Here is a 115343-nt window from a genome sequence, read left to right as displayed (position 1 = left end):
ACACCAATATCGAAAAAGGAATTATTAATTTTTCCAACAGAATAGATGCAGATGTAATTGGAATGTGCACGCACGGAAGAACTGGTTTTGCACATTTTTTCAACGGCAGCATAAGCGAGGGATTAGTGAATCATGCCGTTAAGCCCGTTATAACATTAAAAATTTAAAAAAGAAACCAAAACACTATGCATGAAAAAACTCCTCAATTGAGGAGTTTTTTTTTTAAAATTAAAAACAAAGCTGAAAACACTACTCAACTCATCATTACAACCCTAGTAAATTACGCAACTCCTGCACAGTCATACCAACAAATGCTGCAGCAGCATCAATACCAATAGAATTAACAAGTTTTTCAAGCTCATCAATCCAATTTCCTCCTTTTACCTGTTTCATCTCAGAAGGACTCAATTCTGTAAAATCCAAACTCTTTAAATCATCCATAATCTTAATCATTAAATTATTACTTCAGTTAAAACAAAAAAAATGTAGTATTTAAACTACGGTAAATATATGGAAAATACTGATACAAAAACTGTTAACTATTTTTTATTTAAAAATATCATAGGCAAACATTACACATACTAAACCTTTTAAAATTCTTTAAAACATATAAAACCAAACAATAAATCTTTAAATCCTCCTCTCACAAAATCCTAAAAAACTTTTTATATAATGCAAACTATCCTTCTTTCGAAAAGCTTCTTACGCATGAGCTTTTCAACAAAGTTCAATTGAGCCTTACAACAAAACCGCAAGCACATTTAATGCAGAAATTTGTCAAATAAAAATTCATTAAAAAACAACAAAATGAAAACAATAGACAAAATTCATATCAATGGAGAATTTGTTACTCCACAAGGAACAGAATACTTTGACCTTATTAGCCCAACAACAAACGAGAAACTAGGAAAAGTTCTTTTAGGAAATACCGAAGACACCAAAAAAGCAATCGAAGCTGCGAAAAATGCATTCAAAACTTTTTCAAAAACAACAATCTCAGAAAGAATTCAGTACCTCACAAACATTAAATCTTCTGTTGAAAAAAGAAAAGACGATTTTATCAATGTAATGACGGAAGAATACGGCGGAACATTTCAATTTGCAAGCGTAAGTTTTGATTATATGCTAAAGAGTTTTGATTCAGCCATTAACCTTCTCAATAATTACAATTTTATCAAAACAATGGGCGAATCTGAAGTTCAAATGGCACCACTTGGCGTTGTCGGAATAATTATTCCCTGGAATTCTAGCAACGGATTTATTTGCGGCAAACTTTCGACTGCAATTACAGCAGGCTGCACAACCGTAATTAAACCAAGCGAAATGAGCGCTCAACAAACACAATTAATTACCGAATGTCTTCACGAAGCAAATCTTCCAAAAGGCGTATTTAATATTGTAAATGGTTTGGGAGAAATTGTTGGAGCAGAAATAAGTAGAAATCCAGATATCGCCAAAATATCTTTTACAGGATCAACCAACGTTGGAAAAATAATCGCAAAGGAGGCTGTTAATACTATGAAAAGAGTCACTCTCGAACTTGGCGGAAAATCTCCCAACATCATTCTAGACGATGCCGATTTCTCAAAAGCCATTCCGCTTGCCATTGGCGCAGCATTTATGAATAATGGACAGGCATGTATTGCCGGAACTAGATTACTAATTCCAGAAAACAAACTAGAAGAAACAAAACTTTTAATCAAAGAAACCATTTCAAAACTTATTGTTGGTGACCCTAAAAACCCAAATACAGCAGTCGGGCCAATGGTTAGCGAAAAACAATTTAATCGCGTTCAAGATTATATTCAAACCGGAATTAACGAAGGCGCAGAAATACTGATAGGTGGATTAGGAAAACCAGAAGGATTGGAAAACGGAAACTTCGTTAAGCCAACCGTTTTTATTCATGCAAACAACCAGATGCGTATTGCGAGAGAAGAAATATTGGACCTGTTTTATCTGTCATTACCTATAAAACAGAAGAGGAAGCTATTGAAATCGCCAACGACACTACTTACGGATTACAAGCTTATGTAAGCTCTTCAAATACAGAAAGAGCTCATCGAGTTGCATCTCAAATTAATGCAGGACGTATTCAGATAAACGGAATTGGCCACGATCCAATGGCTCCTTTTGGAGGATTTAAACAATCTGGAATTGGACGTGAATTTGGAACACTTGGCCTAGAAGCTTACTTAGAACCAAGAGCACTAATTCAGCCTAAATAATCTTCATCAATCTGGAAGTCTTTACATCTAAAGATTTCCAGATTTTAGTATTTTTACAATCATGAGCATTAAACCAAACACAAAGCCCAAAATCCTTTACTCGTGCTATTATTCACGCAGTCGTGAGGGCGAGCATTTTATCCCGGAGCACGTTTTCAGCTATCAGATTTCTGGCGAAATGATAGCTTCAGACAGCACAAACACCTTTCACTCCAAACCGGGAGAATTTCGCTTTAGTAGAAGAAATCATTTAGCAAAATTTACTAAAATTCCGCCAGAAGGAGGAGAATTCAAAACTATTTCCCTATTTCTTGATCAGGAAATTTTAAGAGAAGTCAGCAAAGAATACAATTTAAAATCTGACAAAAAAGCCGATACAGAAGCTATGTTCTCATTAGCTCCTAACCCACTCTATAAATCGTTCATGGAATCACTGTTGTCTTATCTTGAAGTCGAAGAAGAGAACAACGAAACTTTATTCAACTTAAAAATAAAAGAAGCTATTCATCTTTTATTAAAAGTAAATCCAGAATTAAAAGATATTTTATTCGATTTTAATGAGCCCGGAAAAATTGACCTAGAAGCTTTTATGAATAAAAACTTCCACTTTAATGTTCAAATGCAACGATTTGCTTATCTAACCGGAAGAAGCTTAGCTACATTTAAAAGAGATTTTCAGAAAGTATTTGAGCAAACACCAGGAAAATGGCTATTGAACAGAAGACTTCAAGAAGCTTATTATTTAATCAGCCAAGGAAATCCGCCATCTGAAGTATACATTGGTGTTGGCTTTGAAGATCTTTCGCATTTTTCATTTTCGTTTAAAAAGAAATTCGGAGTTGTTCCCTCTTCCTTAAATCATAAATAAAAACATCGAAGTAATTAAAAATCAATATTCAAGCAAAGCAAACACAGATCTAAAATTTACGACATAAAAAAAGCCTCTCATTTCTGAGAGGCTTTTCTGTTGGTCTACTAGGACTCGAACCTAGAAAGACGGCACCAAAAACCGTAGTGTTACCATTACACCATAGACCAGCAGTGCGGTTAAGCGGGTGCAAAATTAAAACTTTATTTAATTTATGCAAATTTTAAACGAAACTTTTTTAAATAAAAAAAAGTCTCTCATTTCTGAGAGACTTTTCTGTTGGTCTACTAGGACTCGAACCTAGAAAGACGGCACCAAAAACCGTAGTGTTACCATTACACCATAGACCAGCAGTGCTATTAGCGAGTGCAAATTTAAGTCTTTATTTAGTTTGTGCAAACTTTTTGGGCAAAAAAAATCATTTTTTTTGGTTTTTCTCCGTTTCAAATCTCCATCGCCAATAGAAGTTCCTCATAAACAACATATTGCTCTTTCCCGATAGTTTTATAGAATTTTTTGTTAATGCTCGTTTCTTTACATAAAAAAACATTTTCTTTGTAGGATAGAAAAACACTCAAATTTTTAACACCTAAATATGGCACAATTCAATTTCAATAAATGGAATACAATTATTGGTTGGTTTGCATTTGCAATCGCTTTAATAACTTATACATTAACAGTAGAACCTACAATGAGCTTTTGGGATTGCGGAGAATATATTGCTACCGCAGCTAAACTTGAAGTAGGTCACCCACCGGGAGCTCCACTTTTCCAGATGATGGGTGCATTTTTTGCAATGTTTGCAATAGATGCTCAACATGTGGCTCTAATGGTTAACATGATGTCTGTTTTCTCTAGCGCATTTACCATATTATTTATGTTCTGGTCATCGTCTATGATTTTGAAAAAGATTGTGGCTCGTTTTGCAGAAATTGACCAAAATAATTCGATTGTTATTTTAGGAAGCTCTTTTGTTGGGGCTTTGGCTTATACGTTTTCTGATAGTTTTTGGTTTAACGCAGTAGAAGCCGAAGTTTATGCAATGGCATCTTTATTAATCGCATTGCTTTTCTGGCTTGGTTTACGTTGGGAGCAAGACATGGACAAACCAAAAGGAAACAAATGGCTTTTAATTATTTCTTTGGTTATTGGTCTTTCATTTGGAGTTCACTTCATGGCTCTTTTGACTATTCCTTCTATTGGATTCTTATATTATTTCAAACATTACGAAAAGGTTACCATAAAAAACTTCCTTATTGCCAATGTAGTTGTTATCGGAATCTTGTTATTTATTTTTAAATTACTTCTTCCATTGACTATGGCATTTTTCGGAAAAACCGAAATCTTCATGGTGAATAGCATGGGACTTCCATTCAATTCAGGGACTATCTTTGTTGCATTAGTATTTATTGCGTTTTTCTATTTTGGATTAAAATACACGAGACAAAAAGGTTTGATATTCTACAACACTATTATATTATGTGTTTTATTTATCTTGATTGGTTTCTCAACTTGGTTAATGCTTCCTGTTCGTGCAAATGCGAATACCGTTATTAACGAAAACAAACCATCAGATGCTACTGAGGTTTTAGCTTATTACAATCGTGAGCAATATGGTGTAAATCCTTTGTTTTACGAACCTCAATACACTGAACTTTTTGCTGGCCTTGATGCTAAAACACCTTATTTAGACAAAAAACCAAACTACGAAAGAGATTATAAAACAGGTAAATACATTATTACCAACAATTATAAAAATGCAGAACAAAATTCTGACGATAACCAGAAAGCAGTTCTGCCAAGAATGTGGAGTACAGAAACGGGTCACATTCAAAACTATATCAACTTTACAAATCCGCCTAAATTTAGAATAGATCCAAATCATAATTATGATGAAGATTTGGCAAAATACGGAATCGATGCTAGCCAATTAAGCGAAGATGAATACAATAAAGCTACGGCTCAATTGCGTAATGAGGTTGAAAAAACAGTTTCTGAATTCAGAAAAGCTTACGCTCAAAAACAAATTGACAACGAAGGTTACGTAAAATTCTTAAGAAGCTACGGCGAGTATTTACTTATCGAAAAACCAACGACAGCAGACAACTTCAGTTTTATGTTTGAATACCAATTTGGATATATGTACTGGAGATATTTAATGTGGAATTTTGTTGGACGCCAAAACGATGTTCAAGGTAAATACGATAATCTTGACGGAAACTGGATTAGCGGGATCAAAGCTTTAGATTCTGTTCATTTAGGTTCTCAAGACAATTTGCCTTCTGATGTATTAAATAACAAAGGGCGTAATGTTTATTATTTCCTTCCGTTTATTTTAGGATTAATTGGTATTATGTACCATGCCAATAAAGATTTGAAGAGTTTCTATGTTCTTCTGGCTTTGTTTTTATTTACAGGAATTGCACTAAAAATATATTTAAATGAAAGACCTTTTGAACCTCGTGAAAGAGATTATGCTCTTGTAGGTTCCTTCTATGTCTTTGCCATCTGGATCGGATTTGGTGTTTATTCGCTTTATGAAAGTCTGCAGAAATACTTGGCTCCAAAAATTGCTGAACCAGTAATTATTGCTGGAAGTTTATTGGCTGCTCCTGTTTTAATGGCTTCTCAAAACTGGGATGATCACGATAGATCTGGAAGATATACAGCAGTTGCTATGGCAAAAGCTTATTTAAGTTCTTGCGATAAAGATGCTATTTTATTTACCATTGGAGATAACGACACCTTCCCTCTTTGGTATGCGCAGGAAATTGAGCATTTTAGAACCGATGTGAAGATCGTAAATACAAGTTTATTTATGACAGATTGGTACATTGATCAAATGAAAGCGAAGTCTTACGAGTCAAATCCGTTGCCAATTTCTTTTGTACATAGCCAATATGTGGGAGATAATTTGGATTATACAGCTTACATCCAGAAAATTGATACACGCTGGAACATTAAAGATTTTATCGATTTCATCAAAAACCCTAAATCGACTGTTGGTTTACAAAACGGACAAACTATTCATTTCTACCCAACAAACAAGATTAGAGTGAATGTTGACAAAAACACTATTATTCAAAATAAAGTAGTTAATCCTAAATATTACGATTCTATTGTCCCTTATTTAGACATTGATATCAAAGGAAGCGCATTATACAAAAACCGTTTAATGATGCTTGATATCTTAGCAAATAACAACTGGAAAAGACCAATCTATTTTAGTGGTGGTGCTTTTGATGATGAAGATTATTTATGGTTAAAAGATTATCTGCAATTAGACGGAATGGTTTACAAATTGGTTCCAGTAAAAAACACTCCTTCTAAAGATGGATGACCATTAGATATGGGACAAATCGATGCAGATAAAATGTACGATATTGTAATGAAATGGGATTGGGGCAATAGCGAAAGTGAAAAAATCTATCACGATCCTGAAACTAGAAGAAATAGTATTACATACCGTACGAATCTTTCGAGATTAATGAATCAGCTTATTGCTGAAGGTAAAATTGACAAAGCTAAAAATATAATCAATTTAGCGATGACCAAAATGCCTTTAGACAAATATGGTTATTATTCATTGGTCGAAGCTTTTGGAGATGGTTATTATAAGGTTGGCGAAAAAGCTAAGGCGCAAGATCTTTTAAATAAATTAGTTCAGAAATATAAAGAGAATCTAAACTATTACAGCACATTGCCTCCTTCTGACCAAACTTCTTTAGCAGTAGACATTATTACTGACATTGAACGTTACAGAAGCTTGCTACACGTAATGGACGATAATAAAGACACTGCTTTTTACAACCAGCACAAAACTACGTTTAACACTTATGTAAATGTTTTTGAGCGTTTTGGACGTGAAAAAGAGTAATTAATATACGTAAATCTTACTTATTAAAAAAATGCAGCGCTGTTTGATAAATAGCGCTGCATTTTTTAATTTTATACTATTGTAATTTTAATTCAAAATGGGCTTCTATTGGGTAAAAACTAACGCATTTATCAAAAAGGTGTTTTCTAAATACTGCTGGGATATTCCTAACAACGAAAAGAAAATATACCTCACTTTTGATGATGGCCATACTCCAGAAATTACAGACTGGGTTTTATCTGAATTAAAAAAATTTGATGCTAAAGCTACTTTCTTTTGCATCGGAAAAAACATTAAAGCCAATCTGGCTTTGTTTGACAAGTTAATCAACGACGGACATTCAATTGGAAACCATACCATGAATCATGTTAATGGATGGAAAAGCCACACGAATGAATATATTGAGAATGTACAAAACTGCGCCGCTATTTTAGACGAACAAGAGAAAACCCCTCACCGTTTATTATTTCGTCCTCCTTATGGAAAAATTAAAAAAGCACAGTCTAAAATTCTTAGAAGCTTAGGCTATAAGATTGTAATGTGGGATGTTTTAAGTGCTGATTTTGATCAAAGTATTACGCCTGAAAAATGTCTTGAAAACGTAACGAAAAATGTAAAATCAGGTAGCGTAATTGTTTTTCATGACAGTATTAAGGCTTCTCCAAATTTAAGATTTGCCCTGCCTAGAACACTGCATTTTTTAAAAGAAAATGGATATAAGTTTGATATTATTCACTAAATAACATCAATTAAAAGAAGTTATTTAGACATTAAATTGTTCCTGAACAATTCCGATAATAGTATTAGCATCAAGCTCTCCAGATTGTCTCCAGATCATTTGTCCTTCTTTGTAAATCATTAAAGTGGGAAGTCCTTTAATACGAAGTGCTTCTGCGAGTTCCTGATTTTTATCTACATCAATTTTGATTACTTTGGCTTTATCGCCAAGCGCAGCCGCTACGTCCTTAATAACAGGATGCATAGAAACCGAAGATTCATTCCAATCTGTGTAAAAATCAATTAACACTGGAACTTGGGCATTTATTAGTTCTCCAAATTTTGACATAAAACCAAAAATTTAAGTTTTTTAAATCTCTTAAAAGAAATAAATATTATACAAATGTAGCATTTTTAACGAATTAAGCGACATTACGGCCTTTTTTTAGTTCAATTACTGTTATTTCGGGCATAATTCCAACTCGTCCTGGATAAGCGTGAAAACCAAATCCGCGGTTAACATAAACGTATTTTCCGACGTTTTCGTACAAACCTGCCCATTGTTTATAAATGTATTGTGCTAAACTCCATTTAAAATAACCTGGAATTTCAATTCCAAACTGCATACCATGCGTATGGCCAGCAAAAGTCAGATGAAAATTCTTTGGATGGTCTTTAATTTCAGCATCCCAATGGCTTGGATCATGGCTCATTAAAATCTTAAAATCGTCTTGATGCACATTTTCTGAGGCTTTGTTTAAATCGCCTGCTTTTTTAAAATTCACTCCCCAATTCTCTACTCCAATCAAAGCGATTTTATCATCCCCTTTTTGAATATAAGTATGCTCATTCAACATTAATTTAAAACCAATCTGACCATAAAGGTTTTTAATTGCCTTAAAATTTTCGTCTTTTTCTTTTTCAGAAGGCCATGTTACGTATTCGCCATAATCATGATTTCCTAAAACAGCAAACTTCCCGTATTTATACTCTTTAATGCGATTAAAAGTTTCCAGCCAAGGATGCATTTCTTTAGCGTGCGTATTTACAATATCTCCTGTAAACAAAATCAAATCTGCTTCTTGTGCATTGATCAAATCAATAGCATAATTAATTTTCTCTGGATTATCAAAACTTCCACTGTGAACATCAGAAATCTGCGTGATTTTAAACCCGTCAAAAGCATCTGGAAGATCTGGAAAAAATATGGTCTGTTTGATTACTTTGAAATTATATTTCCCTTCAAAAATTCCGTAAATAATAGAAAGAAATGGAATTGCAGCCAAACCTAAAGCGATCTGACTTACAAATTTTCTTCTGTCGGGCATCATTTCCTTTCGTGGAGTATTGTAAACAAAATAATTCAGTATACTGGCGCCTACTCTAATAATATCCTCGCCAAACATTATTAATGTCAGTACAATTTTTGGCACATATACAACAAGCATCAAACCTGTAGTAAACATAAATTGCCTAGTCTGACCAACTGATCGGTCTACCTGCGAAAAAGAATAGATAATAAAAATTAAAACCAGCAAGCTTATAACTTGATAGCCGACCAAAACCCAACGTGCTTTGATTAAAGTTCGAAAAGCCTGATAAGAATAGAACTCAATAAATAATAAAAGAGCGCAAAGAATTATAAAACGAAAGATCATTTAATTTATAGTTTTAAACAAAGTAACAAAGAATGAAAATTCTATTTCTTTTTATTATAAAAAATTTAACGCTGTTAAAATAAAAAAGCTGAAAGATGGCTCTTTCAGCTTTAACCTACCAACCTTTAAAACTATTTACTCTAAGACTTAAAGTCTTGTTTTATTTTGCTTTTGGAGTTTCTGTTTTTGCCGCTTCTGCTTTTTTCTCTCCTTTAGCTTTTTTGTCTGCTTTCTTTTCTGCTTTTTTATCGTGTTTAGCAGCTTTCACTTCTTTCGTTTGCGCTGGCGCTGGAGTTGTTTGTGCGTTTACCATTGAGAATGTTCCTAAAACTGCTACTGCTAAAATTACTAATTTTTTCATGACTTTTAAATTTTTTATGATTGTTTATTTTCATTTTTACAAGTCAAAGATATAATCGCAAAATGAAGACAAAATGAAGAAAAAGTCTTACAGAAAATTTTAACTTTTAATTGGCTTTTTCAAACAGCAACGTAAAAATTGTCCCTTGATTTAAAGCCGATTTAACTTTGATTTGAATATGATGAAAAGAAGCAATACTTTGTGCAATTGCAAGTCCTAGCCCCTGCCCTTCTTGATCTGAATTAATTCTCGCAAAACGACTAAATATTTTCTCAAGTTGCGATTCGTCCATCCCTATTCCTGAATCTTTTACCGAAATAAAATAATGCTCCTCTACAAAACCGTCTTCTATAATTATTTTTCCTTTGGGCTTATTGTATTTTATAGCATTGGTTACGAGATTATAGATAAGAATATGGACTAAGGTTTTATTTCCTATAAAAACAAAATCATTTCCCATTTCGTTCATAAACTGAATATCTTTATCCTCAATTCGATTCCTGAAGATCTTCCTGCAAATCAGAAACGATTTCTCTAAGATTGATTTCTTCATTTGCTTCATATTGATTATTATCTATTCTAGAAATCAACAGTAAATTATTAATGATTTTTTTCAGCATATCTAATGTCTTCAAAGAACCTGCAATCTTATCAATCGCATGATCATCCAAAGATTCATTCTGCAACAAGTTTTCAAGTTTGTTTTTAAGAAGTGCAATTGGAGTAAGAAGTTCATGTGAAACATTCGAAATAAACTGTTTTTCCTTTTTAAAAACCTCCGTGATTCTATCCATCATTTGATTTAAAACAAAATCCAATTCTCTAAAATCTCTTGAAGTTGCTTTTATTGGAGTATGATCAAATGTTTCTGGCTCGTTTACACGCCTGATTTTGGTATCGATAATTTTGTAAAATGGTTTTAAAAGATATTCGATATAAAAAGTATCGGCCAAAAAAGTAATCAGAAGAATTACCACAAAAACAATGATAATGAAAAGTTTAATCGCAAAAGTCAGATCATTAACCTCGCCCAAACTACTTCCTATTTCAAGCTGATAATCTTCCCCTTCATACGTAAAATGATGCTGCAGGATTCGATACTCGCTTTCTTCGCCTTCTATTTTTCGGTACTCATTACTGAAAGTTGTTTTTTTCTGATGTGGTTTTATAGAAACTCTGGATAAAACCAAAAATTCGCTGTGAAGTGTCGAAAACTCAGAAAAAGCATCGGTTGAATCGTCTGGATTTTCTATAAAATCATTTATTTCTTCCTTATTCAGATGTTCAATAAATTTTTTCTTTTTCTCTAGCAGTGTATTATTAATGTGATGGTACACCACATTTTCTACCAAAATTGGAAGCATTAGCCATAAAACCAAAATGACCAGCAATCTGGTCAAGGCGTTAAAAATAGCTAATTGATGTTTTATTTTCACAAGAATCGATTTATTCGTTTATACGATAACCAACATTTCGAACCGTTTCAAACCAATCTATAGCAGTATGCTTATCCAGTTTTTTTCGAAGGTTACGAACATGCACATCTATAAAATTAGAGTCAGAATTAACTTCTAGAATATCGCCCCAAATATGTTCTGTTAATTGCAATCTGGTAATAACACGATTTTTATTGAGAACCAAATACTGAAAAATATCAAATTCTTTTTTGGTAAGACTAATTGGCTGATCGCTAAAGCTCACCTTATAATCCTGAAGCTGCAATAGAAAACCATGAATGCTTAAATTGTTTAAAGTAAAACCATGAATTCTGCGAACTACGGCAAACATTCTTGCTGCCAATTCTGTCAAAGCAAAAGGTTTGGTTAAATAATCATCAGCGCCCAAATGCAGTCCATTTATTCTATCATCCAACTCTCCACGGGCAGTAAGAACAATTACCGCAATTTTCGATTTTGTTTTTCTAATTGCCTGCAAAACCTCAAAACCATCGCCATCGGGCAAACCAAGATCTAAAAGCATAACATCGTAATCATTGCTTCCAAATTCTTCAAGAGCTTCGGCACAATTATTTGCAATTTTACAAATATATCCTGCGTTGCATAAAAAATCGTAGACCTCTACGGCAAGTTCCTTATTATCTTCAACAATTAAAACATTCATAAGCACAACATTTAAGCGCAATTAAAATTAATCAATTATAAAAAATTGAGTAGCGTATTATTAAAAAATTAACGAATGAAAAAAGCTGATAAATTTCTTCATCAGCTTCTTCAATCGCATTCTCATAATCATTATTCCTGTTTTGCCTTCGTTACAAAGCTTCGAAAACAAAACGAGAGCAATTTTTATTTTTTAGCCTTTGCTGTTTCCGGTTTTACAGCTTCTGGTTTCGCAGTTTCTGTTTTTGTCGCTTCAGTTTTTGCTGATTTTGCTTTTTTATCAGATTTGTGTTTAGGATGTTTGGTTGCTTTTACTTCTTTAGCTGGAGCTTCTTTTCCATCTTTTGCAGGAAATGCGTGAACCATTGCACTTGTTCCTAAAACTGCTACTAGTAACATTAATAAATTTCTCATGATTTCTAAGATTTAAGAATTAATAACCTTTTATTTTATACCTCAAAATTACCTTCGCAACATGAAGAGAAAATGAAGAAATCCCTGAATAAAAAATTTTAACTTGATATTAACGCTTTGCGGTTTTTTCTACCACATAAGTCATATAAATTCATTTAAATATTTAACCGTTTTTCCACCTTATTTAACCGACCGAGGAGACGCACTGCGGTGCGTCTCTACTAAAATGGTCTTATATGACTTATATGGTCAAACAAAATTAATTTTCGAGAAGCAAATCGTTTTTTAAAACCCAATTGTTTATTTTTACAGACTAATATTTTTAATATGTCAACTCAAAAACGCCTTTTTCTTCTAGATGCTTATGCACTAATTTTTCGTGGTTATTATGCTTTTATAAAAAACCCGAGAATCAACTCAAAAGGAATGGATACATCTGCAATTATGGGTTTTATGAACTCACTTTTGGATGTTATTAAAAGAGAAAAACCAGATCATTTAGCCGTTGCTTTTGATAAAGGCGGTAGCCACGTAAGAAGCGAAATGTTCGTAGAATATAAAGCCAATCGTGATGCAACACCAGAGGCTATTAAAATTGCCATTCCGTATATTCAGGAATTATTGCGAGCAATGCATATTCCTATTATTGAAATCGAGGGCTGCGAAGCCGATGACTTAATTGGAACAATCGCTAAACAAGCAGAAAAACAAAACTACAAAGTCTACATGGTAACTCCAGATAAGGATTTTGCACAATTGGTTTCTGAAAATATATTTATGTACAAACCTGCCCGAATGGGTAACGGAATCGAAATCTGGGGTGTTCCTGAGGTTTTGGCAAAATTTGAAATTGAAAGGCCAGAACAAGTAATTGATTTTCTTGGAATGATGGGCGACGCCGTGGATAATATCCCTGGATTGCCTGGAGTTGGCGAAGTTACAGCCAAAAAGTTCCTGAAAGAATTTGGAACAATGGAAAACCTTTTAGAAAACACACATTTACTAAAAGGAAAAATGAAAGAGAACATCGAAGCCAACAAAGAAAAAGGGATTCTTTCTAAAAAACTAGCCGCAATTATTACCGATTGTAATGTTACTTTTAATGAAGAAGATTACGAACTTTCTCGTCCTGATATCGAAAAAACAGATGCTATTTTTCAAGAACTAGAGTTTAGAAGAATGGCAGAACAGTTTGACAATTTATTTAAAACGGATGGCACTCAAACTGCTGCTCCAGCTCCTGATGCCAAATTGTATAAAAAAGCACAGCCTAAAAACGAAGACCAATTTGATCTTTTTGGAGGCGGAAATACGAATGGAGAAAACGCTGAAATCGAAAGAACTTCGTTTTATAATACTTTAGAAAACACCGAGCATTTTTACCAAACCATTCAAGGTGATTTAGGTATTAAAATGCTTTTACAAAATTTACAAAAACAGACTTCAGTTTGTTTTGATACTGAAACCACAGGAATCGATGCTTTGCACGCAGAACTTGTTGGAATGTCTTTCTCTTACGAAAAAGGAAAAGCATTTTATGTTCCGTTTCCAGAAAGTCAGGAAGAAGCAAAAGCTTTAGTAGATAAATTTGTTCCGTTTTTTGAAAATGAAAATATTGAGAAAATCGGACAGAATTTAAAATACGATCTAAAAATCCTTTCTAATTATGGTGTAACTGTAAAAGGAAAACTTTTTGATACGATGATTGCGCATTATCTGATTAATCCGGATATGCGTCATAATATGGATATTTTGGCAGAAACATACTTGAAATATTCCCCAAAATCTATTGAGACTTTAATTGGTAAAAAAGGAAAAAATCAGCTTAATATGCGCGATGTTCCTTTAGAAGACATTAAAGAATATGCTGCTGAAGATGCCGATGTTACTTTACAATTAAAAGAAATCTTCACAACCGAATTAGATAAAACCGAAACTAAAAAATTATTTGACGAAATCGAAATTCCATTAGTAAGCGTATTGGCCGACATGGAAACGGAAGGAATTCGTTTGGATGTAGATTTCTTAAAAGCAATGTCTTCTGAAATGGAAGTCGAAATAAAATCGTTAGAAGAAAAAATATATGAAACTGCTGGCGAGAAATTCAACCTGGCTTCTCCGAAACAATTAGGAGATATTTTATTTGACAAACTAAAAATTGGCGGCGCAAAGCAAAAGAAAACCAAAACGGGTCAGTACGCAACTGGCGAAGAAGTTTTGACTTATTTGGCCAATGACAACCCAATTGTAAAACAGATTTTAGATTGGCGTCAGATGGTAAAACTGCAAAGCACTTATATATTGGCTTTACCAGAACAAGTTGATAAAAAAACATTACGCGTTCATACCGATTATATGCAAACTGTTGCCGCAACGGGACGTTTGAGCTCTAATAATCCGAACTTGCAAAATATTCCGATTCGTACTGAAAGAGGCCGTCAGATTCGTAAAGCTTTCGTGGCACGTGATGAAAACTATACTTTAATCTCTGCCGATTACTCGCAAATCGAATTAAGAATTATCGCTGCTTTGAGTGGTGAAGAAAATATGATTGCAGCTTTCCAAAACGGAGAAGACATTCACAGAGCAACTGCAGCAAAAGTTTTTGACGTGGCTCTGGAAGAAGTTTCCCGCGAACAAAGAAGCAATGCCAAAACGGTAAACTTTGGAATCATATACGGTGTTTCTGCTTTTGGTTTGAGTAATCAGACTTCGTTATCAAGAAGCGAAAGCGCTGCATTGATTGATGCTTATTATAAAACATATCCTCGCCTTAAATCTTATATTTCAGAACAAATCGAATTTGCACGAGAAAAAGGATACGTACAAACCATTTTAGGACGTCGCAGATACTTAAAAGATATCAATTCTGCTAATGCTGTTGTAAGAAGCGCTGCTGAACGAAATGCCGTAAATGCTCCAATTCAAGGAAGCGCTGCTGATGTGATTAAAATTGCGATGATCAACATTCATAAAAAACTTCGTGACGAAAACTGGAAATCTAAAATGTTACTTCAGGTGCATGATGAGCTTGTGTTCGATGTTCACAACGATGAACTCGAAAAAATCCAGCCGATGATTAAACATGAAATGGAAAATGCGTTTAAAATGTCGGTTCCTTTAGAAGTTGAATTAGGAATGGGTAAAGATTGGCTAGAAGCGCATTAATAATTTTAGATTTTAGATTATTGATTTCAATATCTAAATAAAAAATCAACCCAATCTTGTCATTTCTGACATACATATGTATAAAAAAAATCCATTCTTTCGAATGGATTTTTTTGTTTTTATTATTTTTTTCGAGTTGACTCTCTTTCTTTCAATTTTGTTTTGATGACGATTGTTTCGTATTCAGAAATTGTTCCTTCTGGCTCTTCCAATCTTTCAATTAATCTTTTTGCTGCGACTTCTCCAATTTCAACTCCATGCTGACTTACAGTAGTCAGACTTGGCGATAAACGTCTTGAAGCCAAAATTCCGTCAGCAAAACCAATGATTGAAATATCTTCTGGAACTCTGTAACCTTTTTTCAAACTTACTCTTAAAGCCGCAACAGAATCATTTTCGTCTAAGGCAAAAATTCCGTCAATTTTATGATCAAAAAGCCCTTCGATTTTAGCTTTCATATCTTCTTCAGAATCGGTACGAAGAATGATTTTTTCATTAACTGGAATATTATTGTCTTTCAAGGCTTTTAAATATCCTTCAGTTCTAAGCTTTCCAACACTAATATTATCTACAGAAGATATCAGAGCAATATTTTTACAACCTAAATTAATTAAATGCTGTGTCGAATTGATAGCCGAATCATAATCATCTACTACTACTTTATCACAATCAACTTCATCAGCAATACGATCAAACATAACGATTGGTGTCCCATCATTAATTATTTCCGAAAAGTGATTGTAATCTTGAAGTTTCTGAGCTTCTTGTGAAACCGACAAAATAAATCCATCTATAGTTCCATTGCTCAGCATTTCCAGCGTATGAACTTCTTTTTCTAGAGATTCATTAGAAATACAGGTAATTACATTATATCCTTTTTTATCGGCAACTTTCTCAATACCGCTAAAAACCTTCGCAAAGAAAGAATTTAAAATATTAGGAATAATTACGCCAATCGTTTTTGTCTTACGATTCTTAAGATTCAAACCAATAACATTCGGCTTATAATTTTTGAGTTTGGCATACTCTTTAATCTTCACCTTGGTTTGTTCACTAATTTCTGGACTGTCATTCAATGCTTTAGACACAGTCGAAACAGAAACTCCCAGTTCCTTCGCAATTTGTTTTAGAGTTGCTTTAGCTTTCATCCAATTGAATTTTATGTAATTAATACAAATATAGTAGAATTACCTAAAATAAAACAAAAACAAGCCATTAGTATTTAAAAATATAAGTCATTTCGAAATAATAATTAATTAAACAGAGATTTTAAAACCGCTCTTACTAAAATTTCGTTAATAACTAAATACCCGTTAACTAAAAACCAATGTTATTAACCTAATAAAAAACTTGATTATGAAAAACGAAGTTAAAATTCATGAAGTTGACCCTTCACTGAATAGCAGAAGGAGCTTTCTTAAGCTCAGCGGATTAACATTAGTCACCACAGGTTTAGTTCTAGCTGGCTGCAGCGACAATGACAATGATAATGATATGCCAGACACCTCATTGCCTGGAATAAGAAATGGTGTTTTTGATTTAGGCTCTGGAGATTTTGGAGTTTTGACTTACGCGTACGCTCTCGAACAACTAGAAGCCGACTTCTATACTAAAGTTGTTAATGCAAGTAGTTTTAATACTGTATTTAGCAGTCTTGAACGTGAAGTTCTAACTGATTTATACCATCATGAAGTGGTTCACAGAGATTTCTTCAAAGCAGCTTTGAATGGAGCACTTCCCAATCCAAGTTCGCAATTGCTGCCTTCTTTAGCCTTTAATTATGGTTCCTTAAATTTTAACAGTCGCACCGAAGTTCTCGCAACTGCAAAAGCATTAGAAGATACTGGCGTTGCTGCCTATAACGGAGCAGGGAAATTAATTAAAACAGCTGACTACTTATTATTGGCAGGAAAAATTGTTTCTGTCGAAGCCAGACACGCTTCAGCAATTAGAAGTTTAATTAATCCGAATTCGAAAGATTTTGCCGGAGATGATATTGTAAACATGTCAACAGGCTTAGATGATGCAAAAGATCCATCTAAAATACTGCCAATTGCCGCTGGTTTTATTACCACAAAATTTACAGCTAAATACTTACCTTAATCTTAACCGTCAAAAACTTAGAAATTATGAACATTTTAAAATTTATAGAATCCTTTACTGACGATAATTTGATGAACAGTACTGGTTCTCGCAGAGACAGTTTTACACAGTTTGGAAATATTGGAAAAAATTTAGCTTTGGCATCAATCCCATTCGGATTGTCGGCTCTTACCAATAAAGCTTTCGCAAAAGACATTACAGCAACTCCGGCAACACCTATTGGAGCTTTGCAATTCGCGCTAACCTTAGAATATCTTGAAAACGAATTTTATGCAATGGCTTTAGATTCTGGAGTAATTCCAGCTTCAGAAAACGGAGGAAGAGACTTAAAAGTATTCCAACAAATTGCAGCACACGAATCTGATCATGTTAAATTTTTAATTGCAGGCTTAGGCGGCACCGCAAGTGCCAACTTCGTTCCTAAACCTACTTTTGACTTTACGGTCGGAGGAGCATTTAATCCGTTTGGAGATTACCCAACTTTTTTAGCTTTAGCACAAGCATTTGAAGATACAGGTGTCAGAGCATATAAAGGACAAGCTGCAAACTTGATAACAACACCCGATTTATTGACCGCAGCATTGCAAATACATTCTGTTGAAGCACGCCATGCTTCTGAAGTGAGAAGATTAAGGGGCTTAAAAGGATGGATCTCTAATGCCGAAAGAGGCGCTGGCATGCCGGCAGCAACTCAAGCCGTCTACGATGGCGAAGGTGTAACCGTTCAAGCTGGATTTAATACCGCAGCCGCTTTTGGTGCTGCGGCAGGCTCAGAAGCTTACGATGAGCCACTTACGACACAGCAAGTGGTTGATATTGCCAATATATTTATTGTATAATCACTTTTTTTCATAAATATTTAACCGTCTTTACTTTATTGTAGAGACGGTTTTTTTGTTCGCTAATTATTTAAAAAACTGAAGCCCTGATTTTCAGCAGATAAAATATTCTTTCAGGTATTTGGTTTTAAAATAATTAATTGTACTTTTGCATCCCCTTTATTGGGGATGGAATGTTTAATTAAAATAATATTATGGACGCATTAAGCTACAAAACAGTTTCAGCAAGCAAAGCCACTGTAACTAAAGAGTGGATTGTTGTTGACGCTGAGGGTCATAACTTAGGACGTCTTGCTTCTAAAGTTGCAATGATTTTAAGAGGTAAGTACAAGCCAAGTTACACACCGCACGTTGACTGTGGAGATAACGTAATTGTTATCAACTCAGAAAAAATTAACCTTACAGGTACAAAATTGAATGACAAAATTTACATGCGTCATACAGGTTACCCAGGAGGACAAAGAACTTTAACTGCTAAAGTATTGCAAGCTAAAAACCCTGCATTATTAGTAGAAAAAGCTGTAAAAGGTATGTTACCTAAAAACAAATTAGGAGCTGAACTTTTTAGAAATCTAAATGTTGTTGTAGGATCTGAGCACACTCACGGAGCTCAAAAACCTAGAACTGTTAACCTAAATGATCTTAAGTAATGGGAGTTATTCACAAAATCGGTAGAAGAAAAACCGCTGTTGCACGTGTATACGTTTCTGAAGGAACTGGAAACATCACTGTAAACAAAAAAGAATTCGCAACTTACTTTCCAACTGCAACTTTACAATACAAAGTTTTACAACCGCTTTCTATGACAGAAAACGCTGGTAACTTTGATGTAAAAGTAAACGTTTACGGAGGTGGTACAACTGGTCAGGCAGAAGCTGTAAGAATGGCATTAGCACGTGTAATGTGTGAAGTTAATGCTGAAAACAGAGGAATCCTTAAACCAGAAGGTTTATTAACAAGAGACCCAAGAATGGTTGAACGTAAGAAATTCGGTCAGAAGAAAGCTCGTAAGAGATTCCAGTTCTCTAAACGTTAATATTACCTGTCTTGTTCAAATGGGACAAGACATTATCAATTATTTATTGAAATTAAAAAACACAGTTATTGTTGCTCTCCTACCGAGGTAGGATATAGTTTAGCATCTAAATGTATAAAGCCAGAGAAATCGCCATTTATACATTGCTAATCAACAGAACGTAAACTAGTACAAAAATGGCAAACAAAATAGAAGTAAAAGAATTACTAGAAGCAGGTGTTCACTTCGGACACATGACTAGAAAATGGGATCCAAACATGGCTCCTTACATTTATATGGAGCGTAATGGTATTCACATTATCAATCTATATAAAACTGCAGCTAAAATTGAAGAGGCTAACGAAGCTTTGAAAAAAATCGCTGCATCAGGTAGAAAAATCTTATTCGTAGCTACCAAAAAACAAGCAAAAGACATCGTTGCTGATAAAGCAAAAGCTGCAAACATGCCTTACATCACTGAAAGATGGCCAGGTGGAATGTTGACTAACTTCGTAACTATCAGAAAGGCAGTTAAAAAAATGTCTTCTATCGATAAAATGAAGAAAGATGGTACTTTCAACACTTTATCTAAAAAAGAGCGTTTACAAGTTGATCGTCTACGTGCTAAATTAGAGAAAAACTTAGGTTCAATTGCTGATATGTCTAGACTACCTGCAGCATTGTTCGTAGTAGATATCAAAGCTGAACACATCGCAATAAAAGAAGCTCAAAAATTAAACATTCCAGTTTTCGCAATGGTTGATACGAATTCTGACCCAAGAGAGGTTGATTACGTGATTCCTGCAAATGATGACGCTTCTAAATCAATTGACAAAATTTTATCTTTAGTAACTACTGCAGTAATCGAAGGTCTTTCTGACAGAGGTGCTGAAAAAGAAGTTGAAGCTGCTGAAGAAGCTCCTGCTGTTGAGGCTGAAGCTGCTCCTGCAACTGAAGAATAAATCAAATTTTAAATTCCAAATTTTAAATTCCAAAGTCCAAATACAAAATTAAAAACGTTATGTTGATAATTTATTAAAATTGGAGTTTGGGATTTAAAAGCTGGAATTTTTTACTTTTAACATTAAAAATTCAAAATATTATGTCAACAATTACTGCTGCAGACGTAAATAAATTAAGACAATCTACAGGTGCCGGAATGATGGACTGTAAAAAAGCTTTAGTTGAAGCTGAAGGAGATTTCGATAAAGCGATCCAAATCCTTAGAGAAAAAGGACAAAAAGTTGCTGCTAACCGTTCTGACCGTGAGTCTTCTGAAGGAGCTGCTGTTTCTTTTATCAATGCTGACAACACTAAAGGAGCTATTCTTACTTTAAACTGTGAAACTGACTTCGTAGGTAAAAATGAAGCTTTCGTAACTTTAGCTAAAGATTTAGTTGAAAAAGCAATCAACTTCTCTACTAAAGAAGAATTATTAGCTTCTGATTTCAACGGAATCACTGTTGCTGAGAAATTAATCGAGCAAACTGGCGTTATCGGGGAAAAAATCGAAATCGGTGGTTTCGAAATTTTAGAAGGTGCTTACGTTGGATCTTATGTTCACGTTAACAAAATTGCTGCTTTAACTGCAATTTCTGCTCCAGTTGCAAACGCTGAAGCTTTAACAAAAGACATCTCTATGCAAGTTGCTTCTATGGGAGCTGACACATTATCTTACAAAGATTTTGATCCTGCTTTCGTTGAATCTGAACTTGCTGCTCGTATTGCTGTAATCGAAAAAGACAATGAAGAAGCAAAACGTTTAGGAAAAACATTAAAAAATGTTCCTAAATACATCTCTTTCTCTCAATTAACTCCTGAAGTTATCAAACAAGCTGAAGAAGATGCTAAAGCTGAATTAAAAGCTGAAGGAAAACCAGAGCAAATCTGGGATAAAATTCTTCCAGGTAAAGTTCAACGTTTTATCTCTGACAACACTACTTTAGATCAAGAGAAAGCTCTTTTAGATCAAAACTTCATCAAAGATGACAGTAAAAAAGTTAGTGATTACGTAAAAGGATTCAATGTTGAAATCACAGGTTTCAAAAGAGTTACTTTAGGTTAATATATTATTTTTTCAATATTAAAAAGCCCGAATATTTATTTATTCGAGCTTTTTTTATTTCAATACAAGACTAACTTTCAATTGGAAAATTTCTTGCTCTCATCAATGCGTTAGATTGTGGCGAATGTCCTCTGAAATTTTCATACATCTCTTCATTATCAATCGTATTTCCAACGCTTAAAACCGTTTTATAAAGGCGTTCAGAAACATTCTTATCAAAAGGTGCCTCTCCTTCCAAAAATGCTTCGTAAGCATCTGCATTAATCACATCTGCCCATAAATAACTATAATACCCAGCCGCATATCCGTCACTTGAAAAAATATGAGCAAATTGCGGAATCCTATGTCGCATCACAATTTCAGCAGGCATATTAATTTCACTTAGGACTTTCTCTTCAAATGCATTCGGATCGACCGTTTCAGTTGTTAAATGCAGTTTCATATCAACAAAAGAACTTGAAATCGTTTCTACTGTTGCAAAACCTTCGTTAAAATTGGCCGCTTTTCCTATTCTTTCTACCAATGATTGTGATAAAGGTTCATTCGTTTTATAATGAAGTGCAAATTTATTCAACACTTCTGGAGTCCCTAACCAATGTTCTAGCAATTGCGAAGGAAACTCTACATAATCTCTCGCAACAGAAGTCCCAGAAAGACTCGGATAAGTTACATTCGAGCATAATCCGTGTAAAGCATGTCCAAATTCATGAAATAAAGTTGTAGCATCGTCCCATGAGATTAAAACGGGTTCATCACTGTTTCCTTTAATAAAATTGCAATTGTTCGACACAATAGGAAGCACGTTACCTTTTATTTTTTGTTGGTCTCTATGTGAATTCATCCATGCACCTGAACGTTTACCAACGCGCGCATATGGATCAAAATACCACAAACCGATTGGTTCTCCTGTATTTTTATTATTCACTTCCCAAACACGAACATCGGCATGATATACCGGAACATCAAATAACTGTTTAAATCCTAAATCAAACAATTCTCCAGCTACCCAGAACATTCCTTCTCGCAAATTCTCTAATTGCAGATATTGCTTTATTTCATTTTGATCCAAATCATATTGCGCTTTTCTAACTTTTTCCGCATAAAAACGATAATCCCAAGGCTGTATTTTAAAATCTCCACCTTCATTATTTACCATTTCCTGCATAGCAAAAACATCATTTTTCACCTTTTCTACGGCAGGTTTCCATACCGAGTTCATTAAATCCAGCGTTTTCTGTGGGTCTTTGGCCATTTTATTAGACAAACTCCATTCAGCAAAGTTTTTAAAACCTAAAATTTTCGCTTTTTCAGTTCTCAATTTTAAAATAGACACCAATATTTCATTTGTATCATTTTCATTCTTATTATCACCTCTTTTTACGAAAATATCAAAAGCTTTTTCTCTTAAATTCCTTCTGTTTGAGAAAGTCAAAAAGGGCTCGATCGAAGATCTTGTATTTCCAATACATCCTAAAACATTTAGATTTCTTTCTTTCGCTTCGGCAATTGCCGCATTCTTAAATTCTTCAGGCAAACCGTCAAAATCAGCTTTGGTATTTAGCTCGATATATTGATTATTCTCTTCTGCTAGCAACTTTTGACTGAAAGCTGTAAAAAGCCCCGCTAATTCCTGATTGATCTTAGCCACTTTATCTTTATTCGCTTCGTTTAGCTCTGCTCCTTCCCTAACAAAATCGGTATAATACAGCCAAAGCAAGCGTTGCTGTTCTTTAGTTAAATTCTCCTTTTCATCTGATTTGTATAAGGTCTCAATTCTAGAAAACAGCTTTCCATTTTGATACAATTTATCATTAATCTCCGCCAACTTTGGCGACATTTCGGTATCAACCACATTAAATTCTGGAGTACTCAGATTGGCAACTGTAAATACCGTAGACCGCATGAATTTGATCTAATTTTCCGCCCGAAAGTTCTAAAGCTTCAATAGTATTTTTAAATGTAGGTTTTTCTGGATTATTGACGATTGCATCAATTTCTTGTAGTTTTTCCTGAATTGCAAATTCTATTGCAGGCTGAAAATCAGAAACTTTATAAGCTTTAAAATCTGGAACGCCTCCATAAGTGACCAGACCAACTTTTTAACAATGGATTATTTAATTCTATTGGTGTTTTCATAACAAATACATTAATTAATTCTGTGCAAAATTTCAATTAAAAAAAAGCAACAGAATCTCAAAATTAACCAATCAAAAGCAAACTTCATATCGAAAAGGATTATAAAAATTAATCCGTTTCAAAGATTTAAAAGAAATAGTTTATTTTTGAAATATCAATTTAAAAATGACATGTTTAAAACCAGAAAAGAAATTGTTTTTGTAATTTTAGCAGGAATATTTATAACCAATGCCGTTGTAGCTGAGTTAATTGGAGGAAAGCTAATTCAAATTGGTCCTTTTGTGATGAGTATAGGAATTTTGCCTTGGCCAATTGTATTTCTTACAACCGATTTGATTAATGAATATTTTGGCGAAAAAGGAGTAAAAAAACTTTCTTTCATTACAGCATGTCTGATTGCTTATGCTTTTCTGATACTTTTTATGGCAATTGTTATTCCCGCCGCAAAAGGAATCAGCCCTGTTAACGATCAGCAGTTTGAAGCGGTTTTTGGACAAAGTATGTGGATTATTGTAGGAAGTTTAATTGCCTTTATGGCCTCTCAGCTGATTGACGTTTGGATATTCTGGTTTTTTAAAAACAGAACTGGCGAAAAGAAAATATGGCTAAGGGCGACTGGCTCTACTGTTATTTCGCAATTGTTTGATTCGTTTATTGTTCTAGGAATTGCTTTTTGGCTTCCAGGAAAAATTGATTTTGACACTTTTATATCTTCAGGGTTAATAGGATATACTTTTAAATTAGCAATTGCTATTTTATTAACTCCAGCAATTTATTTAGGACATCATCTGATTAAAAAATATTTAGACCAAGATCCAGCACACAAAGTATAAAAAACATAGTTAGGTCATGAAAAATAATTACTTACTTATTTTATTCTCTGTTACCTATTTCTTTTTCAGCTGTGGCAATGACGAAAAAAAACAGCCTAAAAAAGTCATTCAATCTGTCAACAAGTTGACACCAGCAGCTATGAAGATACCTCGTAAAGTTTCTTCAAAAAATATCACCGCTCCAAAAGAGTTTGGTTCAAAGAAAACTACTGCTCAAAAAAATCCTTTTTCACTTAAAAACCCGATAGAAGTAAACACTTTAAACTCTCAAGCGGAAAATACCGCTGCAAGTGCTCCAATCTCTGTAAAAAAAGAAGTTAACGAGGAATTATTGAATTTTGTTAATGTTCGTAAAATATTAGCAAAATGCAAAATAGGTGAGACTATGACTCAAAAGCAACTAACAGAACAATTTGAAATTCCAGAAGAAGCTGTTAAACTAATAAAAAGCGTAACCAAAACAGCAGAAAATGAATTGGCCTTAAAGTGGCAATCTACTTGGCTTGTTGAAAAAGTATCGGACGCTGAACTTGAAGACGGCAAAATGAAAGTAGTCTTTAAGGCCAATAAAATGTATACTTCTGGAAATGCAATTGGCATTAAATACAACCGAAAAATCTACACCAATTTAGTCATTGTTGGACGTTCTGCTTATATCCCGAGTGTAAAAGGATATAGTTGGCAAATAGGTCGATAGAAAAAGAAAAAAATCTATCATGAGCTAAAACTCGTCAGATTTACCTGAAAACCAACAAATTATAAAAAAACGTTAAATAAATACGAAAAAACTGATTTTAAAACCTAGTTTTTCTTAAAAAAGATTTTACTTTTGTTAAAAAATTTAACAAACAAATCTACCAAAATGAAAAAACTAAGTATTTTTTTTGTGTCAGTATTGGCACTAGGATTATCAGTATCTTGTAGCAGTAATGACAGTGATAATGCATCTCTTGAAGGTAAATGGGAATTATACCAAGACGGAACCATTGTTGACGGAAAAGAAAAATTAACTCCAGTAGTTTACGAAGGAGGCTGCAACAAAGATGTTTTTGAAATTCAAGCAGGAGGAAAATTCATCGATCATTATTCTCAATACAGCAATTCAAAATGTAATGATTATACTGAAAATGGAACTTGGACTAGAAAAGACAATAAGATAACTGTTGTATATGACGGAGATACTTCTGGAGATAATGGAGAAATCTTAGTATTAAATAAAACGACTTTAAAAATTAAATATACATACGGTGTATCTGAAACATATGTAGTTGAATTTAAACGTATATAATTTTTTTCTAAAACTTTTTTAAAACCTCAAGCCTTTAAGTTTGAGGTTTTTTTATACATTTAAAATAAAAAGATGGAACCAATAAGATGCAGCTGGTGCTCTGCTAGCGATTTGTATAAAAAATATCATGATGAAGAATGGGGTGTTCCTGTTTATGATGATCCTACTTTATTTGAATTTTTAATTTTAGAAACTTTTCAGGCTGGTTTAAGTTGGATTACAATTTTAAACAAAAGAGAAAACTTCAGAGCTGCTTTTGATTATTTCGATTATAAAAAAATAGCCCTTTACTCTGAAGATAAAATTGAAGAGTTAATGCAAAATACAGGAATTATTAGGAACAAACTAAAAATTAAGGCAGCGGTTTCTAATGCTCTGGCTTTTATGAAAGTCCAAGAGGAATTTGGTTCTTTCTCTGATTATATTTGGAAATACACTGATGGAAAACCGATTGTAAACCATCTAAAAAATTCAAAAGATGCCCCAGCTACTACTCCACTTTCAGATGAAATAAGCAAAGATTTAAAAAAACGCGGTTTTAAATTTGTCGGTTCGACGGTTATTTATGCACACATGCAGGCAACTGGAATGGTCAATGATCACGTGGAAGATTGCTTTACCCGAAAAGGAAAATAGTCTCGGTTTTCAGTCACAGTTTTCAGTTTTTTTGAACCTGAAACCTGAAACCTGAAACTTTTAAACAAAAATTACATATATTTGCTTCACACTTTAGGGGTGTCTACAAAATTGTAGGCTGAGATTTTACCCTCTGAACCTGATCTAGTTCATACTAGCGTAGGGAAAAGTAAGATGACTTCTGCACGCATTTCTATGCGTTCTTGTAGCCATTCCTAAGGTGTATCTATACACTAAACTCAAATAAGGAATGGAACTTAAAATCAATCAACAAACCAAACAATTCAATGCTGAAACGCTAAGCGTTCAATCATTGCTCGATCTCGAAATTCCGCAAAAACAAAACGGAATCGCTATTGCCGTCAACAATACTGTTGTTCCAAAAAACAAATGGAGCGAATTCTTCGTACAAGAAACTGACGAAATTCTGATTATTTCTGCCACACAAGGCGGTTAATTTTTAAAATTCCAAAACAGAAAATTCTAAATTCCAAATTTTCATCCTTTGCGAAGACACACCGCAGTGCGTCTCTACGGAAAAACGTTGTGATTAAACATAATCAGCATCAACTTGAAACTTTAAACTTCAAACCTGAAACAAAAATATTATGACAAACGAAGAACAAATATCAAGAACCCCGTTTCCAAATTCTAAGAAAGTATATATCGATGGAGAAATTCATCCCATAAAAGTAGCAATGCGCGAAATTACTTTGAGCGATACCAAACTTTCAAATGGCGGAATTGAGAAAAATCCACCCGTAACAGTTTATGACACTTCGGGCGCTTACACAGATCCGAATATTGAAATTGATATTAGAAAAGGATTGCCGCGATTAAGAGAACAATGGATTTTAGATCGAAATGATGTTGAAATTCTAGACGAAATTACCTCAGATTATGGCTTAAGCCGATTAAAAGATGAAAACCTAAATCATCTTCGTTTTGAGTATTTACATCAGCCAAAACGCGCTAAGAAAGGCGCGAATGTAACACAATTGTATTACGCAAAACAAGGAATCATTACTCCAGAAATGGAATATATTGCGATTCGTGAAAACCAGCGTATTGAACTTTTAAATAAACAAACAAAAGCCATGCAATGCCAGCACGGCGGAAATAGTTTTGGTGCGAATACTCCAAAAAATAAAATTACTCCAGAATTTGTACGCTCTGAAGTTGCTTGCGGAAGGGCGATTATTCCAAACAACATCAACCATCCAGAAAGCGAACCTATGATTGTGGGACGTAATTTCCTGGTGAAAATAAATGCCAATATCGGAAATAGCGCCGTGACTTCAAGCATTGAAGAAGAGGTTGAAAAAGCCGTTTGGGCTTGCCGTTGGGGAGCTGATACGATTATGGATTTATCTACGGGAAAAAATATTCATGAAACCAGAGAATGGATTATTCGTAATTCACCTGTTCCAATCGGAACTGTTCCAATTTATCAGGCATTAGAAAAAGTAAAAGGAATTGCTGAAGATTTGAATTGGGAGATTTTCCGTGATACTTTAATTGAACAAGCAGAACAAGGTGTTTCATATTTCACAATTCATGCAGGAGTTTTGCTTCGTTATATCCATTTAACAGCCAATCGTGTTACCGGAATCGTTTCCCGAGGCGGGTCTATTATGGCAAAGTGGTGTTTATTTCATCATAAAGAAAACTTCCTTTACACGCATTTTGAAGAAATCTGCGAAATCATGAAACAATATGACGTTGCCTTTTCTTTGGGAGATGGTTTACGTCCAGGTTCGATTGCGGATGCGAATGACGCTGCACAATTTGCCGAATTAGAAACTTTAGGCGAATTGACCAAAATCGCTTGGAAACACGATGTTCAGGTTTTTATTGAAGGTGCCAGGGCACGTACCAATGCACATGATTAAAGAAAACATGGACAAACAGCTGGAACATTGTCATGAAGCTCCATTTTATACTTTAGGCCCTTTAACTACAGATATTGCACCTGGCTATGACCACATTACTTCGGCGATTGGAGCTGCTATGATTGGCTGGTACGGCTGCGCGATGTTATGTTATGTTACTCCAAAGGAACACCTTGGATTACCGAACAAAAAAGACGTTAAAGACGGCGTAATCACTTATAAAATTTCTGCTCATGCTGCCGACTTGGCGAAAGGCCATCCAGGCGCTCAGTATCGCGATAATGCTTTGAGTAAAGCAAGATTTGAATTCCGTTGGGAAGATCAGTTTAATTTGGCTTTAGATCCAGACACAGCAAGAGAATTTCATGATGAAACACTTCCTGCTGATGGCGCGAAGGTAGCGCACTTCTGCTCGATGTGCCGGACCTGAAATTCTGTTCTATGAAAATATCTCAGGAAATTAGAGATGTCGCTGCGGCTGAAAAAGGAATGCAGGAGAAATCAGAAGAATTTATTGAACAGGGGAAAGAGATTTATATATAATCAAAGTATTAAGATGAAAGAATTAAGTATTAAGATTTTAAATCGATAAACTTTCAATGCTTTCATCTTGATACTCTAGTCTTAATACTTAATACTCAAATCTTAATACTTTCAAAAAATGATTGTAATTACAAATCCTTTTTTTATTGAAGATGAAATTCAGATTCTTCATTCTATATTGGAAGAAGGATTGTCTTTGCTTCATATCCGCAAACCTGATTTTTCAGAAGTAGAAATGGTAAAGTTCATTCATCAGATCAAATTAGAATTTCGGACTAATCTGGTTTTGCACAGTCATCATCAGTTAGCCGAAGATCTTGGTATTGAAAGATTTCATTTTTCTGAGAAAGATAGAAAAGAATTTCCTGCAAGGTTTCCAAAACCTTGTAGGTATAATTCAACATCAACACATTCTATTGAAGATTTCAATTCGTTAGAAACGAAATTTAATTATGCGTTCTTGAGTCCTGTTTTTAAAAGTATTTCTAAAGAAAATTATTCTCCTGAAAAAGATCTTTTTGAAGAAATAAAATCAAGAAAAAATCATAAAACAAAAATGGTTGCTTTAGGCGGAATTGATTCAGAAAACATTCAAAAAACATTTGAAAATGGTTTTGATGATGTCGCACTTTTGGGAACTATTTGGAAAAATGAAAATCCGTTAAAACAATTTAAATTATGTCAGAAAATCGTCCATTCGCACTTACAATAGCAGGTTTAGATCCGTCTGGTGGCGCTGGAATTTTGGCTGACATCAAAACATTTGAACAGCACAAAGTGACTGGTCTTGCTATTTCAACAGCGAATACTATTCAAACTGAAAATGAATTTTATGAGATTCAGTGGAATGATTTGAGTTTTGTAATTCGTTCGATCGAAACTTTGTTTTTAAATTATAAAATCAGCGTTGTGAAAATAGGAATTGTGTCTTCTTTACATGATTTAAACCAGATTCTTTCAATTATAAAACAGCTTTCTCCTTCAACAAAAATTGTTTGGGATCCTGTTTTAAAATCGACTACAAAATTTGAATTTATGAATATTAAAGATCTATTAGATTTAAATAAAATACTGTCAAAAATCGATTTGATTACACCGAATTATCATGAAGCTGAAATTCTATTTCCTAATTATAGTTCTAAAGAAAATGGATTTTCAACAAACATTTTATTAAAAGGTGGACATAACAAAAAGGCACTAGGAACGGATCGTCTATTTCTAAAAGATGAAGTGTTAGAATTACTTCCATCAGAACAAAACTGCTTTGAAAAACATGGCTCAGGTTGTGTACTTTCTTCTGCCATTGCTTCGAATTTAGCTTTAAATCAGCCTGTAAAAGAAGCCTGTAAAAATGCTAAAATCTATATCGAAAATTACTTGAGCTCAACTACAACTTTAATCGGATATCACTATGTATAGCAAACTTCAATATATTTCGCAGGGCGAAACTATCGAAAATCAATTGTATAATATTCACAAGGCGCTCGACGCTGGTTGCAATTGGATACAAATGCGTTTTAAAAACCAAACACAAAAAGATGCTTTCACTTTAGCGAAAGCGGTAAAATGTTTATGCGAAAAGTACACCGCCAATTTTATTGTAAATGACGATTTGCATCTTACCAAAGAAATAGACGCTTGTGGAGTTCACTTAGGATTAACCGATACCAAAATCGACGAAGCAAGGGCGATTTTAGGCGCTGCAAAAATTATCGGAGGAACTGCAAATACTTTTGAAGATATCGAAAATCATGTTAAAAATGGCTGTGATTATATTGGATTAGCGACCTTTTCGCTTTACTGCCACAAAAGAAAAACTAAGTCCAATTTTAGGATTATCAGGCTATTTCGATATTCTTCAAAAACTGAAAAAAAATAAAATCGATATTCCTGTGTATGCCATTGGAGGAATCACATTAAGAGACGTGAGTCCGTTAATGGAGACTGGAATTCATGGAATTGCCGTTTCTGGAATCATTACCGAAAGTGATGAGAAAGAAAAATTAATTCATCAACTAAACGAAAAATTACATGCAAACATCATTGTTTAATATAGGAGATAAAAACTTTCAATCCCGATTATTTCTTGGAACAGGAAAATTTGGTTCTAATGAAGAAATGGAGAGCGCCATTTTAGCTTCAGAAAGTGAATTGGTTACGGTTGCCTTAAAACGTATCGATCTTGAAACGGATACTGATGCTATTTTATCGCATTTAAAACATCCAAACATCAATTTATTGCCCAACACTTCGGGAGCAAGAAATGCCAAAGAAGCTGTTTTTGCAGCACAACTGGCGCGTGAAGCTTTAGAAACCAATTGGGTAAAACTGGAAATTCATCCCGATCCAAAATATTTAATGCCAGATCCAATTGAAACTTTAAAAGCAACAGAAGAATTGGCTAAACTCGGCTTTATTATTCTTCCGTACATTCACGCTGATCCTGTTTTGTGCAAACATTTAGAAAGTGCAGGAACTTCTGCCGTTATGCCTTTGGGTTCACCAATTGGAAGTAACAAAGGTTTAAAAACGATTGATTTTTTAGAGATTATAATCGAACAAAGTACCGTTCCTGTTATTATAGATGCAGGAATTGGAGCTCCTTCTGATGCTGCAAAAGCAATGGAAATTGGCGCCGATGCTGTTTTGGTCAATACGGCAATTGCTGTTGCAGGAAACCCGAAATTAATGGCTGAGGCTTTTAGAGAAGCTGTAATTGCAGGAAGAAAAGCTTTTGATGCCAAAGTTGCCAATCAGCAGAATTATGCTTCGGCTTCTAGTCCTTTGACTTCTTTTCTTTATGAATAATTTTTGGTTTCACGCAGATTTCTGCAGATTAAAGCCGATTTAATTTGATTTTTTTATCGCTCAAATCTGTATAAAACCAACATTTTAAAAAAGAAAGAAAATTCTTTAATTTTGTTTTTTTTAATAAAATTTAAAGAATTATGAATGAGAATGAAATTTCGTATCTGATAAGAGGAGCAATTTTTAAAGTGTATAACAATTTAGGGCCAGGTTTGTTTGAATCTGTTTATGAAAGTGCTTTGTTTTATGAATTAGAAAAGCTGGATTTAAAGATTCAAAAACAAGTTGAAGTTATAATTCCATATGAAGAAATAACGTTAGATCCAGCTTTTAGAATTGATATTTTAGTAGAAGACAAAGTAATTATAGAATTAAAATCTGTAGAGGATTTAGCCCCTATTCATTACAAACAAGTAGCAACATACTTAAGATTAACAAACAAAAAATTAGGCTTGTTAGTAAATTTCAATACGACAAACATTCTTAATGACATTAAAAGAATTGCAAATAAAATCTAATCAATCACACAGATCAAAATTTAAATCATTTTAATCAGCTTAAATCTGTAAAATCTGCGTGAAACCAAAACAAAATGAAAACATTCAAATCTATTTTTGAGCAATATAATTGGGATGAAATCCAATCCAGAATATATAAGACCACATCTAAAGATGTCGAACGCGCTTTGACTAAAACCAAATATAATCTCGAGGATTTCTTGGTCTTAATCTCGCCTATTGCTCAAAACTATTTAGAAGAAATGGCACAAAAATGCCATGAAATCACAAAAAAGAGGTTTGGAAAAACGATTCAAATGTATGCCCCGCTTTACTTAAGCAACGAATGCCAAAACATTTGTACGTATTGCGGATTTAGTTTAGACAATAAAATCAAAAGAAAAACTCTTTCTGATGCTGAGATAAAACTCGAGGTCGAAGCCCTAAAAAACACTGGTTTTGATCATGTCTTATTGGTTACAGGCGAGGCGAATTATACTGTAAACATCAATTATTTCCTGAATGCCATTAACTTAATCAAAAAAGATTTTTCGATTATTTCTGTTGAAGTGCAACCGCTTTCTACAGAAGATTACCAGCGTCTGCATGAAGCTGGTGTTTATTCTGTTTTGGTTTATCAGGAAACGTATCATCAGGAAGTTTACAAAAAGTATCATACAAAAGGGAAGAAATCAAACTTCGATTATCGATTGGAAACTCCAGATCGAATTGGAACTGCTGGAATTCATAAAATAGGTTTGGGCGTTTTATTAGGTTTAGAAGACTGGCGAACAGATAGCTTTTTTAATGCTCTGCATTTAGATTATCTCCAGAAGAAATATTGGCAAACCAAATATTCCGTTTCCTTTCCGCGTCTCCGTCCTGCTGAAGGAATTATAGAACCTAATTTTATTATGGATGATAAAGATTTGACACAATTAATTTGTGCTTACCGTTTATGGAATGAAGATCTAGAAATTTCGATTTCAACTCGTGAAAACGAGAAATTTAGAAATAATATTATTCCGATTGGGGTTACAAGCATGAGTGCTGGTTCTAAAACAAATCCGGGTGGTTATGTTGTCGACCCGCAATCTTTGGAGCAATTCGAAATCAGCGATGAGCGCTCAGCAGAAGAAATTTCAAAAATTATTAAAAACGCAGGCTATGAACCCGTTTGGAAAGACTGGGACAAAGCTTATAGTTGAAATGTTTCAAGTTTCAAGTTTCAGTTTTGAAAACTTAACATTTTACAACTCACAATTCACAATTCATAATTAAACAAATGAGCATTATACAAGAATTTCTTCGTTACAACAGACAAACTATTCTGCCTGAAATTGGTGATGAGGGTCAGGAAAAATTAAAAAAGGCTAGAGTTTTAGTAATAGGAGCAGGTGGTTTAGGTTGTCCGATTTTACAGTACATTGCAACTGCAGGAGTTGGTTTTATTGGAATCATGGATTTTGACACTATTGAAATTCACAATCTTCACAGACAAATTTTGTATACCGAAAATGAAATTGGCCAGTCCAAATCAATTGTTGCGAAAAGTGTTGTTTCAAAACTCAATCCGCTGATTGAAGCTGTTGCAATTAACGAAAAACTAACTGCTGAAAATGCTTCAAAAATCATTCAGCAGTATGATATTGTTGTAGATGGCTCTGATAATTTTTCTACTCGCTATTTAGTCAATGACACTTGCGTTGAGAATAACAGACCCTTAGTTTACGGAAGTATTTTAAAATTTGAAGGGCAAATTGCGGTTTTCAATCATAACGGAAGTAAAAATCTTAGAGATTTATTTCCCGAAATGCCAGATCCAAAAGATGTTCCAAATTGCAATTTAAACGGTGTTTTGGGAACATTGCCCGGGATTATCGGCAACATGATGGCGCACGAAACCTTAAAATTAATTTTGGAATTACCAACTTTAAAAAATGAATTGGTCATTTTTAATACTTTAAACTGGAATTTTATAAAATTGAATTTCTAAAAAACAACCTCATCACCCACGCTAATAATTCCAGAATTTAAACTCACAATATTGGTTCCGAATAAGACAGAATTGTCCACATTTCTGTATTTACTTAACGTTTTCAAAGGTTCTTTTTTCAAACGTCCATTCTCCGGATCATTATTTACCATAACACATCTTCCGCAAGGTTTTATGTTTTTAAATTGAACATCTCCTATCGCAAAAGTATTAAAATCATCTTCTTCATGAGGATTTTCAGTGCTTACTACAATATTGGGACGAAATCTTTTTATGGTAATTTTCTCATCTAATTTATCATTCAAAAAATCTAGGCTTTTTGATCCGATTAATAAGTACGGATATCCGTCTGCCAAACTCACATTGAACGTTTCTTTTAATTTAGAGCTTTCATGTTTACGATCTCCATTTTTTATTATTTTGACCAATTTACATTCAAAACCTAAATGTTGGCTAAACCATTTTGAAGTTTCAAGATTCACCTCAACAACTTCACTTTTATCATCCCAAACGTTTACTTCTATTGCGTTTTCTAAATGTTCATCTATAGAAAATTCATGCTTTTGATCCTGAAAAGTAATACTGATTTTCCCATTTGAAATCTGAGGGTAAAATTGACTCATTACGCGATGTTCTCGCTGCGTCAGCATTTGATTTTCTGCATCAACGAGCATCCAACGTCGATCGTTTTCAAATCCCATTTCTTCAGCTTTTGCAGACGTAAGGCTGATTCCCGCCAAACTCTTTATCGGATAAATATAAATTTCTTTTACGCTGTAAATTGTATTCATTTTCTATTTACTTTTTAAAATTGACATAAACTCTTCACGATCAATTTCGCGACAACCCAAACTATCCAAATGTGGATTATAAACCTGACAATCTAATAATTTATAATTCTCTTTTTCTAAATGCTTTACTAGAGATATAAAAGCCACTTTAGAAGCATTTGATACTTTCGAAAACATACTTTCTCCACAGAAAATATGTCCCAAATCGACGCCATACAAACCTCCAACTAAAACATCGTCTTGCCAAACCTCAACTGATTTTGCAATTCCTTGACGATTAAGTTCACAATACGATTCTACTATATCATCTGAAATCCAAGTTCCGTCCTGGCCAATACGTTGTATTTTCTGGCAGTTCGAAATTACTTCTTTAAAATTGGCATTAAAGGTAACTGTAAATTGTTTTCTATTTAAAATATTCCGCATGCTTTTAGAAATAACTAATTCGTCTAAAAACAAAACCATACGAGGATCAGGTGCCCACCAAAGTATAGGCTCACCTTCATTAAACCAAGGAAAAATTCCTTTTTGGTACGCCAATTTTAAGCGTTCGGGACTTAAATCACCACCAACAGCCAAAATACCTTCTTCATCGGCTTCTGAAACAGGCGGAAAATATAAATTATCAAATAAGAAATACATTACTTAAATTTCAATGACAAAATTCTAATTAGAATTATTAATTCAAAAACAAAATTCCAAATCCCAAACTCACGTGAATGAATTGGAATTTGGAATTTATAATTTGGAATTTAAACCTTTTTTAGAACGGTAAATCGTCTGGTTCGTCTTCGTTTATACTTGTTGCTGGCGCAAAAGTTTCTGCAGCTGGCATTGGTGCTCCTTGTGCAGGCCCTTCTGGAGCTAATCTTTCGATTCTCCAACCTTGAATACTATTGAAATATCTAGTTTCTCCTTGTGGGTTAACCCATTCTCTTCCTCTTAAATTGATAGAAACTTTTACTGCATCTCCTTGTTTATAGCTACTCAATAAATCGCATTTATCTTGTGTAAATTCGATTAAAATATGTTGTGGATACTGCTCCTCAGTAGTAACAACTAACTCTCTTTTTTTGAATGAGGCACTAACTTGCTGCTCTGGGTTAACCACTTTTACTTTTCCTGTAACTTCCATCTTCGTCTATTTAATTATTGTTTCTATTTCTTTTTATTTTTTAGCTAAAAGTACTTTCCAAGCCGATTCTACATCGCCATTATCCAAGTATTTTTTGGCTTCTAAGTGTACTTTTTTCTGGTCATCTGAGCTTAAAACTCCTTTGACTGCGAAATTTTCTTTCACAAATATAGTAACTTCTTCTTTTGTAGGCAAGGCTTCTATATTACCTAATTTTCCCAAATCATTTCCATCAAAAACATCGCTTTCTTTTACATAATCTGGTATTGCATCTACTCCTACTCCTAATGTTGTCAAGGGTTTTGCAACTTCAAAAAGTCCTTGATTAGATCTTGAATACCAATTATTTCCAAGTCTCGAAACCAAGTCAATTTTATGCTGGTCGATTGCTCCGTTTTCATCTAGAATCGATTCATGGATATGAATTTTTACCACTTCGCACAAAATTAAATTTCCTGCTCCTCCTTCTGTTCCTAACGGAATAATCTGCGTAATCTTACATTCAAACTGAACAGGAGACTCCTTTACACGATATGGTTTTACTAAATCTGAAGGAATTTGGGTTAATCCCGCTTTAATAAATTCGTTTACTCCGTCTCCATATTCTGTACTTGCTAAAGAAGTTTGCTGAACAATATCGTAATTTACAACATTTATCACTACTTCTCGAGTTGCTTCGGCATTAATTAAAGTATGTTTAATCGTATTATCGCGAACACGTCTTGATGGCGAAAAAACCAAAATTGGCGGATTGGCACTAAATACATTAAAGAAACTAAAGGGAGATAAATTTGGAATCCCTGTTTCGCTAATTGTGCTTGCAAAAGCAATAGGCCTCGGTCCGATTGAACTCTGCAGATAGCCTTGCAATTTGGCCGTTGGAATTTCTTTTGGGTTAACGCTGATCATACTTTAAAATTTAGACAGAATCTCATTTTAGTAGCTACAAAAGTATTGAAATGGTTTAATTCGAAGAAATAGTTTTGCAGATAAAAACGAAAAATCTTTCCACATTGGCAAAATATAAAATGTGTATATTTCGTTATATTTATACCTCAAAAAAACTGATATGTCTTTTTCTGAAAGAACAAATACAACCCGCTGGATTATTATTTCGGTCTGTTTTATAATCATTTCCCTAATTCTTTGGAATACTTATACTTTCTTCCAAATTTTTAAAAATGAAGAACGCTTGAAAATGAACCTTTTTGTAAAGGCGCAAATTTCAATAGTTAATGCCGATGAAAATACCGATGTAGAACTTCCTCTTCAGATTTTCAACAATAACACTTCTATTCCGGGTATAATTATGCTGTATGATAAAGTGGTGAGTGCAGTAAATGTCCCCGACGAAATTCTGAATGATAAGAAAAAAAGGATCGCTTTCTTAAATAAGCTGAAAAATGAAAATGAACCAATCACCTTCGAATATGCACCTGGGAAATATCAGACACTATATTATGGCAACTCCTCATTACTAAATAAACTCAAATATTATCCTATTGCACTGCTTCTGATTATATTTTTATGTATTGCTTTAATTTACAATTTTTATAAAAGCACCAAAATGGCAACCCAGAACAAACTTTGGGCTGGGATGGCAAAAGAAACAGCGCATCAGATTGGTACACCGCTTTCTTCATTAATTGGCTGGGTTGAAATATTAAAAACAGAAGATATAGATCCGTCTATTAGTACCGAAATAGAAAAAGATATCGAACGTTTGCAGACTATCACAGATCGTTTTTCCAAGATTGGTTCAATACCCGTTTTGGAACTTCATGACATCGTACAAGAAACTAAAACGGCTTATGAATATCTACAGTCCCGTTTTTCTAAACAGGTCGCATTTTCGTTTCAAGCTCCAAAAGAACCTATTTTAGGAATGATAAATCCAACATTGCATAGCTGGACGATAGAGAATTTGGTTAAAAATGCTATTGATGCCATGAAAGGAAAAGGAACACTAGATCTTTATCTCGAACAAGATGCAAATCATATCAAAATCAATATTAAAGATTCTGGAACCGGAATTCCTAAAAAACAATTTAAAACCATTTTTGAAACCGGTTATACCACTAAAAAACGCGGTTGGGGTCTTGGCCTTTCTTTAACCAAAAGAATTGTCGAGGAATATCACAATGGAAAAATAAAAGTCCTGCATTCTGAAATTGGTAAAGGAACTACTTTCCAGATTTCATTAAATAAAAAAGTGCAGTAATCAATTTACTGCACTTTTTTGCTTTATATATAATTTTTCAGCTTTATATGGCTTCGACTCCGCTCAGCCTGACAATCTTATTCTATTTGAATCTTATAAATTTGACTGAATATCTTTTGCTAAAGCTTCGAATTCTTCTTTTGAAAGAGAAACTTTATCAATAAAACGCATTTCATCCATATGGTTTAACGGAATCAAATGTACGTGTGCATGAGGCACTTCAAGTCCAACAACTGCAATTCCGATTCTTTTGCATGGAACTGTCTTTTCTAAAGCTGCTGCCACTTTTTTAGAAAATTTCATCAGCCCTAAATACAATTCTTCATCCATATCAAAAATCTTATCGATTTCTTGTTTCGGAATACAAAGCGTATGTCCTTTAGCATTCGGATTTACATCTAAAAATGCTAAATAGTTCTCGTCTTCAGCGATTTTGTATGCCGGAATTTCTCCGTTAACTATTTTAGTGAATATTGATGCCATTGTTTATTTGTATAATCGGTTAATCGTCAAATCGGTTAAACGAATAAACAATTAACCGGTTAAACTAAAATTTAATCTCTCGAAATTTCTAAAATTTCAAATTTCAAAACTCCGTTTGGAACTGTAATTTCAGCTACTTCTCCAACAGATTTTCCTAATAAACCTTTCCCGATAGGAGAAGTTACAGAGATTTTACCAGTCTTTAAATCTGCTTCACTTTCAGCAACAAGCGTATACTTCATCTCCATTCCGTTGCTTTGATTTTTGATTTTTACATTCGATAAAACCAAAACTTTAGAAACATCCAATTGAGATTCGTCAATTAATCTTGCATTTGCATATACTTCTTCTAGTTTAGAAATTCTCATCTCTAACAAGCCTTGTGCTTCTTTTGCGGCATCATATTCTGCATTTTCAGATAAATCTCCTTTATCTCTTGCGTCTGCAATATCTTGAGATGCTTTTGGACGCATTACACTTTTCAGGTGCTCCAATTCATCTTTTAATTTTTTTAATCCTTCAGCTGTATAATAAGATACTTTACTCATAACTTCATCGTTTATATAAATACAAAAAATCCCATCGCGACGGGATTTTCTTACCACAAATATACTATAATTTTTAATAGTACATAATTATATGTTAATCATATAGATTTCAAATCTAAATAAATTATTTTTGTTTTAACTAATTCTTATTCAAATAATGAAAAAAATCTGGTTTTTTATCGCATTTACTGCTATTTTATTCTCTTGTAGTGACAATAGCAAGAGCAACAACAATCCTTACATTCCTAATTATTCTATAAACGCATATCTTGATACCAATTTGCCAACTTATAACAAGTTAATGTATCCGAGCAACCCTGTTTACGTTGCCAATTACGGTGCAAAAGGAATTATTGTTATGAAGACTGGCGAAGGAACCTACACCGCTTTTGATGCTGCGTGCCCAAATCAAGCCTTAACTTCTTGCACTGCAATGACAATTGACGGAATTTACGCTGTTTGTTCTTGTGATAAAACTCAATATAATTTATTTACAGGACTTGGCGGAAAAGAATATCCGATGAAACAATATCGTGTCGAATCTTCTGGAACTGTTATTCACGTATACAACTAAAAACAAAAAAGCCTGAAAAATAAATTTCAGGCTTTTTTTGTATTTGGCTTCATTAGAATTTCAAATTTAAACCAATTAAGAAATTGGTTCCTGCTTGAGGATAATAGTATGGATAAACATCATACATGTATCCGTTTGAAACATATTTTTTGTCGAAAATATTATTAACCAAAGCCGTTATGGTTATCGATTTAAAAATCTTATTAGGAATTATTTCGTAAGAAGCATTAAAATCGTTTACGAAGTAATCTGCCAATTTTGCTGCAGGAAGTTCAATGTTATTCATATATTGTTCTCCAACATATTTCTGCAATAATGAAAGATACAATCCCTTAAGTGGTTTGTATACCACTACGTTTCCTGCAATAACTTCTGGAGAATACGCAATTTTAGTTGTTCCATAGTATTCGCCATCAACAGCCAAATCCACATTTTTATTGCTGCTCAAAGTAAAGTTTGGTCGTAAAGTAAATTTCTCAGACAGCGCAATTGTGGCATCAAATTCAAAACCTAAACGGTAACTTTTCTCTGTGTTGGCACGAATTGGGTTTCCAACATCGTCTAATCTTCCCGTTAAGATTAATTGATCTTTGTAAGCCATATAATACACGTTAGAATTCAGTTGGAATTTCTCTGTATTAAATCTCCATCCTAACTCGTAATCATTTAATTTTTCAGGTTTTACATTTCCGCCTTCGTAATCGGTTCTATTTGGCTCACGATTCGCTCTTGCATAAGAAAAGTACAAAGTGCTGTTTTGAGTAAAGGCATAATTTAAACCTGCTTTAGGATTAAAGAAATTGAAATTATCATCTACCAAACCAGTTTCTGCACTATTAGCTTTGTACTTTACATTTCTATATTGTAAATCGCCATAGAAACTTAATTTTTCTGTGAATTGATAATTTGCTTTCGCGAAAATATTACCGTCTGTTTTTGATGAATAATCATCGTAGTAGTGATCTCCTAATTCAGATTGAGAAGCATATCTTGCCCAGATTACTTTTCCAAAATGATCTCCTTCATACTTGTTCCAACCTCCGCCCAAAATCACATTCAAGTCCTCTGTTACATATTTAGCAGAAAAAGTAGTTCCGTAGAAATCATTATCCAACCATTTTTGGCGAATCAAATCTGTCGTTGTTACTGTTCCAACAGGATTTAAACTATAATCGGCCATGTCTACATCTTCTTTATAATTTTCGAAATAACCTTTTCCTTTTGTATAATGCAATGCAAAATTTGTACTCCATTTATCAGAAATTGATTCGCTCCAATGCAATTGATAATGATCTTGATTGTAATTATCGGTTTCGTTATCATAATAACGCGTTACACCAAACTCATCTGTATATACTCCTGCCGAATTATATTTTCTGTTTTCGTTTAATGTTTCCCCGTCAATTCCATTCCAGGATTGATATGTTTTTTGAGTTCCGCCAAAAACCAAAGCTTTAATCAAGGTTGTTTTGCCAACATAAGTTCCTTGAAGGAAATATGATTTTAAGTCTGCGCTTCCGCGATCAATATAACCATCTGTTTTTATTGTAGATAAACGTCCCGCAATTTCAAAATGATCATTCATCAAACCAGTACTAAATTTCACTGTATTTTTAAATGTATTGAAAGATCCTGCAGAACTAGAAATTTCTCCAGTTGCTTTATTAGCATAATTATCTGTCAATAAATTTAAACTAGCTCCAAAAGCACCTGCTCCATTTGTAGATGTCCCGACTCCGCGTTGTAGTTGAAGGCTTTCTACAGAAGAAGCAAAATCGGGCATATTTACCCAAAAGGTTCCTTGACTTTCTGCATCATTATACGGAATTCCGTTTATGGTTACATTTACACGAGTAGCATCACTTCCACGCACACGAATTCCGGTATAACCAACACCGTTACCTGCATCTGAAGTTGTTACAACCGAAGGAAGATAATTCATCAGAACAGGAATGTCCTGACCTAAATTTCTATACTTAATTTCTTTTTTATCCATATTGCTAAAACTTACCGGAGTCTTAGAAGTAACACGAACTGCAGAAACCAATACATCATCCAGCTGATTGACCTTTGTAGAATCTCGCTGTTGCGCAAAAGAGAAAAGAGAACAGAAAAAAGAGAATAGAAAAAATAAAATAGATTGGGTTCTGCTCATTTTTTGAGCCTTAGAACCTTTGCAACTTAGTACCTCAGTACCTCTAAAGATAGTTTTCATTCGTAAAGAATTACGAATAAAAGGGGGAATTATTCTTTTGTTAAATTAATAAATGTGTTTCCCGACAAAATAAAGTGTATATGCTCGATTGTGTCGTTTTTCCCTTAGCAACATTACTCGCTCAGGTTCTTTGGGTATGATCTCAGCTCGTTATTTAGAGCACCCCTTTGAGACAGTGCAAATATAAAAAAGTATTAAGATAAATGTATTAAGTATTAAGATTTTTCATCTTTGAATTTCTTAATACTTAATTCTACTGTCTTAATACTAAAAATCTGGTTTTCTTCTAGATTGTTTTAAATCAGAAATACTTTTCTTGTCTTTAATTCTCTTTTTAATTACCGCTTTCGGAACTTTTGTAGCCTTCCTTACTTTCGGAACATGCAATCCTCTTTTGATAATTTCCAAAAATCGTTTAATTACAATTTCTTTATTTTTAAGCTGACTTCTGTCTTCATCACAATTTAAAATCAGGATATTTTCTGAAGTTAATCTTGCTGCTATATTTTCCTGCAAGAGCAATTTTTCTTCATCAGACAAAGATTGAGAAGCATTCAAATCAAAATTCAGAACAACTTTTGAGGAAACTTTATTCACGTTTTGTCCGCCCGAACCGCTACTGCGAACGGCTTTAAGACTTAATTCTGATATAATTTTTTCTGCATCCATATTATTGTGGCTGATGTGCCGCTTTCAATAAATCGTTTACTGTTTTTACGGGATTAAAAGTAATCAAAGGAACAGCAACAAAAATAGTAAGCCAATTTGCCATTGAACCATTCCATAGACCTGGCAATTCATAACTTCTCACTGTCTTTCCATCAACACTCTTTTCTACAATAAAACCAGCTTTCTGATCTACAAATTGCAATAAATCAAACTTTTCGTTTTTATAATTCTTAATACCGCAAACTAAATCTACCGGATTAAAATGAGTTGATTCTGTTAAAATTGACTGTTGCTTTTTACTTGTCAAATCTACTTGAGAAGTTTCAACAATTTGCAAAGAAGCCACACCTTTATCATTCATTACCCAAAACTGGCCGCCTCCAGGTTCTCCTTCATTTTTTACCATTCCGCAAACACGAATTGGCCTATCTAAAAGTTCTGTAATTTTGCTTATCTTATTTTCAAAAGTAAATTTATTGAAGTCATTACCCATCTCAACATTTAGCTCTTCTTTTAAAAACAAAACAATATCTGCAAGATGATCTTCTTTAATCTTATTTTGATCAATTAATTTTAAATAAGAGAAAACTTGTTGCTGCACTTCAATCAAAACACCTGCAAGTGCTTTTTTGTACAATGTAATTTTATCGATATGATTCTGAATTACATTGTCTATATTTTTAATGAAAATTACATCAGCATCAAGACTATTAAGATTTTCAATTAAGGCACCATGTCCTCCTGGCCTAAAGACTAAATTTCCATTTTTATCTTTTACTAGTTTCTTTTTCTCATCTATAGTAATAGAATCTGTACTTTTATTTTGATAAGAATATCCAATATTAATTTTTACCCCAGATGGTTCTTCAATTTTTTCTATAACCTCATCAACTCCTTTGTAAAATAAATTTTGATGAATTTCTGAAACTGTAAAATGCAAATTGGACACCTTATTTGAAGTAGCATAATGTATACACTCGTTCAAATGCTCTTCTATTGGAGTTGCAATATGTGTGTCATACCAATGAAATGGCAATACGGCTTTTGGTTTATTTGCGAAATCAAAATAGTCTGGAGACAACAATAATTTTATAAAATAGTAATTCTTGAAGTCTCTTTCAAGAGTTTCAAAATCAGGATAAATTTCTCTTAATTTTTGATCTACTGCTTTAAAGAAAGGAAACTTATCCATTCCGATAATAAAAATGGCAAGTTCTTTATCTTTTTTTCTATTGATGTAAGCATTAATCGTTTCTTTCTGAATATCAAAATCATTCAAAAAAGCAGTCAAGAATTTAAACATTCTTGTTGCTGCTCCAGAAGCTGGAACAAATTTTTTGATCTTTAATTCTTCTTTCTGATTATCAAAAAAATCAGCTTTTTCTTCGAAATCAGCTTCTGCTAAACTTAAAATTCCATTACCAATTGTGGCAGGATTTACTAAATTACTTTTAATGATTCCATTATCAAAAAACTCTAATTGTTTTAGAATAGCATCAAAAGAAATACCTCTATTGTATATCTGGACAAAATCATTCGATGAGAAATCATTTTCTTTTGCAATAGTCAAATTCTCAATGATGGCTGTTGCTTTTTCCAATCTCGTTTCTTTATTACCAGACAAGATTATAAAAGGCTTTTTTGTATCTATTAAAGTTTGTTTAAAAGCAGAAAACACCGTTTCTCTTCCTTCGGGAGTATCACGAATATCATCTTTTTCCCAAGGAACATCAATATCGGTCAAGAAAAATAAATCGTATTCATGCTTTAATGCCGCTTCATTCAAAAGCGGGTCGCAAAACCCATAATACATTTCAGAGAATACTTTAGTCACCATTAAGTTGGTGTCGCAAAACAAGTATCTATTTGCATTCGCTAGCTTTTCGTTTTCTAATGCAGTCTGTCCATAAGCTATTGGCAACATATCATCTGCTACGCAAATATGCTGATTTTCTTCCCATTTTTCTTGCAAATAGTCACGTGCAAACTCAGGAACCCATTCTGTTTCGTAGTAATCTGCAAGCTGTTTTGCTAAGGTTGTTTTCCCTGTACTTTCAGGTCCAAACAAAGCAATTTTTATGATATTTGTTTTTTGCTGTCTAAGATCTTTCTCCATTCTAAATAAGCTGAAATAGCCAAAATTGTAAAAATTATATACTGAAGTGACAGCATCCCTAAGCCACGATAAGCATAAAGAGGCACAACAATAATATCACCAATAATCCAAAGTGTCCAGTTTTCTATTTTTTTCCTAGCCATGTACCACATTCCAGCAAAAAATATCCCAGACGAAATCATATCGACATAATTGTCTTTATGAATTTCATAGTCAAAATATTTATAAATCCCGAAAACTACAAAAACGGTCACAATAAACAGTAAGATTCCGATTATTTTTTCATTAAAACTTGTACGGGTAATCGGCAGATTATCTTCAGTTGTTCCTCCTTTTGCCCACACATACCATCCATAAATACTCATTATTGAGAAATAAGCATTAATAATCATGTCTCCTATATAACCCGCAACATAAAGCAGATAAACCGATATTACGGTAGCAATTAGCCCTGTTGGATATACCCAAATATTTTCTTTTTTAGCAAACCAAACGCTCAAAATTCCGCAAACAAATACTAAAAACTCTAAAGCAATATGCCATAGCGGTGCATTTTTATAACTTTCTAAGAAAAAATCTATCATCGGAAATGTGGTATTTGGCGTTTATTGTTCAAAAAAATGACTGTTGTTTTCAAAAGCAGTTCCAATAACAACCAAATCTGCACCAGCCTTATATGCCTTCTGAATTCCGTGCAAATCTACAATTCCTCCACCAACAATAACAGGAATTTTAATATTTTGAGAAATCAGCTCAATCATTTCTGTCGGAACAGACTGTTTTGCGCCACTTCCGGCTTCTAAATAAATCAGTTGATTTCCTAACATTTCTCCTGCCTGTGCCGTCGCCAAAACCAAATCAAGATTTTCGCGACTTAAGGGTTTCGTTTTACTTACACGAGCAACAGCGGTTTCGTTACCGCTTTCTATCAAAATATAACCAGTAGAAATAACTTCTAAGTTTGTTTTCTTAAGAATTGGAGCAGCCTGAACTTGATATTCAATTAAATAATCGGGATTTCGTCCAGACAATAAAGACAGAAACAAAATACCATCTGCCTTTGGTGAAATCTGCGAAGGATCTCCAGGAAAACAAAATAACAGGCAGATTCGTTTCTTGTTTTAATGCTGTAATTAATTCCTCTAAAATATTATTCTGAACAATACTTCCTCCCACAAAAATATGAGTTGCTGGAGACTGATTAATTTTATCAATTAAATGATTTAAATTTTCCAGTACAATTTTATCAGGATCCAAAAGCACTGCCAGTAGTTTTTGACCGTTGCTTTTAGCTTCTAAAATCTGTTGTCTAATAGTGAGTAATTGTTCTTGCATACCAAGGTGTAAAAGTAAAAGTTTTTTAATGTAGAAGAACTATTTTGAATAAATTATATTTGTTCTACGTCTTTTGATAACATAAATAATACATTATGATTACAGTTGAATTACTAGAAAAGTATGGTGTTGCAAAAAAATCATTTGATAAAAATGACATTATTTTCGAAGAAGGAAATCTGCCATTGCACTATTATCAGATTATTTCGGGCGAAATAAAAATGAGTAATTATAATGATGACGGACGCGAATTTATTCAAGGTATATTTTATAACGGACAATCTTTTGGTGAACCTCCTCTATTTTTAAATCAAAAATATCCTGCAAATGCAGTTGCTGTAGAAAACGCCGAGATTTTTATTCTTCCAAAAGAAAACTTTATGAAGCTTTTAGAAGAAAATCCGAAAGTCAGCATTAAAGTAATTGAAAATCTTGCGCAACGATTGTATTACAAATCGGTTATGGCGGCAGAAATATCAACTCACGAACCAGAACATCGTGTCTTAAAACTAATAGATCACGGAATTGCATATTTCAATTTTCAGAAAGACAAAAACGGATATTTGATTAGTTTCACGAGACAGCAAATTGGAGATTTAACCGGTTTACGGGTTGAAACTGTTATTAGAACCATAAAAGCATTGGAGAAAAAAGGCGAATTGAAGATTATTAACCGAAAAGTATACAGATAAAAAAAATCTCATTTTATGATTTTAATCATAAAATGCAGCACTATTGTAGGCGTAATTTTGTTGGTATAAAAAACTGAATACCATGACACTATATCAAACAACATTCGACATTTTCAATAGAAACTATATGGGCTCTGCTGCAATGGCAGTTATTGGACAAAGCTGTTTAGGAGGCGCTGCAGCTATGTATGTTTTAGCCAACGGAACTTCAATTCCGCAAATGATTCAGCTAGGCATTATTGTTTTAGCTTGTGTTTTTGCAAACACCTCTATCTTGGCACAAATGAAACATAAAGTAGTTTTCAACCTTATAATGCTAAGTGCATTTTTAAGTTTGTTCTTTATACTTTTAAATAGTTTAATTCTATGAGAAAACAAATAGACAATAGAGCTGATGTTTCCTTTTTGGTTCATCAGTTTTATGCTAAAATAAGAGCCGATCGAGAAATCGGCTTTTATTTTAATGAAATGATTTCTGATTGGGACGCTCATCTCGAAAAACTAACTGATTTTTGGGAAACCAATCTTTTTGGTGTTCGCAAATACAAAGGAAATCCTCATGCGGTCCATAATGAAGTTGACGCTCATTTTGACGAAAAAATCACAACAAACGAATTCGGAATCTGGTTGAATCATTGGTTTCAAACTATTGACGAACACTTTGAAGGTGAAAATGCCGAAACCTTAAAAAGACGCGCTCGAAAAATGAGCACTTTTTTATACATGAGTATGTTTCAGCACCGTCAAAAAGAAAGTGAAGTTTAAATATATAAACCTTGGGTTTGGAATTTGGTGTTTTTAAATTGAAATTTTACTTCTCAAAAGCATAAACCAAAGTAAACTTACCCTCAAAATTATCTGATTGGACTTCTTGATAATGTACATCAAAATCCTTGGTCAGATTATCAAAATGAAGACTTGCCTGCGTTTGGGTTTCTCCTAAAGAAAAGTTGCTCACCTTAATATGATCTTTAAAACTGATCCCTTTTTCATTTCTGATTTTAAAGATCGCCTCTTTGGCTCCCCAGATTACGGTAAGTTTTTTTATGTATTCTTCTATAGATGAAGGATTTAAATAATCACTTTCAAAGTCTGTAAATTTATCTGCAATTCTTTGGATTTTTTCTCGCTGCAATTCCATGTCAATTCCAACCTTTTCTTTGCTTATAATTATCGCCGCAAAATGGTACGAATGTGTAATTGAGATATGATTATCACAATCAAAATAAGGTTTTCCAAACTCATCATAATGCAAATCTTTATCTGTAAAACCCATTTCCTGAATCAGCATACGAACACTTAAAAAAGCACGCTGATGCATTTGCGATTTCATTCCGTCCAATCTCTTTTGTGTTTTTTCTTTCAACACCACTTTACTCAATAATTCTTCGAGAGATTCTGTGATTTCCCAAATTAAAATTTTAGTCGTTTCATTGAATTGTATGGTCTGAAATAAAGGCATTACTTTTTAATTGTAAATTATGAATGGTGAATGATAAATTATTTTCTTGATTACTAAACCATATAAGTCATTTAAGAAGATACAACTGCTGGTTCAAAAAATGTATTAGTAAATATAAGCAATTTGCTGCAAAGGTAATAGTTTAAGAATCTTTTTTAAAATGAACTTATATTACTTATATGGTTTAAAACGATTCAGAAACTAACATTCTAGAGATTAAGAAATTAAAGATTTCACAAATCTGTCAGAAATTAGTAAAAATAAAAAGCTATTCCTTAAATTTGCAAAAAATTTACAATTCTACAAATATAATATAAATGAGTACAACGACTACGCCTTACGTGGCTTTCAAAGTAAAAGACATTTCTCTAGCGGCTTGGGGAAGAAAAGAAATTGAACTAGCTGAAGCTGAAATGCCAGGTTTAATGGCACTTCGCGCTGAATATAAAGACGAACAACCATTAAAAGGTGCTCGTATTGCTGGATGTTTACACATGACGATTCAAACTGCTGTTTTAATCGAAACTTTAATTGCTCTTGGTGCAGAAGTTACTTGGTCTTCTTGTAATATTTTCTCTACTCAAGATCAGGCTGCTGCTGCTATTGCTGCTGCTGGAATTTCAGTTTACGCTTGGAAAGGTCTTGACGAAGAGTCATTTGACTGGTGTATTGAGCAGACTTTATTCTTTGGTGAAGAAAGAAAACCATTAAACATGATTTTGGATGATGGTGGAGATTTGACTAACATGGTTATTGATCGTTACCCAGAATTGGTTGCTGGAATTAAAGGTCTTTCTGAAGAAACTACAACTGGTGTTCACAGACTTTACGAAAGAGTAAAAGCTGGAACTTTACCAATGCCTGCAATCAACATTAATGACTCTGTTACTAAATCTAAATTTGATAACAAATACGGATGTAAAGAATCTGCTGTAGATGCTGTACGTCGTGCAACTGACTTAATGTTAGCTGGAAAAAGAGTTATCGTTTGCGGATACGGTGACGTTGGAAAAGGAACTGCTGCTTCTTTTAGAGGTGCTGGTTCTATTGTAACAGTTACTGAAATCGATCCAATCTGTGCTTTACAAGCTGCAATGGACGGTTATGAAGTTAAAAAATTAAACACTGTAATTGCTAATGCTGATATCATCATTACAACTACAGGAAATAAAGATATCGTTCTTGGAGAGCACTTTGAGCAAATGAAAGATAAAACTGTTGTTTGTAACATCGGTCACTTCGATAACGAAATCGACATGGCTTGGTTAAACAAAAACCACGGTGCATCTAAAATCGAAATCAAACCTCAGGTTGACAAATACAACATCAACGGAAAAGATATCATCATCTTAGCTGAAGGTCGTTTAGTAAACCTTGGTTGTGCTACAGGTCACCCAAGTTTTGTAATGAGTAACTCATTTACAAACCAAACTTTGGCACAAATCGAATTATGGAACAACAGCGCAGCTTACAAAAACGAAGTTTACATGTTACCAAAACATTTAGATGAAAAAGTTGCTGCTTTACACTTGGCTAAATTAGGTGTTGAACTTGAAGTTCTAAGAGAAGATCAAGCTGCTTACATTGGTGTTGAAGTTCAAGGTTCGATTTAAACCAGAATACTATAGATACTAATTGATTTTAGATTGAAGATTTCTGATTTTAGATTTCTTTAATTACATATTCAAACCCGACAGGTTTTAAAAACCTGTCGGGTTTTCTGTTTTTATGGTTCAGTAAAAAAACATTTCTCTCAAAAAATTGTACTTTTATAAATATCTGCTTACTTTTAATAACCAGAATAAGAATCTATTTATCAAATACTTAAATAGTAAAAAATTGAAAAAAACATCTTATTTATTCGTCTTCTTATTTTTATTAAGTCTCCCACAAATTATTTTTTCTCAAGAAAAAAAGCCTAAAGTTGTCTTAGTATTAAGCGGTGGTGGTGCAAAAGGAATTGCACATATTCCTCTTTTACAGAAATTAGATTCTCTTCACATCGTTCCAGACCTTATTGTTGGAAACAGTATGGGAAGTATTATAGGTGGTTTGTATGCAATGGGATATTCTGGTGACAGCATAGAAAAAATCACTAAAGATATTTATTGGGACAAACTCTTAGGCGGAGGACAGGCACTTCAATCCGTAAGTGCCGAAGAAAAAGAGAATTCCAAAGGTATTTAGTCGGAATAGGAGTTAAAGACGGGAAACTTAACAGTATTGGTTCTCTATTAAATGATCAAAATCTAAGAGAATACCTTTCTGAATTAACTTTCCCTGTATACAATGTTAAAGATTTTGACAGTCTTCCGATTCCCTTTAGAGCCATGGCTACAGACTTGGTAGAAGGAAAAGAAGTTATTTTAAGCAAAGGAAGTTTATCCTACGCTATGCGCGCCAGTATGTCGCTGCCTGCTATCTTCAAACCAATGCCATACGGAAAAACGGTTTTGGTAGACGGTGGAGTATTGAATAATTTTCCAACAGATGTTGCCAAACAAATGGGTGCCGACATTATTATTGGAAGTGACGTCGGAGGCGGAATGGAACCTGTAGATAAGCTAAATAATCTTATGACCATATTAATGCAGACCAGTATGTTTCCGAGCAACATTAAAAATCCTGCAAATCGTGATTTATGCAACATATTGATAGATCACTTACCCAATCTCCGTTTCTCAACAGCCGATTTTGCCGATAGTAACGAAATTTACAAGGATGGAAAAATAGCAACAAATCAAAATCTCCCAGCTTTAATTGCTCTTTCAGAAAAATTAAAAGGATTTCAGCAGCGAACGCATAAATTGCCTGATATGCCAAATGATTTTGTTCTAGACACGATTGTTTATAAAAAAATAAGCCCTGAAAATATGCCACTGGTTGTCGGAAGAGCCAATCTTAAAACCCATGTAAAATATACTACCAAAGATTTAATCGCAGGAATTAACAGAGCAATGGGAACCAATCTTTTTGATGAGATTACATATAGTTATTTCCAAGACGGTGGTAAATTAGGCATTACATTGTTTGGTTTTGAACGTGCCAAAAATCAATTAAATACATCTGTACATTATGATACGTATAGAGGTGTTGGAATAATTTTTAACTACACAGGAAGAAACGTCTTGGCTGATGCTTCCCGACTTTTAATAACTGCCGATATTGCCGAACAGCCAAAAGCCAGAATCAATTATCAGAAAAATTTCGGAGGACATAGAGAATGGTGGTGGGCAACTGAAGCTTATGGAGCTTTCCTGCGCCAAGAAATTTATATAAACGGTAAAGCATCAGACAATATACTTTACAATACTTTTGAACTCAACAGTGAAGTAAACAGAAACATAAATTCTCTGAAAAGCTATGTAGGCTTTGGACTAAACTACAGCTATACGAATCTAAAACCAAAATATGACCGAGAATACAACCCTAATTCTGTAAGCATTAACAGCTACAACTTTAACAACATCGAATTCAACCTGCATTACTCTTATAATGACATGGATAAGGTTTTCTTTGCCACAAACGGAACCATCATAAAATCAAACGTGGCACGGTCATTTCTTACCGATCTTAATGCCGCATTTTCTGATCCGGACTTAACACGTGTTTCTGGCTCAACAAATGGCTACACCAAATTTGGTTTTACCTACGAAAAGAGATTGCCCATAAAAAAGAAAATTACAGGAATCGTAGGGTTTGATTCTTATTTTATTTTTCAAGACAAACTTAAACATGACGATATTCCATTTTCAGGATTTGGTTATGCTGCAAAATATTTCATAGGCGGCATTATACCTAGTTCTGGCAGCAATCGCTTCTCGTTTGCTGGACTCCATGAAGACGAACTTAATGTTACACAGTATATGAGTGTTAAACTTGCTTCTCAGATCAATCTAATCGGAAAAATTTATCTTACCCCTCATTTCAATCTCGCCACTGTCGGTTTTGATAGCTTTAATGACTATTTAAAACACGCCTTCAATCCAAAAGGAAAGTGGGACGACAATATCGAGACCAGCCTCGTAATATCGGGAGGCGCCGCAATTTCCTATCAATCCATTTTAGGCCCAATTCATTTTGACACTTCATGGATCAACAATATCGACAAAGTGCGATTATTTTTTAGCGTTGGATTATCCCTTAATCCTTAAAAGAAAAACCTAACGCTTAAACTTGAAACCTGAAACTTGAAACAAAAAAACAATCTGGGCGTGCCACCATCCCGATAAGAGGGCAAAAATACTTTCCGCTAATTCGCCCTCTTATCGGGATGCTGTCGGGCTATCCGTGCTACTTCGGTAGCCTACTCCTATCCCTCACGCTCACGTAGATCAAGAACGACTTAATTTAACAAGACATTTACAAGGTTTTTAATTTATAGCTTTAAATTTGAACTTAAAGCTTTTTAAAATTCAAAAAAATGATCGAAAAAATTTCCTGCGACATACACGGCTCAAAAGAAATGTCTTTTACCTGCATTCATATCGCAACTGCGATAGATTCAAAAAATCAAGTTGGATTTTTCTATTCAGAAGCCGAGGAAGATCTTCCACAAATTGCTTGGTGTGGTTCTTGCGAACAATATCTCTTGGATAATGGAGAAGATTGGACTGATGCTTTTGAATCCTTAGCCGATTTTAAAATGTTATGTTCCGATTGTTTTGACGAAGCAAAAAATAACGAAACAGAAGTTCATATCCGATAAATACTTTTCTATGAAAAAGCCCCTTATACTATTCCTATTCTTTCTCTTTAATTCTTTAGCATTTGCTCAGAGCAATGACATCTGGACTGCATTTCACAACAAAGACACCACATTAACAGGGTTTAAAGACAAAAACGGAACAATCAAAATAGAACCCAAGTTTACTGGTTTTACCATTGCACGCAAATTCGAAAATATAATTGCTGTTACTGAAGAAGAAAACGGCAAATGGAACAGCTATTATTTAACCAAACAAGGAAAGATTGTCGGAAAAGATAGCTTATATGTATTTGATAATGGTTCAGACTGCGAAAACGAAGGTTTTATAAGATTTACAGATCGTAAAACTGATAAAATGGGAGTATTTAATGCCGAAGGAAAAATTGCAATTCCAGCAGAATACAGCGCCTTAACCAAAGTAAGAAACGGAATGATTACGGCTTTGAAAGACGCCAAAAAGCAACAAGATGGAGAACACTTTTTCTTGAAAGGAGGAAAAGAATTTTTAATCGATATCGACAACAAAATCCTTATTGAAAATTTCTCCTATAATGATGATTTGAATTTTTATTCTTTAGAAAAGTCAAAAGAACCAAGTAAAGATCGAACAAGAGACAGTTTTCTTGGAGTTGATGGACAATATTATTCTTTCATTAATTTTGATAAAGAGTTTAAATATTGGTTAGAAAACACTCTCCTTAAGGACTTATCTAAACCCAATTTAGAAAAACATTCCTTCGATAAAATCACCTATTGGAAAGAACCAGACGGCTGGATAAATACTTCGAAAACCAAATTCGTTAATCAAAATTATACGTATTTAAAACTAAAACTTCAGGAGCTTAAAAATCCAAAAACAGATTATTTTATTTCTTCTGGCGGATTAAATCAGTTTATTTTTGAATCAAGCGAATACGACATTTACTTCAACAATTGTAATGAATCTAAAGATTGGATTTACCCAACAATGGATATTGTTATCAACCCAAAAAAGCAAACCGATCGCGGACAAGATCATTTTGAATTTCTAAGAACAGAAAACGGATATAAGTTGATCAGTGTTTCTTCTAGAACAGATAATCTTAAATAATTTTCAGCTTTAAAGTTTAACTTTGCAAAAAAGTGAACTATGAAAAATTTTATATTTTTAGGCCTTGCCATAATCTTCGAAATTATTGCTACTTCAGCATTAAAAAAGTCTGAAGAATTCACCAAACTAATTCCAAGCATCATCACCATTATTGGTTATTGCGGTGCATTTTACTTTTTAAGTTTTGCCATCAGAACCATTCCTGTTGGTTTTGCTTATGCCATTTGGTCTGGTGTCGGAATTGTTTTAATTACTGCAATTGGTGCTATTTTCTTTAAAGAAATTCCAGATTTGCCAGCTATTATTGGTCTTGCATTGATTGTAATTGGTGTTATTGTAATTAATGTTTTTTCTAAAACTACTGCTCACTAATTTAAATTTTAAGAGAAAATGACTTTTAGAAATGCAGCAATTTCAGATTTAAACGAAATGCAACAATTGTATATCGAAACCATACAATCTGTATGCAAAAACGACTACAATCCAGAACAAATTAAAGCTTGGACTTATGGGATAAATAATAAAGAGCGCTGGCTTGAAGTAATTGAAAAACAATACGTTCTATTAGCGGTAATTGAAAACAAAATTGCAGGCTTCGCAACTTTAAAAAACGGAAATTATATTGATTTTTTCTACATTCATAAAGATTTTCAACGACAAGGAATTGCAGACAAACTTTTAGCCGAATTAGAACTTGAAGCTCAAAAACAGCATTCAAAAATGATAACTTCGGATATTAGCATTACTGCCAAACCTTTTTTTGAAAAGAAAGGATTTGTCGCAAAAGCTGAGCAAAAAAACATACGCTTAAATGTTGAACTGATCAATTACAAAATGGAGAAGCAATTAAAACAATAAAAGTCTAACGGAATAATCTCTCGCAAAGACGCAGAGTCACAAAGTTTTATTTTTTAAGTTTATAAACTTTGTAGACTTGCTTTGAGATCCTTCAACTTCGCTCAGGAAGACAATTTTGAGAAAAAAACTTTGCGTCTTCGCGCCTTTGCGAGCAAAAAAACTTGCGCACTTTGCGGTTAAAAAAACAAAGCAAGTTTCGGATTTTATAACTTTAGAAACCAATCGATATTTGTATTATAAAAATGGAAAGAAGATGAACACACAGGAAACCATAAATTATAATCGTATCGCTGAAGCTATAGATTATATCAAAGCTAATTTTAAAAATCAGCCCAATCTCGATGAAGTTGCGGAAAAAGTACATTTGAGTCCGTTTCACTTTCAGAGACTTTTTAGTGAATGGGCAGGAACAAGTCCGAAGAAGTTTTTACAATATACCAGTATCGAACACGCTAAAAAGTTACTTAAAGAAAATCAAGCCACAATTTCTGAAACTGCTTTTGAAACTGGCCTTTCAGGAACCAGCCGACTTCATGATTTATTTGTAAATATTGAAGGAATGTCTCCGGCCGAATATAAAAATGGAGGAAAAAATCTTGAGATCAATTATAGTTTTGCAGAAAGTCCATTTGGGAATATTATCGTTGCGTCTACTCAAAAAGGCGTTTGTTTTATGGCTTTCGCCGAAGATGAAATTACTGGATTTATTGCGTTGAAAGATAAATTCCCGAATGCTCAATTTTCGAAAAAATTGGATTTATTGCAGCAAAATGCCTTGTTTATTTTCCAAAACGATTGGAGCAAATTATCTGAAATCAAACTGCATTTAAAAGGAACCGATTTTCAATTGAAAGTTTGGGAAACTTTACTAAAAATCCCAATGGGACAGCTTTCTACTTACGGAACTATTGCGCATCAAATTCAGAAACCAAACGCATCACGAGCAGTTGGAACAGCAATTGGGAGTAATCCTGTAGCGTTTTTAATTCCGTGTCACCGCGTAATTCAATCTTCGGGAACATTTGGCGGTTATATGTGGGGAAATACCAGAAAAACAGCCATTATTGGCTGGGAAGGCGCTCATGTAAATCCATAAAAATAAATTCCAAATTTCGAATCCCAAATTCCAAATTTCGATGATTCATCTTCATTGAAAATCTCCTAAAATATAATTGCTATGCAAACTATACAATCAAAAATTGCTTCTCAAGACTGGGAAAGCATCACCGAGTCTATGCACCAAAATGGATTCGCAATCATTCAGAATGTACTTAATAACGAACAATGCGAAGATTTAAAATTTGATTATGATAATCCAAATTTATATCGAAAAACGGTTGTTATGGAACGTTATCGATTTGGTTTGGGCGAGTACAAATATTTCAATTATCCGTTGCCTAGTTTAATTCAAGATCTTCGTTCATCAATTTATCCTAAACTGGCTCCCATTGCTAATTCTTGGATGAAAGCATTGAACATCAATTCCGTTTTTCCTAACAAACACGAAGAATTACTGAAACAATGTCACGACAATAATCAGCTGAAAGCGACGGTTTTAATTTTAAAATATGGAAAAAGCGGATTCAATACTTTACATCAGGATTTATATGGAGATGTATATTTTCCTATTCAAATTGTGCTTTTTCTAAACGAACCCGATGAAGATTTTACTGGCGGAGAATTTGTGTTGACGCAACAAACTCCGCGAGCACAATCGAAAGCCATTGTCTTAAAACCTAAAAAGGGAGATATTCTTGTTTTTACAACTAATTTCAGGCCTGTAAAAGGCACAAAAGGATATTATCGCGTGAATATGAAACATGGAGTAAGCGAAGTTCATTCTGGCGAAAGATACACGTTGGGAATTATTTTTCATGATGCGTTAAATTAAGGTGTAAAGTTACAGAGGCGCAAAGTTGCAGAAGTTTCAAAACAACGCATATCTGTAGAGACGCACTGCAGTGCGTCTACACAAAGATTGTCGACAAAGAATCTTTGTGGAAATACGTGACGTGAGACGCACTGCAGTGCGTCTCTACAGAATAAAAATGCGATAAAACTATGACTGAACACAATAAAATTTCAGATTCAGACCTCCGAAATAAAATCAAAAAAGGCGAAATTTGTTTCGGTGGCAACCAAAAATTAAAAATCTACGGAACGCTCAAATGTTCTTCGGGAAAAAGAATGAAAAGAGAAAATCGTGTTTTCTTTTTATCTGAAAATGACGCCAAACAAAATGGTTTCAGGCCTTGCGGACATTGTATGAAATCGGAATATCAAAAATGGAAAAATGGACTTATTTAATCCTCAAACAGACGAAACAACCAATCTGCTCCCGAAAGATGGAACGGTGAATTATTATGGAAAATGCTTCTCCAGACAAGAAGCCGATTTCTATCGCGATATCTTATTAAATACAATTGAATGGAAAAATGACGAAGCGGTAATCTTCGGAAAATTAATTTTAACCAAAAGAAAAGTAGCCTGGTATGGCGATCAGGAATTTGAATATACGTATTCGAATACGACCAAAAAAGCGTTGCCTTGGACTCCTGAACTTTTAAAGTTAAAGAAAATCATTGAAGAAAAAACGGGAGAAACTTTCAATTCTTGCTTACTAAATTTATATCATACTGGCGAAGAAGGAATGGCCTGGCACAGCGATGCTGAGAAAGATTTGAAAAAAAATGGCACAATCGGATCGGTAAGTTTTGGTGCCGAACGTAAATTTGCCTTCAAACATAAAGAATCTAAAGAAACCGTTTCTCTAATTCTGGAACATGGAAGTTTATTGGTTATGAAAGATAAAACACAAACACATTGGCTGCATCGGTTGCCTCCAACAAAAACAACTCAAAAACCTCGAGTAAATTTGACTTTTAGAACTATTGTGAGATAAAATGTTACTTCTTTTTTGCAGCAACATTTTCGTACGAACGTATTAAAGCGTCTTCAAACATTTCGGGTCTTACTCTTGAAAGTTCAACGATGGTCCAGCCCTGTTTTCCCCATTTGTTTGGAAGCTCATAGAAAATCTTTTCGCTTGACGCACAAAAAACCGATTGATCTATTTCGTTTAGTTTTAAAACGGCGTGATTATTTTTTTCGTCAAAAGTGGCAAAAATCTTCTTTTTGATTCGAAAGGAAGTTTTTTCAAAATGGGGCTCTTCGGTCGCATCTGGAAACGACATTGCTAATTTTCTAAATTCTTCAATTGAAACCATAATATCATTTTTAAAGATTAAAGTTTACTTTTCACCAGCCTTGATTCAATCCGTTTTTAAGAACCTCATCGTATTTTTCTTTATCGAAAGAATATAAGTTTGGAGCCTTGTGGGCTACGTTACTTTTCTTTTCGTCCAATTTATTAAGGATTCCTATATTGGTTATTTTACGTAAAAAGTTTCGTCGGTCTAATTTTTTGTCCAAAATTGTTTCGTACAATTTTTGCAGTTCTGGAATAGTAAATTTCTCTGGCAATAAATTGTAACCCACTGGCATTAAATTTAATTCTGTACGCAAAGTGTCTAAGGCTTTATCCAAAATTTCCTTATGATCTAAAATAAGCTCGGGAACTTCTTTATGATCAATCCATTCCACTACTTCATATCTGCCTGTTGGGTTAGGAAGAATTTTAGAAAAATCCACCAAAGCATAATATCCAATTGTAACAAAACGGCGCGTTAGCCATTTTCCTTTTTCTTCTTCAATTTGGAGATATTCCAACGTTTTTTTATCAAAATGCTGATGGTTACGATTTACTTTTCCAAAGGTCGCAAATTGTCTTAAAAACACTCCATCAACACCTGTTCTGCCATTCAGCACCGTGATTGCAGCTGTATCAATATCCTGATCTACAGGAATAAAACCGCCAGGTAAAGACCATTTATTGGCACGTTCCACTTTAATCAATAAAACTTTTAACTGATTATCATGAAAACCAAAAATGACACAGTCTATAGAAAGTCCTGGTTGATAATTTTCGTTATTATCTATAATGTCTTTTAACATCAGATTGGTATAAATTCTTCTTTTAATAACTCTGCAATTTACTTCATTTTTACAAAATGGAAATATGTTATAGAAACAAAGCGCTAACTTTCATTAAAACAGAAGTGTTGAAACTACAATTTTAACGAAAATTTAAAATCAAATTTAAAAAAAATAAGTACATTGCGTCATAATAACGCATTAACGATTTTTAATTGTTATTATTAGAATCAAATTCAAAGAAAAATAATACAAGCTGTTTCCATTTTTCTTCAAGTGAGCGTAGAAATTTAAATGCAGAAGTTATGATTGCCAATCCTTTAAAAGACATCAATAAAAAAATTAGAACCAGAATCTGGTCTTCATTCGGATTTGTTTCGAAAACATATCTTCTGGAAGAATCTCTAAAATATAGCGAAGAACAGGAGAGAATTTTCAACGAAATGATCGTCGAAACTGATGCAAAAGACAAAAAAGCAAAACGAGAAGCTTATGAAAAAGCTTTGTATGCATCTTACAAAGGAATTGGCGCAATGGATTTTATAAATACCGTTTTAAAATAAATACCTACACATTTTTATAATTTATAATGCTGGCCTCACTTCGGTGAGGTTTTTTTATTATAAAATTTACAATAAAATGAAAGAAAATGGTCATTTATTAGTTATTTTAGCCGTTTTAAAAGTAAGAATATACCCCTATAGACCGAATACATGGAAAACATCATCGAATCAGAGAGTTACAAAATTCAAAAACCAGAAAACTGCCTACAATTAATGACGATCAACTTATCGACTATATAAAAGAATCCGATTTCTCAAACAAACAAGTTGAAGAAGGTCGTGATTTCTGCTACTTCTTAGATAAAATCTACTACACAAGCGATACCGAAAACAGCGAATATGCTTGCGTTGCCTATACTCTTAACGAGCCTTCAAATCTTGAAAACGCTTCTGTAAAAGATGTTATTGTAGAAGAAAATGAAACTTATTTGATACACAGAATTAGCGTGTTGAGAGATGGGGTTTTGATTGATAAAATTCCTGATACTAAAATTAAAGTTTTAGATAGTGAAAATCAGAGTGAAGGCGGCATTTTAAGCAGCAACAAAAAAGTAAATATTACGATTAAAGATTTACGTCTTTATGATGTCTTAATTACAGAAGATTCGCGTACAAAGGTTTTTACTGATCGTGATTTTATGCGAAAAGAATTTCTTAAGTATGTGTACGTAACACCAAGTACTTATTGGGCTTATGGCAAATACAAATTTTCTTTTATCAATGACAGAAAAGAAGCAATCACATACAAAAAGACATTCTTTAGAGATGAAGAAGGAAATGTTTTGGAACCAGAAATTAATTTCTTGCAAAAAGGAGAAAAGTTTGTAATTGAAAAAGAAGATTATATTAACTCTTTTGATTCAAACCGAGAAATTGCTCCTTTTATTGATTTTGCAACAGATCGTAACTGGGTTGACTTATCAAATTATATTTCTCCGCTTTACGAAGACATATACAGTAAAGCTTCTTTAACAGAATTTGCTCCAAAACTGGTAGAAAAATTGGATGCCATTGCAGATCAAGACGAAAAATTACAATTTGCAATTGATTACGTGCAGAACCATGTTTACTATATTTATAATGCTGATGAAATGAATGGCCATAAACCGCAAGAGCCATCAGTAACGTATGAAAATAAACAGGGAGATTGCAAGGCAAAATCGGTTTTACTGAAGGTGGTTTTAGATTATATCAATGTTGACGCTTCTGTAGTTTTGGTTAATTTCAATTCAGATCTTTACATTAAATATTACCTTCCGTCATTATTGACTTTTAACCACGTTATTGTAAAAATCAATTACAAAGGCGGAACTTATTTTGTTGATGCTACTTCAAGGGACGAATTCGGGTTAATTGAAAATCGCGGCTACATCTATTTTATGCATTACTTGGAAGTAAAACCAAATCAGGAATTGCAGATTAAGGAGCCTTACAGATTTCCTTATTATGGAATAACTGAAAAAGCAGATTTTAGTGCTCAAAATAATATAGGAACGCTAAAATTGGTTTCGACTTACAAAGGAGGTCGTGCCAACTATATGCGTAAATATTTCAAAAACACAAACAAAAGGGAGATCATTGACAGCTGGAATAATTTCTTGTTCTATGCTTTAAATTATTCTAACGATCGAAACGGAACGGATATCAGAACCATTTTTAAAGATGCGACGATTGAACTTGTAAGCGATGATAAAAAGCTAAATGAATTTACGATTCAGTATAATGCTACAGTCGAAAATCCGTATTTTATAGATGCCGAAAAGAATCGCTTTTTAATGTATTTTGATCGCAATGTGGTTAAAAATGCTGCACGAGACTTTATGCACACGGATCTTTTGTTTTGGCATAATTTTGATAACGAGAAGTACGAAATCAATTTAACGACAGATCAAAAAATCGATACTCAAGAGAAATATACTATTCAGGAAAGTACGATCACAAATCCTTATTTTGATTTTACAAGCCGTAAAAAAGTAACCAAAAATGGTGCTTCTATAATTGTTGATTATAAACCGTTGATCAACTTAGAAATTCCAAGTGAAGATTTTGAAGATTTTAGAAATGCACATCATGAAATTGCCGATAGTAATTATGGCGTTGGAATTGACATTATCGAACAAGGTTTAATGAATATGCTAAAGTATAGTTTTAAAAAACGACTAAAATAATTTCGATATAAAAAAACGGGGCTCAAAAAGAAGCCCCGTTTTTTATTTAATTTATGTCCCGTCCTGAAATAGCGATACACAAAAAAGTATCGTATGGACAATTATTCAAAACGCACACAGAAAGATTACACCCTTAGTTTTAAACTTGGCGTTGTTAATGAAGTTGAGTCTGGGATTTTCTCAGTAACCTCTGCACAAAGACATTATGGAATCCAGGGGCGCTCGACCGTTGTAAATTGGCTCAGAAAATATGGTAACTTTGATTGGGAGAATCAAACACCATCAAATATGCCAAAGACACCTGAACAAAGAATTATGGAGCTTGAAGCTAAGGTAAAACTTTTAGAAAAACAGAAAGCTCTGCTTGAAAAACAAAATCATATCTCCGATTCTAAAACTATTATTTTTGATATGATGATAGATCTGGCTGAAAAAGAATATAATATTGATATTCGAAAAAACTTACCACCCGGACAATCCAATCCTTTAGGAAAAAAAGGCAGGAAAGCATAAGCTTTAGCTGTGGTTTGTTCGGGATAGACAGACAGGTTTATTACAGAAGCATTAAGCGTATTAAGCTCAGAAGAACCTTGGCAGAACTGGTTGTAGAGCTTGTAAAAGAACAGCGTACAGATCAGCCCCGGCTTGGCACGCGTAAACTATATCATATCCTCAATTTAAAGCTTAAAGTCTTAAAAGTAGGAAGAGATAAGTTCTTCAATATTTTAAAAGCAAATCATTTACTGATCAAGCCTAAAAGAAGCTATCATATTACCACATGGTCACATCATCGTTTTAGGAAACATCCTAACCTGATAAAAGAGTTAAATATTAAAAGACCTGAACAAGTATGGGTCTCAGATATTACTTATATCGGTAAACGTGAGAAACCCTGTTATTTAAGTTTAATAACCGATGCTTATTCAAAAAAGATAATGGGTTATGAGGTGTCTGATTCCCTTAGTGCACAAGGATGTATTAATGCTTTAAAAATGGCTCATAAGAATAGGGTCTTTAAAACTGAACAATTGATACATCATTCAGACAGAGGAATACAATATTGTTCGGATGAGTATCAGTATTTTTTAAAGAAATACAGTCTAAAATGCAGTATGACGCAAAACTCAGACCCTTATGAAAATGCAGTAGCTGAAAGAATAAACGGAATATTAAAACAAGAATTTAGGATTGATGCCTATCATCTTGAACTAGATTTAATGAAGAAACTGGTAGCTGAGATTATTAATAAATATAACCAGATTAGACCGCATTGCTCAAACTACATGCTGACTCCTAATCAAATGCATTTACAGAGAAGCATTAAAATGAAAACTTATAAAACAAAAAACAGAAGTAACTCGAAAGCTACTTCTGTCTAAAAGTGTATTTTTATTATTATTAATCCTGTATCGTTATTTTAGGACTAGTCATTACTAATTCAAAATCAGATCTTAATTTAATATCTGCTGATGAAGTTCCGATCATTACTTCAAAATCTCCTGGTTCAGCAACCCATTCTACTTTATCATTATAGAAAGAAAGTTTCTCTTTGTCAATTGTAAATTCGATTGTTTTAGATTCTCCTGCATTTAATTTCACTTTCTGGAAATCTCTTAATTCTAAAACGGGTCTTACAACAGATCCAAATTTATCTTTCAAATACAATTGAGCGACTTCTTCTCCAGCTACTTTTCCGCTATTTTTTAATTGGAAAGAAACTTTGATCGTTTCATTGCTTTTTATTTTAGTTGAAGATAATTTTAAACTTGAATAATCAAACGTTGTATAGCTCAAACCATATCCAAAAGGATATTTTGGAGAGTTTTTCAAGTCGATATAAGCCGAAACATAATTTGTTGCGTTTTCATCTTTAGCAGGTCTTCCTGTACTGAAGTGATTGTAGTAAATTGGAATCTGCCCTACTTCTCTTGGAAAAGTCATTGGCAATTTTCCAGACGGATTGTAATCTCCAAACAAAACATTTGCAATAGCATTTCCAGCTTCAGTTCCTAACCACCAAGTGTATAAAATTGCTGGAACATTATCTGCAGTCCAGTTGAAAACCAAAGGTCTTCCAGCATTTATTAAAACTACAACTGGTTTTCCTGTTGCCATAACTGCTTTTACTAAATCTTCTTGAACTCCTGGCAAATGCAAGTCGCTTCTACTTTTGGCTTCACCGCTCATGTCGCGTCTTTCACCAATACTCAAAATCACAACATCGGCTTGTTTAGCTGTCGCAACCGCTTCTGCAAAACCATCTTTGTTTGTTCCTTCTATTTCACAACCTTTTGCATACAATAATTTGGTGTTTTTGCCTACTTTATTTTGCAATCCATCCCATTGTGAAACGATCCATTTATTGTAATCAACTTCTGGAAGTTCTACAGACCAGAATCCCATGTTTTCTTTATATTCTTTTACCATTCGGACCAATAAATGCAATGGTTTTAGCATTTTTTGAAATTGGCAAAGTTTGGTTTTCGTTCTTTAATAAAACGATACTTTTTTCAGCCATTTCTCTAGCTGCTTTTCTGTGCTCTGGATTGTTTAATGCTTTTTCAGCACGTTTTTCATCTGAGTATCTGTAAGGATCATCAAATAATCCTAATTCGAATTTCTTGCGAAGAATACGTTTTACAGCATCATCAATTAAATCAATAGAAACTCTGCCTTCTTTTACTAACTCTACTAAATGCTTACGGTATGCATTACTTTCCATATCCATGTCGCTTCCTGCAGTAATCGCTGAATACGCTGCTTCTTTAAGATCTTTAGAATAACCGTGTGCGACCATTTCTCCAATTGATCCCCAGTCTGAAACTACGAAACCTTGAAAGTTCCATTTCCCTTTTAAGATATCTCTCTGCAAATGTGCATTTCCAGTTGCTGGAATTCCATTAATATCATTAAATGAATTCATAAATGTTGCTGCACCTGCATCTAAAGCCGCTTTAAATGGCGGTAAATAGGTTTCCCATAACATTCTTTCGCTCATGTCTACAGAGTTGTAATCTCTTCCTCCAACTCCCGCTCCATAAGCCGCGAAATGTTTTACGCAGGCCATAACAGAGTTTAAGTCTCCAAGTTTGTTTCCTTGAAAACCTTTTACTCTTGCGTAAGCAATTTTAGAGCCCAAATAAGTATCTTCTCCCGCACCTTCCATTACACGTCCCCAACGAGGATCACGACCAATATCAACCATTGGAGCAAATGTCCAATGAATTCCGCTTGCTGCTGCTTCTGTTGCCGCCACTCTTGCGCCTAATTCGATTGCTGCTAAATCCCAACTTGCCGCTTCTGCTAATGGAAGAGGAAAAGTCATTTTGTAACCGTGAATAACGTCTTGGCCAAACAACAACGGAATTTTAAGTCTTGACTGCATCGCCAATTCTTGGTATCCTCTTGTATATTTTGTTCCGATAACATTTAGCATCGAACCTATCAAACCTTGTTTGATTTCGTTTTGCTTGTTCGGATTAATTGTGATTGGTCCCGTTGCCTGATTGTCTCCAGTGTACTGATTTAGCTGACCAATTTTTTCTTCAATTGTCATTTTTTTCAATAGATCATTGACTTTCTGATCTATTGACTGCTGCTGTGCCGTCGCAAAAAGCGAGAGCATAAACAGTGTAATTGTAGTTGTTTTTTTCATAGTTTAAGTGGTTTACCAAACGTAAGTAGCAACTGCTCCTGCGTTTAGTGTGGTTGTGGTTTGTTTGTCGTTGTATTTTATATTAAAAGTTTCTGCCGAACCTCCATCATTTTCTACAATTAAAACTATTTGTCCTAACGGAGTTCTGAAAGAAACATTATATAGATTTCCTACAATATTACTGCCAATTCTTACTGATCCTTCTGGAACAAATTTAGAAGCATGTCCGATAATATAATATCCTACTTCTCTTTTGATATTCTGATTTTGATCAATCATCAAAGCACCTTTACAAGTTGAACATCCTCCTGGCGTGAAAGGTTTGTAAAACTCATCATTTGCTAATCCCCAAGAAAGCGCATTTTTACTCCAGTTACGCATTGAACCAATTACTACATTTTTCACACTCCATTTTAGATCTGTTTCGAAATTAGTTCCGCTTCCGGTATATTGTTCTGTAAAATACAAATCCTTATTTGGAAATTCATTATGAACAGTGGATAAAGCACTAATGTCTCCTTCATACAAGTGAAAAGCTGATCCTGCTACAAACGGATTTGCTTTTGGATCTCTTAAAATCGTCAAAGGATATTCTGGTTTATTACAGTTGTGATCGTAAACAATGATTTTGGTTTTGATTCCTGCTTTCGCGAAAGCGGGACCCAAATTATTCCCAACAAAATCTGCTTGCTGCTCTGCCAACATTAACAAACTTGGATTGTTTCCCGGGTGTAAAGGTTCATTTTGAGGCGTAATCGCATCAATTACAATTCCGTGCGATTTCATTGCCTGAATGTATTTTACAAAATATTCTGCATAAACCTGATAGTATTTTGGCTGTAAACTACCGCCTTTTGAGCTTCCGTTGTCTTTCATCCAAACTGGAGGCGACCACGGAGAACCCATTATTTTGATTTTAGGATTTATAGCTAAAATCTCTTTTAAAACCGGAATTACATCGTCTAAATCTAACCAAGATTAAAGTGTTCCAGTTTTAAATCGGTTTGACCTTCTGGCATATCATCATACGAAAAAACTTTTTCATTCAAATCTGATGCTCCAATACTTATTCTTAAATAACTTAAACCAATGGCATCTTCTTTTCTAGAAAACAATTCCTGAAGCAAAGCTTCTCTTTTTGATTTGTCTAGTTTTTTAATGGCTTGCGCACTTCCTCCAGTTAATGAAAATCCGAAACCTTCAATAGTTTGGAATTTCTCTGAAGGATTTACTTCAATGGTTTGATTTGAATTTGTTTCTGAAGTGAAAACTAACTCAGGTTGTTTTTTAAGTTTTGAAGTTTCATCTGTTGTGGTAATCCAAGAAGAAACTTTTCCAGTATTTTGTAGAGTATTTGTTGAAGATCCACAGTTGAACTGCATTGCTATTAATGGCAGCAAAACTAGGATTTGAAGTTTTTTGTTGATGTTTTTCATTTTTAATCTATTTCTATTAAGACAGGCAAATGATCTGACGGATATTTTAAATCTTTAGAATCACTTAACACTGCGTGTTTTTGAACTTTTAGACCACTATTTTTTGAAATAAAAATGTAGTCTAATAATAATGTTACGGGTTCATTGTGTTTGAAATCGTTGAAAGTTCCAGAACGAACCAAAAGGCTTTTCTATTGAAACATCTTTGGTATCATCCATCACTTTTCTGATTTCTCCAATTTGCGTTGTGTTTGGTTCAGAATTGAAATCACCCATTAAAAAAGCAGGATAATTTTTTGTGTTTAATTCTTTTATTTTAGAAAGAGCAAGCTGCACGCCTTTTACTCTAGCTTCTTCGCCCATGTGATCTAAATGCAAATTGAAAACCCAAAATACTTTTTTAGTTTTTAGATCTTTAAAAAGTCCGTATGTACAAACTCTGTTGCAAGCTGCATCCCAACCTCTTGAAACTACATTTGGAGTTTCAGACAACCAAAAAGTGTTAGATTGTTCGACCTTAAAACGATCTTTTTTATAGTAAATCGTACACGCTTCACCTAAACCTCCTTCTTCTCTTCCAACTCCGAATTTGTTATAATTTGGCAAAGCCGATGCAATATCTAACACTTGGTTTGGCGTTGCTTCCTGAACTCCGAAAACATCTGGACTGTAAAAACCAATTTGAGATGTAAAATAATCTTTTCGGTTCGGCCAAGCATTTTCTCCATCTGAAGCAACATCCAAACGGATATTATATGTCATAATTTTTAAATTCTGACCATAAAATGAGTTCACGCTTAAAAGCAGGATTACTGCAAAAACAAGTTTGTTTATCTTTTTCATGTTAAAAAATTTTAATCTTGTAAAGCTAGTGTTTACGAGGCTTTAAAGAAAAAAATCTATTTAAAAATTATGTTAATTGTATACTCTTACATAATCAATTTCGTAGGTCGCTCTTTGAAAGTTTGGATTGACAGCTCCTCCAAAATTTCCTCCCATTGCAAAGTTTATAATCACAAAGAATTTGGCATTAAATGGAGTTGTGCTTGAGTTTTTATAAGTGTAAAATAAATTATCGTCTACAAAAAATTTGATGTTTTCGGCGTCCCATTCTGCAGCATAAATATGAAACTCGGTTGTCGAATTTGGAGCGGTTGTTGTTTTGGTATCTGGCGTGTTTCCTGAGCGTCCTGGAGAATGCAATGACGAATGGATTACATTTGGATTATTTCCAACCGATTCTAAAATATCTATTTCTCCGCATAACGGCCATCCTGCGGTATCGATGTTATCTCCAAGCAACCAGAAAGCAGGCCAAGTACCGCCGCCAGCTGGTAATTTTGCGCGAATCTCTGCTCTTCCGTATTTAAAAGAAAACTTCCCTTTGGTTAGCATTCTTGTAGAAGTGTATTGGCTTCCTTGGTAATTTTCTTTGATTGCCGTAATTTTCAAAAGACCTCCTTCTATTTTTACATTTTCAGGGCGGTTTGTGTAATATTGTAATTCGTTATTTCCAAAACCGTTTCCGTTTCCTAAATCATAACCCCATTTATTAGAATCGGGAGCTCCGTCTGTATTAAATTCATCTGACCAGATTAATTTTCTGGCTACGAAAATATTTACTGTTGCAGAAGTATTGGTATATTTTATTCCGTTAAATGCTGTAACATCAATCGTATAGGTTTTTGTTCCGGGTTGCGTAAATTCGTATGTAAAACTGCTAGTTGTAAACTCTTTTGTTTCATTGTTTACCACTACCTTATACGACTTTGCATTAGGAGCATCAATTTTTAAATTAATTTTTCCACTTCCATCTCCATTTGGCATTTCGGCAGTTTTGCCCACTACATCAACTTGTACAGAAATTTTATCTGGAGTTACAACGACAGGGGTATCTGTCGTATCGTTGTTACTGCTGCAAGATTGGAATACAAACAACAGAATTAAAGTAAGAACTCCAGCTCTATTTGCGAGATTAATCATTTTCATCTTTTTATTATTTAAATGGTTTAGTTAATAAATTGAATATCAAGATAAATATTATTTCTTCTACTTTTTGTTTTTGTTCATAACAAAAAGTTTTAGATCAAAACGACTTTTAAATTTTATGCGTTTATTTCCAAGTATAAGTTCCGACAGATCCTGCTTCAAGTGAAGTAGTTACCCATTTTCCATTGAATTTAATATTGAAAGTTTCAGTTGCAGAACCATCATTTTCAACAATCAATACTTTAGAACCTGAAGGTGTGATAAAAGCAACATTTTGCAAGCTCCCACCAGAATTGCTCTCGATTCTAGTAGATCCCATTGGAACAAATTTTGAAGCATGGGCAATAATATAATACGCCACATTACGCTGAAAACTATCGCCAGAAGTTATTGTGATAGCTCCTTTACACATTGTACATCCTCCATCTGTATGAGGTGCCAAAATTTGCATTATTTGCCACATTCCATTCTAAAGCATTTTTACTGTAATTTCTCATCGATCCGATAATTACATTTCGAAGATGCCATTTTAAATCACCATCAAAACTACCTTCAGAAGATGTCCATTGTTCTGTAAAATATACGTTTTTCGTTGGATAAGAATTGTACACATTCGTTAGTGCACTAATATCTCCTGCATATAAATGAAAAGCCGATCCGTCAACAAAAGGAAAGGCATCTGCATCTGCCAAAATTGCTTTCGGATAATTTGGATTATCGCAATTATGATCGTAGGCAATAATTTTTACGTTTAGATTTGCGGCTTTAAATGCAGGCCTAAACTCTTTTTAATAAAACTCCCCTGATCAGTAGCAGACATATACATACTTGGGTTATTCCCGTCATGCAAAGGCTCGTTTTGAGGAGTTACAGCATCGATTGTAATTCCTTCTGTTTTCATCTGTTGAATGTATTTTACAAAATATTTAGCGTAAACATCATAATATTCTGTTTTCAGTTTTCCGCCTTTAAAACTTGCTACATCTTTCATCCAAATAGGCGCAGACCAAGGCGTTGCTAAGATTAATATTTTAGGATTAATTGCCACAATTTCTTTCAGCATGGCAATTAGATTTTTGTCTTTTTCTAGACTGAATTTCTCTAGATTTAAATCTGTTTCTCCAGCTGCAAGATCGTCGTAAGTAAATGGTGTTGCATTTAAATCTGAAGCTCCGATACTGATTCTGATATAACTCACTCCAATTGAGTTTTCTCCGTTTCCGAATAATTCTTGCAAAAGAGCAGTTCTTTTAGCCGCATTTAATTGGTTTATAACATCTACGCTTCCTCCTGTCAAGGTATATCCGAAACCATCAATAGTCTGGTATTTTTGATTAGCATTTATTTCAATATTAGCATAACCATTTGCTGTTGTACCAAATCCTAATGTCCCTGATTGTTTTGCCAATAAAACACTTTGATTGCCTTTTGTAAGCCAAAAATCAACATCATTTGTTACTACTACTGGAGGGTTTACAACTGGTGGATTTACTGGCGGATTTTCTACCGGATCGCTTGAAGAAGAGCATTTTACTTGAGCCATTACAGCTGCCAAAAAGAAAAACGCTTTTATGGTGTTCTTTAGATTGAATTTCATATTTCGTGGTTATTTAGTTAGCTGACAATTAATTTACAATTGTCTGTATAGCGTGTGCCGGAATTGTAATTATTGTTTTTTCTTTTTGATTTTCTAAAGAATAAATAATCTCTTTTTCAGATTGATTCATTACGATAGTTATCAATTTTCCGTCAGAATTTTTAAAAGAAGTGCTTAACAACGATTTGTCGTTTACGGTTTCAAGTACTCTTTTTGCATTTGGTCTAATGAATTTCGAGAAATGTCCAATATAATAATACATTGGAGTATAGATTAATTCATCTTTTGTGGTATCAGCATGAATAGGCGCAAAACAGAAATTGCCAACATGATTAGGGCCTCCATTTTGGTCTAAAAGAATATTCCAGTCTGTCCAGCCTACAGTTCCGTTATTAAAATCATGAATCATATTGATTCCGTAACGTTCTGCATTACCCCAAAACTGATATTTTGAAGCATCAAATTTCTCAATACATCCTTCGGTAAAAAGGAGATTTTTATTTGGAAATGCTTCATGAACTTTCGCTACTGATTCGAATTGAGGCGGGCCTCCATTCCAAGTTTCATACCAGTGAAATCCAATTCCCCAAGCATATTTAGAAACTTTTGGATTTGAGAAAACAAGATTAGCTCTTTTTTCCAACATATCTCCCCTATTATGATCCCAAATAATAACGTTTTTAGAACCTAGTCCTTCTTTTTCTAAAGTCTGGTCCAAGATGATTTTTAAGAAAATCTCTTTCTGCTTCTGGAGTGTAAATGCAAGATTCCCAACTTTGTTTTGCCATTGGTTCGTTCTGAACTGTTAATCCCCAGATTGGAATTCCTTCTTTTTCGTATTCTTTTATAAACTTAGCATAATACAATGCCCAAGCAGGAGCAAATTCTGGCAACAAAACGCCGCCGTGCAAAATATCATTATTGTCTTTCATGAAAGCTGGGGGACTCCAAGGGCTGACAAATAAGGTTAGTTTCCCGCCGGCTGTTTCAATTGCTTTTTTAATTAATGGAATTCTATATTTGCGATCGTGGTTTATATTAAAAGTCTTTAGTTCTTTGTCTCCTTCAGAAACATAAGCATAGCTGTCACTGCTGAAATCACAGCTGTGAATGTTTGTTCTTGCCAAAGTATAACCAATACCTTTGTTTTTATCGTAATAAGCAGTTAAGAATTCCTGCTGTTTTTTAGGCGATAATTTTGCGAAAACTTCTGCACTTGCATCTGTAATTGCGCCCCCGATTCCGAGGAAGTTCTGGTCTGTTTTTTCAGTATTTATTCGAATAGATACTGTTGGTGTTTTTTGTTGTGTAGTGTTGTTTTTTGAAATTAAATCATTTGATAAAGTCAATTTCAAATTGGTGTTTTCGGCAGTAGTATAAACCTTTATTTTGCTGTTTTTTTGAGCTGTAATTTTTGAGCTAAAACCGCTTAATTGAATTAAGACAAAGGCTGATAAAAATATTTGAGAGGTAACTTTCATGTTGCTTAAATAATCGTTTTAAAATTAAAAGCAAGAGAAGACTAAGATGGATGATTCAAATTAGTCCTCTTCATTACTTTACTACAAAATATTAATAAACAAGTGTTTGTATAGCGTGCGGCGGAATTTTCACTTCTGCCTTTTTATCTCCAATAATCAAATTGTAGGTAAGGTCGTTTGCCGATTGGTTCATGACAATTGTTGCCATTGTTCCGTCAGCATTTAAAAAAGAGGTGCTTAATAAAGCACTTTTGCTTACTGCAGTACTTACTCTAACTGCATCTAAACGGATGAATTTTGAAAAGTGTCCGATATAATAATAAGATGGTGTGTAGATTAATTCTCCTGTCGTTGTATCTGCATGGATTGGTGCAAAACAGAAATTTCCAACATGATTAGGTTCTCCAAACTGGTCTAAAAGAATATTCCAGTCTGTCCAAGCTACTGTTCCATTATTAAAATCATTTATCATATTGATTCCGTAACGCTCTGCATTACCCCAAAATTGATATTTCGATGCGTCAAATTTTTCGATACATCCTTCAGTAAACATCAGTTTTTTATCTGGATACGCTTCATTTACTTTCCCTACATTATCAAACATCGGCGCACCGCCCGACCAAGTTTCATACCAGTGAAATCCCATTCCCCAAACATATTTTGACGCTTCTGGATCTGAGTAAATTACGTTTGCACGATAGTTCATTAAATCGCGGTTATGATCCCAAACGATTATTTTTTTATTGCCAAGGTTCTCTTTTTTCAAAGTTGGTCCAAGGTAATTTTTGATAAAGTCTCTTTCAGCTTCAGCTGTGTATATACAAGATTCCCAAGTCTGCACCGCCATTGGTTCATTTTGTGTAGAAGTTCCCCAAATTGGGATTCCTTCCTTTTCATAAGCTTTAATAAATTTCACATAAAAATTAGCCCAAGTCTGGTAGTATTCTGGAAGTAAAGTCCCCCCTTTCAAAACATTCTTATTGCTTTTCATAAAAGCATTTGGAGACCAAGGCGCAACGTATGTTGTCAATTTTCCTCCCGCTTTCTGAATGGCTTGTTTGATTAAAGGAATACGATACTGTCTATCATGATCAATAGAAAAAGTCTTCAAATCTTTGTCACCTTCTTCGATATAAGAATAGCTTCCACTGCTAAAATCAGAACTTTGAATTGTTGTTCTTAGCAAAGAATAGCCAATACCTTTTTGCTGATCGTAGTAAGCATTTAAAAATTCGGCTTGTTTTTCTTTTGAAAGTTTAGCAAATATTTCGGCGCTAGCATCTGTAATAGCCCCTCCGATTCCCATAAAAGTCTGAAACTTTTTAGATGGCTGTACAAAAACAGAAGTTTCTGTTTCTAGAGGTTGTTTTGCGGCAGAAAAAGTCAAATTATCTGTTGTAGTTAATCGCAACTTAGAATTCTCTGCGGTAGTGTAAACAGTTATCTTTTTGCCGCTGGTTGTAAACTCTTTTTTTGTCTTTGGCTGTTGTGCAAATGCTGCAGCAGAAAACAAAAGGCATAAAATTTTTAGGCTATTTTTTTTCATTCGCTTCCAATTATTGTGTGTTATTAAATTGAAGTTTAGAAGAAATCAAAAATCGAGTTCTACCCTTTGAAGGATTTAAAAAATAGCCCATACTCATAATGATTATGGGCTATTTACAACCAAACTTAAACTTAAACTTAACTTTTTATTTTCCTCTGAACTCAATTTTTGTAACTGTAATTCCGTCTTTAGTGAAAGTATTACCGCCAGAACGAATCAATAAGTAGATTTTTCCGCTTTCATTGAATTTTACAACATTTGAAACTGTACCCGTTACATCATTTTTAACACATCCAATTGCGGATAATTTTCCTGAAAATTTCTCTTTTGCGCAACCATCCCACGTACTTAGACCCATTACTTTATTGTCTTTATATTCTACCCCAGGCTGAGGCAATGATTTACCAGCATAAACTTCAAACCAAGTTTCATCGGAACCACTTGGGCAAGACACTGTCATATCTATAGTATATTCTCTATCTTTTACAACTTCGATTGCTTGGTAGATACCTTCTTGAGCCCATCCGCCTGGCGAATGAATTGTAGCACTGTTATTAGCAAAAGACCAAAAAGCAGCACCCGATGGGCTTAATTGTACGCTAGTCCATTTAGCTTGATCTGCAGCTGTAGCAAAAGTTCCTCCTTGCACTAAGTTTCCTTTTGCAGGATCTGTTTGTGCTACTATAATTTGCTGAGAAGAAGTTGCAATTACTGCTCCAGCTCCAATAGCTGTATGCGTAACCGTATACGTTCCTGCATCAGGTAAAGAAATAACTTGATTCATTTTTCCTGGACTAGCCCCGTCACCAGTATCCCATTTAGAAGAAATAACTCCTTTAGGCTGTGCCGTTAAAAGGTAAGTATTCATAGCACCTGCAACTGGTGTTATTGTAAACGAAGCATCAACATTCGTAGCTACAAGAGGATTCTCATTAACTTCTTCGCTGCAACTGCTTAGTGTTCCTAATGCTAAAGTTAGCATTAGGTATACACTTTTTCTAAAATATATATTTAGGTTCATTTCTTTTTGTTTTGGTTAATTAGTAAATACTATTGGTAATTAGGATTTTGTTTCAATTTAGTACCGTTAAGTTCTGTGTACGGAATTGGGAAAATCTCATCTGTTCCAGCATCAAAACCTCTATCAGATAAGGCTGCCGCTGCATCTCCCCATCTTACTAAATCGAAGAATCTATGTCCTTCACCCGCTAACTCCATTCTTCTTTCATGTTTGATCGCTGCTAATGTTACAGGAACTGGATCTAGTCCTGCTCTTTTTCTAACTGCATCAAGTAATGCTTGTGCTCTTGCTCCAGATCCTAAAGCTTCTGCTTCCATTAAGTAAGTATCTGCAAGTCTGATTATATAGGAATTTTGTTTGTAGTTCAACTCTGAGTTACCTCCACCTGTACTAACATCCGACTGTCTTGGAAGATATTTGTTCAAGAAAAATCCAGTATCTTGGTAAGCTGGAATATAATCTGCTTTACCTGCTGCTTTTAACGCTTTTAAGTCAAGAATTGTAGCATCCTTACGTGGATCGCCTTGCATTGCATCATATAATTTTTGTGTTGCAACGTTAAATGCCCATCCTGCAGGAAGGTTTGGCGCATCAGAACCTTCTGGTCTAGAATATCCTCTAGGTCCCAACCATGATGTTTAATGAGTTACCTTCGTCTCTACCTTGCCCCCAGAATGTCCAATCAGAGTTTCCTGCACTACTGTGAGATACTTCGATTAATGATTCTGCGTTGAATTTGTTTGATGTAATCCATAAGTCGCTAAATTTATCTAACAATTTATTGCCATATTGATTTACTCCTCCTGGAGTACCATTTACTTCTGCTAAAACAGCTGCTGCTTCTGCTTTTTTACCTTCAAATAAATACACTTTTCCTAATAGTGCTTGAGCTGCTCCTTTGTTAAATCTTCCAGCTTCAGTTTTTGCAACTACCGTATTTGGTAAAACTGCAATAGCCTCTGTTAAATCTTTTTCGATTTGAGCATAAATTACCTCTGGTGCAACTTGCTCAGGTGTAAAGATTGTTTCTGTTGTTAATGGCTCTAAAACTAATGCAATGTTTTTGAACAATCTTACTAAGTTAAAATAGTAAAATGCACGTAGTGTTTTAGCTTCTGCAGCAAATCTATTTCTAACTGCATCATTCATTGAAGCGGCTGGTAACTTAGATAACAAAATATTTGCTCTAGAAATACCTTGGTAGTGATCGTTCCAGTAGCTTCCTGGAATAGTGATTGAAGAAAGTGAGTGTGTAGAGAAATTTTGAATTCCTGTTCCATCTGTAGAACTACCTCCACCAGCATAAAAATCGTCAGAACCAGCATTCAACATTGCTACTAGGTTTTCAAAACCTCCAGTGTTTTTTCTAATTGGATCGTAAACTCCAATTAAAGCGGCATAACATTGCTGCTCATTAGAAAAGTAGGTACTTGTATCAAATTTTCCTTGTGGGTCAATGGTCACAAAATCTTCAGAACAAGATCCTAGAACAGCCATTGCCACAGCGATATATATATATTTAAATTTTATCGTTTTCATGATTCTTTAATTTTTTTAAAATTGAACGTTAGCTCCAAACAGAATAGATCTTGCTTGCGGATAAACTCCTTTATCTACACCATAAACCTGACCTCCAATTTCTGGATCAAATCCAGTATATTTTGTAAAAGTGATTAAGTTTTCTCCAGTTAAATAAAAACGTAATTTATCTGCTCCAATTTTAGATGATAAACTAGCTGGCATTGTGTAACCAAGAGTTACCACTTTTAGACGCAAGTAGTTTCCATTTTCAAGATAAAAATCAGACATGTTAGTGTAATTTTTATTTGGGTCATTATTTGTCAATCTTGGATAATCGTTTGATGTTCCCTCTCCAACCCAACGCTCTAATGCTTTAGTCTGGTAGTTTGCATTCAATACATCTAATCTTCTTAAACCTTGGAAAATTTTGCTTCCCGCAGCTCCTTGAGTAAATGCCATAAAGTCAAAGTTTTTGTAATCTAAATTTACGGTAAAACCAAAAGTATATTTAGGCAAGTTTGTTCCTAAGAATTGTTTATCGTCCTCAGTAATATTTCCGTCACCATTTGTATCTACCCAACGGAAATCTCCAGGTCTAGCATTTGGTTGGATTAAACCACCTGCTGCATTTTTGTATGCTGCAACTTCAGCTTCATTTTGGAAAATACCAGCTGTTTTAAAACCATAGAATTCGTTAAATGAGTGTCCAACTTGTGTTCTAGTTACTGGCCCCATAGATTGGAAACTAGCATCTCCAACAATGAAATTAGTAGATGATCCTACATAAGTAATTTCGTTTTTCAGGTAAGCAACGTTAGCATTAACACCTAAGTTAAAATCTCCAAGTCTTTTCTTGTATCCTAATTCCAGCTCAAAACCGCTATTGTCCATATCTGCGATATTTGCAGAAGGCGCATCAACAACTCCTACATATCCAGGAATTACAATGTTTCTTAAGATTCCTTTTGTTGTTTTTTTGTAGTAATCAGCAGTAAAAGTAAAATCATTAAATAATTTTGCATCAAGACCTACAGTTGTTTGAGAAGTTTCTTCCCATCCTAAGTTTGCATTTGGAAGAGTAGAGTTTCCGTATCCTGTTGTAATATCTCCTGTATTTCCAACAGCATAATTGTAACCTCCAACTACCAATGCTCTATATTTAAAATCATCAATGTTATCGTTACCTACAACTCCATAACCTCCACGTATTTTTAAAGTATTAACTACATTGTTTTCTTTCCAGAAACCTTCTTTAGAAAGTACCCATCCAAGAGAGAATGAAGGGAAAACTCCCCATTTGTTATTTTCTCCAAAACGAGTTGAACCATCACGACGAACAATCCCAGTAAAAAGATATTTTTCCATGTAATCGTAGTTTGCACGTAAGAATAATGAAGATAATTTGTGCTCTACTTTATCGCTTGTTCTTGTTGTTCTATCTGCTTGAGGAATATCAAAATTCCAAGAAGCGTCTTTGTAGCTTGTAATTGGAAGACCAAACATTGTTGTTCCGATAGTAGTACCAATATTCTCAACATAAGCACCTTGTCCTGCTAAAACACTAAAATTGTGCTCTCCAAATTTGTTAGCGTATGTTAAGATATTTTCAAGAGTCCAAGAAAATGATTTTTCATTGTTTTGGTTATAGTTGTTTCTATCCGCTTTCATATTTGGGTTTAAGAAGTTAACCGGAGTAAACATCTCATCTCCCCAATATGCAATCTTACCACCAAGTGTAGTTCTAAATTTTAAATGACTTGTAATGTTAGCTTCTAAATAAGCATTACCAACAAAATCATCTGACCAGTTGTAACCTCCTAATCTTGTTTGAGTATAGGCTAGAGGGTTTGTCATCTCTTGCTGCACTAAAGAAGAAATTCCGTAAGGATTTCCGTTTGCATCTCTAATAACATTTGGGTTTGTATAGAAACCTGTATTTGCTACAGCAGGATCAGTAACCACTAGTGGAGTAAGTGGGTCTAAGTTAATTGCAGAGCTTAACGGTTCACCAAACTCACTGTTTGTATTACCAATACCTTTAGACTTTTGGTGTGTATATCCGAAAGTTTGTCCGAAAGTAAAATAATCAGAAATTTTGTGTGTAGAGTTTAATCTGAAGTTTTTCTTCGTATAATTAGAAATTTGAGTAGCTACGATACCTTCTTGATCTTGAATTCCAAAAGAAGCATAAAAAGTAGATTTTTCACCACCACCGCTAATGCTTAATTCATGTGTGTATCTGAAAGCAGAATCATTAAAAATGGCATCTTGCCAATCTGTACCTTTACCGAAAGAAGCTGGATTTGCATATTTAATAGCTCCGCCATCATTCAAAGATTTTTCATTCATAAGAGTTGCATACTGAGTCGCATTCAACATATCTAATCTTTTAGCTGGAGCAGAAATACCTGCAAAACCATTATAGTTTACAGAAATTTTTCCTGATTTTCCTTTTTTGGTAGTAACCAAAATAACCCCAGTTGCAGCACGAGTACCATAGATTGCAGCAGAAGCAGCATCTTTAAGCACCTCAATAGACTCAATGTCAGATTGATTGATGAAACCTATTGCACCAGCATCTACAGCAATTCCGTCAACAACCCATAAAGGATCATTTCCTCCTTCTCTAAATGTAGTGATACCTCTTACACGAACTTTTGATGCCGCACCAGGCTGTCCAGAAGTTGCCGCTACAGAAACCCCTGCTACTCTACCTTGTAGCGTCTGCTCAACTCTTCCGTTTGGCACTTTTTCAAGATCAGCTGCTTTTACACTAGAGATTGCACCGGTTACAACAGATTTCTTTTGAGTTCCATATCCAACAACTACAACCTCATTTAAAGATTGTGACTCTGGTTTTAATTGAATTGTAATTTTTGTTCTTCCGTTTACTGCTTCTGTTACTGTAGCGTAACCAATAAAAGTAATTGTTAATGATCCGTTTGATGGTGCCTGAATCTGGAATTTTCCGTCAAAGTCTGACGCAGTAGATTTAGTGGTACCTTTTAATAAAACTGTTGCACCTGGGACAGGCAAACCATTTTCATCATTAATTATTCCATTTACTGTGACATCCTGAGCCACAGCAATAACCGAGAATAACAAAGATGAAATACAAAAAACAAGTAATTTTGTTAATTTCATTTTTCTAAAAATTTTGGTTAATTAATTAGTAATTTGATGCAATACTAAAACTAAATTTTTACTTTTCACATCATAAAGTCATTACAAAAACACATCAAAAACAAAAAAATAATATTATAAAAACACATCAAAAAAATCATAATTATTTAATTATTAGCACTTTAAAAAAACAAAAAATAGTACTAAAGAAAAGTTAATATTAAAAAATAACACTACATCAACTTTTTGCTACAATAGTTTATTAAAAATCATTAAAACTACAACGTGATAGTACCTACTATTACGTTGTAAATAGCTATTAAATAAACAATTAGAGGAATAAAGCTTTCATTTTTACTAAAACCAAAAAAACAGAGAATATCGTTTTTTTACCCTACTTTTTTTACATTATCAGCAATAATTTTTATTATAAGAAAAAACTTATTTTGCAAAATTTTACAGGAAATTACTTTCTTTTAAAAAGATTTATAGATCAAAATAATGGGAAATAACACCTTAAAAAATGGAAAAAACATCTTTTTTATCGCAAATGAGAAGAAGGTTGGTTTTTCATTGGAATTTAATCTCGCAATTGTACTTTCTTTTAAAGCGCTTTTAAGAGTTATTGTAATTTTATTGTAAAAGAAAAAGAGAATAAGAAAAGAATTTTAAAAAAAGCCTTAGAAAGCTTCAAAACACCATTGTACATTTCCTATACTTCCTTAAATGAAAATAAAAAAGAGTTTTGTTGGGATATGGTCAGGAAACTAGATATAAAAGGCCTTTTGAGGCGTTACAGAGCATATCGCTTACAATCACATTGACTTAACTTCTAGGAAAGTAATAAGCAAAAAAATAGCCCATAATCGAAATTATGGGCTAACCAGGCAATAAACTTAACTTAAACTAACCATAGTTTAAATCGTAAATACACTTCTTTCTGAGAATGAAGCATAAAAGGTTTGAAATTCGAAAAAGGAATCTTTTAGTCTTCCTTTTTCGAAATAACTAACACAAAATATTTTATTCAGGTCTATAAACAAATGTCCAACCAGTTCCAGCATCTTTTAAACTTCTTGGCACATATAACACCAATTTATCTTCTGTAAGCGTAACAACATTATACTCATTGGCAGTGTTTCCAGCTTCATATCCTAAAATCTTTGAATTCGTAATAAATAGCTTTTTATTAGCAATATCCAAAACAAAGCTTCCTTTTTCAGCTGTTGCAGAAGCTGTTTGATAATGATTATAATTCGCAGCCCCATTTAAGTCAAAATGCATTTTACCAGCAACGTCTAGAGGAGGACAACAATCTCCCGCATTCCACCATGCAGTCATGGCTGAATCAGGATTATCTGGAGGAGACATAAACCAATACGCTTCACCTGTACCTGCGGCACCATCAAAAACCCAAGTCTTACCTGCCGCAGTGTTAGTACTAACTAAATCATACCAATCTTGATCTAATGGAGTATCAAGTTTGTCGACTTGTACATCTATCGTTTTTGTAAAAAATTCTCCTCCTAATGTTCCTACGAATGTAAAAGTAGACTTGCCAGGAATTGGATAAACAACAGTTACTTCATTTGTAAGCGCTTTTCCTAAATTATAGTCCCAATATCCCGTAACACCAGGCGTATCCATACTTAAAGTAATTTTATTTCCGCCAGGAGGGGTTTGCACACTTTTTAATTGAACACCAGCAACGTCTGTAGAATTCTGTAAATGCTGTTCATCTACAATTGGGTCACATGCCGAAAAGACCAGCATAAACACAGCAATTAGTAAATATTTTATATTATGAATTTTCATCTTTCTAATTATTAATAGTTATTAAATATTACCAACCCGGATTTTGATTGTAAACTCCATTCAATAGTCTGATTTCAGTTTCAGGAATCGGAACCAACCCTTTAGTTTCGGTTCTGTATTTTACACTATAATTAGCATCCACACCAGAATTTCTAACTTGAGTTACGTCATTAAAAGCAGTTTCAACATCTCCCCAACGAACCAAGTCAAACCAGTGCAAACCTTCAAAAGCCAATTCATGCAAACGTTCTGTTTTAATATTCTCAAGAGAATAGGCAACTGGTCCTAGGTGTGCTCTTCCTCTTACCGCATTCATACCGTCAGCTGTTTTAGTAATTTCAGAATGCATTAATAATACATCTGCAAAACGCATAAAAATAAAGTCTTGAGCGTGCATCAACTGCATATCTGTAATTGACCAAGCATACATTTGAACAAACATACCAACATATGATCCTTTACCATTGTCGTGCTGTAATGAAACATATTTTTTATTAAAATACCCTGTTTCATGGTCCCTTTATCTGCGGCATAGCCATCTGTTCCTTGATCTGCTTTACCCACTTCAAGTATAGAACCTCTTTTTCTTGGGTCGGCATCATCCCAGCCACTATACAATCTCGGATTTACCGTACACCATCCCCAGCCTTCTCCGAAAGGCGCCAATGAGTTACCACGCAATGAATTAAACAGGGCAAGTCTATTAGTATAACTTTGACCATTTGTCCAATCCCAGTTACCAAAAGAATATCTTTGTACAAACATTGTCTCTAAATTTCCTGTTCCAAATGTTGGAGTAACACCATCCTGACCAACCCATGACAATCCTTCTGCTGCAGCCCAAGGCAATACACTATCGCTTTTTGCACTTTTATTCACATAAGAATACGGCCAAAGGTTTCTGAAATCAGATGCTAACTTATGACCACTATTATTGATACAATCATCTAAATAAGAGGCAACTTGCGTTCCTGTTAAAGAACCGCCGCCTACAAGAGGTAAATCTGCGGTTGCTTTCTTTTCGATATTGCTCATGTATCCAGTATAAAACAAAAATACACGTCCTAAATAAGCTTCAGCAACCCATTTATTAGCATGTCCATATCTAGAAGTCGGAATACTTGTAAATGGCGTAGAAGGCAAGGTTTCAATAGACAATTTCAAGTCAGATGCAATTTGCGCAAAGGTCTCCTCGTAAGTTGCTCTCGGCACCAATCTATCAGCATCATACGTTATAATCAGTGGAACACCTCCAAAGAATTTAGCTAATCTGAAATAAAAGAAAGCTCTCATAAATAAAGCTTCACCAAGCGCTTGCTTTTTAAAATCATCTGCTTCTTGCGGTGTATTAAAATACTTAGAAAAATCTGCCGTTGGCACTTTTTCTATAATGGCATTTGCTCTAGAAATTCCATTGTATGACTGTTTCCACATGTCGCGATAAGTATCTTCAGCAGGATCTTCAAAATTATCTACCCATTTAGCCGATTTATCATCAGGCACCTCCTCCACCAAACATCATATTATCCATTAAATTGGCAGCAACCTGTTCTTCACTATGAACATTCGCTGTATAGATGGCATTATAAACACCTGCCATGGCTTCGTTTATATCAGTAGGGCTCTTATAAAAACTATTTAAACTCTTTTCTGAAAGGTTCTCGGTATCCAGATAATCATCACAGCTCGATACTGCAAAAATTGCTGAAATTGCTATTATATATCTTAGTTTTTTCATTGTCAATGTTTTAATATTAAAAATCTGCACTTAATCCAAACATTACTGTTCTCGATTGTGGATATAGACCAAGATCTACCCCAGAAGCCCATGAATAGTTTGTATTATCTCCTCCCCAGCGAACCTCTGGATCCATACCATCATATTTAGTAAATGTGTACAAGTTATTTACTGCAACATAAAATTTAAGATTCGAGATAAATTTAAAATCTTTCAGTATTTCATTAAAATTATAACCTACAGTTAAATTATTAATTCTCAAATAATCAGCATTGTGCATGTATATATCAGAAACATAATTTGTATTTCTGTTTGATACAGAACTTAAACGAGGCATTTTGTTCGAAGTTCCTTCTCCGTGCCAACGATCAAAAACATCTGAAGTATAATTTTGTTTCGGACTATCAGCAAATGATCTGTAAGATTGCATTACCTGCATTCCGTATTTCCCTGCCATTGTAGTGTTTAAATACACATTTTTATATTCGAAGTTTAATTGGATACCTAATTGGAAATCAGGATTTGGATCTCCTAACATTGTTTTATCTTTTTCATCTATAACACCATCGTTATTTAGATCGACAAAACGAACATCACCAGGACGCTGATCATTAAAATAAGGCTGACCTGTACTAGCCTACGTAAGCCTCAACCTCTTGTTGGTTTTGTAAAATTCCTGCTGTTTTAAAGCCATAGAAAGAACCAATCGCGTAACCTACTTGTGCTCTTGAAATCTCTGAGGTTCCTTGAGATAGTACGTGCGATAAACCGTTAATGATACCATTACCGTTTGCAATTCTTGTAACTCTATTTTTATTGAAAGCTCCACTTACAGTAGCCCCATATTTAAAGCCACCTATTTTATCTTTCCAACTAACAGAAAGTTCATAACCCGTATTTTCAATATCTCCTCCATTAATATAAGGATCATCAGCACCAGCAGTTCCAGGATATTGCGCTTTAACCAACCAGTCTTTTGTTGTTTTCTTGTACCAGTCAAATGTTACTCCTAATCTTGAATCGAAAAAACTTGAATCAAATCCGAAATCTAACTGTTCTGAAGTTTCCCAGCTAACATCTGGATTTGGCACTGTTGAAGGATATGCAGTCTGTCCAGAAACTGGTTTTGTATCTCCAAAGAAGTACCCAGGGAAAGCATATTTAATACTAGATGAGTAATAGAAAGCATAATCAGTATATTGATTACCGTTTTGCCCCCAGCTTGCTCTTAACTTCAAGAAATTAAGATATTTTGAAGTGCTTGCCATAAAATCTTCTTTTGTAACAACCCATCCTGCAGAAACTGACGGGAAATTACCATACTTGTTTCCATCACCAAAGTTTGAAGATCCATCACGACGTATAACTGCAGAAAGAAGATATTTCTCTTTATAATCGTATTGTGCACGTGCAAAATAAGACATAATAGCACCGCCACCCGCTGCTTTATCAAAGCCTGTTGTATTAATATCGGCAACAGTTCCAGGGCTCTTAGTGTTATCTAAATAAGAATACTTTGGATCATTTGGAAACAATAAACCGTTTCTTGAACCATATACATTATTATCAACAATTCTTTGCCATAACTCTGTACCAATTACTGCATTAATATTATGATTACCAATTTGTTTCTGATACGCAGCTGTATTCGTCCATGTTGAGTTAGCACCAAAATACTGAGATTGCGTAGCGCCATCAATAGCATCATTGTAAAGTACTCCCAAATGATAGGTTGGGTTCATTGTTCTATTGTATCCAAACCATGAATCGATTCCATAAACTGATTTAAATCTCAGGTTAGAAATTGGCTCAATCTCTACAAATACATTCCCAATAATTTTATGATCTTTTGGATAATTGTAATTACTTCTGTAATACATTACCGCCAAAGGATTTGTTTGATTTGTATTTAACCCATCCAATGTAGGAGTAAATCCGTATTCGTTGATATTTCTATCAATCGCTGTCTGCCAATAAGCAGGCTGTAACGGGTTTTGTGTAAGAGCATTATGCAAGTCGTTTCCATAAATGTTTCCATTTGAAACATCTCTCTTTTGAATATTGGTATACGTTAAATTCTCTCCAATAGTGATAATATTATGGCTTTCATTTTTTTTCAAAACCATTTGGGTATTCATCCTTGCGGTTAATCTTTTAAATCCAGCATCCACTATATTTCCACCTAGTATACCGTCTTGATCAAAATAAGAAACCCCAAATGAATACGTAATATCTTCAGTTCCTCCAGTAATATTAATCGAATGATTCACTACAGGAGCATCCTTTTTAGACATTTCATTGATCCAGTTCGTTCCTGTCCAACCATTTTGCAGTTTATTCCAGATCTCTTCTCCAAGCTGTGTTCCAGCTCCAGGATAATTTCTCTCTAACCAATCGTTGGTAGTCAACATTGTTTTCCAGTCATTTGGAGCAAGACCATCATTTACTCTTCCTTCATCCATGATATACATGTATTCTTGCGCATTTAAAGGATCCAGATTTTTGTAGATGTTCTGAATTCCAAAATAAGTGTCATAAGAAATTTTAGCCGGTCTTCCTTTACGTCCTTTCACTGTAGTTACCAAAACAACTCCATTTGCTGCCCTAGAACCATAGATCGCAGCAGAAGCCGCATCTTTAAGAACATCTATAGACTCGATATCTGAAGGGCTTAGATAATCAATATCTCCGACAGCAACTCCATCTACGATATACAAAGGATTTGAAGATCCAATGGTACCGATACCACGGATAACAACTTTTGTTCCAGCCCCTGGTGCACCACTATTTCTAGTAATGCTAATACCTGGTGCAATACCTTGAAGAGCTTCCATTGCCGATCCTGTATTCAATTCTTTTAGTGTTTCTCCTTTTAAGTTAGTAGAAGCACCCGTAATCAAAGCTTTCTTTTGTGTACCGTATCCGATAACTACAACTTCATTTAAACTTTGAGATACTGCTTTAAGAACAATAGTAAGCTTGGTTTTTCCTCCTATTGCTTCATTTACAGTTTCAAAACCAACGAAACTAATAGTCAAAGTTCCGTTAGAGGGAGCACTAATCTGAAACTTCCCATCAAAGTCAGATGCAGTTGCTTTATTGGTTCCCTTTACTAAAACCGTCGCACCTGGGACGGGTAATCCACTTTCGTCATTAATGATTCCATTTATGGTCACATCCTGAGCTAATGCGACAACAGAAAACAGTAAAGACGAAATACAAAAAATAAATAATTTTGTCAATTTCATTTTTCTAAAAATTTTGGTTAATTAATTAGTAATTTAATGCAATGATAATGTTAAATTTGAATAAACTCTTATTAAAAATCTTTACAAAAACACTTCAAACTAAATATTAACACACTACAAAAACACAACATTTATCTTTTAAAAAACTGATTTACTGAGTTTTAATTTTTAAAAAAAATTGTTATAAAAATGTTAATTAAAAAAAACGTATATTACATGAGCAGAAGAGTAACTATTACGTTATAATTTATAAAAAAATCAAAAAACAAGATTTATCGTGATTGATAAATCAACAATTTAAAATCAAAATAAAGCATTTCTAATAAAAATATATTTAAAATTTTATGAAATACATAGTTCGAATTTTTACATTAATTTTGTTATTATTCTTACAAATTAAAGGTTTTTCGCAAGTAAAAAATATTGGAATTCCAGACATAAAAAACTATAAAAGATCAGAATATAAAGGTGGAACTCAAAATTGGAGTATTGATCAGGATAAAAATGGAAATATTTATTTTGCTAACAACAGCGGTTTAATTCAATTTGACGGCTCAAACTGGCATAAATACTCTTTACCAAACAAATCTGAGATCAGAAGTTTAAAAATTGATGCTTTAGGACGAATATTTGTTGGAGGAAATAACGAATTTGGTTATTTCAAAAACGACGAAAAAGGAATTTTAAAATACCACTCTCTTTACAATCTATTGAGTCCAATAGACAAAGAAAACATCAACCTAATATGGAGAATTCATATTTTTAATGGAGAAGTTATCTTTCAGTCTTTCAGCAAAGTATTTTTTCTAAAAAATGAAAAAGTCACAACCCTTACAGCTCCACATAAATTTCAATTTTCATTTTTAGTAAACAATAGACTTTATTTTCAAGATAAAACATTAGGTGTACTCGAATACAAAAACAGAAAGCTTACTGCAATAAAAGGCACTACCATGTTTAATGATAAAGAGATATGGTCTCTTTTCCCATTGTCTAACAATAAATTATTATACGCTACTTTAGAAAAGGGACTTTTTGTGTCTGAAAATGGCATTATTAAACCATGGGCAACTGAAGCCAATGAATTTATAAAGAAAAACACTTCGCTTGGTGGATTTATCATCAAAAATAAATTTATAATACTTAATTCGGTATTAGACGGAGCCATTATCTGCGATCTAAACGGAAAAATAATCCAGCATTTAAACCGCCAAAAAGGAATTCAGAACAATACAATTTTAGCTTCATTTGTTGACAACAAAAGTAATATTTGGCTCGGGCTAGATAATGGTATCACTTTTATAAATGAAAATTCTCCTTTCTCCTACTTTGATTACAGTTATAATATAGGTACTGTATACGCCTCTACGATGTATAATGGGAATCTTTATGTCGCAACCAACCAGGGATTATTTTATCATTCTTGGGGAGGTTCTTTTAAAGACAGTCCATTTACAAGAGTTGAAGGAACAATTTCACAAGTTTGGAACATCCAGGTTTTAAATAATGTTTTAATATGCGCCAGTAATAGCGGGGCCTTAATTATTGAAAACAACAGGGTTTCAAAGATATTGGATAATAAGGGATATTTTGGCTTCAAAAAAATACCCGATCATGAAAACTACATAATAGGCGAAAGTTATAATGGCTTTTCAGTCTTTAAACGATCAGCCACTGGGTACGATTATTTACATCAGGTAAAAGGTTTTGATGAAACGACCAATAATTTTTCTGTAGAAATTGATGCGAATTATCTTTGGCTAAAGAAAAACCCTTTCCTATATCAAGTAAAATTATCTGAAGATCTACAACGCTTTGATTTCATAAAAAAGCACGTCAACATATCAGAAAAATACAAAGGAATAAACAGTCTGCAAAATATAAATGGCAAAGTCTATTTTCAAGTAAAAAATCATTTTTTTAGATATTCTGTTGAGCAAGAAGCTTTTTTTGAAGATAAAAAAATAACAAACTTATTCAACGGAATTCCTACTATTAATACCTTAATTGAAGATTCTGCTGGAAACCTTTGGTATGCCTTCAACGAATCTCTTGGTGTATTAGTCAAAAACAAGAACGGAACTTTTACGAAAAAACAAGCTATTTTTTCAAATTTAACTGGGAATTTGGTTAACAATTACATCTCTGTTAATGCAATAGATCCGCAAAATATTTTTATAGGATTAACGGATCGTTTGGCGCATTATAACTCCACTATTCCAAACACTTTTATGACAAAACCAAAAGCTTTTATTGAAAGCTTTACCAATCCTGGAGACACTATTTTAACTGGTAATTTGGCCAATAAACTAGAATCCTACAGCATACCATATAAATACAATCGTGTCAAATTTACTTTTGCGTCACCAACATATGAAAATCAGGATAACGTAATGTACTCCTACAAGTTAGAACCTTTCGAAGAAAACTGGCGCGGATGGTCATCGACAGCAATAAAAGAATATACCAATCTTAGAGAAGGGAATTATATAATGAAACTAAAAGCCAGAAATAGCTATGGCATAGAATCTAGCATTACAGAAGTAGAATTTACGGTATCTCCACCATGGTACAGACACTTTTTGGCTTACTTATTTTATCTGGTACTCATTTTGCTTGGAGCGTATTTAATCTCAGTTAGAATTAAACTGAAGATTAGAAAAAACAGATATTATGAAACCATTGAACAAAGAAGACTATATCTTGAAAAGGAGTCTAAAATTAGACATGAGCAACATGACTTGGAAAAAGAAATTGAAAAGCTGAAAAATGACAAGCTTCAAATCAAAATCCTAGCAAAGGATAAAGAGCTAGTAAACAACTCTTTACAGGTTGTGAAAAAGAACAAAGTTTTAAACGGAATCATTCATAAACTGAAAGATATTGACACTGGAATTTTGGACGAAAACACCAAATCTGAGTTTAGCAAACTACATAAAAGCATTGTAAAAGAAGTAAATACAGACAAGAGTTGGAAAGACCTCGAAAAACACATTAAAAACGTTCATTTTGAGTTTTTAAAGCGATTAAAAGGACAATATCCAACCATTTCTCCAAGAGAATTAGATTTATCTACTTACTTATTAATGAATATGTCTACCAAAGAAATAGCCGAAATTATGAACATTTCTACAGGTGGAGTCGAGTTAGCCCGTTATCGTTTAAGAAAGAAATTAGGCTTAAACAAAAAGGAAAACCTAATCGGATTTTTAATGAGCATATAAAAGAAAAGCCATTCAAATTTGAATGGCTTTCCTTTTATTAAATATAATCTAAAGTTCGTTCTAAGGCCATACCTCGTGAACCTTTTATCAATATCATATTAGACTCAAAACGGAAGGTCTTTAAAAATTCGGCAAAAGTTTCGAATGTTTCAAAAAATTGAATGTTTTCACTCGAAATCTTATTCGCAAAAAAAGCTTTTCCTATTAGAAAACATAAAGCCTGTTTTTGATCTGCTAAAGAATCAATTATAACTTTATGCTCGTGAAGACTTTCATCTCCCAATTCGAACATATCTCCAAGAATCATAATCTTATTTTTCTTGTCCAATTGCAAAAAATTGGTAATCGCCACCGCCATACTACTCGGGTTAGCATTATAAGCATCTAAAATAATCTCATTGGAGTCTTTTTGCATCATTTGAGACCTATTATTAGCCGGAATATAATTCTCAATAGCGCTCTTAATATCACTTTCTTTTACGTCAAAATATTTTCCGATTGCTGTAGCCGCATTTATATTGTTGGCGTTGTAAAGACCAATTAAATGAGATTCTATTGAAAAATCATTGTACTCAATAGCAACGAAAGGATTTGCCGTAATATTATCGATATTTAAGTCTGCCTTTTCTTTTTTTACTCCAAAAGTAAAAGACTTTATACCTGCTGATTTCTCAATCTGAATTGGGTCTTCTAAATTTACAAAAACAGTTTTCTGGTTTGCAGAAAGATACTGGTACATTTCACTTTTACCTGCGATTACACCTTCAACTCCGCCAAAACCTTCCAAGTGCGCTTTTCCAAAATTGGTAATATACCCAAAATCAGGCTGTGCAATCTGACACAAAAATTCAATTTCTTTTTGATGGTTGGCACCCATTTCTACAATTCCGATTTCCGTTTCCTTTGTAAAAGAAAGCAATGTTAACGGAACACCAATGTGGTTATTTAAATTACCAACAGTCGCTTTTGTCTTAAACTTTTTTGACAAAACAACATTGATCAATTCTTTTGTCGTCGTTTTTCCGTTACTACCTGTCAAAGCAACAATTGGTAGTGCTAAATAAGCACGGTGAAACTTTGCCAGCTCTTGAAGCGTTTCCAAACTATTTTTTACCAAAATAGTCCTATCGTCAATAAAATAAGATTCGTTGTCAATAACAACAAATAAAGCTCCTAAATCTAATGCTTCTTTAGCAAATGTATTAGCATCAAAATTCTCTCCTTTAATAGCAAAAAACATCGAGTCCTTTCCGATTTTTCTGGTATCGATAGACAGAGAACTGCACTTTAAATATAAGTTATGAATGTCTTGAATATTCATTTATAATTTTTTTAATATGTCATAAAAGTAGAAAAAAACAATAAAAAAATTCCAAATTCCAGACTGAATATTCAGCTTTTGGAATTTGGAATTTTTATTATTTGAATTCCTAAATCTTAGTTTCTAGGAGATTTTCTTTTTTCAGCTTTAGAACCTACTCTAGACATTGCACATCTGAAACCAATGTAATCAGTTGCCATATCTTGCGGGAAGTATCTTCTTTGAGCTGGATTTAACCAGTAAGCTCTATCTCTCCAAGATCCTCCTTTGTAAACTCTTACTTTATCATCGATCAAAGTAGTACGTTTACTAGAGTTATCATATTTTCTGATCATTTTTCCTAAACTGTCTGTTGTAACATTATGCTTAGGAGAGTTGTACATTGCCTGTTCTGTTTTAGATCCAGACTCTGAGTCACCAAAATCAAAATATCTAGAAGATTGTTTATCACCATCTCTGTAATTGATATTGTCGCTTGTACTAAAGTTTTGTCTCAAATATGTTTCTTGTTCGTCAACTGGAATCTGAGCAATTTCACCTGGAAGGTTTCTTGCAACAACTTTACCGTTACTTAAAGTATCATATTTAATATTAGCAGTAGAAACGATTTCAAGTTTACCATCTTTACCAATTTTGTTTTTAGCATATTGATTTCCTCTATAGTAGTTAAAATCATTTGCTTCATTATCAATAATAGGTCTGTAAACGTCAGCTACCCATTCTGCAACGTTTCCTGCCATATCATAAAGACCGAAATCGTTTGGTGCATAACTTTTTACTTCGTTAGTAATATCAGCTCCGTCATCTGACCAACCTGCAATTCCACCGTAATCACCGTTTCCTTGTTTAAAGTTAGCCAATTGGTCACCTTTGTTTTTACGTTTGTTAGAACGTGTATAATCTCCAGACCAAGGGTATTTCTTTTGTCCTTTGTAGATGTTGTATTCTCTTTGTCCAACGTCTGCAGCAGCTGCATATTCCCATTCTGCTTCAGTAGGAAGTCTATACTCTGGTAAAATGATACCAGAAGAACGCTGAGCATAAACGTTTTTCTCTTCAGGAACTACACCGTCTTTACCAGCTCTAGGTTTTCTTCCGTTAGGGTTTTTCTTTAAAACTAACTCTTCGTTTCCTCCATAAGTTGTAGACGGAGATGCAACGTAAGCTTCAGTATTAAATAAACTTTCAGCACTTACATCATTTGTTTTTGCACCTTTTTTAAGATACCCATTTTTCTCTAAAACAGCCTCGTTTACACGGTCTGTTCTCCATTTACTAAACTCAACTGCTTGAATCCAGTTAACACCAACTACAGGATAGTTAGCATAAGATGGGTGTCTTAAATAGTTATTAGTCATCGTTTCGTTATATCCTAAACGATTTCTCCAAACTAATGTATCAGGAGATGCTCCTTCATAAATATTCTTGTAATTCTCTTCTGTTGGTGGAAAAACTTTCTTTAACCACTCTAGGTATTCTAAGTACATACCGTTCGTAACTTCGGTTTCATCCATATAGAATGATTGAACGTGTTGTTGAGTTGGTGTGTTATTCCAATCATGCATAACATCATCCTGTACTTTACCCATAGTAAACGTACCTCCTTCAACAAAAACCAAACCATGGACCAGCCTGTTGTTTTTTACCTGCATTTCTGGCAGCAGTTCCATTCTGACTATCTACATCCCAGCCTGTAGCTCTAGAAGCATGGCTCGAACTCGATTTTTTGCTACAACTAGCCGTGCCCAACATCAATACCATTGACATCATTAACTGCAAGACTACAATTTTGTTTACTTTCATACTCATTCTTAGGTGATAAATTTAGGTGCTGCAATATAATAATTAACATTTAATTGGCAACATCTGTTCTAATAATTTTATTTAGCTGTTTTTTCCAGAAAATAACCTTTAGTTACGAACGCAAAAATATACTTTTTATTATTTACTGTAACATGAAATACTATATTTTTACTTACTAATTATTTTTTAATTAAATTTCGGTTTTTTAACTCATGAAACAAGCAATTCTTATCTCTCTTTTACTGATCCCAATTCTTTCGTTTTCCCAGATAAATGGGAGCATAACGATAGATTGGCAAAACAAAAAAGAGGTAAATTATGGCGAAAATAAAATTACAATTCCATTCTTCTCAGGAAGTAGTTTTCGCTTCGACACTACAAAAAAAAACATAATGTTCCTCCAAAATCTGAATCAACCTAACGCTTCAAGCAGTAGTTCGACACAAATCAGCAATGTCATTTATGAATCGGTTTCGAGAGCAGATTTAGGAGATTTAACACTTGAAAACATACCGGAAAAACCAAATGAATCATTAATAGTCACCAATGCAAGAGACAAAAGATATACTTTTCTTTCCTTATCCCCTATAATTAAGGAAGGAAACAGCTACAAACGCATCAAGTCATTTTCTTACTTTATTGGCAACACAACAGGACGGACTGCATCTACTTCTTCCTTTCAAAAATCGGCAGCAATCTCAAATTCTGTCTTAGCATCTGGAGATTGGTATCGCTTTTATATTCAGAAATCTGGTGTCTACAGAATAAACCGATCTTTTTTGCAAAGTTTAGGATTTGACCCTTCTAAAGCTGATCCTAGGAAAATCAAAATTTATGGAAACGGAGGAAGAATGCTCCCCCTTCCTAATGACAGTTATTATCCCGATGATTTAACAGAAAACACTATACAGATAATAGGTGAAAATGATGGCACTTTTAACAATGAAGATTACATTCTTTTTTATGCCGAAGGGCCTGACAGTTGGAGCTCTGAAAACCAAACTAACTTAAATTTATACGATACCAAGTCCTATTATTATATTACGGCTTCTGGCGGAGATGGCAAAAGAATTCAAAACTTAAATCAGCCAGCAGGAAATAGCACCTTAGATCTAAACACGTTTGATGACTATCAATATCACGAAATTGACCAAACCAACATTGTGCACCTCGGTCGTCAATGGCTCGGCGAGTCGTTTGATATCAATCAAGAACAGGAATTTTCATTTAATTTCCCAAACCTTGATGCCACTGTGCCTGTAAAAATAGAAGTAAGCGCGGCATCTGCATCTTTAACCAGCACTTCTTTTTCAGTAGCCGCAAACACACAAAATGTAGGATCCATAAGCTTTCCATCTTTAATTGCAAACTCTGACACTAAATATAGGACGGGAAAACTTCCAGCAAATACAGAATTTACCGGAACAGACAATATCAAAATAAAACTTACCTATAATAATAATGGTGTTCCAGGATCTAAAGGTTATTTAGATTATATCAATCTTATTGCCAAACGAAAACTTTTAGGAACAGGCAAACAATTTCATTTTCAATACAACGATGCTGGCTCTAAAGCAGGAATTGCCAATTACACCATCGGAAATGCATCTGGAATAACGCAAATCTGGGACATTACTGACCTATATAATGTATATAAAATCGAAAATGCCAATCAAGCTTCTTTTAGCTTTAAGGCCAATTTGGGAGAAGTTAGAAAATATATCGCAATAGATGCTTCTGACTATTATACGCCACTAAAAGAAAATCAGTCAAAAGTTGCCAACCAGAACTTAAAAGGAACAATTTTCAGAAACAATCAAAGTTCTTTTCAGGATATTGACTATGTAATTATAACTCCAAAGGCATTAGCGTCACAAGCAGAAAGATTGGCGAGTTTTCACAGAACCAATTCCAATTTAAATGTAAAAGTGATTGCCTTAGAAAATATCTATCAAGAATTTTCTTCTGGCAAACAAGATATTGCCGCTATTCGAAATTGTATCAGATATATTTACAATAATGCTTCTTCTCCAGAAAAAAGAGTACGTTACGTAAACTTATTTGGAGACGCTTCGTTTGATTATAAAGATCGAATCTCAAACAATACCAATATTGTACCTATATATCAATCTCTAATAAGTAATACTGTCGGAGAATCTTCTTTTGCTTCTGATGATTTTTACGGATTAATGGACTCTAACGAAGGAATTATTATTCCGTCTCTTGCAGGGATAGATATAGCTGTAGGAAGAATGTTAGTTTCAGATAATGCCCAAGCACAGGAAATGGTGAACAAAGTCTTTGAATATTACGACACAAAATCATACGGAAATTGGAGAAATAATGTTGTTTTAATTAGCGACGATTCAGACAAAGCTGGCGATCAGACCTTGCAAGCCAACCAAAATGCACTTGCAGATCAAATTGCAACCGAAAAGCCTTTTTTTAACATCGATAAAATATTCTTAGACGCTTACACGCAAGAAGCTTCTGCGGGTGGAGCGCGATATCCTAAAGCAAGAACCGACTTTTTTAATGCTTTCGAAAAAGGTGCTTTAATTTTCAACTATTTAGGTCATGGCGGAGAGGACGGACTAGCAAGCGAAAGAATTTGGGAAAAATCGGATGGGCAAAACTTGACCAACCAATACAAATACCCTTTATTTATTACCATTACCTGCGAATTTTCTCGTTTTGACGATCCGACGAGACCAACTGCTGGAGAATATGTTTTCTGGAATCCAAAAGGAGGAGCTATTTCAATGCTGACAACAATTCGCGAAATCGGTCAAGCAAACGCGGAAGAATTCAATAAAACGCTCAGCAAAAACCTTCTTTCTTATGGCTCAAATCAATACAACACTATTGCAGAGTCTTTAAGAATATCCAAAAACGAAAATCCAAGCTCTTCTAGCAATGTTGTCTTTTATTTAGGAGATCCTGCTTTAATGCTTGCTATTCCAAAACCACGAATTAATTTAACTAAAGTAAACGATATTGTGATTTCGCAGGCAATTCCTGATTTAAAATCATTGTCAAAAATTAAAATTTCAGGAGAAATCACAGACGAAAATAATACGCTTTTAAGCCATTATAACGGAGAATTGGCAACGGCCATTTTCGATAAATTAATCACAAACACCACCTTAAACAACGACGGGTTTAGCCCTCCAATGCAGTTTAAAACTTTGGGAGAAACTATTTTTAGAGGAAATGCATCTGTAACCAACGGACAATTCGAATTTAGTTTTGTGGTTCCTAGAGATATAAGAATTCCTGTTGACAATGGCAGAATCAGTTTTTATTCAAAGAAAAACGAAATGCTAGAAAACCAAACAGGACACAACAATACGATCAAAATTGGAGGAATTAACGAAAATGCACCTCAGGACAATATAAGTCCAAAAGTGAAGTTATATATGAACGACGAAACTTTTGTATCTGGTGGAATAACGAATGAATCGCCTTTTCTTTTGGCTTTTTTAGAAGATGAAAACGGAATCAATACAGCAAGTGGAATCGGACATGATATTGTCGCTATTTTAGACGGAGATGTGAGTAATCCTTATATTTTGAATGATTATTACCAAACAAAATTAGACGATTACACTAATGGAAATTTACGTTTTCCTTTCCGAAATTTAGCCCCTGGACTGCACACTATAAGCTTTACTGCTTGGGATGTTTACAATAATCCCGTAACGAGTGAAATCCAATTTACAGTGGTAGGAGACGATTCCTTGACACTATCACACGTTCTTAATTATCCAAATCCATTTTCAACTTATACACAATTCTGGTTTTCGCACAACAGACCATACGAACCATTAGACGTACAAGTACAAGTAATGACTATTACAGGAAAAGTAGTTTGGACAAAAAATCAAATGATTACAACAGAAGGTTTTTTATCTAGAGAAATAACATGGGACGGAAGAGACGATTTTGGTGACAAAATCGGAAAAGGAGTGTATATTTACAAACTGACTGTAAAATCTAATTTAACAAATAAAAAAGCAGAAAAATACGAAAAGCTTGTCATCCTATAATATTATATATATTTGCACCACCAAAAACATTAGTCCCATAAATGAAAAAACTATCACTTTTATTAATTTGTATTTTTAGCATTTACAATTCTAGGGCTCAGGAATCAAGACCTATTGTTACCGGAGTACCTTTTTTATTAGTCGCTGCTGATGCTAGAGCAGCAGGTTTGGCAGATCAAGGTGTCGCCACTTCTGCAGACGTTTTCTCTCAACAATGGAACCCTGCTAAGTATGCATTTTCTGAAGATGCACAAGGGCTTTCTATCAGTTACACTCCTTATTTAACAGATCTTGCCAATGATATCTCATTAGGTCAGATTACGTACTACAACAAAATTAACGAAAAAAGTGCCTTTGCAGGAAGTTTTCGCTATTTTGGTTTTGGAGGAATTGAATTAAGATACACTGGAGATCCAAATGAGGCCGTAAGAGAAGTAAATCCAAACGAATTTGCCTTAGACGGATCTTATTCATTAAAATTAAGTGAGAAATTCTCGATGGCTGTTGCCGGTCGTTTCATCAGTTCAAACTTAAAAGTTGCTTCTGAAGAAGTTGATGCTACATCTGCAAGATCTTTTGCTGTTGATGTGGCTGCTTTTTACCAGTCTGAAGAAATTGCTTATCAAGATTTCAATGGTAGATGGAGAGCCGGTGTTAACTTCCAAAACATGGGACCAAAAATCAGCTATGATAACGACGACGTAAGCACAAACTTCTTACCTGCAAATTTAAGATTAGGAGGAGGATTTGATTTTATCTTTGATGATTACAACAAACTTACTTTAAGTGCTGAGCTTACGAAACTTTTAGTTCCGACTCCTCCAGGAATTGGAACACCTGTAGACGTAAACGGCGATGGCGATTTTGACGATCCAGAAGATATTTCTCAACAAGAAGCGACAGACATTGGTTATAGAAATTATAATGACATTGGCTGGTTTCAAGGAATCTTTAAATCTTTTGGAGATGCACCAGGCGGATTTAAAGAAGAAATAAAAGAAGTAACGTATAGCGTAGCTGCAGAATATATGTATCAAGATGCTTTTGCAATGCGTTTAGGATATTACCATGAAAGCCCAGAAAAAGGCGCTAAACAATTTTTCTCTTTAGGAGCAGGATTCAAATACAACATTATGAAAATCGATGTGTCGTACTTATTCTCAGCATCTAAAATAAAAAATCCTTTAGAAAACACACTTCGTTTCTCTTTAACGTTTAACTTTGGAGACAAATACGAAACGTATTAAAGAGAAAGTTTAAAATAAAAATAATTCAATCCAAATTCCGGCATTTTAGGAATTTGGATTTTTTTTCCCTTAAAAACAGATGAAAGAAATCGAAATAACAACATCATTTACCATATTTGATACCCTAAATGAACTTCCAACGGAAATTCAGGATTTAATGCATCAAGCCATCGAGGTTAGAAAAAAAGCTTACGCACCCTATTCAAAATTTAAAGTTGGAGCTGCTTTACTTTTAGACAATGGTAAAGTTATTTTAGGTTCTAATCAAGAAAATGCCGCTTATCCGTCTGGACTTTGCGCCGAAAGAACTGCAATTTTTTATGCAGGAAGTACGTATCCAGAAGCAAAAATCTTAAAAATGGCAATTACAGCAGCTTCAGACATCAATCAGACCACTGCCCCTATTCCGCCTTGCGGATCGTGTCGCCAATCAATAGCAGAATACGAAATAAAACAAGACACCCCTATTGAAATCTATTTTATGGGAGAAATTGGTGAAATTTATAAATCATCATCCCTAAAAAATTTACTCCCATTGATGTTCGACAAAAAGTTCTTGTAAAAAAAAGCCAAAAAGTATCGTTTTAATTTTAGTTCTTAAATGTAATGTCTTATTTTTGCATCCCGACCTTTCGGGCGCAAATTTGTGGGAGGAAACTATTTTGCGTTACAGGCACAATAATCGATAACACAAACAACTTTAGCAAAAGAAAGAATTCAGATGAAAGAAGTTACAAAAGAGGTATATTTAAAGTGGTATGAGGACATGCTACTTTGGAGAAAGTTTGAAGACAAACTTGCAGCATTATACATTCAACAAAAAGTTAGAGGTTTTCTACACCTATATAATGGTCAAGAAGCTGTATTAGCTGGCGCACTCCACGCTATGGATTTGACCAAAGATAAAATGATTACTGCTTACAGAAACCACGTTCAGCCAATTGGTATGGGAGTTGATCCTAGAAACGTAATGGCAGAACTTTTAGGAAAAGCAACAGGAACTTCTAAAGGTATGGGAGGTTCTATGCACATTTTCTCTAAAGAACATGGTTTTTACGGAGGACACGGAATCGTAGGTGCTCAAATCCCAGTTGGGGCAGGTATTGCTTTTGCAGACAAATATTTCAACACTGGCGGTGTTACTATGACTTACTTTGGTGATGGTGCTGCTAGACAAGGTTCTCTTCACGAAGCTTTTAACATGGCTATGTTATGGAAACTTCCAGTTGTATTTATCGTTGAAAACAATGGTTACGCAATGGGAACTTCTGTAGAAAGAACTGCAAACCACACTGACATCTGGAAATTAGGTTTAGGTTATGAAATGCCTTGCGGACCTGTTGACGGAATGAACCCTGTAAAAGTTGCTGAAGCAATGCACGAAGCTATCGAAAGAGCGCGTCGCGGAGACGGACCAACTTTCCTTGAAATGAAAACGTACCGTTACAGAGGACACTCTATGTCTGATGCACAATTATACCGTTCGAAAGAAGAGGTTGAAGAGTACAAAAAAATCGACCCAATTACTCAAGTTCTTGATGTAATCTTGGATCAAAAATATGCTACACAAGAAGAAATTGAAGTAATTGACCAAAGAGTTAAAGACTTAGTTGAAGAGTGTGCGAAATTCGCTGAAGAATCTCCATACCCAGACTTACAACAATTATACGATGTAGTATACGCACAAGAAGACTATCCATTTACACCTCATAAATTATAATATCATGGCGATTAAAGTAACAATGCCTCGTTTGAGCGATACTATGACTGAAGGAACGGTAGCAACTTGGCTTAAAAAAGTAGGCGACAAAGTAAGCGAAGGTGATATCTTAGCTGAAATCGAAACAGACAAAGCAACAATGGAGTTCGAATCTTTTAACGAAGGAACTCTTTTACATATCGGAATTCAGGCTGGAGAAACTGCTCCAGTTGATTCATTACTAGCTATCATTGGTAAAGAAGGAGAAGATATCTCTGCTCTTTTAGCTGGTGGTGATGCTCCTGCTGCTGAAGCTCCAAAAGCGGATGCTCCTGCTGCTGAAGCAAAAACTGAAACTGCTGCTCCTGCAAAAGCTGCTGAATTACCAAAAGGTGTTATAGTTGTAACTATGCCACGTTTGAGTGATACAATGACTGAAGGTACTGTAGCAACTTGGTTGAAAAAAGTTGGCGATACTGTAGCTGAAGGCGATATTTTAGCAGAAATTGAAACAGACAAAGCGACTATGGAGTTTGAGTCTTTCAATGCTGGTACATTATTATACATCGGAATTCAAGAAGGAAACACTGCTCCTGTTGACAGCTTATTAGCTATCATTGGAACCTGCAGGAACTGATATTTCTGGAGTTGCTGATAACTTTACTGCTGGAGGCGCTACAACTGCAAGTGCTCCTGCTGCAGAAGAAAAAGCTGCTCCTGCTGCTGAAAAAGCACCTGAAGCTGCTGCTGAAACTTCAAACGGAGGGAGAATTTTAGCTTCACCATTAGCTAAGAAAATTGCTTCTGACAAAGGAATCCAATTATCTCAAGTTAAAGGTTCTGGAGAAAACGGACGTATCGTAAAAAGCGATATCGAGAACTTTACTCCATCTGCTCAAGCACAAACTGCTTCTGCACCTGCTGCTAAACAAGAAGCTTCTGCTCCTGCTGCACCAAAAGTTTTTGTTCCTGCTGGAGAAGTTTACACAGAAGAGATCAAAAATTCTCAAATGCGTAAAATCATTGCAAAACGTTTGGCAGAATCTTTATTTACTGCGCCTCACTACAACTTAGTGATCGAAGTAAGTATGGACGAAGCAATGCAAGCAAGAGCCGCTATCAATAGCGTTCCAGATACAAAAGTATCTTTCAACGATATGGTAATCAAAGCTTGTGCTTTAGCATTGAAAAAACATCCAAAAATCAACTCTCAGTGGAAAGAAGATGCTATCATCATCAACCACCACGTAAACATTGGTGTTGCTGTAGCAGTTGAAGACGGATTAGTAGTTCCTGTATTGAAATTTACAGATGCTATGAGTTTATCTCAAATCGGTGGTTCAGTAAGAGATCTTGCTGGAAGAGCTAAAAACAAAAAATTACTAACCACAAGAAATGGAAGGAAGTACTTTTACAGTATCTAACCTTGGAATGTTTGGTATTACTGAATTCAATTCAATTATCAACCAACCAAACTCTGCTATCCTTTCTGTAGGTGCAATTGTTGAGAAACCAGTAGTTAAAAACGGTCAAATCGTAGTTGGAAACACAATGATGTTATCATTAGCATGTGACCACAGAACAATTGACGGAGCAACTGGAGCTCAGTTCTTACAAACATTAAAACAATACATCGAAAGCCCAGTTACAATGTTGGCATAATTTCAAATTGCCAGCCTGAGCGAAGTCGAAGGTATCCATAATAAAATCCCGTTCCGAAGTTTTTCGGGACGGGATTTTTTGTTTAATTTTCATCCTCAAATTCAAAACCTCACAAAATGAAGAAACTAATTCTTGTTACTTTATTTCTGACAGCAATTGCCTGCCAGAAAAAAGACCAGACAGAAAAAACAGCTGCCGTTACAGACGAACACAGTTATTCCAAACCAGAACTTGCCGTTGTAAAACATCTTGATCTGGATATCAAAGTTGATTTTGACACGCAAACTATTTCAGGAAAAGCATCTTGGACAATTGATAACATCAGCAAAGGGAACGAAATTATTTTCGACGAAAACACTTTAGACATCACAAAAGTAACTTTAGGCGATGACGAAAAGGAAACCAAATTCGAACTTGGGGCAGCCACTGAATTTCATGGAAAACCGCTTCATATTACAATCGAACCTAACACAACCAAAGTAAACATTTACTACAACACTACTAAAGATGCCGTGGCTTTGCAATGGTTAAAACCAGAACAAACTGCAGACAAAAAGAAACCTTTTGTTTTCTCTCAAGGCGAAAGTGTTTGGTCACGTACATGGATTCCGTGTCAAGATTCTCCAGGAATTCGTTTTACTTACAATGCGAAAGTTACGGTTCCTAAAGATTTATTAGCCGTAATGAGCGCTGTAAATCCACAGAAGAAAAATGATACTGGAGTCTATACTTTCAAACAAGACAAAGCAATTCCTTCTTATTTAATGGCAATTGCTGTTGGAGATATCGAATTCCAAGCAATCGACAACAGAACTGGAGTTTATGCAGAACCATCTGTCCTAAAAAGCGCTGCTTATGAATTTGCCGAATTAGGAAAAATGGTAAATGCTGCCGAAAAACTATACTGACCATACCGCTGGGGACGTTACGATGTTCTGGTGTTACCTCCAAGTTTCCCTTATGGCGGAATGGAAAATCCAAACTTGACTTTCTTAACTCCGGGAGTAATTGCTGGAGATCGTTCGCTTACAAGTTTGCTAGCACACGAATTAGGACACAGCTGGAGCGGAAACCTAGTTACAAACGCAACTTGGGATGATATTTGGCTAAACGAAGGTTTTACCACTTATGTGGAACACAGAATTGGAGAGGCCATTTTTGGCAAGAAAGAATTTGACATGCAAAATGTTATCACCAACAAAGAATTGATTGATAATGTTGCGGAATACGGAGATACAAATCCAGACACAAGATTAAAAGTTAGCTTGACAGGAAGAAATCCTGACGATGGAATCAGTATGATTCCTTATGTAAAAGGGTATTCTTTTTTAAGAGTTATTGAAAATGCTGTCGGACGTGAAAAATTCGATCCGTTTATTAAAAATTATTTTGATTCTCATGCTTTTCAATCTATTACAACAGAAGATTTTGTAAAGTATTTAAACGAAAATCTTATCAAAGGCGACAAAGCTTTAGCAGATAAAATCCAATTAGACAATTGGATTTACAAACCAGGAATTCCGTCAAACATTCTTCCTGTAAGTTCTGCAGATTTTGATGCTATTGACGCAATCCAAAAAAGCTGGAGAGAAACTGGCGTTGCAGGTTTAAGCAAAAAAATCACAACTACAGCAGAAAAACAGCATTTTATTGATCATCTTCCTGTTGATATTACTGCAAAAGAAATGGAAGCAATTGATAAAGAATTCAACTTTACTAAAGGCGGTAATTTCATCATTAAACGCCAATGGTTTGTTCAGGCAATTCGCCATCAATATAAAGCTGCAAATCCTGCAATTGAACAATTTTTAATTGGAAGCAGCAGAACCGGCTCTATTATGATGCTTTATAAAGAAATGGTTAAAACTCCAGAAGGAAAAATTTGGGCTCAACAAGTATTTGACAAAGCTAAATCTGGCTATCATGCAACTACAATTCAGGATGCTGAAGGTGTTTTGAAATAAAGATTTCAAGAATATTATTTTAAAATAGGTTGTCTTTTCAAGCACAACCTATTTTTTTTACGCAATATTTGTCATTTCGACTGAAAGGAGAAATCACACTCGTAACCACAAAGATTGGAGGTTTTCTTTGCGGAGTTTCTAGTGTGATTTCTCCTTTCAGTCGAAATGACAAACTGGATGGAAAAACACAGAACATTCCTAATCTTTGTCGAGCTTCTTACGAAGATTTCTCCTTCGTCGAAATGACAAGATTGAGTTAATTATTCCCAGAATCTCTAGTGCAATTTCTAGTTCCGAAATGACAAACTAAACGAAAACAATCTTATGAAAACGAGAGTTCTAGCCCCGATAGAAGTGGAAATCCTTTTGCGCCGGGGTTCGGCACAAAAGATTGCAACGGATAGCGGGATTAGCTCCTGAAAAACCACCGGGGAAAATTGTCCATCACATAGCGTACATTCTCCATGTTTTAAAATCTGTAATCGTCGCAACTTTGTAATGTCAAAAGACAACAACAAATAATAACAATTAAATATTAAATAAAATGACACGATTAACAGCTTTAAACCCAGAAGAAGTAACAGGAAAAACTAAAGATTTATTCAACGCAGTTCAGGCAAAATTAGGCGTTGTTCCAAACATGATGAGAACAATGGGAAATTCTCCAGCCGTTTTGGAAGGATATTTGAATTTGAGCGGTGCATTAAGTCACGGAAAATTAAGCGCAAAAACAGGTGAATTAATTGCATTGGCGGTTTCAGAAAGCAACTCTTGCGATTATTGTTTAGCAGCACACACATTTATTGGAGAAAAACTAGTAAAAGCAGATCCTGCAATTTTAAAAGCAGCGAGAACAGGAAATTCTGATGATGCTAAAATAGAAGCGATTTTACAATTGGCTAAAACACTAATCAGCAAAGGCGGTTTAGTAAATGACGAAGATGTAAACAAAGCTAAAAACGCAGGAGTTTCTGATGCTGAAATTGCAGAAACTATCGCTCATGTAGCTTTGAATGTATTGACAAACTACTTTAATAATGTAGCAAATACTGAAATTGATTTTCCAGCAGTTTAAATCAAGATTTACGCAATCACTATAACAAAAAACAATTTATAAAGATAGTTGTGAATTTATTTCATAACTATCTTTATATTTTTAAAAATGAAACCGAATATGAGCGCTCAAAATGTTTTTACCTTAATAAATCCGCAAAATGGAAATTTGGCTTTTAAAATTCTTCCGTTTAGCGACAACAGCCATTTTGATCATTTGCAACGAAACAACTATTACTCCTTAATTTGGGTAACCAAAGGAAAAGGCAAAGTAAAAGCCGATTTTGCAGAACATCATTTTGAAGAAAACTCACTTCTTGCTTTTTCGCCTTACCAGCCTTTTATGCTTTGCGTGAGCGAACCAATTGAAGGAATCGCAATCCATTTTCATTCTGATTTCTATTGCATTCACATGCATCAAAAAGAGGTTTCCTGCAATGGCGTTTTATTCAATAATATTTATCAGCCTCCGTATGTTCAGGTTACAGAACAAGCTTCACAAACTTTTAATATGGTAATTGATCAGATGAAAGCTGAAATTCAAAACGCAGAATTAGCGCAGTATGAATTATTGATTTCTTATTTGAAAATATTTTTAATTACCGCTTCAAGATTAAAAACAGAGCAATTGGAAGAGATGAAATCGGTTCCAGATTCCAAAGAACCTGTCATTCTCCAAAACTTAAAAGATGCCATTGAACTGAATTTTAAAACGAAACATTCTGCTGGAAACTATGCTGAATTATTGAACATTTCCCCAAAAGCCTTGGCAAAATTATCTAAGAATTATTTCAATAAAACCTTAACAGATTTAATTTCGGAAAGAATCATCATTGAAGCAAAAAGAGAATTGTATTTAACCAACAAAACCGTAAAAGAAATTGCATACGAATTAGGTTATGATGATGAACATTATTTCAGTCGTTTCTTTAAAACTAATGCCGATGTTTCGCCACAAATCTATCGCGAAACGGTAGGTTTTGGAAAAATGGATACTTAGTTTAGAGTCGCAGTTTACTGATTACTGTAAAACTGTTACTAATTACTTATTTTTCGCTTCTATCCATTTAGACATGTATCTCGTACTTGTATAAGCGTGATGTTGCAGCAGATTTCCCATGAAATTATGAAGTCGGTGGCTTTTAGAATCTACTAAAAGTGAATTTATCAATGAAATCAATTGACTTGAATAAGCGCTTTTCTGATAGCATTTATTAATGATTTCGATTCCATTTTTTTGTGATTGTTTCCAAAGATTTTCATCCTTATAAAGCTCAATCGCTTTTTTTGCAAACTCAACCGAATCATCTTCGATAAAACCATTCCAAGGCAAATTTTCATGCATTGCTTCAGAACCAATTGACGTTGTCGCACTTGGCGTTCCGCATTGCATCGCTTCTAAAAGCTTACCTTTTAAACCCGCACCAAAACGAATTGGCGCTAGAACTACTCTAGCTTTTTTTACAATTTCATTGGCATCTTCTGCCCTTCCCATTATATAAAAACCATTTTTTGGCTGATGCAATTGCAGTACTTTTTGTGAGGGATATGCTCCGTAAACTTCCAAAATGGCTTCTGGAAAATCTCTTTTTATAGAAGGCCAGATTGCTTCTTTCAAATATTGAACAGTATTCCAATTCGGTTCATGAAGAAAGTTTCCAATGAAAATGAAATTTTTCCGTTCATCAAAAGAAGGCAATTTCAAAAGTTCTTCCTCTTTCATTTCATCCACCAAAAACGGAAGATAAAAAAGTAAGTCTTCATTAATTTTGAAAACATCTTTTAGAATATTCATTTCGAATTCAGAAATAATCAAAGACAGATCACATCTTAAAATGCTCGCAATTTCTCGTTTTGCCACTTCTTCAGACAATAAATCTTCCAATTCGAAAATCCGATTTTCTTTAAAAGCTTTTTGTCTCGCCGTTCTTAAAGAATGTACATCTTCAGTATCTAAAATTCTAATCGCTTTTGGACACTTTTCAATTACGCGCCACCCAAATTGTTCTTCAATCATAAAGCGATCAAACAAGACAACATCTGGATTTAATTCCAAGATAAAATCATCAAAAGTGGAAGAATTGAGTTCGATGTTCTTTTTTATTACTCCAAAATCAGACAAATCAACCATAAAATTACTATCCTGAGCCGCACTTGCAAAAGTAATTTCAAATCCATTTTCTTTGAAAATAGAAATCAATTGCATCATTCTTCCACCTGCTGCAGAAGACTTTGGCTGGGCCAGACAAACCCTATAATTAAAAGTTTTTTGATTTGATTCATAATCTTTGTTTCATATTACAAAATAATACTATTTTCCGCTGATTTGCACCCAATTTCCTGAAATTCGGTGGTAAAAAAACACTAATTTTGCAAAATCTAAATGGTGGGAAATTATGTTGGGATTAAAATTAGCTACAGACCCTCGCTGGGTAAATATCGTTGAGTCAAATATCGAAGAAATTTTAACGGATCACGCCTGGTGCGAGCAAAAAGCGGCTTCAAATGCGATTAGTATCGTTACTTACAACTCTGAACTCGAAGAATTGGTAACCGAAATGCTTGAAATTGCTAGAGAAGAACTGGAACATTTTCAGATGGTTCATAACATTATAAAGCAACGCGGACTTGCTTTAGGCCGCGAAAGAAAAGATCATTACGTAAATGTACTTTTTAAGTTCATGAAAAAAGATGGTAGCCGTAGAGATGCACTTTGCGACCGATTATTGTTTTCTGCCATGATTGAAGCTAGAAGTTGCGAGCGCTTTAAAGTACTTTCTGAAAACATCAAAGATGAAGAATTGGCAAAATTCTACCGCGATTTAATGATCTCTGAAGCTGGTCATTACACTACATTTTTAGGATTTGCCAGAAAATATCAAGATAATATTGACATTGATAAACGCTGGAAAGAATGGATTGAATATGAAGGTTCGATTATTACTAATTATGGTAAAAACGAAACCGTTCACGGATAAATTACGCTCTTTTTTATTACTCTATTTTCATATTTAAATACCACTATTCGCTATGCAGAAAAGTAAATCCAGATCAATCGTTTTTAAAATTGCGAAGTATTTCGGAATAACTTTCGCGGTTATTATAGGATTATTATTTTTAACGCCTATCGTCTTTGAGGATCAAATAAAAGAGCAAATAAAGAAAACAGCTAATGAAAGATTAAGCGCAGAACTAAATTATTCTGACGTTTCTGTCTCATTCTTCCGCCATTTTCCTTCTCTTACTTTAACTTTAGATAATTTAAGTTTAAATGGTTCAGCTCCATATACAAACGAAAAATTTATCACTGCAAAAGAGGTTTCTTTCGGAATCAATGTAGCGAGTCTTATTTTCAGCAAATCGGTAAAAATTGACCAGATCTATTTATCCGATTCTTTTATAAATGTAAAAGTGAATCCAAATGGAGAAGCCAATTACAACATTTACAAATCTCAGGAACAGGCTTCGCAACCAAAAGACAGCTCCGACACTGCCTTAAAATTAGAGCGAATTGAGATTTTAAATAGTAAAATTATTTACGATGATAAATCGACAAAAGTCCATTTTGACGCTTACGGATTTAACTATTTAGGAAAAGGAGATTTAAATAAAGCCGTTTTTGACTTGTATTCGAAAGCTAAAATCGAGAAACTGAATATCGTTTATGAAGACGAACCTTATTTAATGAACAAAAAAATTGATGCTGATTTGATCACAAAAGTCAACATCAACTCGCTTTCTTTCTTTTTCCAACAAAACAACCTTAAAATCAATCAGCTTCTGGTTGACTTTAAAGGAAAATTTGACATTTTGAAAGATGGTTACAACATGGATTTTGTCATTAAATCTGACAACAGCAATCTATATGATGTTTTTACCGCTTTTCCTCCAAAATACATTACTTGGCTTTCTAAAACCGAATTGAAAGGAAATACGAATCTTTTACTTACCTTAAAAGGAAAGTATATTGCTTCGGAAAATATTGCTCCAGATTTGAATTTAGATGTAAAGATAAACGACGGTTTTGTCAATTATAACAAAAGCGCATTTCCTGTTTCAAACTTAAATTTAGACATCAAAACAAAGGTTCCGTCTTTAAATCCGGATCTGGTTATTGTCGATGCAAAAAACCTTTCTTTAAACATTAATCAGGATTATTTAAAATCTACATTTTTGGTTAAAGGAGTAAATACACCTGAAATTAACGCCAATTTTAAAGCTAAAATTGATCTTGAAAAACTAACCAAAGCACTTGGAATTCCTGACATTGAGCTAAAAGGAGCTTTGGCTGGAGATGTAAAAGCAAACGGAGTATTCGATCAAAAAAACAAGCGTTTTCCTGTTACAAACGGAATTGTTAATTTGGAAAATGGCTATTTGAAAACACCGTATTACCCAAATCCGATTACAAACATTACTATTAAATCGAAAATCGAAAACCAAAAAGGAACTTTTGAGGATTTAAAAATAAACTTAACCCCAACTCAATTCACTTTTGAAGGAAAACCGGTTTTTGTGCAAGCTTATTTAAGCAATTTTGACGATTTAAATTATGACATAAAAGCAAAAGGAGAGTTGGATGTGAGCAGAATTTATAAAGTTTTCTCGCAAAAAGGCCTTGATCTTGACGGTTTCGTAAAAGCAGATTTGTCTTTGAAAGGAAAACAAAGCGATGCCGAAAAAGGAAATTACAGCAAACTAAACAATAAAGGAACTCTTGAATTAAGAAACATCGGAATTGCTTCTGAATATCTTTCAAAGAGATTCATTATCAAAGAAGGAATTTTCAAAATCAATCAGGATAAAATGTCGTTCAATAATTTCTTGGCCGCTTACGGACAATCTGATTTTAAAATGAATGGTTATTTGCAGAATGTTTTCAATTACGCCATGACTAATACAGGCGTTTTAAGAGGTTCTTTTAAAGTTACTTCTCGATATATCAATATTGACGAATTTATGTCGAGTGTAGATCCTAATACACCCGTAACAGAAAGTTCAGCTCCAAAAACAGAAGCCAAACAATCAGACAACACCCAAACTGGCGTTATTATCATTCCAAACAATTTGAATTTACAGTTATTCGCAAATGCACAAAAAGTTAATTTCGACAAACTAAATCTGCAAAATGCAACTGGAAATTTAACCATGAAAAATGGTAAATTAACTATGCAAAATACTGGTTTCAACTTAATTGGATGCAACGTTTCAATGAACGCCAATTATCAAGCCGTAACTCCGCAAAAAGCAAATTTTGATTACGCTATAAAAGCCACAGATTTTGATATTAAAAGAGCCTATAATGAAATCGAAGTTTTCAGAAAAATGGCCAGCGCTGCAGAGAAAGCACAAGGGATTGTTTCTTTAGATTATCAATTAAAAGGTCGCTTAAATGCAAATATGGATCCTGTCTATCCTTCTCTTGTAGGCGGTGGGACACTTTCTGTAAAAGATGTAAAAGTGAGAGGTTTGAAAATGTTTAATGCGGTAAGCAAACAAACCAATTCTGAATCTATGAAAAATCCAGATCTTTCGAAAGTAGATATTAAAACAACCGTTAAAAACAATATTATAACTGTAGAACGCTTTAAATTTAAGTTTGCTGGCTTTAGACCAAGAATTGAAGGAACATCAAGCTTAGACGGAAGACTGAACCTAAAAATGCGTTTAGGACTGCCTCCTTTCGGTATTTTTGGAATTCCGTTAACCGTAACAGGAACACAGGATAATCCAAAAGTAAAAGTGGGAAGAAAAACAGAAGACCTGGAAGAAACTAAGGATACTGAGGATTAAAATTTCAAATTCCAATCAACAAAATTCCAATTTCCAAACTGGATCTCAACATATCAACCTTTGTCATAGTGTAAAATTTTGACAAAGGTTTTTTTATATAAATTTGATAAAGTTTTACTCTCTTAAATCATGGCTATTCCGACAAACAAAGAAGAATTGCAAACTGCAATCAAAACCAATTACAGCAAGCTCAAAAAAGAGTTATCTAAAATTCCTGAAGAATCCACCACAATCCCAAACTTACACGGGCATGTAAAAGATACATTAATGAGCATTAACAATCTTGTTTCTTATTTAATAGGATGGGGAGAATTGGTGCTAAAATGGAACACAAAGAAAGAACTAAACGAAACGGTTGATTTTCCTGAAACAGGTTACAAATGGAATGAATTGGGAAAACTGGCACAAAAATTCTATAAGGATTATGAAAAAGACGACTTTAATATCTTATGCGCCAAACTAAACAATACCGTTCAAAAGATTCTTTCTTTAATTGAAGAAAAATCCAATACCGAATTATATGAAACCGCTTGGTATGAAAAGTGGACATTGGGTAGAATGATACAATTTAATACGGCATCTCCTTACAATAATGCAAGAGGCAGAATTCGCAAGTGGAAAAAAGAAAACAATATTTTATAATTTCAATTAAGAAAAGACAAATTTAGAAACATACAAAATACCTTTGCCCATTAACCACAACAATAAAGCAAGTCCCAATAATTTCCAAGCCCAACCTCTTCCTCTTTTCCAATTTGAGAAAAAAGAAAAGACTTCCATATACTTTATTATTACAAATAAGGTTGACCCTATAATGGCAAACCAGATCACTTCGTATAAGCCAAAATAAAAACCGTATAGAAAAACCGCACCAAGAAAAAGGAACGTTATCAATTGTATAAAATAATAATTTCTAAGACTGCGTTTGTGATTCATTTTCAATGACAATATTAAAAACGAAAAAATCTCCAAACTTATGAATGCCGCAATAACATTATAAAAAACAGCATTCCATTGCAGCACAAGAACAATAGTCAAAACAACCGCTACAACTGTACATGCGCCTAGAGAATTGATACTTCTTTCTCTATACCCTTCATTCTTAAAAGGAAATAAAATTGGATACATAAATTTTTCCAATGTACGCCAAAACGGTAAAGCATAAATTGCAGCAATTGCTGAAACCACAATTTCGTAGTTATAAAAAATATCTGTGGGAACTTTATACAATACATACCAAAGAGCCAATGTAACCAAAACAGCTGGCAGACATATTGTTTTTATGGTCTCCCAGGGATTTTTCCCCAGAAATTACTTCCGATCTGAAAAACGTATTTTTTAACCCAATATTCTCTAGTAAACAAAGCCGTTGACTGACTCCATAATAAAAATAGTCCCAAATGAATAATTACTGTTCGCACTACAAAATCCTCAACAGAAACGGCATAAAAGATACAAGCGAGTCCTACTATCAAAAGTTCGAGAGTCAACAATAAGGGAGAAAATAAATATCTTAAAACAGGCTCTAAACGTTTAAGAAGAAATCCAATCCATAAACTCCAATATTTTTTAAAGAGTGCAATAACCGCACAAATAGCAATAAAGGCCGACAAATAAAACATCCAGTTGGTAAACAATTGAGTCTGCATCCAGATTTGAACTCTGGAGTTTTTTTGAGGTTCGTAGATTACTTTGGAATTTTCAAAAATCTGCTGCGCTAATTCATCTCTCGTTTTAGAATCAAATTCTGGAAACAATTTTTTGTTTTCCTCCCAAAATTGATCTGTTTTAAAGCCATTCTTTTTTAGAACTTCAAATTCATATAAAGTTTTTTTCTGTTTTTCATTTAAAGTACTTAAATGACTTACGATATTTTCCGAAGGAGTATTTGCATAAGTGCCAAGACAGCACAACAAAAACAATAATAAAATCTTTTTCAAACTTTTTTATTTAAAGAGGCTAAACAAATGTAAGTTTTAAAGTCTTTCCAAAAAAGCTATAGAAATAAAAAAACCCGATCATTTCTGAACGGGTTTTTTATAAAAAGTAATCTTAAATTATTAAGCCTCGAAAGGAATAATAGATACATAAGATTTGTTATCTCTTTTCTTTTGGAACTTAACAACTCCAGCAACTCTTGCATGAAGAGTGTGATCTTTACTAATGTAAACGTTTTCACCTGGATTGTGTTTTGAACCTCTTTGTCTAACGATGATGTTCCCAGCAATAGCAGCTTGTCCACCATAAATCTTAACGCCTAAACGTTTTGATTCTGATTCTCTACCATTCTTCGAACTACCGACACCTTTCTTGTGAGCCATGACGTATGAGTTTAAATATTGTTATTATTCTTTAGTAGCTTCTTTTTTAGCTTTTGGAGCTGCTTTTTTTGCTTTTGGAGCTTCTACTTCTTCAGTAGCTGCTTCTTCTGCTACAACCGCTTTTTTAGCTGTCCTTTTTAGTTCCTCCTGCTGCAGTAATACCTTCAATTACAATTTGTGTAAGATATTGTCTGTGACCATTTCTTTTTTTGTATCCTTTTCTTCTTTTCTTTTTGAAAACGATAACTTTATCACCTTTTAAGTGTTGTAACACTTTAGCTTCTACTGAAGCACCTTCTATAGCTGGGGCGCCTAAAGTTACATTTCCATTATCATCTAATAAAAGAACTTTGTCAAAAGAAACTTTTGAACCTTCTTCATTAGCTAAACGGTGAACATAAACCTTTAAGTCTTTGCTTACTTTAAATTGTTGCCCTGCTATCTCTACGATTGCATACATATCAAATTGATTTATTGAATTTTAAGGTTGCAAATATACAACTAATAATTTACTATGCAACCCCTAGAAGCAAAAATATTTTTACCCGAAAAAACCTTGTTTTTCAAGTAGTTCTGCACATAAAACACAATTAATTTAAAGTAAAAGATTGTTAAAATTGTATTTATTTAAAACCAAATCTACAATTCGTAATTAAAAAAAACTATTTTTGATGTAACCAAAATCAACTCTTGTCTACCTACTATATGTTGATATTTTAAAATTATTAATCTTTATGAAAAAATCAGTAATGATGTTAAGTGCTGCATTAATGCTTGGCGGAGTGGCTCATGCCCAAAAAGTAGCTTTCGAAGAATACGACTTAGACAATGGCCTACATGTCATTTTACACAATGACCCTTCTGCTCCTGTCGTTATCACTTCAGTAATGTATCATGTGGGATCAAAAGACGAACGTCCTGACAGAACTGGATTTGCTCACTTTTTTGAACATCTATTATTTGAAGGAACCCAAAATATAAAACGTGGGGAATGGATGAAAATTGTTACTGCAAATGGAGGTGTAAACAACGCCAACACATCTGATGACCGAACTTATTATTATGAAGTTTTTCCTTCTAACAGTTTAGAACTTGGCTTATGGATGGAATCTGAAAGATTAATGCATCCTATTATTAATAAGATTGGAGTTGACACGCAAAATGAAGTCGTAAAAGAAGAAAAAAGAATGCGTTATGACAATCAGCCGTACGGAAATATTCTTCCTGAGGTTAAAAAGAACATGTTCAAAAATCATCCTTATAGATGGACTACAATTGGTTCTATGAAAGATTTGGATGCAGCAACTCTTGAAGAATTCCAAGCTTTTAATAAAAAATTCTACACTCCAAATAATGCCGTTTTGGTCGTTGCAGGAGATTTTGAAAAAACAAAAACAAAAGAATGGATTCAGAAATATTTTGGACCAATTCCAAAAGGCGAAGAAGTTAAAAAACAAACTTACACAGAAGAACCTATAAACCAAACTATTAAAGCAACTTACGAAGATCCGAATATTCAGATTCCAATGATTGTAGCTTCCTACAGAACGCCTTCAATGAAAACCAGAGATGCTAGGGTTTTAGATTTGATTTCTTCTTATTTAAGTGATGGGAAAAGTTCTAAACTTTACAAAAAAATAGTTGACGACAAAAAAATGGCGTTACAAATTGGCGCAGTAGGATTTAGCCAAGAAGATTACGGAATGTACATTCTTTACGGACTGCCAATGGCACCATACACCATTAATGATATTTTAAAGGAAATGGATGAGGAAATTGTAAAAATCCAAACCGATCTTATTTCTGAAAAAGATTATCAAAAATTACAAAACAAATTCGATAACAATTACGTAAATGCCAACGCAAGCGTAGAAGGAATTGCAGAAAATCTGGCTTCTTATTATCTTCTGTACGGAGATGTCAATTTAATTAATACTGAAATCGACATTTACCATTCTATTACGAGAGAAGAAATTAGAGAAGTTGCCAAGAAATACCTGAATCCGAATCAGCGTTTGATTTTAGATTATATTCCTAATGCCAAATCTCAAAACTAAGAATATCGAATCATGAAAAAAATATATCCTTTTTTAATCCTTATTTTCCTAACTGGAATTATGCAAGCACAAGATCGTCCACAACCCAAACCAGGAAATGCCCCAGTAGTCAACATCAAAAAACCGCAGACCTTTGTTTTAGCAAATGGAATGAAAGTTTTAGTTGTTGAAAACCACAAATTACCTAGAGTGAGCTATACACTTACTTTAGATAATGCTCCATTTACCGAAGGCAACAAAAAAGGGGTTGACGAATTGACCAGCAGCTTAATTGGAAACGGAACTAAAAAAACAACCAAAGAAGCTTTTAACGAAGAAATTGATTTTTACGGCGCTAATATCAACTTTACTTCTCAAGGCGCCTATGCAAGTTCATTGTCAAAGTATTCTGGCCGCGTTTTAGAGCTTTTAGCAGAAGGTGCTTTACAACCCAACTTCACTCAAACTGAATTTGATAAAGAAAAAGCAAAACTTTTGGAAGGCCTTAAAGCCGATGAAAAAAGCGTTCCTGCCATTTCAAACCGAGTGGTTGATGTTTTGGCTTTTGGAAAAAATCATCCGGTAGGAGAATATCTTTCTGAAGAGACTGTAAAAAATGTAACTCTTGCTGATGTTCAAAACAATTACAATACTTATTTCGTTCCAGAAAATGCTTATTTAGTTATTATTGGTGACGTCAAATTTAAAGAAGCAAAAGCGGCTGTTGAGAAATTATTCAGCGGATGGAAAAAGCAGACTGCTCCAAAAAACACTTATCCAACTCCTGTAAATGTTTCGAGCTTACAAATCGATTTTGTTGATGTTCCAAATGCGGTTCAATCTGAAATTTCATTAGTAAATACGGTAAATTTAAGAATGAACGATCCAGATTTCTTCCCTGCCGTTATTGCGAATCAAATTCTTGGAGGCGATTTTAATAGTTACTTAAACATGAATTTACGCGAACAGCATGCTTGGACTTATGGAGCAAGCTCTAGTATTGGAAGCGGGAAATATGTTACTAAATTTAAGGCTTCATCTGCTGTTAGAAATACGGTAACAGATAGCGCTGTTGTTCAATTCGTTAAAGAAATAAAGCGAATTAGAACAGAAAGAGTTGATCCAGAAGTTTTAAGAAATGTAAAAGCAGGTTATATCGGAAGATTTGTAATGCAAGTTGAAAAACCGCAAGCTGTTGCGCGTTACGCTTTGAACATTGAAACAGAAAAACTTCCTGCAGATTTCTACGAAAAATACATTCAGACCATTAACAATGTTACTGCCGATGATATTTATCGTGTAGCCAACAAGTATTTCT

The 115343-nt window shown here is 34.1% G+C and carries 98 protein-coding genes, 2 tRNA genes, 16 pseudogenes and 1 riboswitch (2 of these 117 cut by a window edge); of the genes and pseudogenes, 63 read left to right on the top strand and 53 right to left on the bottom strand.

From position 1 onward, the window contains the following. A protein-coding gene (locus ACPWTF_RS16250) for a universal stress protein (RefSeq protein ID WP_427872161.1) crosses the window boundary here: on the top strand, positions 1-167 show its end. It extends 658 nt beyond the left edge of the window; 167 of the gene's 825 nt are visible here — the last part of the coding sequence; its start codon lies off the left edge, out of view; the stop codon is at positions 165-167. 97 nt (positions 168-264) lie between these two features. On the opposite strand, the gene ACPWTF_RS16245 is transcribed toward ACPWTF_RS16250, so the two are convergent. Then, complete coding sequence (locus tag ACPWTF_RS16245) at positions 265-453, bottom strand: hypothetical protein (protein ID WP_427872159.1); 189 nt, start codon at positions 451-453, stop codon at positions 265-267. Positions 454-807: 354 nt separating this feature from the next. On the opposite strand from ACPWTF_RS16245, the pseudogene ACPWTF_RS16240 reads away from it, so the two are divergent. Both ACPWTF_RS16240 and ACPWTF_RS16235 read left to right on the top strand, forming a co-directional pair. Further along, positions 808-2228, top strand: a pseudogene (locus ACPWTF_RS16240) (aldehyde dehydrogenase family protein). Positions 2229-2289: 61 nt separating this feature from the next. After that, on the top strand, positions 2290-3096 hold the full coding sequence (locus ACPWTF_RS16235; RefSeq protein WP_427872157.1) for a helix-turn-helix domain-containing protein: 807 nt from the start codon (positions 2290-2292) through the stop codon (positions 3094-3096). Between the two features lie 99 nt (positions 3097-3195). Here ACPWTF_RS16235 and ACPWTF_RS16230 read toward each other — a convergent pair. Together ACPWTF_RS16230 and ACPWTF_RS16225 are read right to left on the bottom strand one after the other, a co-directional pair. Next, a tRNA-Gln gene (locus ACPWTF_RS16230) sits at positions 3196-3266 on the bottom strand. A 109-nt stretch (positions 3267-3375) separates the two neighbouring features. Continuing rightward, positions 3376-3446: transfer RNA gene (locus ACPWTF_RS16225), tRNA-Gln, on the bottom strand. Positions 3447-3691: 245 nt separating this feature from the next. Here ACPWTF_RS16225 and ACPWTF_RS16220 point away from each other — a divergent pair. Together ACPWTF_RS16220 and ACPWTF_RS16215 are read left to right on the top strand one after the other, a co-directional pair. Further along, a pseudogene (locus tag ACPWTF_RS16220) lies at positions 3692-6973 on the top strand (glycosyltransferase family 117 protein). 97 nt (positions 6974-7070) lie between these two features. After that, positions 7071-7712, top strand: coding sequence for a polysaccharide deacetylase family protein (locus ACPWTF_RS16215; RefSeq protein WP_427872155.1), 642 nt, complete (start codon positions 7071-7073; stop codon positions 7710-7712). A 24-nt stretch (positions 7713-7736) separates the two neighbouring features. Here ACPWTF_RS16215 and ACPWTF_RS16210 read toward each other — a convergent pair whose 3' ends face one another. The 7 genes from ACPWTF_RS16210 to ACPWTF_RS16180 form a co-directional block, all read right to left on the bottom strand. Further along, complete coding sequence (locus ACPWTF_RS16210; protein WP_008466807.1) at positions 7737-8039, bottom strand: thioredoxin family protein; 303 nt, start codon at positions 8037-8039, stop codon at positions 7737-7739. A gap of 73 nt (positions 8040-8112) precedes the next feature. Beyond that, positions 8113-9348, bottom strand: coding sequence for a metallophosphoesterase (locus ACPWTF_RS16205; RefSeq protein ID WP_427872153.1), 1236 nt, complete (start codon positions 9346-9348; stop codon positions 8113-8115). 160 nt (positions 9349-9508) lie between these two features. Then, positions 9509-9709: a hypothetical protein gene (locus ACPWTF_RS16200; RefSeq protein ID WP_427872151.1), complete on the bottom strand. Its 201-nt coding sequence runs from the start codon at positions 9707-9709 to the stop codon at positions 9509-9511. 106 nt (positions 9710-9815) lie between these two features. Continuing rightward, positions 9816-10178: a sensor histidine kinase gene (locus tag ACPWTF_RS16195; protein WP_427872149.1), complete on the bottom strand. Its 363-nt coding sequence runs from the start codon at positions 10176-10178 to the stop codon at positions 9816-9818. 19 nt (positions 10179-10197) lie between these two features. Next, complete coding sequence (locus ACPWTF_RS16190) at positions 10198-11145, bottom strand: histidine kinase dimerization/phospho-acceptor domain-containing protein (RefSeq protein ID WP_427872147.1); 948 nt, start codon at positions 11143-11145, stop codon at positions 10198-10200. A 10-nt stretch (positions 11146-11155) separates the two neighbouring features. Then, the gene (locus ACPWTF_RS16185) at positions 11156-11830 is read right to left on the bottom strand and encodes a response regulator transcription factor (RefSeq protein WP_250834152.1); all 675 of its coding nucleotides are present in this window, start codon (positions 11828-11830) and stop codon (positions 11156-11158) included. Between the two features lie 185 nt (positions 11831-12015). After that, positions 12016-12243, bottom strand: a complete 228-nt coding sequence (locus ACPWTF_RS16180; RefSeq protein WP_248729347.1) for a hypothetical protein — start codon at positions 12241-12243, stop codon at positions 12016-12018. 327 nt (positions 12244-12570) lie between these two features. On the opposite strand from ACPWTF_RS16180, the gene polA reads away from it, so the two are divergent. Next, positions 12571-15411 carry a DNA polymerase I gene (polA, locus tag ACPWTF_RS16175; protein ID WP_427872144.1) on the top strand — a complete coding sequence of 947 codons (2841 nt, stop codon included), beginning with the start codon at positions 12571-12573 and terminating at the stop codon, positions 15409-15411. Positions 15412-15533: 122 nt separating this feature from the next. Here the strand turns inward: polA and ACPWTF_RS16170 are convergent, their stop codons facing one another. After that, a complete protein-coding gene (locus tag ACPWTF_RS16170) occupies positions 15534-16559 on the bottom strand; it encodes a LacI family DNA-binding transcriptional regulator (protein WP_250834154.1) in 1026 nt (341 codons plus the stop codon). 208 nt (positions 16560-16767) lie between these two features. Here ACPWTF_RS16170 and ACPWTF_RS16165 point away from each other — a divergent pair, with 208 nt between their 5' ends. The 6 genes from ACPWTF_RS16165 (at position 16768) to tsf (ending at position 21433) form a co-directional block, all read left to right on the top strand. Next, complete coding sequence (locus ACPWTF_RS16165; RefSeq protein WP_427872142.1) at positions 16768-17514, top strand: ferritin-like domain-containing protein; 747 nt, start codon at positions 16768-16770, stop codon at positions 17512-17514. Positions 17515-17540: 26 nt separating this feature from the next. Continuing rightward, positions 17541-18353, top strand: a complete 813-nt coding sequence (locus tag ACPWTF_RS16160) for a ferritin-like domain-containing protein (RefSeq protein ID WP_427872140.1) — start codon at positions 17541-17543, stop codon at positions 18351-18353. 194 nt (positions 18354-18547) lie between these two features. Next, complete coding sequence (rplM, locus tag ACPWTF_RS16155) at positions 18548-19003, top strand: 50S ribosomal protein L13 (protein ID WP_095927953.1); 456 nt, start codon at positions 18548-18550, stop codon at positions 19001-19003. Beyond that, the gene (rpsI, locus tag ACPWTF_RS16150; protein ID WP_035645327.1) at positions 19003-19389 is read left to right on the top strand and encodes a 30S ribosomal protein S9; all 387 of its coding nucleotides are present in this window, start codon (positions 19003-19005) and stop codon (positions 19387-19389) included. Before rplM ends, rpsI begins: the two co-directional genes overlap by 1 nt. Before the next feature lie 176 nt (positions 19390-19565). After that, positions 19566-20330, top strand: coding sequence for a 30S ribosomal protein S2 (gene rpsB, locus ACPWTF_RS16145; protein WP_095927954.1), 765 nt, complete (start codon positions 19566-19568; stop codon positions 20328-20330). Between the two features lie 140 nt (positions 20331-20470). After that, positions 20471-21433 (top strand): translation elongation factor Ts, encoded by a 963-nt coding sequence (gene tsf / locus ACPWTF_RS16140; protein ID WP_250834157.1) that lies wholly within the window; start codon positions 20471-20473, stop codon positions 21431-21433. Positions 21434-21503: 70 nt separating this feature from the next. On the opposite strand, the gene ACPWTF_RS16135 is transcribed toward tsf, so the two are convergent. After that, on the bottom strand, positions 21504-23336 hold the full coding sequence (locus ACPWTF_RS16135) for a M3 family metallopeptidase (RefSeq protein ID WP_427872137.1): 1833 nt from the start codon (positions 23334-23336) through the stop codon (positions 21504-21506). Between the two features lie 403 nt (positions 23337-23739). Here ACPWTF_RS16135 and ACPWTF_RS16130 point away from each other — a divergent pair, with 403 nt between their 5' ends. The 13 genes and pseudogenes from ACPWTF_RS16130 to ACPWTF_RS16070 all read left to right on the top strand — a co-directional run bounded on the left by ACPWTF_RS16130 (position 23740) and on the right by ACPWTF_RS16070 (position 34062). Then, on the top strand, positions 23740-24402 hold the full coding sequence (locus ACPWTF_RS16130) for a queuosine precursor transporter (RefSeq protein WP_379796033.1): 663 nt from the start codon (positions 23740-23742) through the stop codon (positions 24400-24402). A 16-nt stretch (positions 24403-24418) separates the two neighbouring features. Beyond that, positions 24419-25099: a hypothetical protein gene (locus ACPWTF_RS16125; protein WP_427872135.1), complete on the top strand. Its 681-nt coding sequence runs from the start codon at positions 24419-24421 to the stop codon at positions 25097-25099. 165 nt (positions 25100-25264) lie between these two features. Then, a complete protein-coding gene (locus tag ACPWTF_RS16120; protein ID WP_427872133.1) occupies positions 25265-25690 on the top strand; it encodes a lipocalin family protein in 426 nt (141 codons plus the stop codon). A 72-nt stretch (positions 25691-25762) separates the two neighbouring features. Then, positions 25763-26326 carry a DNA-3-methyladenine glycosylase I gene (locus ACPWTF_RS16115; RefSeq protein ID WP_250834162.1) on the top strand — a complete coding sequence of 188 codons (564 nt, stop codon included), beginning with the start codon at positions 25763-25765 and terminating at the stop codon, positions 26324-26326. 85 nt (positions 26327-26411) lie between these two features. Further along, positions 26412-26509: riboswitch (TPP riboswitch) on the top strand. A 67-nt stretch (positions 26510-26576) separates the two neighbouring features. After that, positions 26577-26783, top strand: a complete 207-nt coding sequence (gene thiS / locus ACPWTF_RS16110; protein ID WP_427872132.1) for a sulfur carrier protein ThiS — start codon at positions 26577-26579, stop codon at positions 26781-26783. A gap of 151 nt (positions 26784-26934) precedes the next feature. Next, positions 26935-28761, top strand: a pseudogene (gene thiC / locus ACPWTF_RS16105) (phosphomethylpyrimidine synthase ThiC). A gap of 118 nt (positions 28762-28879) precedes the next feature. Further along, the gene (locus tag ACPWTF_RS16100; RefSeq protein WP_427872130.1) at positions 28880-29473 is read left to right on the top strand and encodes a thiamine phosphate synthase; all 594 of its coding nucleotides are present in this window, start codon (positions 28880-28882) and stop codon (positions 29471-29473) included. Next, the gene (locus ACPWTF_RS16095) at positions 29440-30180 is read left to right on the top strand and encodes a hydroxymethylpyrimidine/phosphomethylpyrimidine kinase (protein ID WP_427872128.1); all 741 of its coding nucleotides are present in this window, start codon (positions 29440-29442) and stop codon (positions 30178-30180) included. Before ACPWTF_RS16100 ends, ACPWTF_RS16095 begins: the two co-directional genes overlap by 34 nt. Beyond that, positions 30173-30812, top strand: a pseudogene (locus ACPWTF_RS16090) (thiamine phosphate synthase). Before ACPWTF_RS16095 ends, ACPWTF_RS16090 begins: the two are co-directional and overlap by 8 nt. Continuing rightward, entirely contained in the window at positions 30793-31569 is a 777-nt protein-coding gene (locus tag ACPWTF_RS16085; RefSeq protein WP_427872126.1) for a thiazole synthase, read from the top strand. The pseudogene ACPWTF_RS16090 and the gene ACPWTF_RS16085 overlap by 20 nt, the downstream one beginning before the upstream one ends. A 140-nt stretch (positions 31570-31709) precedes the next feature. Beyond that, positions 31710-32087 (top strand): GxxExxY protein, encoded by a 378-nt coding sequence (locus ACPWTF_RS16080; protein ID WP_427872124.1) that lies wholly within the window; start codon positions 31710-31712, stop codon positions 32085-32087. A gap of 74 nt (positions 32088-32161) precedes the next feature. Then, entirely contained in the window at positions 32162-33274 is a 1113-nt protein-coding gene (thiH, locus tag ACPWTF_RS16075; RefSeq protein WP_427872122.1) for a 2-iminoacetate synthase ThiH, read from the top strand. Between the two features lie 77 nt (positions 33275-33351). Next, a complete protein-coding gene (locus tag ACPWTF_RS16070; RefSeq protein WP_427872120.1) occupies positions 33352-34062 on the top strand; it encodes a HesA/MoeB/ThiF family protein in 711 nt (236 codons plus the stop codon). On the opposite strand, the gene ACPWTF_RS16065 is transcribed toward ACPWTF_RS16070, so the two are convergent. The 4 genes from ACPWTF_RS16065 to ACPWTF_RS16050 form a co-directional block, all read right to left on the bottom strand. Continuing rightward, positions 34059-34853, bottom strand: coding sequence for an MOSC domain-containing protein (locus ACPWTF_RS16065; RefSeq protein WP_427872118.1), 795 nt, complete (start codon positions 34851-34853; stop codon positions 34059-34061). The two genes, ACPWTF_RS16070 and ACPWTF_RS16065, sit on opposite strands and share 4 nt — an antisense overlap. 3 nt (positions 34854-34856) lie before the next feature. Then, complete coding sequence (aat, locus tag ACPWTF_RS16060) at positions 34857-35495, bottom strand: leucyl/phenylalanyl-tRNA--protein transferase (protein WP_427872116.1); 639 nt, start codon at positions 35493-35495, stop codon at positions 34857-34859. Between the two features lie 121 nt (positions 35496-35616). After that, complete coding sequence (locus ACPWTF_RS16055; RefSeq protein ID WP_095927972.1) at positions 35617-35988, bottom strand: DUF3127 domain-containing protein; 372 nt, start codon at positions 35986-35988, stop codon at positions 35617-35619. Positions 35989-36021: 33 nt separating this feature from the next. Then, on the bottom strand, positions 36022-36897 hold the full coding sequence (locus ACPWTF_RS16050; RefSeq protein ID WP_427872114.1) for a flavin reductase family protein: 876 nt from the start codon (positions 36895-36897) through the stop codon (positions 36022-36024). 160 nt (positions 36898-37057) lie between these two features. On the opposite strand from ACPWTF_RS16050, the gene ACPWTF_RS16045 reads away from it, so the two are divergent. Continuing rightward, the gene (locus tag ACPWTF_RS16045; protein WP_250834173.1) at positions 37058-38209 is read left to right on the top strand and encodes a sensor histidine kinase; all 1152 of its coding nucleotides are present in this window, start codon (positions 37058-37060) and stop codon (positions 38207-38209) included. A gap of 93 nt (positions 38210-38302) precedes the next feature. Here the strand turns inward: ACPWTF_RS16045 and ACPWTF_RS16040 are convergent, their stop codons facing one another. Then, the gene (locus tag ACPWTF_RS16040; protein WP_129748510.1) at positions 38303-38692 is read right to left on the bottom strand and encodes an HIT family protein; all 390 of its coding nucleotides are present in this window, start codon (positions 38690-38692) and stop codon (positions 38303-38305) included. 71 nt (positions 38693-38763) lie between these two features. Beyond that, positions 38764-39240: a transcription elongation factor GreA gene (gene greA / locus ACPWTF_RS16035; RefSeq protein ID WP_111288069.1), complete on the bottom strand. Its 477-nt coding sequence runs from the start codon at positions 39238-39240 to the stop codon at positions 38764-38766. Positions 39241-39397: 157 nt separating this feature from the next. On the opposite strand from greA, the gene ACPWTF_RS16030 reads away from it, so the two are divergent. Next, the gene (locus ACPWTF_RS16030) at positions 39398-39814 is read left to right on the top strand and encodes a hypothetical protein (RefSeq protein ID WP_427872112.1); all 417 of its coding nucleotides are present in this window, start codon (positions 39398-39400) and stop codon (positions 39812-39814) included. 52 nt (positions 39815-39866) lie between these two features. Here ACPWTF_RS16030 and ACPWTF_RS16025 read toward each other — a convergent pair whose 3' ends face one another. The 5 genes and pseudogenes from ACPWTF_RS16025 to ACPWTF_RS16005 all read right to left on the bottom strand — a co-directional run bounded on the left by ACPWTF_RS16025 (position 39867) and on the right by ACPWTF_RS16005 (position 46149). After that, entirely contained in the window at positions 39867-42029 is a 2163-nt protein-coding gene (locus ACPWTF_RS16025) for a TonB-dependent receptor (RefSeq protein ID WP_427872110.1), read from the bottom strand. Positions 42030-42296: 267 nt separating this feature from the next. Next, positions 42297-42698, bottom strand: a complete 402-nt coding sequence (gene arfB / locus ACPWTF_RS16020) for an alternative ribosome rescue aminoacyl-tRNA hydrolase ArfB (protein ID WP_427872108.1) — start codon at positions 42696-42698, stop codon at positions 42297-42299. Position 42699: 1 nt separating this feature from the next. After that, positions 42700-44814 carry a DUF4301 family protein gene (locus ACPWTF_RS16015; protein WP_427872106.1) on the bottom strand — a complete coding sequence of 705 codons (2115 nt, stop codon included), beginning with the start codon at positions 44812-44814 and terminating at the stop codon, positions 42700-42702. After that, positions 44775-45398, bottom strand: a complete 624-nt coding sequence (gene pnuC / locus ACPWTF_RS16010) for a nicotinamide riboside transporter PnuC (RefSeq protein ID WP_095927980.1) — start codon at positions 45396-45398, stop codon at positions 44775-44777. Before pnuC ends, ACPWTF_RS16015 begins: the two co-directional genes overlap by 40 nt. A gap of 21 nt (positions 45399-45419) precedes the next feature. Beyond that, a pseudogene (locus tag ACPWTF_RS16005) lies at positions 45420-46149 on the bottom strand (geranylgeranylglyceryl/heptaprenylglyceryl phosphate synthase). A gap of 95 nt (positions 46150-46244) precedes the next feature. On the opposite strand from ACPWTF_RS16005, the gene ACPWTF_RS16000 reads away from it, so the two are divergent. The 3 genes from ACPWTF_RS16000 to ACPWTF_RS15990 all read left to right on the top strand — a co-directional run bounded on the left by ACPWTF_RS16000 (position 46245) and on the right by ACPWTF_RS15990 (position 47606). Beyond that, positions 46245-46841 (top strand): Crp/Fnr family transcriptional regulator, encoded by a 597-nt coding sequence (locus ACPWTF_RS16000; protein WP_427872104.1) that lies wholly within the window; start codon positions 46245-46247, stop codon positions 46839-46841. Positions 46842-46923: 82 nt separating this feature from the next. Then, on the top strand, positions 46924-47211 hold the full coding sequence (locus ACPWTF_RS15995) for a hypothetical protein (protein ID WP_095927983.1): 288 nt from the start codon (positions 46924-46926) through the stop codon (positions 47209-47211). Then, positions 47208-47606: a group III truncated hemoglobin gene (locus ACPWTF_RS15990; protein ID WP_427872103.1), complete on the top strand. Its 399-nt coding sequence runs from the start codon at positions 47208-47210 to the stop codon at positions 47604-47606. Before ACPWTF_RS15995 ends, ACPWTF_RS15990 begins: the two co-directional genes overlap by 4 nt. 46 nt (positions 47607-47652) lie before the next feature. On the opposite strand, the gene ACPWTF_RS15985 is transcribed toward ACPWTF_RS15990, so the two are convergent. After that, the gene (locus ACPWTF_RS15985) at positions 47653-48303 is read right to left on the bottom strand and encodes a 4'-phosphopantetheinyl transferase family protein (RefSeq protein WP_427872101.1); all 651 of its coding nucleotides are present in this window, start codon (positions 48301-48303) and stop codon (positions 47653-47655) included. 317 nt (positions 48304-48620) lie between these two features. Between ACPWTF_RS15985 and ahcY the strand changes: the two are divergent. From ahcY to ACPWTF_RS15930, 11 genes and pseudogenes are all read left to right on the top strand, one after another. Further along, positions 48621-49938: pseudogene (ahcY, locus tag ACPWTF_RS15980) on the top strand (adenosylhomocysteinase). Between the two features lie 204 nt (positions 49939-50142). Then, positions 50143-50490 carry a patatin-like phospholipase family protein gene (locus tag ACPWTF_RS15975; protein ID WP_427872099.1) on the top strand — a complete coding sequence of 116 codons (348 nt, stop codon included), beginning with the start codon at positions 50143-50145 and terminating at the stop codon, positions 50488-50490. After that, a complete protein-coding gene (locus ACPWTF_RS15970) occupies positions 50412-52457 on the top strand; it encodes a patatin-like phospholipase family protein (protein WP_427872098.1) in 2046 nt (681 codons plus the stop codon). The genes ACPWTF_RS15975 and ACPWTF_RS15970 overlap by 79 nt, the downstream gene beginning before the upstream one ends. Positions 52458-52726: 269 nt before the next feature. After that, entirely contained in the window at positions 52727-53011 is a 285-nt protein-coding gene (locus ACPWTF_RS15965; protein WP_427872096.1) for a hypothetical protein, read from the top strand. A gap of 10 nt (positions 53012-53021) precedes the next feature. Next, positions 53022-54101 carry a hypothetical protein gene (locus ACPWTF_RS15960; protein WP_427872094.1) on the top strand — a complete coding sequence of 360 codons (1080 nt, stop codon included), beginning with the start codon at positions 53022-53024 and terminating at the stop codon, positions 54099-54101. 39 nt (positions 54102-54140) lie between these two features. Next, positions 54141-54473 carry a DMT family transporter gene (locus ACPWTF_RS15955; protein ID WP_379795977.1) on the top strand — a complete coding sequence of 111 codons (333 nt, stop codon included), beginning with the start codon at positions 54141-54143 and terminating at the stop codon, positions 54471-54473. Between the two features lie 18 nt (positions 54474-54491). Then, positions 54492-54959, top strand: coding sequence for a GNAT family N-acetyltransferase (locus tag ACPWTF_RS15950; RefSeq protein WP_427872092.1), 468 nt, complete (start codon positions 54492-54494; stop codon positions 54957-54959). A 253-nt stretch (positions 54960-55212) separates the two neighbouring features. Continuing rightward, entirely contained in the window at positions 55213-56055 is an 843-nt protein-coding gene (locus tag ACPWTF_RS15945) for a bifunctional helix-turn-helix domain-containing protein/methylated-DNA--[protein]-cysteine S-methyltransferase (RefSeq protein WP_427872090.1), read from the top strand. A gap of 81 nt (positions 56056-56136) precedes the next feature. After that, a complete protein-coding gene (locus tag ACPWTF_RS15940; protein ID WP_427872089.1) occupies positions 56137-56850 on the top strand; it encodes a 2OG-Fe(II) oxygenase in 714 nt (237 codons plus the stop codon). Positions 56851-57020: 170 nt separating this feature from the next. Next, positions 57021-57266, top strand: coding sequence for an Ada metal-binding domain-containing protein (locus ACPWTF_RS15935; protein ID WP_427872087.1), 246 nt, complete (start codon positions 57021-57023; stop codon positions 57264-57266). Next, the gene (locus ACPWTF_RS15930; protein ID WP_427872085.1) at positions 57253-57861 is read left to right on the top strand and encodes an alpha-ketoglutarate-dependent dioxygenase AlkB family protein; all 609 of its coding nucleotides are present in this window, start codon (positions 57253-57255) and stop codon (positions 57859-57861) included. The genes ACPWTF_RS15935 and ACPWTF_RS15930 overlap by 14 nt, the downstream gene beginning before the upstream one ends. A 4-nt stretch (positions 57862-57865) precedes the next feature. On the opposite strand, the gene ACPWTF_RS15925 is transcribed toward ACPWTF_RS15930, so the two are convergent. Both ACPWTF_RS15925 and ACPWTF_RS15920 read right to left on the bottom strand, forming a co-directional pair. After that, a complete protein-coding gene (locus ACPWTF_RS15925) occupies positions 57866-58186 on the bottom strand; it encodes an MmcQ/YjbR family DNA-binding protein (protein WP_427872083.1) in 321 nt (106 codons plus the stop codon). Between the two features lie 31 nt (positions 58187-58217). Beyond that, a complete protein-coding gene (locus tag ACPWTF_RS15920) occupies positions 58218-58973 on the bottom strand; it encodes an NUDIX hydrolase (protein WP_250834193.1) in 756 nt (251 codons plus the stop codon). 284 nt (positions 58974-59257) lie between these two features. Between ACPWTF_RS15920 and ACPWTF_RS15915 the strand changes: the two genes are divergently transcribed. The 4 genes from ACPWTF_RS15915 (at position 59258) to ACPWTF_RS15900 (ending at position 63062) form a co-directional block, all read left to right on the top strand. Then, on the top strand, positions 59258-59515 hold the full coding sequence (locus tag ACPWTF_RS15915; RefSeq protein WP_320493354.1) for a hypothetical protein: 258 nt from the start codon (positions 59258-59260) through the stop codon (positions 59513-59515). A gap of 167 nt (positions 59516-59682) precedes the next feature. Continuing rightward, positions 59683-61683 carry a hypothetical protein gene (locus tag ACPWTF_RS15910; protein WP_427875764.1) on the top strand — a complete coding sequence of 667 codons (2001 nt, stop codon included), beginning with the start codon at positions 59683-59685 and terminating at the stop codon, positions 61681-61683. 93 nt (positions 61684-61776) lie between these two features. Further along, entirely contained in the window at positions 61777-62196 is a 420-nt protein-coding gene (locus tag ACPWTF_RS15905) for a transposase (protein ID WP_427872080.1), read from the top strand. Between the two features lie 14 nt (positions 62197-62210). After that, positions 62211-63062, top strand: coding sequence for an IS3 family transposase (locus ACPWTF_RS15900; RefSeq protein ID WP_427872078.1), 852 nt, complete (start codon positions 62211-62213; stop codon positions 63060-63062). A gap of 19 nt (positions 63063-63081) precedes the next feature. On the opposite strand, the pseudogene ACPWTF_RS15895 reads toward ACPWTF_RS15900, so the two are convergent. The 14 genes and pseudogenes from ACPWTF_RS15895 to ACPWTF_RS15830 all read right to left on the bottom strand — a co-directional run bounded on the left by ACPWTF_RS15895 (position 63082) and on the right by ACPWTF_RS15830 (position 79073). Continuing rightward, positions 63082-65338, bottom strand: a pseudogene (locus tag ACPWTF_RS15895) (glycoside hydrolase family 3 N-terminal domain-containing protein). 12 nt (positions 65339-65350) lie between these two features. Next, a complete protein-coding gene (locus ACPWTF_RS15890) occupies positions 65351-66244 on the bottom strand; it encodes a glycoside hydrolase family 30 protein (protein WP_427872077.1) in 894 nt (297 codons plus the stop codon). Between the two features lie 62 nt (positions 66245-66306). Further along, positions 66307-66774: a hypothetical protein gene (locus ACPWTF_RS15885; protein ID WP_427872075.1), complete on the bottom strand. Its 468-nt coding sequence runs from the start codon at positions 66772-66774 to the stop codon at positions 66307-66309. Positions 66775-66776: 2 nt separating this feature from the next. Continuing rightward, positions 66777-67617, bottom strand: a pseudogene (locus ACPWTF_RS15880) (endonuclease/exonuclease/phosphatase family protein). Positions 67618-67689: 72 nt separating this feature from the next. Then, positions 67690-68763, bottom strand: coding sequence for a glycoside hydrolase family 16 protein (locus ACPWTF_RS15875; RefSeq protein WP_427872073.1), 1074 nt, complete (start codon positions 68761-68763; stop codon positions 67690-67692). A 124-nt stretch (positions 68764-68887) separates the two neighbouring features. Continuing rightward, positions 68888-69205, bottom strand: a complete 318-nt coding sequence (locus ACPWTF_RS15870) for a glycoside hydrolase family 30 beta sandwich domain-containing protein (RefSeq protein WP_427872071.1) — start codon at positions 69203-69205, stop codon at positions 68888-68890. Further along, positions 69168-70306: pseudogene (locus tag ACPWTF_RS15865) on the bottom strand (glycoside hydrolase family 30 protein). Before ACPWTF_RS15865 ends, ACPWTF_RS15870 begins: the two are co-directional and overlap by 38 nt. Before the next feature lie 82 nt (positions 70307-70388). Then, positions 70389-70622 (bottom strand): glycoside hydrolase family 30 beta sandwich domain-containing protein, encoded by a 234-nt coding sequence (locus ACPWTF_RS15860; RefSeq protein WP_427875763.1) that lies wholly within the window; start codon positions 70620-70622, stop codon positions 70389-70391. 24 nt (positions 70623-70646) lie between these two features. Beyond that, a pseudogene (locus ACPWTF_RS15855) lies at positions 70647-71841 on the bottom strand (glycoside hydrolase family 30 protein); the annotation flags it as partial. A 91-nt stretch (positions 71842-71932) separates the two neighbouring features. Then, positions 71933-73387 (bottom strand): glycoside hydrolase family 30 protein, encoded by a 1455-nt coding sequence (locus ACPWTF_RS15850; RefSeq protein ID WP_427872069.1) that lies wholly within the window; start codon positions 73385-73387, stop codon positions 71933-71935. 145 nt (positions 73388-73532) lie between these two features. Beyond that, on the bottom strand, positions 73533-74408 hold the full coding sequence (locus ACPWTF_RS15845; protein WP_427872067.1) for a hypothetical protein: 876 nt from the start codon (positions 74406-74408) through the stop codon (positions 73533-73535). 29 nt (positions 74409-74437) lie between these two features. Beyond that, positions 74438-75037: a RagB/SusD family nutrient uptake outer membrane protein gene (locus ACPWTF_RS15840; protein ID WP_427872065.1), complete on the bottom strand. Its 600-nt coding sequence runs from the start codon at positions 75035-75037 to the stop codon at positions 74438-74440. Then, positions 75027-75947, bottom strand: a complete 921-nt coding sequence (locus ACPWTF_RS15835) for a RagB/SusD family nutrient uptake outer membrane protein (RefSeq protein ID WP_427872063.1) — start codon at positions 75945-75947, stop codon at positions 75027-75029. Before ACPWTF_RS15835 ends, ACPWTF_RS15840 begins: the two co-directional genes overlap by 11 nt. A 15-nt stretch (positions 75948-75962) precedes the next feature. After that, positions 75963-79073 carry a SusC/RagA family TonB-linked outer membrane protein gene (locus ACPWTF_RS15830; protein ID WP_427872062.1) on the bottom strand — a complete coding sequence of 1037 codons (3111 nt, stop codon included), beginning with the start codon at positions 79071-79073 and terminating at the stop codon, positions 75963-75965. Between the two features lie 480 nt (positions 79074-79553). Between ACPWTF_RS15830 and ACPWTF_RS15825 the strand changes: the two genes are divergently transcribed. Next, the gene (locus tag ACPWTF_RS15825) at positions 79554-79694 is read left to right on the top strand and encodes a hypothetical protein (protein ID WP_427872060.1); all 141 of its coding nucleotides are present in this window, start codon (positions 79554-79556) and stop codon (positions 79692-79694) included. A gap of 381 nt (positions 79695-80075) precedes the next feature. On the opposite strand, the gene ACPWTF_RS15820 is transcribed toward ACPWTF_RS15825, so the two are convergent. The 6 genes from ACPWTF_RS15820 to ACPWTF_RS15795 form a co-directional block, all read right to left on the bottom strand. After that, entirely contained in the window at positions 80076-80867 is a 792-nt protein-coding gene (locus ACPWTF_RS15820; protein WP_427872058.1) for a hypothetical protein, read from the bottom strand. Positions 80868-80895: 28 nt separating this feature from the next. Further along, on the bottom strand, positions 80896-81297 hold the full coding sequence (locus ACPWTF_RS15815; RefSeq protein ID WP_427872057.1) for a RagB/SusD family nutrient uptake outer membrane protein: 402 nt from the start codon (positions 81295-81297) through the stop codon (positions 80896-80898). Continuing rightward, positions 81264-82379, bottom strand: a complete 1116-nt coding sequence (locus ACPWTF_RS15810; protein ID WP_427872055.1) for a RagB/SusD family nutrient uptake outer membrane protein — start codon at positions 82377-82379, stop codon at positions 81264-81266. The genes ACPWTF_RS15815 and ACPWTF_RS15810 overlap by 34 nt, the downstream gene beginning before the upstream one ends. After that, positions 82363-82605: a hypothetical protein gene (locus ACPWTF_RS15805; RefSeq protein ID WP_427872053.1), complete on the bottom strand. Its 243-nt coding sequence runs from the start codon at positions 82603-82605 to the stop codon at positions 82363-82365. The genes ACPWTF_RS15810 and ACPWTF_RS15805 overlap by 17 nt, the downstream gene beginning before the upstream one ends. A gap of 16 nt (positions 82606-82621) precedes the next feature. Further along, entirely contained in the window at positions 82622-83143 is a 522-nt protein-coding gene (locus ACPWTF_RS15800) for a hypothetical protein (protein WP_427872051.1), read from the bottom strand. A gap of 94 nt (positions 83144-83237) precedes the next feature. Next, complete coding sequence (locus ACPWTF_RS15795; protein ID WP_427872049.1) at positions 83238-85853, bottom strand: SusC/RagA family TonB-linked outer membrane protein; 2616 nt, start codon at positions 85851-85853, stop codon at positions 83238-83240. Between the two features lie 344 nt (positions 85854-86197). Between ACPWTF_RS15795 and ACPWTF_RS15790 the strand changes: the two genes are divergently transcribed. Beyond that, on the top strand, positions 86198-89077 hold the full coding sequence (locus ACPWTF_RS15790) for a triple tyrosine motif-containing protein (protein WP_427872047.1): 2880 nt from the start codon (positions 86198-86200) through the stop codon (positions 89075-89077). A 37-nt stretch (positions 89078-89114) separates the two neighbouring features. Here ACPWTF_RS15790 and ACPWTF_RS15785 read toward each other — a convergent pair whose 3' ends face one another. Next, complete coding sequence (locus ACPWTF_RS15785; protein WP_427872046.1) at positions 89115-90398, bottom strand: UDP-N-acetylmuramoyl-tripeptide--D-alanyl-D-alanine ligase; 1284 nt, start codon at positions 90396-90398, stop codon at positions 89115-89117. Positions 90399-90514: 116 nt separating this feature from the next. After that, positions 90515-92201 (bottom strand): annotated as a pseudogene (gene gldJ, locus ACPWTF_RS15780) (gliding motility lipoprotein GldJ). A gap of 212 nt (positions 92202-92413) precedes the next feature. On the opposite strand from gldJ, the gene porU reads away from it, so the two are divergent. The 11 genes and pseudogenes from porU to ACPWTF_RS15725 all read left to right on the top strand — a co-directional run bounded on the left by porU (position 92414) and on the right by ACPWTF_RS15725 (position 104875). Beyond that, complete coding sequence (gene porU, locus ACPWTF_RS15775; protein ID WP_427872045.1) at positions 92414-96250, top strand: type IX secretion system sortase PorU; 3837 nt, start codon at positions 92414-92416, stop codon at positions 96248-96250. A gap of 41 nt (positions 96251-96291) precedes the next feature. Continuing rightward, positions 96292-97497: a type IX secretion system outer membrane channel protein PorV gene (gene porV / locus ACPWTF_RS15770; protein WP_379795925.1), complete on the top strand. Its 1206-nt coding sequence runs from the start codon at positions 96292-96294 to the stop codon at positions 97495-97497. Between the two features lie 79 nt (positions 97498-97576). Continuing rightward, positions 97577-98059, top strand: a complete 483-nt coding sequence (gene cdd, locus ACPWTF_RS15765) for a cytidine deaminase (protein ID WP_379795923.1) — start codon at positions 97577-97579, stop codon at positions 98057-98059. Positions 98060-98218: 159 nt separating this feature from the next. Further along, positions 98219-99217: a pyruvate dehydrogenase (acetyl-transferring) E1 component subunit alpha gene (pdhA, locus tag ACPWTF_RS15760; RefSeq protein WP_095928018.1), complete on the top strand. Its 999-nt coding sequence runs from the start codon at positions 98219-98221 to the stop codon at positions 99215-99217. Positions 99218-99221: 4 nt separating this feature from the next. Then, positions 99222-100858 (top strand): annotated as a pseudogene (locus tag ACPWTF_RS15755) (2-oxo acid dehydrogenase subunit E2). A gap of 116 nt (positions 100859-100974) precedes the next feature. Further along, positions 100975-101766 carry a hypothetical protein gene (locus tag ACPWTF_RS15750; protein WP_427872042.1) on the top strand — a complete coding sequence of 264 codons (792 nt, stop codon included), beginning with the start codon at positions 100975-100977 and terminating at the stop codon, positions 101764-101766. Between the two features lie 12 nt (positions 101767-101778). Continuing rightward, a pseudogene (locus tag ACPWTF_RS15745) lies at positions 101779-102297 on the top strand (M1 family aminopeptidase); the annotation flags it as partial. Beyond that, positions 102271-102822 carry a leukotriene A4 hydrolase C-terminal domain-containing protein gene (locus tag ACPWTF_RS15740; protein WP_427875762.1) on the top strand — a complete coding sequence of 184 codons (552 nt, stop codon included), beginning with the start codon at positions 102271-102273 and terminating at the stop codon, positions 102820-102822. The pseudogene ACPWTF_RS15745 and the gene ACPWTF_RS15740, both read left to right, overlap by 27 nt. A gap of 29 nt (positions 102823-102851) precedes the next feature. After that, entirely contained in the window at positions 102852-103082 is a 231-nt protein-coding gene (locus ACPWTF_RS15735) for a hypothetical protein (RefSeq protein WP_427872040.1), read from the top strand. 284 nt (positions 103083-103366) lie between these two features. After that, positions 103367-103897, top strand: coding sequence for a carboxymuconolactone decarboxylase family protein (locus tag ACPWTF_RS15730; RefSeq protein WP_427872038.1), 531 nt, complete (start codon positions 103367-103369; stop codon positions 103895-103897). 87 nt (positions 103898-103984) lie between these two features. Next, positions 103985-104875, top strand: coding sequence for a helix-turn-helix domain-containing protein (locus ACPWTF_RS15725; RefSeq protein WP_427872036.1), 891 nt, complete (start codon positions 103985-103987; stop codon positions 104873-104875). Positions 104876-104917: 42 nt separating this feature from the next. Here ACPWTF_RS15725 and ACPWTF_RS15720 read toward each other — a convergent pair. Beyond that, a pseudogene (locus tag ACPWTF_RS15720) lies at positions 104918-106158 on the bottom strand (glycosyltransferase family 4 protein). A 113-nt stretch (positions 106159-106271) separates the two neighbouring features. Here ACPWTF_RS15720 and ACPWTF_RS15715 point away from each other — a divergent pair. From ACPWTF_RS15715 to ACPWTF_RS15705, 3 genes are all read left to right on the top strand, one after another. After that, on the top strand, positions 106272-106853 hold the full coding sequence (locus ACPWTF_RS15715) for a tRNA-(ms[2]io[6]A)-hydroxylase (protein ID WP_095928023.1): 582 nt from the start codon (positions 106272-106274) through the stop codon (positions 106851-106853). A 52-nt stretch (positions 106854-106905) separates the two neighbouring features. Then, complete coding sequence (locus tag ACPWTF_RS15710) at positions 106906-109668, top strand: AsmA-like C-terminal region-containing protein (RefSeq protein WP_427872034.1); 2763 nt, start codon at positions 106906-106908, stop codon at positions 109666-109668. A gap of 129 nt (positions 109669-109797) precedes the next feature. Next, positions 109798-110310, top strand: coding sequence for a ClbS/DfsB family four-helix bundle protein (locus ACPWTF_RS15705; RefSeq protein WP_427872032.1), 513 nt, complete (start codon positions 109798-109800; stop codon positions 110308-110310). A 6-nt stretch (positions 110311-110316) separates the two neighbouring features. Here ACPWTF_RS15705 and ACPWTF_RS15700 read toward each other — a convergent pair whose 3' ends face one another. From ACPWTF_RS15700 to rplU, 4 genes and pseudogenes are all read right to left on the bottom strand, one after another. Next, complete coding sequence (locus ACPWTF_RS15700) at positions 110317-110925, bottom strand: hypothetical protein (protein ID WP_427872030.1); 609 nt, start codon at positions 110923-110925, stop codon at positions 110317-110319. A gap of 23 nt (positions 110926-110948) precedes the next feature. After that, positions 110949-111608 carry a hypothetical protein gene (locus tag ACPWTF_RS15695; RefSeq protein ID WP_427872028.1) on the bottom strand — a complete coding sequence of 220 codons (660 nt, stop codon included), beginning with the start codon at positions 111606-111608 and terminating at the stop codon, positions 110949-110951. A gap of 120 nt (positions 111609-111728) precedes the next feature. Continuing rightward, entirely contained in the window at positions 111729-111989 is a 261-nt protein-coding gene (gene rpmA / locus ACPWTF_RS15690) for a 50S ribosomal protein L27 (protein WP_012023622.1), read from the bottom strand. A gap of 24 nt (positions 111990-112013) precedes the next feature. Beyond that, positions 112014-112449: pseudogene (rplU, locus tag ACPWTF_RS15685) on the bottom strand (50S ribosomal protein L21). A gap of 274 nt (positions 112450-112723) precedes the next feature. Between rplU and ACPWTF_RS15680 the strand changes: the two are divergent. Further along, positions 112724-114046 (top strand): M16 family metallopeptidase, encoded by a 1323-nt coding sequence (locus ACPWTF_RS15680; protein WP_427872026.1) that lies wholly within the window; start codon positions 112724-112726, stop codon positions 114044-114046. Positions 114047-114058: 12 nt separating this feature from the next. Beyond that, a pseudogene (locus ACPWTF_RS15675) lies at positions 114059-115343 on the top strand (M16 family metallopeptidase); it runs 763 nt beyond the window's last position.

It is taken from the genome of Flavobacterium sp. MMS24-S5 (assembly GCF_050320125.1).
Taxonomy (GTDB): Bacteria; Bacteroidota; Bacteroidia; order Flavobacteriales; family Flavobacteriaceae; genus Flavobacterium; species Flavobacterium tyrosinilyticum.
The sequence above is the reverse complement of the archived record's forward strand: the minus strand, read 5'-3'. Positions and strand labels throughout refer to the sequence as shown.

Coding starts and splice junctions, on each gene's coding strand:
- ACPWTF_RS16245 (WP_427872159.1), bottom strand. CDS start 453: ATGATTAAGATTATGGATGATTTAAAGAGTTTGGATTTTACAGAATTG.
- ACPWTF_RS16235 (WP_427872157.1), top strand. CDS start 2,290: ATGAGCATTAAACCAAACACAAAGCCCAAAATCCTTTACTCGTGCTAT.
- ACPWTF_RS16215 (WP_427872155.1), top strand. CDS start 7,071: ATGGGCTTCTATTGGGTAAAAACTAACGCATTTATCAAAAAGGTGTTT.
- ACPWTF_RS16210 (WP_008466807.1), bottom strand. CDS start 8,039: ATGTCAAAATTTGGAGAACTAATAAATGCCCAAGTTCCAGTGTTAATT.
- ACPWTF_RS16205 (WP_427872153.1), bottom strand. CDS start 9,348: ATGATCTTTCGTTTTATAATTCTTTGCGCTCTTTTATTATTTATTGAG.
- ACPWTF_RS16200 (WP_427872151.1), bottom strand. CDS start 9,709: ATGAAAAAATTAGTAATTTTAGCAGTAGCAGTTTTAGGAACATTCTCA.
- ACPWTF_RS16195 (WP_427872149.1), bottom strand. CDS start 10,178: ATGAACGAAATGGGAAATGATTTTGTTTTTATAGGAAATAAAACCTTA.
- ACPWTF_RS16185 (WP_250834152.1), bottom strand. CDS start 11,830: ATGAATGTTTTAATTGTTGAAGATAATAAGGAACTTGCCGTAGAGGTC.
- ACPWTF_RS16180 (WP_248729347.1), bottom strand. CDS start 12,243: ATGAGAAATTTATTAATGTTACTAGTAGCAGTTTTAGGAACAAGTGCA.
- polA (WP_427872144.1), top strand. CDS start 12,571: ATGTCAACTCAAAAACGCCTTTTTCTTCTAGATGCTTATGCACTAATT.
- ACPWTF_RS16170 (WP_250834154.1), bottom strand. CDS start 16,559: ATGAAAGCTAAAGCAACTCTAAAACAAATTGCGAAGGAACTGGGAGTT.
- ACPWTF_RS16165 (WP_427872142.1), top strand. CDS start 16,768: ATGAAAAACGAAGTTAAAATTCATGAAGTTGACCCTTCACTGAATAGC.
- ACPWTF_RS16160 (WP_427872140.1), top strand. CDS start 17,541: ATGAACATTTTAAAATTTATAGAATCCTTTACTGACGATAATTTGATG.
- rplM (WP_095927953.1), top strand. CDS start 18,548: ATGGACGCATTAAGCTACAAAACAGTTTCAGCAAGCAAAGCCACTGTA.
- rpsI (WP_035645327.1), top strand. CDS start 19,003: ATGGGAGTTATTCACAAAATCGGTAGAAGAAAAACCGCTGTTGCACGT.
- rpsB (WP_095927954.1), top strand. CDS start 19,566: ATGGCAAACAAAATAGAAGTAAAAGAATTACTAGAAGCAGGTGTTCAC.
- tsf (WP_250834157.1), top strand. CDS start 20,471: ATGTCAACAATTACTGCTGCAGACGTAAATAAATTAAGACAATCTACA.
- ACPWTF_RS16135 (WP_427872137.1), bottom strand. CDS start 23,336: ATGCGGTCTACGGTATTTACAGTTGCCAATCTGAGTACTCCAGAATTT.
- ACPWTF_RS16130 (WP_379796033.1), top strand. CDS start 23,740: ATGTTTAAAACCAGAAAAGAAATTGTTTTTGTAATTTTAGCAGGAATA.
- ACPWTF_RS16125 (WP_427872135.1), top strand. CDS start 24,419: ATGAAAAATAATTACTTACTTATTTTATTCTCTGTTACCTATTTCTTT.
- ACPWTF_RS16120 (WP_427872133.1), top strand. CDS start 25,265: ATGAAAAAACTAAGTATTTTTTTTGTGTCAGTATTGGCACTAGGATTA.
- ACPWTF_RS16115 (WP_250834162.1), top strand. CDS start 25,763: ATGGAACCAATAAGATGCAGCTGGTGCTCTGCTAGCGATTTGTATAAA.
- thiS (WP_427872132.1), top strand. CDS start 26,577: ATGGAACTTAAAATCAATCAACAAACCAAACAATTCAATGCTGAAACG.
- ACPWTF_RS16100 (WP_427872130.1), top strand. CDS start 28,880: ATGATTGTAATTACAAATCCTTTTTTTATTGAAGATGAAATTCAGATT.
- ACPWTF_RS16095 (WP_427872128.1), top strand. CDS start 29,440: ATGTCAGAAAATCGTCCATTCGCACTTACAATAGCAGGTTTAGATCCG.
- ACPWTF_RS16085 (WP_427872126.1), top strand. CDS start 30,793: ATGCAAACATCATTGTTTAATATAGGAGATAAAAACTTTCAATCCCGA.
- ACPWTF_RS16080 (WP_427872124.1), top strand. CDS start 31,710: ATGAATGAGAATGAAATTTCGTATCTGATAAGAGGAGCAATTTTTAAA.
- thiH (WP_427872122.1), top strand. CDS start 32,162: ATGAAAACATTCAAATCTATTTTTGAGCAATATAATTGGGATGAAATC.
- ACPWTF_RS16070 (WP_427872120.1), top strand. CDS start 33,352: ATGAGCATTATACAAGAATTTCTTCGTTACAACAGACAAACTATTCTG.
- ACPWTF_RS16065 (WP_427872118.1), bottom strand. CDS start 34,853: ATGAATACAATTTACAGCGTAAAAGAAATTTATATTTATCCGATAAAG.
- aat (WP_427872116.1), bottom strand. CDS start 35,495: ATGTATTTCTTATTTGATAATTTATATTTTCCGCCTGTTTCAGAAGCC.
- ACPWTF_RS16055 (WP_095927972.1), bottom strand. CDS start 35,988: ATGGAAGTTACAGGAAAAGTAAAAGTGGTTAACCCAGAGCAGCAAGTT.
- ACPWTF_RS16050 (WP_427872114.1), bottom strand. CDS start 36,897: ATGATCAGCGTTAACCCAAAAGAAATTCCAACGGCCAAATTGCAAGGC.
- ACPWTF_RS16045 (WP_250834173.1), top strand. CDS start 37,058: ATGTCTTTTTCTGAAAGAACAAATACAACCCGCTGGATTATTATTTCG.
- ACPWTF_RS16040 (WP_129748510.1), bottom strand. CDS start 38,692: ATGGCATCAATATTCACTAAAATAGTTAACGGAGAAATTCCGGCATAC.
- greA (WP_111288069.1), bottom strand. CDS start 39,240: ATGAGTAAAGTATCTTATTATACAGCTGAAGGATTAAAAAAATTAAAA.
- ACPWTF_RS16030 (WP_427872112.1), top strand. CDS start 39,398: ATGAAAAAAATCTGGTTTTTTATCGCATTTACTGCTATTTTATTCTCT.
- ACPWTF_RS16025 (WP_427872110.1), bottom strand. CDS start 42,029: ATGAAAACTATCTTTAGAGGTACTGAGGTACTAAGTTGCAAAGGTTCT.
- arfB (WP_427872108.1), bottom strand. CDS start 42,698: ATGGATGCAGAAAAAATTATATCAGAATTAAGTCTTAAAGCCGTTCGC.
- ACPWTF_RS16015 (WP_427872106.1), bottom strand. CDS start 44,814: ATGGAGAAAGATCTTAGACAGCAAAAAACAAATATCATAAAAATTGCT.
- pnuC (WP_095927980.1), bottom strand. CDS start 45,398: ATGATAGATTTTTTCTTAGAAAGTTATAAAAATGCACCGCTATGGCAT.
- ACPWTF_RS16000 (WP_427872104.1), top strand. CDS start 46,245: ATGATTACAGTTGAATTACTAGAAAAGTATGGTGTTGCAAAAAAATCA.
- ACPWTF_RS15995 (WP_095927983.1), top strand. CDS start 46,924: ATGACACTATATCAAACAACATTCGACATTTTCAATAGAAACTATATG.
- ACPWTF_RS15990 (WP_427872103.1), top strand. CDS start 47,208: ATGAGAAAACAAATAGACAATAGAGCTGATGTTTCCTTTTTGGTTCAT.
- ACPWTF_RS15985 (WP_427872101.1), bottom strand. CDS start 48,303: ATGCCTTTATTTCAGACCATACAATTCAATGAAACGACTAAAATTTTA.
- ACPWTF_RS15965 (WP_427872096.1), top strand. CDS start 52,727: ATGATCGAAAAAATTTCCTGCGACATACACGGCTCAAAAGAAATGTCT.
- ACPWTF_RS15960 (WP_427872094.1), top strand. CDS start 53,022: ATGAAAAAGCCCCTTATACTATTCCTATTCTTTCTCTTTAATTCTTTA.
- ACPWTF_RS15955 (WP_379795977.1), top strand. CDS start 54,141: ATGAAAAATTTTATATTTTTAGGCCTTGCCATAATCTTCGAAATTATT.
- ACPWTF_RS15950 (WP_427872092.1), top strand. CDS start 54,492: ATGACTTTTAGAAATGCAGCAATTTCAGATTTAAACGAAATGCAACAA.
- ACPWTF_RS15945 (WP_427872090.1), top strand. CDS start 55,213: ATGAACACACAGGAAACCATAAATTATAATCGTATCGCTGAAGCTATA.
- ACPWTF_RS15940 (WP_427872089.1), top strand. CDS start 56,137: ATGCAAACTATACAATCAAAAATTGCTTCTCAAGACTGGGAAAGCATC.
- ACPWTF_RS15935 (WP_427872087.1), top strand. CDS start 57,021: ATGACTGAACACAATAAAATTTCAGATTCAGACCTCCGAAATAAAATC.
- ACPWTF_RS15930 (WP_427872085.1), top strand. CDS start 57,253: ATGGACTTATTTAATCCTCAAACAGACGAAACAACCAATCTGCTCCCG.
- ACPWTF_RS15925 (WP_427872083.1), bottom strand. CDS start 58,186: ATGGTTTCAATTGAAGAATTTAGAAAATTAGCAATGTCGTTTCCAGAT.
- ACPWTF_RS15920 (WP_250834193.1), bottom strand. CDS start 58,973: ATGTTAAAAGACATTATAGATAATAACGAAAATTATCAACCAGGACTT.
- ACPWTF_RS15915 (WP_320493354.1), top strand. CDS start 59,258: ATGATTGCCAATCCTTTAAAAGACATCAATAAAAAAATTAGAACCAGA.
- ACPWTF_RS15905 (WP_427872080.1), top strand. CDS start 61,777: ATGGACAATTATTCAAAACGCACACAGAAAGATTACACCCTTAGTTTT.
- ACPWTF_RS15890 (WP_427872077.1), bottom strand. CDS start 66,244: ATGGGTTCTCCGTGGTCGCCTCCAGTTTGGATGAAAGACAACGGAAGC.
- ACPWTF_RS15885 (WP_427872075.1), bottom strand. CDS start 66,774: ATGAAAAACATCAACAAAAAACTTCAAATCCTAGTTTTGCTGCCATTA.
- ACPWTF_RS15875 (WP_427872073.1), bottom strand. CDS start 68,763: ATGAAAATGATTAATCTCGCAAATAGAGCTGGAGTTCTTACTTTAATT.
- ACPWTF_RS15860 (WP_427875763.1), bottom strand. CDS start 70,622: ATGTATTATTATATTGGACATTTCTCGAAATTCATTAGACCAAATGCA.
- ACPWTF_RS15850 (WP_427872069.1), bottom strand. CDS start 73,387: ATGAAAAAAAATAGCCTAAAAATTTTATGCCTTTTGTTTTCTGCTGCA.
- ACPWTF_RS15845 (WP_427872067.1), bottom strand. CDS start 74,408: ATGAACCTAAATATATATTTTAGAAAAAGTGTATACCTAATGCTAACT.
- ACPWTF_RS15835 (WP_427872063.1), bottom strand. CDS start 75,947: ATGAAAACGATAAAATTTAAATATATATATATCGCTGTGGCAATGGCT.
- ACPWTF_RS15830 (WP_427872062.1), bottom strand. CDS start 79,073: ATGAAATTAACAAAATTACTTGTTTTTTGTATTTCATCTTTGTTATTC.
- ACPWTF_RS15825 (WP_427872060.1), top strand. CDS start 79,554: ATGGGAAATAACACCTTAAAAAATGGAAAAAACATCTTTTTTATCGCA.
- ACPWTF_RS15820 (WP_427872058.1), bottom strand. CDS start 80,867: ATGAAAATTCATAATATAAAATATTTACTAATTGCTGTGTTTATGCTG.
- ACPWTF_RS15815 (WP_427872057.1), bottom strand. CDS start 81,297: ATGTATGCTTGGTCAATTACAGATATGCAGTTGATGCACGCTCAAGAC.
- ACPWTF_RS15805 (WP_427872053.1), bottom strand. CDS start 82,605: ATGAAAAAACTAAGATATATAATAGCAATTTCAGCAATTTTTGCAGTA.
- ACPWTF_RS15800 (WP_427872051.1), bottom strand. CDS start 83,143: ATGTTAGGAGATCCAAATCCTGATTTCCAATTAGGTATCCAATTAAAC.
- ACPWTF_RS15795 (WP_427872049.1), bottom strand. CDS start 85,853: ATGAAATTGACAAAATTATTTATTTTTTGTATTTCGTCTTTACTGTTT.
- ACPWTF_RS15790 (WP_427872047.1), top strand. CDS start 86,198: ATGAAATACATAGTTCGAATTTTTACATTAATTTTGTTATTATTCTTA.
- ACPWTF_RS15785 (WP_427872046.1), bottom strand. CDS start 90,398: ATGAATATTCAAGACATTCATAACTTATATTTAAAGTGCAGTTCTCTG.
- porU (WP_427872045.1), top strand. CDS start 92,414: ATGAAACAAGCAATTCTTATCTCTCTTTTACTGATCCCAATTCTTTCG.
- porV (WP_379795925.1), top strand. CDS start 96,292: ATGAAAAAACTATCACTTTTATTAATTTGTATTTTTAGCATTTACAAT.
- cdd (WP_379795923.1), top strand. CDS start 97,577: ATGAAAGAAATCGAAATAACAACATCATTTACCATATTTGATACCCTA.
- pdhA (WP_095928018.1), top strand. CDS start 98,219: ATGAAAGAAGTTACAAAAGAGGTATATTTAAAGTGGTATGAGGACATG.
- ACPWTF_RS15750 (WP_427872042.1), top strand. CDS start 100,975: ATGAAGAAACTAATTCTTGTTACTTTATTTCTGACAGCAATTGCCTGC.
- ACPWTF_RS15730 (WP_427872038.1), top strand. CDS start 103,367: ATGACACGATTAACAGCTTTAAACCCAGAAGAAGTAACAGGAAAAACT.
- ACPWTF_RS15725 (WP_427872036.1), top strand. CDS start 103,985: ATGAAACCGAATATGAGCGCTCAAAATGTTTTTACCTTAATAAATCCG.
- ACPWTF_RS15715 (WP_095928023.1), top strand. CDS start 106,272: ATGTTGGGATTAAAATTAGCTACAGACCCTCGCTGGGTAAATATCGTT.
- ACPWTF_RS15710 (WP_427872034.1), top strand. CDS start 106,906: ATGCAGAAAAGTAAATCCAGATCAATCGTTTTTAAAATTGCGAAGTAT.
- ACPWTF_RS15705 (WP_427872032.1), top strand. CDS start 109,798: ATGGCTATTCCGACAAACAAAGAAGAATTGCAAACTGCAATCAAAACC.
- rpmA (WP_012023622.1), bottom strand. CDS start 111,989: ATGGCTCACAAGAAAGGTGTCGGTAGTTCGAAGAATGGTAGAGAATCA.
- ACPWTF_RS15680 (WP_427872026.1), top strand. CDS start 112,724: ATGAAAAAATCAGTAATGATGTTAAGTGCTGCATTAATGCTTGGCGGA.